This is a genomic window from Enterococcus gilvus ATCC BAA-350 (genome assembly GCF_000407545.1).
GTDB lineage: Bacteria > Bacillota > Bacilli > Lactobacillales > Enterococcaceae > Enterococcus_A > Enterococcus_A gilvus.
In genome coordinates this window covers 519,045-632,476 of the sequence record NZ_ASWH01000001.1, presented here as the reverse complement: position 1 = coordinate 632,476, position 113,432 = coordinate 519,045, and the positions used below count along the sequence as shown (strand labels likewise).

The 113,432-nt window shown below is 42.6% G+C and carries 133 protein-coding genes and 1 other RNA gene (2 of these 134 cut by a window edge); 21 read left to right on the top strand and 113 right to left on the bottom strand.

Translation table 11 applies throughout. From position 1 onward, the window contains the following. From I592_RS03060 to I592_RS02975, 17 genes are all read right to left on the bottom strand, one after another. On the bottom strand, positions 1 to 300 hold the 5' portion of the coding sequence (locus I592_RS03060; RefSeq protein ID WP_071875871.1) for a head-tail adaptor protein. The gene continues 75 nt to the left of window position 1, outside the view; only the first 300 of its 375 coding nucleotides appear in the window; it begins with the start codon at positions 298 to 300; its stop codon lies beyond the left edge, outside the window. Further along, the gene (locus I592_RS03055) at positions 263 to 556 is read right to left on the bottom strand and encodes a phage gp6-like head-tail connector protein (RefSeq protein WP_010781684.1); all 294 of its coding nucleotides are present in this window, start codon (positions 554 to 556) and stop codon (positions 263 to 265) included. The genes I592_RS03060 and I592_RS03055 overlap by 38 nt, the downstream gene beginning before the upstream one ends. 77 nt (positions 557 to 633) lie before the next feature. After that, positions 634 to 1,749: a phage major capsid protein gene (locus I592_RS03050; RefSeq protein ID WP_010781685.1), complete on the bottom strand. Its 1,116-nt coding sequence runs from the start codon at positions 1,747 to 1,749 to the stop codon at positions 634 to 636. A gap of 26 nt (positions 1,750 to 1,775) precedes the next feature. Continuing rightward, a complete protein-coding gene (locus I592_RS03045) occupies positions 1,776 to 2,477 on the bottom strand; it encodes a head maturation protease, ClpP-related (protein ID WP_010781686.1) in 702 nt (233 codons plus the stop codon). Beyond that, positions 2,461 to 3,612, bottom strand: a complete 1,152-nt coding sequence (locus I592_RS03040) for a phage portal protein (protein WP_010781687.1) — start codon at positions 3,610 to 3,612, stop codon at positions 2,461 to 2,463. The genes I592_RS03045 and I592_RS03040 overlap by 17 nt, the downstream gene beginning before the upstream one ends. A gap of 21 nt (positions 3,613 to 3,633) precedes the next feature. Beyond that, positions 3,634 to 5,280 carry a terminase TerL endonuclease subunit gene (locus tag I592_RS03035; RefSeq protein WP_010781688.1) on the bottom strand — a complete coding sequence of 549 codons (1,647 nt, stop codon included), beginning with the start codon at positions 5,278 to 5,280 and terminating at the stop codon, positions 3,634 to 3,636. Continuing rightward, positions 5,277 to 5,579, bottom strand: a complete 303-nt coding sequence (locus I592_RS03030) for a P27 family phage terminase small subunit (protein WP_010781689.1) — start codon at positions 5,577 to 5,579, stop codon at positions 5,277 to 5,279. Before I592_RS03030 ends, I592_RS03035 begins: the two co-directional genes overlap by 4 nt. 104 nt (positions 5,580 to 5,683) lie before the next feature. Continuing rightward, entirely contained in the window at positions 5,684 to 5,881 is a 198-nt protein-coding gene (locus I592_RS21565) for a hypothetical protein (protein ID WP_044926029.1), read from the bottom strand. Next, the gene (locus I592_RS03020) at positions 5,865 to 6,176 is read right to left on the bottom strand and encodes an HNH endonuclease (protein ID WP_010781691.1); all 312 of its coding nucleotides are present in this window, start codon (positions 6,174 to 6,176) and stop codon (positions 5,865 to 5,867) included. Before I592_RS03020 ends, I592_RS21565 begins: the two co-directional genes overlap by 17 nt. Then, on the bottom strand, positions 6,177 to 6,713 hold the full coding sequence (locus tag I592_RS03015) for a hypothetical protein (protein ID WP_010781692.1): 537 nt from the start codon (positions 6,711 to 6,713) through the stop codon (positions 6,177 to 6,179). Beyond that, positions 6,710 to 6,913: a hypothetical protein gene (locus I592_RS22265; RefSeq protein WP_010781693.1), complete on the bottom strand. Its 204-nt coding sequence runs from the start codon at positions 6,911 to 6,913 to the stop codon at positions 6,710 to 6,712. The genes I592_RS03015 and I592_RS22265 overlap by 4 nt, the downstream gene beginning before the upstream one ends. A 1,122-nt stretch (positions 6,914 to 8,035) precedes the next feature. Beyond that, complete coding sequence (locus I592_RS03005) at positions 8,036 to 8,548, bottom strand: hypothetical protein (protein ID WP_010781695.1); 513 nt, start codon at positions 8,546 to 8,548, stop codon at positions 8,036 to 8,038. 342 nt (positions 8,549 to 8,890) lie between these two features. After that, positions 8,891 to 9,298, bottom strand: coding sequence for a YopX family protein (locus I592_RS02995; RefSeq protein ID WP_010781697.1), 408 nt, complete (start codon positions 9,296 to 9,298; stop codon positions 8,891 to 8,893). Continuing rightward, on the bottom strand, positions 9,282 to 9,581 hold the full coding sequence (locus tag I592_RS02990; RefSeq protein WP_010781698.1) for a hypothetical protein: 300 nt from the start codon (positions 9,579 to 9,581) through the stop codon (positions 9,282 to 9,284). The genes I592_RS02995 and I592_RS02990 overlap by 17 nt, the downstream gene beginning before the upstream one ends. A 219-nt stretch (positions 9,582 to 9,800) precedes the next feature. After that, positions 9,801 to 10,130: a hypothetical protein gene (locus I592_RS02985; RefSeq protein WP_010781699.1), complete on the bottom strand. Its 330-nt coding sequence runs from the start codon at positions 10,128 to 10,130 to the stop codon at positions 9,801 to 9,803. Continuing rightward, on the bottom strand, positions 10,127 to 10,354 hold the full coding sequence (locus I592_RS02980) for a hypothetical protein (protein WP_010781700.1): 228 nt from the start codon (positions 10,352 to 10,354) through the stop codon (positions 10,127 to 10,129). The genes I592_RS02985 and I592_RS02980 overlap by 4 nt, the downstream gene beginning before the upstream one ends. 9 nt (positions 10,355 to 10,363) lie before the next feature. After that, entirely contained in the window at positions 10,364 to 10,849 is a 486-nt protein-coding gene (locus tag I592_RS02975; RefSeq protein ID WP_010781701.1) for a DUF1642 domain-containing protein, read from the bottom strand. 132 nt (positions 10,850 to 10,981) lie between these two features. Between I592_RS02975 and I592_RS02970 the strand changes: the two genes are divergently transcribed. After that, complete coding sequence (locus tag I592_RS02970; RefSeq protein WP_010779941.1) at positions 10,982 to 11,467, top strand: DUF2321 domain-containing protein; 486 nt, start codon at positions 10,982 to 10,984, stop codon at positions 11,465 to 11,467. 195 nt (positions 11,468 to 11,662) lie between these two features. Here I592_RS02970 and I592_RS02965 read toward each other — a convergent pair whose 3' ends face one another. From I592_RS02965 to I592_RS02885, 19 genes are all read right to left on the bottom strand, one after another. Further along, complete coding sequence (locus I592_RS02965; RefSeq protein ID WP_010781702.1) at positions 11,663 to 12,001, bottom strand: hypothetical protein; 339 nt, start codon at positions 11,999 to 12,001, stop codon at positions 11,663 to 11,665. Further along, positions 11,998 to 12,174 carry a hypothetical protein gene (locus I592_RS21560; protein ID WP_010781703.1) on the bottom strand — a complete coding sequence of 59 codons (177 nt, stop codon included), beginning with the start codon at positions 12,172 to 12,174 and terminating at the stop codon, positions 11,998 to 12,000. Before I592_RS21560 ends, I592_RS02965 begins: the two co-directional genes overlap by 4 nt. A 32-nt stretch (positions 12,175 to 12,206) precedes the next feature. Further along, positions 12,207 to 12,413, bottom strand: a complete 207-nt coding sequence (locus I592_RS02960; protein ID WP_010781704.1) for a hypothetical protein — start codon at positions 12,411 to 12,413, stop codon at positions 12,207 to 12,209. A 23-nt stretch (positions 12,414 to 12,436) separates the two neighbouring features. Further along, positions 12,437 to 12,589, bottom strand: coding sequence for a hypothetical protein (locus I592_RS21360; RefSeq protein WP_010781705.1), 153 nt, complete (start codon positions 12,587 to 12,589; stop codon positions 12,437 to 12,439). A 29-nt stretch (positions 12,590 to 12,618) separates the two neighbouring features. Further along, positions 12,619 to 12,816, bottom strand: a complete 198-nt coding sequence (locus tag I592_RS02955) for a hypothetical protein (protein ID WP_010781706.1) — start codon at positions 12,814 to 12,816, stop codon at positions 12,619 to 12,621. A 318-nt stretch (positions 12,817 to 13,134) separates the two neighbouring features. Next, complete coding sequence (locus I592_RS02950; RefSeq protein WP_010781708.1) at positions 13,135 to 13,431, bottom strand: hypothetical protein; 297 nt, start codon at positions 13,429 to 13,431, stop codon at positions 13,135 to 13,137. Between the two features lie 41 nt (positions 13,432 to 13,472). Next, the gene (locus I592_RS02945) at positions 13,473 to 13,739 is read right to left on the bottom strand and encodes a hypothetical protein (RefSeq protein ID WP_010781709.1); all 267 of its coding nucleotides are present in this window, start codon (positions 13,737 to 13,739) and stop codon (positions 13,473 to 13,475) included. Positions 13,740 to 13,798: 59 nt separating this feature from the next. Further along, entirely contained in the window at positions 13,799 to 14,974 is a 1,176-nt protein-coding gene (locus tag I592_RS02940) for a helicase-related protein (protein WP_044926024.1), read from the bottom strand. Next, complete coding sequence (locus tag I592_RS02935; RefSeq protein WP_010781711.1) at positions 14,964 to 15,251, bottom strand: VRR-NUC domain-containing protein; 288 nt, start codon at positions 15,249 to 15,251, stop codon at positions 14,964 to 14,966. The genes I592_RS02940 and I592_RS02935 overlap by 11 nt, the downstream gene beginning before the upstream one ends. A 332-nt stretch (positions 15,252 to 15,583) precedes the next feature. After that, positions 15,584 to 16,798 (bottom strand): VapE domain-containing protein, encoded by a 1,215-nt coding sequence (locus I592_RS02930; RefSeq protein ID WP_010781712.1) that lies wholly within the window; start codon positions 16,796 to 16,798, stop codon positions 15,584 to 15,586. Between the two features lie 163 nt (positions 16,799 to 16,961). After that, entirely contained in the window at positions 16,962 to 17,774 is an 813-nt protein-coding gene (locus tag I592_RS02925; RefSeq protein ID WP_244265150.1) for a bifunctional DNA primase/polymerase, read from the bottom strand. A 19-nt stretch (positions 17,775 to 17,793) separates the two neighbouring features. Beyond that, positions 17,794 to 18,327, bottom strand: a complete 534-nt coding sequence (locus tag I592_RS02920; protein ID WP_010781714.1) for a hypothetical protein — start codon at positions 18,325 to 18,327, stop codon at positions 17,794 to 17,796. Between the two features lie 21 nt (positions 18,328 to 18,348). After that, positions 18,349 to 19,131 (bottom strand): AAA family ATPase, encoded by a 783-nt coding sequence (locus tag I592_RS02915; protein ID WP_010781715.1) that lies wholly within the window; start codon positions 19,129 to 19,131, stop codon positions 18,349 to 18,351. A 12-nt stretch (positions 19,132 to 19,143) separates the two neighbouring features. Continuing rightward, positions 19,144 to 19,485, bottom strand: a complete 342-nt coding sequence (locus tag I592_RS02910) for a hypothetical protein (protein ID WP_044926017.1) — start codon at positions 19,483 to 19,485, stop codon at positions 19,144 to 19,146. After that, a complete protein-coding gene (locus I592_RS02905; protein ID WP_010781717.1) occupies positions 19,486 to 19,983 on the bottom strand; it encodes a hypothetical protein in 498 nt (165 codons plus the stop codon). Further along, complete coding sequence (locus I592_RS02900) at positions 19,961 to 20,305, bottom strand: hypothetical protein (protein ID WP_010781718.1); 345 nt, start codon at positions 20,303 to 20,305, stop codon at positions 19,961 to 19,963. Before I592_RS02900 ends, I592_RS02905 begins: the two co-directional genes overlap by 23 nt. Positions 20,306 to 20,396: 91 nt before the next feature. Then, complete coding sequence (locus tag I592_RS02895; RefSeq protein WP_010781719.1) at positions 20,397 to 20,666, bottom strand: hypothetical protein; 270 nt, start codon at positions 20,664 to 20,666, stop codon at positions 20,397 to 20,399. A gap of 118 nt (positions 20,667 to 20,784) precedes the next feature. Beyond that, positions 20,785 to 20,967, bottom strand: coding sequence for a hypothetical protein (locus tag I592_RS02890; RefSeq protein ID WP_049944388.1), 183 nt, complete (start codon positions 20,965 to 20,967; stop codon positions 20,785 to 20,787). A gap of 11 nt (positions 20,968 to 20,978) precedes the next feature. Then, complete coding sequence (locus I592_RS02885) at positions 20,979 to 21,440, bottom strand: hypothetical protein (protein WP_010781722.1); 462 nt, start codon at positions 21,438 to 21,440, stop codon at positions 20,979 to 20,981. A 52-nt stretch (positions 21,441 to 21,492) separates the two neighbouring features. On the opposite strand from I592_RS02885, the gene I592_RS02880 reads away from it, so the two are divergent. Beyond that, the gene (locus I592_RS02880) at positions 21,493 to 21,837 is read left to right on the top strand and encodes a hypothetical protein (RefSeq protein ID WP_010781723.1); all 345 of its coding nucleotides are present in this window, start codon (positions 21,493 to 21,495) and stop codon (positions 21,835 to 21,837) included. Here the strand turns inward: I592_RS02880 and I592_RS02875 are convergent. The 4 genes from I592_RS02875 to I592_RS02865 form a co-directional block, all read right to left on the bottom strand. Then, positions 21,820 to 22,017 carry a hypothetical protein gene (locus I592_RS02875; RefSeq protein ID WP_010781724.1) on the bottom strand — a complete coding sequence of 66 codons (198 nt, stop codon included), beginning with the start codon at positions 22,015 to 22,017 and terminating at the stop codon, positions 21,820 to 21,822. The genes I592_RS02880 and I592_RS02875 overlap by 18 nt on opposite strands. A 13-nt stretch (positions 22,018 to 22,030) precedes the next feature. Next, complete coding sequence (locus tag I592_RS21555) at positions 22,031 to 22,177, bottom strand: hypothetical protein (RefSeq protein WP_010781725.1); 147 nt, start codon at positions 22,175 to 22,177, stop codon at positions 22,031 to 22,033. Between the two features lie 13 nt (positions 22,178 to 22,190). Next, positions 22,191 to 22,436: a hypothetical protein gene (locus I592_RS02870; protein WP_010781726.1), complete on the bottom strand. Its 246-nt coding sequence runs from the start codon at positions 22,434 to 22,436 to the stop codon at positions 22,191 to 22,193. 197 nt (positions 22,437 to 22,633) lie between these two features. Further along, on the bottom strand, positions 22,634 to 22,840 hold the full coding sequence (locus I592_RS02865; protein WP_010781727.1) for a helix-turn-helix domain-containing protein: 207 nt from the start codon (positions 22,838 to 22,840) through the stop codon (positions 22,634 to 22,636). Positions 22,841 to 22,995: 155 nt separating this feature from the next. Between I592_RS02865 and I592_RS02860 the strand changes: the two genes are divergently transcribed. The 3 genes from I592_RS02860 to I592_RS02850 all read left to right on the top strand — a co-directional run bounded on the left by I592_RS02860 (position 22,996) and on the right by I592_RS02850 (position 25,474). Further along, positions 22,996 to 23,634 (top strand): LexA family protein, encoded by a 639-nt coding sequence (locus tag I592_RS02860; protein ID WP_010781728.1) that lies wholly within the window; start codon positions 22,996 to 22,998, stop codon positions 23,632 to 23,634. Positions 23,635 to 23,648: 14 nt separating this feature from the next. Further along, positions 23,649 to 24,263, top strand: a complete 615-nt coding sequence (locus I592_RS20675) for a DUF4352 domain-containing protein (RefSeq protein WP_010781729.1) — start codon at positions 23,649 to 23,651, stop codon at positions 24,261 to 24,263. 74 nt (positions 24,264 to 24,337) lie between these two features. Further along, positions 24,338 to 25,474, top strand: a complete 1,137-nt coding sequence (locus I592_RS02850; protein ID WP_010781730.1) for a tyrosine-type recombinase/integrase — start codon at positions 24,338 to 24,340, stop codon at positions 25,472 to 25,474. Between the two features lie 74 nt (positions 25,475 to 25,548). Here the strand turns inward: I592_RS02850 and ffs are convergent. The 14 genes from ffs to I592_RS02785 form a co-directional block, all read right to left on the bottom strand. Beyond that, an RNA gene (gene ffs / locus I592_RS20900) (signal recognition particle sRNA small type) lies at positions 25,549 to 25,632 on the bottom strand. A 26-nt stretch (positions 25,633 to 25,658) separates the two neighbouring features. Further along, positions 25,659 to 26,162: a tRNA adenosine(34) deaminase TadA gene (gene tadA / locus I592_RS02845; RefSeq protein ID WP_010781731.1), complete on the bottom strand. Its 504-nt coding sequence runs from the start codon at positions 26,160 to 26,162 to the stop codon at positions 25,659 to 25,661. Positions 26,163 to 26,249: 87 nt separating this feature from the next. Then, positions 26,250 to 26,585 carry a hypothetical protein gene (locus I592_RS02840; protein ID WP_010781732.1) on the bottom strand — a complete coding sequence of 112 codons (336 nt, stop codon included), beginning with the start codon at positions 26,583 to 26,585 and terminating at the stop codon, positions 26,250 to 26,252. A 231-nt stretch (positions 26,586 to 26,816) separates the two neighbouring features. Further along, entirely contained in the window at positions 26,817 to 27,530 is a 714-nt protein-coding gene (locus I592_RS02835; RefSeq protein WP_010781733.1) for a zinc metallopeptidase, read from the bottom strand. A gap of 118 nt (positions 27,531 to 27,648) precedes the next feature. Next, a complete protein-coding gene (locus I592_RS02830; protein ID WP_010781734.1) occupies positions 27,649 to 27,972 on the bottom strand; it encodes a zinc ribbon domain-containing protein YjdM in 324 nt (107 codons plus the stop codon). Positions 27,973 to 28,134: 162 nt separating this feature from the next. Then, positions 28,135 to 29,124, bottom strand: a complete 990-nt coding sequence (locus tag I592_RS02825) for a hypothetical protein (protein ID WP_010781735.1) — start codon at positions 29,122 to 29,124, stop codon at positions 28,135 to 28,137. A gap of 218 nt (positions 29,125 to 29,342) precedes the next feature. Beyond that, positions 29,343 to 31,304 carry an N-acetylglucosamine-specific PTS transporter subunit IIBC gene (gene nagE, locus I592_RS02820; RefSeq protein WP_010781736.1) on the bottom strand — a complete coding sequence of 654 codons (1,962 nt, stop codon included), beginning with the start codon at positions 31,302 to 31,304 and terminating at the stop codon, positions 29,343 to 29,345. A 1-nt stretch (position 31,305) separates the two neighbouring features. Further along, positions 31,306 to 32,157 (bottom strand): PRD domain-containing protein, encoded by an 852-nt coding sequence (locus I592_RS02815; protein ID WP_010781737.1) that lies wholly within the window; start codon positions 32,155 to 32,157, stop codon positions 31,306 to 31,308. Positions 32,158 to 32,365: 208 nt separating this feature from the next. Then, positions 32,366 to 33,319: a DHH family phosphoesterase gene (locus I592_RS02810; RefSeq protein ID WP_010781738.1), complete on the bottom strand. Its 954-nt coding sequence runs from the start codon at positions 33,317 to 33,319 to the stop codon at positions 32,366 to 32,368. Positions 33,320 to 33,333: 14 nt separating this feature from the next. Further along, positions 33,334 to 34,665 (bottom strand): DRTGG domain-containing protein, encoded by a 1,332-nt coding sequence (locus I592_RS02805; protein WP_010781739.1) that lies wholly within the window; start codon positions 34,663 to 34,665, stop codon positions 33,334 to 33,336. A 124-nt stretch (positions 34,666 to 34,789) separates the two neighbouring features. Continuing rightward, positions 34,790 to 36,229: an MFS transporter gene (locus I592_RS02800; protein WP_010781740.1), complete on the bottom strand. Its 1,440-nt coding sequence runs from the start codon at positions 36,227 to 36,229 to the stop codon at positions 34,790 to 34,792. Positions 36,230 to 36,402: 173 nt separating this feature from the next. Next, a complete protein-coding gene (locus I592_RS02795; RefSeq protein WP_244265149.1) occupies positions 36,403 to 36,648 on the bottom strand; it encodes an MJ0042-type zinc finger domain-containing protein in 246 nt (81 codons plus the stop codon). 84 nt (positions 36,649 to 36,732) lie between these two features. Further along, the gene (locus I592_RS02790) at positions 36,733 to 38,412 is read right to left on the bottom strand and encodes a ribonuclease J (protein WP_010781742.1); all 1,680 of its coding nucleotides are present in this window, start codon (positions 38,410 to 38,412) and stop codon (positions 36,733 to 36,735) included. 197 nt (positions 38,413 to 38,609) lie between these two features. Next, positions 38,610 to 39,659: an aspartate-semialdehyde dehydrogenase gene (locus I592_RS02785; RefSeq protein WP_010781743.1), complete on the bottom strand. Its 1,050-nt coding sequence runs from the start codon at positions 39,657 to 39,659 to the stop codon at positions 38,610 to 38,612. Between the two features lie 293 nt (positions 39,660 to 39,952). Here I592_RS02785 and I592_RS02780 point away from each other — a divergent pair, with 293 nt between their 5' ends. After that, on the top strand, positions 39,953 to 40,771 hold the full coding sequence (locus I592_RS02780; RefSeq protein WP_010781744.1) for a hypothetical protein: 819 nt from the start codon (positions 39,953 to 39,955) through the stop codon (positions 40,769 to 40,771). A 103-nt stretch (positions 40,772 to 40,874) separates the two neighbouring features. On the opposite strand, the gene I592_RS02775 is transcribed toward I592_RS02780, so the two are convergent. The 6 genes from I592_RS02775 to I592_RS02750 form a co-directional block, all read right to left on the bottom strand. After that, on the bottom strand, positions 40,875 to 42,263 hold the full coding sequence (locus tag I592_RS02775) for a L,D-transpeptidase family protein (protein WP_010781745.1): 1,389 nt from the start codon (positions 42,261 to 42,263) through the stop codon (positions 40,875 to 40,877). 201 nt (positions 42,264 to 42,464) lie between these two features. Continuing rightward, positions 42,465 to 44,762, bottom strand: coding sequence for a formate C-acetyltransferase (pflB, locus tag I592_RS02770; protein WP_010781746.1), 2,298 nt, complete (start codon positions 44,760 to 44,762; stop codon positions 42,465 to 42,467). A 432-nt stretch (positions 44,763 to 45,194) separates the two neighbouring features. Then, positions 45,195 to 45,893 (bottom strand): helix-turn-helix domain-containing protein, encoded by a 699-nt coding sequence (locus I592_RS02765; protein WP_010781747.1) that lies wholly within the window; start codon positions 45,891 to 45,893, stop codon positions 45,195 to 45,197. A gap of 161 nt (positions 45,894 to 46,054) precedes the next feature. Continuing rightward, on the bottom strand, positions 46,055 to 46,570 hold the full coding sequence (locus tag I592_RS02760) for a hypothetical protein (RefSeq protein WP_044926381.1): 516 nt from the start codon (positions 46,568 to 46,570) through the stop codon (positions 46,055 to 46,057). Positions 46,571 to 47,925: 1,355 nt separating this feature from the next. Then, a complete protein-coding gene (locus tag I592_RS02755) occupies positions 47,926 to 48,630 on the bottom strand; it encodes a helix-turn-helix domain-containing protein (RefSeq protein WP_010781749.1) in 705 nt (234 codons plus the stop codon). A gap of 432 nt (positions 48,631 to 49,062) precedes the next feature. Beyond that, the gene (locus tag I592_RS02750) at positions 49,063 to 50,376 is read right to left on the bottom strand and encodes an NCS2 family permease (RefSeq protein WP_010781750.1); all 1,314 of its coding nucleotides are present in this window, start codon (positions 50,374 to 50,376) and stop codon (positions 49,063 to 49,065) included. A 306-nt stretch (positions 50,377 to 50,682) separates the two neighbouring features. Here I592_RS02750 and I592_RS02745 point away from each other — a divergent pair, with 306 nt between their 5' ends. Next, positions 50,683 to 51,594: a UbiA family prenyltransferase gene (locus I592_RS02745; protein ID WP_010781751.1), complete on the top strand. Its 912-nt coding sequence runs from the start codon at positions 50,683 to 50,685 to the stop codon at positions 51,592 to 51,594. 47 nt (positions 51,595 to 51,641) lie between these two features. Here the strand turns inward: I592_RS02745 and I592_RS02740 are convergent, their stop codons facing one another. The 9 genes from I592_RS02740 to I592_RS02700 all read right to left on the bottom strand — a co-directional run bounded on the left by I592_RS02740 (position 51,642) and on the right by I592_RS02700 (position 59,508). After that, positions 51,642 to 52,418: a DeoR/GlpR family DNA-binding transcription regulator gene (locus tag I592_RS02740; RefSeq protein WP_010781752.1), complete on the bottom strand. Its 777-nt coding sequence runs from the start codon at positions 52,416 to 52,418 to the stop codon at positions 51,642 to 51,644. 68 nt (positions 52,419 to 52,486) lie between these two features. Beyond that, positions 52,487 to 53,533 carry an alcohol dehydrogenase catalytic domain-containing protein gene (locus I592_RS02735; protein ID WP_010781753.1) on the bottom strand — a complete coding sequence of 349 codons (1,047 nt, stop codon included), beginning with the start codon at positions 53,531 to 53,533 and terminating at the stop codon, positions 52,487 to 52,489. Then, positions 53,530 to 54,555, bottom strand: a complete 1,026-nt coding sequence (locus I592_RS02730; protein ID WP_010781754.1) for a Gfo/Idh/MocA family oxidoreductase — start codon at positions 54,553 to 54,555, stop codon at positions 53,530 to 53,532. Before I592_RS02730 ends, I592_RS02735 begins: the two co-directional genes overlap by 4 nt. 8 nt (positions 54,556 to 54,563) lie before the next feature. After that, on the bottom strand, positions 54,564 to 55,940 hold the full coding sequence (locus I592_RS02725; RefSeq protein ID WP_010781755.1) for a PTS fructose transporter subunit IIC: 1,377 nt from the start codon (positions 55,938 to 55,940) through the stop codon (positions 54,564 to 54,566). Positions 55,941 to 55,955: 15 nt separating this feature from the next. Beyond that, positions 55,956 to 56,402 (bottom strand): PTS sugar transporter subunit IIA, encoded by a 447-nt coding sequence (locus I592_RS02720; protein ID WP_010781756.1) that lies wholly within the window; start codon positions 56,400 to 56,402, stop codon positions 55,956 to 55,958. A 4-nt stretch (positions 56,403 to 56,406) separates the two neighbouring features. Next, positions 56,407 to 57,087, bottom strand: a complete 681-nt coding sequence (deoC, locus tag I592_RS02715; RefSeq protein ID WP_010781757.1) for a deoxyribose-phosphate aldolase — start codon at positions 57,085 to 57,087, stop codon at positions 56,407 to 56,409. 166 nt (positions 57,088 to 57,253) lie between these two features. Beyond that, positions 57,254 to 57,553 (bottom strand): rhodanese-like domain-containing protein, encoded by a 300-nt coding sequence (locus tag I592_RS02710; protein ID WP_010781758.1) that lies wholly within the window; start codon positions 57,551 to 57,553, stop codon positions 57,254 to 57,256. After that, positions 57,546 to 59,195: an FAD-dependent oxidoreductase gene (locus tag I592_RS02705; protein WP_010781759.1), complete on the bottom strand. Its 1,650-nt coding sequence runs from the start codon at positions 59,193 to 59,195 to the stop codon at positions 57,546 to 57,548. Before I592_RS02705 ends, I592_RS02710 begins: the two co-directional genes overlap by 8 nt. Position 59,196: 1 nt before the next feature. Further along, entirely contained in the window at positions 59,197 to 59,508 is a 312-nt protein-coding gene (locus I592_RS02700; protein ID WP_010781760.1) for a rhodanese-like domain-containing protein, read from the bottom strand. A 178-nt stretch (positions 59,509 to 59,686) separates the two neighbouring features. On the opposite strand from I592_RS02700, the gene I592_RS02695 reads away from it, so the two are divergent. The 3 genes from I592_RS02695 to I592_RS02685 all read left to right on the top strand — a co-directional run bounded on the left by I592_RS02695 (position 59,687) and on the right by I592_RS02685 (position 60,540). After that, the gene (locus tag I592_RS02695; RefSeq protein ID WP_010781761.1) at positions 59,687 to 59,947 is read left to right on the top strand and encodes a metal-sensitive transcriptional regulator; all 261 of its coding nucleotides are present in this window, start codon (positions 59,687 to 59,689) and stop codon (positions 59,945 to 59,947) included. A 9-nt stretch (positions 59,948 to 59,956) separates the two neighbouring features. After that, positions 59,957 to 60,271 (top strand): DsrE family protein, encoded by a 315-nt coding sequence (locus tag I592_RS02690; RefSeq protein WP_010781762.1) that lies wholly within the window; start codon positions 59,957 to 59,959, stop codon positions 60,269 to 60,271. Between the two features lie 62 nt (positions 60,272 to 60,333). Then, on the top strand, positions 60,334 to 60,540 hold the full coding sequence (locus tag I592_RS02685) for a restriction endonuclease subunit S domain-containing protein (protein ID WP_010781763.1): 207 nt from the start codon (positions 60,334 to 60,336) through the stop codon (positions 60,538 to 60,540). A 419-nt stretch (positions 60,541 to 60,959) separates the two neighbouring features. Here the strand turns inward: I592_RS02685 and I592_RS02680 are convergent, their stop codons facing one another. The 5 genes from I592_RS02680 to I592_RS02660 all read right to left on the bottom strand — a co-directional run bounded on the left by I592_RS02680 (position 60,960) and on the right by I592_RS02660 (position 65,401). Further along, positions 60,960 to 61,274, bottom strand: coding sequence for a PTS lactose/cellobiose transporter subunit IIA (locus I592_RS02680; RefSeq protein WP_010781764.1), 315 nt, complete (start codon positions 61,272 to 61,274; stop codon positions 60,960 to 60,962). A 31-nt stretch (positions 61,275 to 61,305) separates the two neighbouring features. Beyond that, positions 61,306 to 61,626, bottom strand: a complete 321-nt coding sequence (locus tag I592_RS02675) for a PTS sugar transporter subunit IIB (protein ID WP_010781765.1) — start codon at positions 61,624 to 61,626, stop codon at positions 61,306 to 61,308. A gap of 11 nt (positions 61,627 to 61,637) precedes the next feature. Beyond that, positions 61,638 to 63,068: a 6-phospho-beta-glucosidase gene (locus I592_RS02670; RefSeq protein WP_010781766.1), complete on the bottom strand. Its 1,431-nt coding sequence runs from the start codon at positions 63,066 to 63,068 to the stop codon at positions 61,638 to 61,640. 27 nt (positions 63,069 to 63,095) lie between these two features. After that, on the bottom strand, positions 63,096 to 64,451 hold the full coding sequence (locus tag I592_RS02665) for a PTS sugar transporter subunit IIC (RefSeq protein ID WP_010781767.1): 1,356 nt from the start codon (positions 64,449 to 64,451) through the stop codon (positions 63,096 to 63,098). Between the two features lie 200 nt (positions 64,452 to 64,651). Further along, positions 64,652 to 65,401, bottom strand: coding sequence for a MurR/RpiR family transcriptional regulator (locus I592_RS02660; RefSeq protein ID WP_010781768.1), 750 nt, complete (start codon positions 65,399 to 65,401; stop codon positions 64,652 to 64,654). Positions 65,402 to 65,549: 148 nt separating this feature from the next. On the opposite strand from I592_RS02660, the gene I592_RS02655 reads away from it, so the two are divergent. Together I592_RS02655 and I592_RS02650 are read left to right on the top strand one after the other, a co-directional pair. Continuing rightward, positions 65,550 to 66,368 (top strand): Cof-type HAD-IIB family hydrolase, encoded by an 819-nt coding sequence (locus I592_RS02655; RefSeq protein WP_010781769.1) that lies wholly within the window; start codon positions 65,550 to 65,552, stop codon positions 66,366 to 66,368. Beyond that, entirely contained in the window at positions 66,358 to 66,978 is a 621-nt protein-coding gene (locus I592_RS02650) for a GyrI-like domain-containing protein (RefSeq protein WP_010781770.1), read from the top strand. Before I592_RS02655 ends, I592_RS02650 begins: the two co-directional genes overlap by 11 nt. Before the next feature lie 39 nt (positions 66,979 to 67,017). Here I592_RS02650 and I592_RS02645 read toward each other — a convergent pair whose 3' ends face one another. The 9 genes from I592_RS02645 to I592_RS02605 all read right to left on the bottom strand — a co-directional run bounded on the left by I592_RS02645 (position 67,018) and on the right by I592_RS02605 (position 78,420). Further along, positions 67,018 to 68,094: a hypothetical protein gene (locus I592_RS02645; protein ID WP_010781771.1), complete on the bottom strand. Its 1,077-nt coding sequence runs from the start codon at positions 68,092 to 68,094 to the stop codon at positions 67,018 to 67,020. Between the two features lie 14 nt (positions 68,095 to 68,108). Continuing rightward, on the bottom strand, positions 68,109 to 68,375 hold the full coding sequence (locus tag I592_RS02640) for a hypothetical protein (protein ID WP_010781772.1): 267 nt from the start codon (positions 68,373 to 68,375) through the stop codon (positions 68,109 to 68,111). Further along, the gene (locus tag I592_RS02635) at positions 68,359 to 70,086 is read right to left on the bottom strand and encodes a hypothetical protein (protein ID WP_010781773.1); all 1,728 of its coding nucleotides are present in this window, start codon (positions 70,084 to 70,086) and stop codon (positions 68,359 to 68,361) included. The genes I592_RS02640 and I592_RS02635 overlap by 17 nt, the downstream gene beginning before the upstream one ends. A 179-nt stretch (positions 70,087 to 70,265) precedes the next feature. Continuing rightward, on the bottom strand, positions 70,266 to 71,462 hold the full coding sequence (locus I592_RS02630) for an MFS transporter (RefSeq protein WP_010781774.1): 1,197 nt from the start codon (positions 71,460 to 71,462) through the stop codon (positions 70,266 to 70,268). A gap of 117 nt (positions 71,463 to 71,579) precedes the next feature. Continuing rightward, complete coding sequence (locus tag I592_RS02625; RefSeq protein WP_010781775.1) at positions 71,580 to 72,236, bottom strand: methionine ABC transporter permease; 657 nt, start codon at positions 72,234 to 72,236, stop codon at positions 71,580 to 71,582. Next, positions 72,229 to 73,203, bottom strand: a complete 975-nt coding sequence (locus I592_RS02620; RefSeq protein ID WP_010781776.1) for a methionine ABC transporter ATP-binding protein — start codon at positions 73,201 to 73,203, stop codon at positions 72,229 to 72,231. Before I592_RS02620 ends, I592_RS02625 begins: the two co-directional genes overlap by 8 nt. Before the next feature lie 11 nt (positions 73,204 to 73,214). Continuing rightward, positions 73,215 to 74,015 carry a DUF169 domain-containing protein gene (locus I592_RS02615; protein WP_010781777.1) on the bottom strand — a complete coding sequence of 267 codons (801 nt, stop codon included), beginning with the start codon at positions 74,013 to 74,015 and terminating at the stop codon, positions 73,215 to 73,217. Further along, the gene (locus I592_RS02610) at positions 74,008 to 74,820 is read right to left on the bottom strand and encodes a MetQ/NlpA family ABC transporter substrate-binding protein (protein WP_010781778.1); all 813 of its coding nucleotides are present in this window, start codon (positions 74,818 to 74,820) and stop codon (positions 74,008 to 74,010) included. The genes I592_RS02615 and I592_RS02610 overlap by 8 nt, the downstream gene beginning before the upstream one ends. A 342-nt stretch (positions 74,821 to 75,162) precedes the next feature. Next, complete coding sequence (locus I592_RS02605; protein WP_010781779.1) at positions 75,163 to 78,420, bottom strand: bifunctional metallophosphatase/5'-nucleotidase; 3,258 nt, start codon at positions 78,418 to 78,420, stop codon at positions 75,163 to 75,165. 111 nt (positions 78,421 to 78,531) lie between these two features. On the opposite strand from I592_RS02605, the gene I592_RS21550 reads away from it, so the two are divergent. After that, positions 78,532 to 78,690: a hypothetical protein gene (locus I592_RS21550; protein ID WP_155857551.1), complete on the top strand. Its 159-nt coding sequence runs from the start codon at positions 78,532 to 78,534 to the stop codon at positions 78,688 to 78,690. 353 nt (positions 78,691 to 79,043) lie between these two features. Here I592_RS21550 and I592_RS02600 read toward each other — a convergent pair whose 3' ends face one another. Continuing rightward, positions 79,044 to 79,679 carry a DJ-1/PfpI family protein gene (locus I592_RS02600; protein WP_010781780.1) on the bottom strand — a complete coding sequence of 212 codons (636 nt, stop codon included), beginning with the start codon at positions 79,677 to 79,679 and terminating at the stop codon, positions 79,044 to 79,046. A gap of 113 nt (positions 79,680 to 79,792) precedes the next feature. Between I592_RS02600 and I592_RS02595 the strand changes: the two genes are divergently transcribed. Next, complete coding sequence (locus I592_RS02595; RefSeq protein ID WP_010781781.1) at positions 79,793 to 80,725, top strand: helix-turn-helix transcriptional regulator; 933 nt, start codon at positions 79,793 to 79,795, stop codon at positions 80,723 to 80,725. A 325-nt stretch (positions 80,726 to 81,050) separates the two neighbouring features. On the opposite strand, the gene I592_RS02590 is transcribed toward I592_RS02595, so the two are convergent. Then, positions 81,051 to 83,483, bottom strand: coding sequence for a flavocytochrome c (locus tag I592_RS02590; RefSeq protein ID WP_010781782.1), 2,433 nt, complete (start codon positions 83,481 to 83,483; stop codon positions 81,051 to 81,053). Next, a complete protein-coding gene (locus tag I592_RS02585; RefSeq protein WP_010781783.1) occupies positions 83,480 to 84,106 on the bottom strand; it encodes an NADPH-dependent FMN reductase in 627 nt (208 codons plus the stop codon). Before I592_RS02585 ends, I592_RS02590 begins: the two co-directional genes overlap by 4 nt. Before the next feature lie 241 nt (positions 84,107 to 84,347). Between I592_RS02585 and I592_RS02580 the strand changes: the two genes are divergently transcribed. Beyond that, positions 84,348 to 85,286, top strand: coding sequence for a LysR family transcriptional regulator (locus I592_RS02580; RefSeq protein WP_010781784.1), 939 nt, complete (start codon positions 84,348 to 84,350; stop codon positions 85,284 to 85,286). Positions 85,287 to 85,660: 374 nt separating this feature from the next. On the opposite strand, the gene I592_RS02575 is transcribed toward I592_RS02580, so the two are convergent. The 7 genes from I592_RS02575 to I592_RS02545 form a co-directional block, all read right to left on the bottom strand. Continuing rightward, entirely contained in the window at positions 85,661 to 85,915 is a 255-nt protein-coding gene (locus I592_RS02575) for a hypothetical protein (RefSeq protein WP_244265148.1), read from the bottom strand. A gap of 49 nt (positions 85,916 to 85,964) precedes the next feature. Next, positions 85,965 to 86,231, bottom strand: a complete 267-nt coding sequence (locus I592_RS21920) for a hypothetical protein (protein WP_010781786.1) — start codon at positions 86,229 to 86,231, stop codon at positions 85,965 to 85,967. Positions 86,232 to 86,252: 21 nt separating this feature from the next. Then, positions 86,253 to 86,903, bottom strand: a complete 651-nt coding sequence (locus I592_RS20670) for an Rpn family recombination-promoting nuclease/putative transposase (RefSeq protein WP_010781787.1) — start codon at positions 86,901 to 86,903, stop codon at positions 86,253 to 86,255. A 322-nt stretch (positions 86,904 to 87,225) separates the two neighbouring features. After that, positions 87,226 to 87,816 (bottom strand): DUF3885 domain-containing protein, encoded by a 591-nt coding sequence (locus I592_RS02560; RefSeq protein ID WP_010781788.1) that lies wholly within the window; start codon positions 87,814 to 87,816, stop codon positions 87,226 to 87,228. 200 nt (positions 87,817 to 88,016) lie between these two features. Further along, positions 88,017 to 88,505 carry a hypothetical protein gene (locus tag I592_RS02555; protein ID WP_010781789.1) on the bottom strand — a complete coding sequence of 163 codons (489 nt, stop codon included), beginning with the start codon at positions 88,503 to 88,505 and terminating at the stop codon, positions 88,017 to 88,019. A gap of 136 nt (positions 88,506 to 88,641) precedes the next feature. Beyond that, complete coding sequence (locus tag I592_RS02550; RefSeq protein WP_010781790.1) at positions 88,642 to 89,130, bottom strand: rhodanese-like domain-containing protein; 489 nt, start codon at positions 89,128 to 89,130, stop codon at positions 88,642 to 88,644. Between the two features lie 382 nt (positions 89,131 to 89,512). After that, positions 89,513 to 90,439 (bottom strand): FAD:protein FMN transferase, encoded by a 927-nt coding sequence (locus I592_RS02545; RefSeq protein ID WP_010781791.1) that lies wholly within the window; start codon positions 90,437 to 90,439, stop codon positions 89,513 to 89,515. A gap of 269 nt (positions 90,440 to 90,708) precedes the next feature. Between I592_RS02545 and I592_RS02540 the strand changes: the two genes are divergently transcribed. The 3 genes from I592_RS02540 to I592_RS02530 are packed head-to-tail and all read left to right on the top strand — an operon-like array spanning position 90,709 to position 93,537. Continuing rightward, positions 90,709 to 91,695, top strand: a complete 987-nt coding sequence (locus I592_RS02540; protein WP_010781792.1) for a hypothetical protein — start codon at positions 90,709 to 90,711, stop codon at positions 91,693 to 91,695. 48 nt (positions 91,696 to 91,743) lie between these two features. Next, positions 91,744 to 91,956, top strand: a complete 213-nt coding sequence (locus tag I592_RS02535; RefSeq protein ID WP_010781793.1) for a tautomerase family protein — start codon at positions 91,744 to 91,746, stop codon at positions 91,954 to 91,956. A 12-nt stretch (positions 91,957 to 91,968) separates the two neighbouring features. Beyond that, entirely contained in the window at positions 91,969 to 93,537 is a 1,569-nt protein-coding gene (locus I592_RS02530; protein ID WP_010781794.1) for an L-serine ammonia-lyase, iron-sulfur-dependent, subunit alpha, read from the top strand. Between the two features lie 65 nt (positions 93,538 to 93,602). Here the strand turns inward: I592_RS02530 and I592_RS02525 are convergent, their stop codons facing one another. Continuing rightward, on the bottom strand, positions 93,603 to 94,970 hold the full coding sequence (locus tag I592_RS02525) for a DUF1958 domain-containing protein (RefSeq protein ID WP_010781795.1): 1,368 nt from the start codon (positions 94,968 to 94,970) through the stop codon (positions 93,603 to 93,605). A 450-nt stretch (positions 94,971 to 95,420) separates the two neighbouring features. On the opposite strand from I592_RS02525, the gene I592_RS02520 reads away from it, so the two are divergent. Beyond that, positions 95,421 to 96,296 (top strand): sulfite exporter TauE/SafE family protein, encoded by an 876-nt coding sequence (locus tag I592_RS02520; protein ID WP_010781796.1) that lies wholly within the window; start codon positions 95,421 to 95,423, stop codon positions 96,294 to 96,296. A gap of 41 nt (positions 96,297 to 96,337) precedes the next feature. On the opposite strand, the gene I592_RS02515 is transcribed toward I592_RS02520, so the two are convergent. From I592_RS02515 to I592_RS02490, 6 genes are all read right to left on the bottom strand, one after another. Continuing rightward, positions 96,338 to 96,763 (bottom strand): phosphate-starvation-inducible PsiE family protein, encoded by a 426-nt coding sequence (locus I592_RS02515; RefSeq protein WP_010781797.1) that lies wholly within the window; start codon positions 96,761 to 96,763, stop codon positions 96,338 to 96,340. 106 nt (positions 96,764 to 96,869) lie between these two features. Next, positions 96,870 to 97,748 carry a fructokinase ScrK gene (gene scrK / locus I592_RS02510; protein WP_010781798.1) on the bottom strand — a complete coding sequence of 293 codons (879 nt, stop codon included), beginning with the start codon at positions 97,746 to 97,748 and terminating at the stop codon, positions 96,870 to 96,872. Positions 97,749 to 97,774: 26 nt separating this feature from the next. Next, positions 97,775 to 100,450 (bottom strand): mannosylglycerate hydrolase, encoded by a 2,676-nt coding sequence (gene mngB / locus I592_RS02505; RefSeq protein ID WP_010781799.1) that lies wholly within the window; start codon positions 100,448 to 100,450, stop codon positions 97,775 to 97,777. Positions 100,451 to 100,535: 85 nt separating this feature from the next. Beyond that, positions 100,536 to 101,636 carry a PTS fructose transporter subunit IIC gene (locus I592_RS02500; protein WP_010781800.1) on the bottom strand — a complete coding sequence of 367 codons (1,101 nt, stop codon included), beginning with the start codon at positions 101,634 to 101,636 and terminating at the stop codon, positions 100,536 to 100,538. An 18-nt stretch (positions 101,637 to 101,654) separates the two neighbouring features. Further along, positions 101,655 to 101,978 (bottom strand): PTS fructose transporter subunit IIB, encoded by a 324-nt coding sequence (locus I592_RS02495; protein ID WP_010781801.1) that lies wholly within the window; start codon positions 101,976 to 101,978, stop codon positions 101,655 to 101,657. Beyond that, positions 101,975 to 102,436 (bottom strand): PTS sugar transporter subunit IIA, encoded by a 462-nt coding sequence (locus I592_RS02490; RefSeq protein WP_010781802.1) that lies wholly within the window; start codon positions 102,434 to 102,436, stop codon positions 101,975 to 101,977. The genes I592_RS02495 and I592_RS02490 overlap by 4 nt, the downstream gene beginning before the upstream one ends. Before the next feature lie 256 nt (positions 102,437 to 102,692). On the opposite strand from I592_RS02490, the gene I592_RS02485 reads away from it, so the two are divergent. Further along, positions 102,693 to 104,627 (top strand): BglG family transcription antiterminator, encoded by a 1,935-nt coding sequence (locus tag I592_RS02485; RefSeq protein ID WP_010781803.1) that lies wholly within the window; start codon positions 102,693 to 102,695, stop codon positions 104,625 to 104,627. A gap of 33 nt (positions 104,628 to 104,660) precedes the next feature. Here the strand turns inward: I592_RS02485 and hxlA are convergent, their stop codons facing one another. The 4 genes from hxlA to I592_RS21910 form a co-directional block, all read right to left on the bottom strand. Next, positions 104,661 to 105,287 carry a 3-hexulose-6-phosphate synthase gene (hxlA, locus tag I592_RS02480; protein WP_010781804.1) on the bottom strand — a complete coding sequence of 209 codons (627 nt, stop codon included), beginning with the start codon at positions 105,285 to 105,287 and terminating at the stop codon, positions 104,661 to 104,663. Between the two features lie 67 nt (positions 105,288 to 105,354). Further along, complete coding sequence (hxlB, locus tag I592_RS02475; protein WP_010781805.1) at positions 105,355 to 105,918, bottom strand: 6-phospho-3-hexuloisomerase; 564 nt, start codon at positions 105,916 to 105,918, stop codon at positions 105,355 to 105,357. Between the two features lies 1 nt (position 105,919). Further along, complete coding sequence (locus tag I592_RS21915) at positions 105,920 to 106,225, bottom strand: hypothetical protein (protein ID WP_010781806.1); 306 nt, start codon at positions 106,223 to 106,225, stop codon at positions 105,920 to 105,922. Positions 106,226 to 106,282: 57 nt separating this feature from the next. Next, positions 106,283 to 106,870, bottom strand: coding sequence for a class I mannose-6-phosphate isomerase (locus I592_RS21910; RefSeq protein ID WP_010781807.1), 588 nt, complete (start codon positions 106,868 to 106,870; stop codon positions 106,283 to 106,285). A gap of 142 nt (positions 106,871 to 107,012) precedes the next feature. On the opposite strand from I592_RS21910, the gene I592_RS02465 reads away from it, so the two are divergent. Then, positions 107,013 to 107,771 (top strand): DeoR/GlpR family DNA-binding transcription regulator, encoded by a 759-nt coding sequence (locus I592_RS02465; RefSeq protein ID WP_010781808.1) that lies wholly within the window; start codon positions 107,013 to 107,015, stop codon positions 107,769 to 107,771. A gap of 34 nt (positions 107,772 to 107,805) precedes the next feature. Here I592_RS02465 and I592_RS02460 read toward each other — a convergent pair whose 3' ends face one another. The 9 genes from I592_RS02460 to I592_RS02420 form a co-directional block, all read right to left on the bottom strand. Beyond that, the gene (locus tag I592_RS02460; RefSeq protein WP_010781809.1) at positions 107,806 to 108,378 is read right to left on the bottom strand and encodes an isochorismatase family protein; all 573 of its coding nucleotides are present in this window, start codon (positions 108,376 to 108,378) and stop codon (positions 107,806 to 107,808) included. 140 nt (positions 108,379 to 108,518) lie between these two features. After that, positions 108,519 to 108,857, bottom strand: coding sequence for a type II toxin-antitoxin system PemK/MazF family toxin (locus I592_RS02455; protein ID WP_139243540.1), 339 nt, complete (start codon positions 108,855 to 108,857; stop codon positions 108,519 to 108,521). Beyond that, positions 108,847 to 109,134, bottom strand: a complete 288-nt coding sequence (locus tag I592_RS02450; protein ID WP_010781811.1) for a type II toxin-antitoxin system RelB/DinJ family antitoxin — start codon at positions 109,132 to 109,134, stop codon at positions 108,847 to 108,849. Before I592_RS02450 ends, I592_RS02455 begins: the two co-directional genes overlap by 11 nt. A 74-nt stretch (positions 109,135 to 109,208) precedes the next feature. After that, positions 109,209 to 110,084, bottom strand: a complete 876-nt coding sequence (locus tag I592_RS02445; protein WP_010781812.1) for an ROK family protein — start codon at positions 110,082 to 110,084, stop codon at positions 109,209 to 109,211. A 468-nt stretch (positions 110,085 to 110,552) separates the two neighbouring features. Next, entirely contained in the window at positions 110,553 to 111,161 is a 609-nt protein-coding gene (locus tag I592_RS02440) for a P-loop nucleotide/nucleoside kinase family protein (RefSeq protein ID WP_010781813.1), read from the bottom strand. Between the two features lie 11 nt (positions 111,162 to 111,172). Continuing rightward, the gene (locus tag I592_RS02435) at positions 111,173 to 111,904 is read right to left on the bottom strand and encodes a GntR family transcriptional regulator (protein ID WP_010781814.1); all 732 of its coding nucleotides are present in this window, start codon (positions 111,902 to 111,904) and stop codon (positions 111,173 to 111,175) included. Between the two features lie 26 nt (positions 111,905 to 111,930). Beyond that, positions 111,931 to 112,707 carry an SDR family NAD(P)-dependent oxidoreductase gene (locus I592_RS02430; RefSeq protein ID WP_244265147.1) on the bottom strand — a complete coding sequence of 259 codons (777 nt, stop codon included), beginning with the start codon at positions 112,705 to 112,707 and terminating at the stop codon, positions 111,931 to 111,933. A gap of 5 nt (positions 112,708 to 112,712) precedes the next feature. Next, on the bottom strand, positions 112,713 to 113,186 hold the full coding sequence (locus I592_RS02425) for a PTS sugar transporter subunit IIB (protein ID WP_010781816.1): 474 nt from the start codon (positions 113,184 to 113,186) through the stop codon (positions 112,713 to 112,715). Then, positions 113,158 to 113,432, bottom strand: partial view of a PTS sugar transporter subunit IIA gene (locus I592_RS02420; protein ID WP_010781817.1) — the 3' portion only. It continues 169 nt past the right edge of the window; 275 of the gene's 444 nt are visible here — the last part of the coding sequence; its start codon lies off the right edge, out of view; its stop codon occupies positions 113,158 to 113,160. The genes I592_RS02425 and I592_RS02420 overlap by 29 nt, the downstream gene beginning before the upstream one ends.

Sequence of the window (113,432 nt, the reverse complement as noted above, 5' to 3'; positions counted from 1 at the left end):
CCATCGTATTAATTGGTACCGACGGTCTAAAACTTCAACGAAATGTTTGTTAATTGGTAGATAATCTTCATGAGGATCACGGATTTTAATTGTTACCGCTTGTTTTGTTTCGATGGAGTTCAATATCTCTAAATCTTTCATTGACGGATTATAGATTTCCGCGAAACAGGTATACAGAACTTTTTTCTCTTCTTCACCAGGATCTGGGCCTTTATGTGGCTGATATTCATAAAATTCAATTGGCGTTCGTAGATTGCCGGAACTAGTTTTTGGTGGTAGATACTTCTGTCTCACTAGCATCATCCCCCTTATACTTTTCAAAAGACAAACCTAATATTTCGCTCAGGAAATTATCTTCAAAAAATTCTAGAGAATCGTTATACACATAACGGGCTCGTGAAAAGATAAGTGTTTTAGCACGCTTATCATTTTCATCGAGACCCGTTTTACTGATGATATAGAGTTTCGATTCCTCTAGTATTTCTTCTAAACTATTGTCTTCTGATGAATGACTGATATGCATTCGTTTTTTAAACTCTTCTAATAGTTTTTCCAATAGAAACTCCCCTTTCTATTGCAGTGTGATTGTTGCTCCGTCCGGTGTCGGTACAACAGTTTTCACTACTGGGGTCGTTACTCCCCCTCGGGGATTTCCAATGTCCACAATGCTGCTGCTTTATCGTCTTTAGCTTTTCCGTATGCAAATTGCTTAGCAGTGTATAGATCTAAATCTTCGATTGCCAATGTTTGGTCAAATTTTTGAATTTTAATACCGCCACCTAAAAAGCCATCGTAACGACCTTTGACAAATGTAAGAACCTCACCAGCTTTTTGAGCTACAGATTCGACAATGTCTAAGTTGTAAGGTAATGCAGTTACATACACTCCATTCGCATTCAAATGTGTATATTGCGTTTTAACATCCCAAGCATCACTAGGATTCACAACCATCGTAACTAGTCCTTCGACGGCCAATGATTTACCGTTTTCTTTGACGCTGTGGTATTTAAATACTTTTGTCAATTCCTTCACAGTTGCTTTCGAATCTGCAAATGTCAATTTTCCAGATGCTGTTTTAACTGGATACTCGCCATCAGTTACAGATGTACCTTTTGCGACTTTACGATTTAAACCAATCGGTTGTTCTTTACCCGAACCCGCTAAAAATGCTAATTCCAAAGCAACAGAAAAAGCTTCGTTGATTTGTGCCATTACAAATGATTGAATCCATGCAGGTCCAAAGTCTTGTAAATCTTTTGGCACTACAACAAATGCAGTTAGTTTGTTTGAAATAGATTCTTCTTCGCTGAATGCTGCATCTAACTGACCTTTGATCTCGCCGAAGATTTTACCCCATACAGCAACACCCTGTGTTTCAGATTTCAAGAATTTCAAACGTAGCCCAGCATTTTTCAGGCCAATTTTCGCTAATAATGGATGTTCAGTCACTAAGTCTTCAAAAATACGGTCAATTGTTTCCTGAGGGATTAGTTTTTCTTCCTTGTAACCAACTTCTGTATTGATCTCATTGAAGAATTTGCGTTCGTTCGCAGTTAATTTAGCATCTGCCGGTGTTCCTGCTGCATATTTCTCTGCTTCCTCGCGAGCTTGACGTTTTGCTTCGTTTAGCAACTCATCGATCATTTGCCCGTACAGTTCATTTTGTTTGTCTTTCGGCTCATCATTCTGCACTGAATTAATGAACGTTTCGCGAATCGATTTAAATTCGTTTGATAATTTTAATGTCATTTATCATTTCCTCCTATTTTTGGGTATTAAAAAAAGAACCTTGCAAACCCCTTGTTTTCAGGTTGCGGTTCTTGTTTTTCTGTTTCAGTATTTAGTTTTTCAATCACTTTATTTGCGATCTCATCTAAATCAGGGTTTAACTTCTCTGCAAATTTCTCCATCACGTTTTTAGGGATGACTGGGGTTAGACTTGCAACCAATTTTGGTGCATCTGTATTTTGGAACATCACTTCATCAGCAAAGCCAGCCTCTACAGCTTGTTGAGCATTAAACCATGTTTCAGATTCCATCAATTGCAACAATTCATCTTTCGTTTTGCCAGTCTTTAGTTGGTATGCGTTGCTTAATGATACCGCCCAGTTTTCAAGATATTCAGCGGTAAACCTCATATCATTATGATCACCGGCTGTTGAAATCCATGGATTATGAATCATGATCTGTGCAGTTGGGCTGATTTCAACCTTGTTTCCTGCCATCGCAATAACTGAAGCAGCAGAAGCCGCAATGCCTACGACTTTGACGTTTACATCGCCAGAATAGTCTTTTAGCATCGTGTAAATTTCACTTCCTGCAAAGACATCACCACCACCAGAGTTAATCACGACTTCTAATGGTTCGTTTGATTCCGGTAAGATAATGTCACGTGGGGCTGTGCTATCCATTTCGAACCAGTCATACATCCACTTTTCATCATTCGAGATAATCGTTCCCTTAATTTCCATCTTCATCTACGTTCTCACCTCCTTCCAATTCTGTTGAATAGTTCTTAGTCATCACGTACACATCACCACCCTCACGAGGTTCTAATCCGTATTCTTTGCGTACGCCATTGATGTTCATAAATCCACTAGAAATAAGCTTGTCGATTTTCTCAGCATCTTTAACTGGATCAGGTTTATCGATTCCTGAAATATCAACATGCTTTCCTGCACGAAATTCTTGGATCTCAAACAACTTAGCATTCAATTCATCTTCTATTTTCTTCTGGAGTGGTTTCACACAGAAATCGATGTAAGAAGTCATGTTCTGTTCTAAATCAGCCATTTCGCCGTGTACCAACGCAGGCGGGATGCCGATGAGTTTCGCAACTTCTGAAATCATGGCTGATTTTAATTTTCCTAACTCCTCAAATGATTGGTTTGTTTCTCCTGACTTACTAGACAGCTCCGAATAATCGAACCCCTTTGTAATCGGCACCAAAGCAATTGGCTTCTTGAACGCCTGAAACATCTTGTCGATGAACCCTTGAAGTTTTTTCTGCTTTTCATCATCCGAACCTTGTAATTGTCCAACTCCCACAGTCCCTCGAATTTGATAGTTTCGCAGTGATACTTCTAACATTCGGCCAAACAACTCTCCGTAATCACCAAATAGCCCTGAAATATAATTCTCCAGCGCTTCATTATTGTATTTGAGATAAATTACTTCATCCATTGAAAATTTTCGCTTGAATGTATAGTTTTTTACTGTCACTGATTCAAATGTATCATCGTATAATGCATATTCATTACGCACCCACGAGTCCGCAATCAGTAAATCATCTGTATCTGTTAGAATCACTAAAACTTCATTGTCAAATAGTAGTTTATAAACAAAATACTGCCAGAAATCTGTGGATGATTGATCAGTGTTAGGTCGAATATTCAATTTGTAGTACCAGTCGCCTTTATCTAGGTTATCTCCATCCATAATTCGAAACTCCGCCTGACTGATTGTCCGTGCTAAAAAGTTTATACATGTATCAATAGATAGTTTTTTAAGATAAGCTCGTTCAGAATCATCTTGAAAGAATTCTAGTCCCATCAACGTTTCTAACTCAGAATTTTTCTTGTAAATCGATAGCCAGTTTTGAAACTTACTCAATAAATCTCACCTCCTCTCCTGCTAGAAATTGATTCCGTCCATGAGATCTAAGAAGCCGGAAATATCGGTTTCTTCGATCTCGTCTGATTTGTAAAGAGCCATCAAAAACGCCTGAAAACCATCCGTTTTACGTGTCTTTTCTTCTTTTTTAAGATAGGTCTTGTTACCCAGAGCATCTGTTTTAACCAATGTATTCTGTACGTACCAGCGCATGAGAGGGTTATCCTCAAAGATTATCTTTTTATTAGCAAAACTGTCCTCTACAATTGGTGCCACTTTTGAATGTACTCCACGAGGATTTCGAATGAATTCATATTCAAAACCGTACTCTTCTAATAATGGTTTTAAGAGGTCCATACGAAAATTGTCGGCAACGACTTTTTGAATACCATAGTAGTCACGTTGATTATCTAACCAACGAACGATATGCATTGGATCGATAGAAGGTTCATCAACAATTGTCAACAACCCTCTTTGTTCCCATTCTTCAATCGGGGCTTTCAACTTAACCATTTGTAAGAAGCCTTTCCTCACAAATGAATGAGTTTTCCAAACATATCGACCTTCTATTTTGAACAACAACCCTACACTTGCAAAATCTCGAATACTTGCGTAGTCGAACCCAGCTATCGCCGTTCTGTGCAGCAATTCTGGGTAAGGTCTATTTGTCGCCAGAATGTTTTCCCATGAAGTAACGTCTTTTTCAACATCTTCTTCAGGCAAATTCATACGCTTTGTCATAAAGGCTAAACGGCCACCAGGGTTCGTGTTCAGTGCCAAGTATTGTTTTTTCACTTTATTAAATAGACGTTTAGAACGACCTATAATAGGTTTTTCAAAAGCCGGATTTGCCTTCTCCCACATGTCATATTCGTCGACTTCTGCTTTATCATCTAGTTTGCAGATAAAAGGAAAAATTCGATCATCATCAGGGTTATCTCCATTCATGACATCCCTGCAACGCTCAACCAATTGATCATAAAATCCTTCACGTACAAAGCCATCTGTTCCAATGAAAAACTCACGAGGATTAGCTACTTTACCGAGCCCACCACTAAAAACGTCTACAGTCGCTCGATTTTCCATCTCATGTATTTCATCATAGATTACGCATCCCTCACGACCGCCATCTTTAGTTGAGGCGTTAGAAGTTTGAAACGTAAACACGCTTTTAGTAGCTACCCCTGTAATCTGTGCTTTTTTGTGATCAAAAGATTTTTGCAAACCTTTTTCAGCTTCTATCTTATTGAATGATTCATCAAAAGATACTTTCGCTTGTTTTTCCGAGTTGGCTACTACGGAAACATTGTAATTACGAATCCCATGTAATGGACTAATAAAGTAAGTCGCTAATGTGGTGATAAAACCATTCTTACCGCCACCACGACCCATGGAAATAAAAAATTCTTCAAAAAATAGTTCATCATCTTCTTTGAAGTACAAAAAAATGAACGGAGCTATAAATTTCTCCCATGGATCTAAAGAGAAAAACCACCGTTCACTAAAACTTATGTAATTGTCTATTTGTTGATCATCAAAATATAGGTCATTCCGGCTAAGCACCTCTCTTTTGAGGTACTTAATTAAATCTACTCGATCTTTATTAAGCTTTATTTCCCCACTCTCATATCGATTAAAATAGTCTTCAATGTATTTATGGCTGATCATACCAAATCACTTCCGTCGTCCGGACGGTCATTATCATCAATAAAAATAAAGGACCGTTCAATAGCAAGAAGCTGAGTATTGATTTTTGTTTTCTCGACAATGGCAGGGTTAGGTTTCAAGAATCGTTGTGAGCCGTTTTCTGTGATCACCATTGAGCCATCTTCTTTGATACTCTCGTCAAGTTCATAGAAGATTTCTAGAAGATTAATATATCTATTAATTTTTTCAATTTCTTTTTGAGATTCTGTATCAACTTTTGTAGTCAACTCTTTTTCTAATTTCTTGATATTGTATTTCATACCTACCCCCCCTTCACGAGAATTTTCGATATTTCTGCGGAGTCGAGCCCATCCACCGGTTTCCAAAATCTCATTTAACATTGAAATATTTTAGACCGGGGGGCTTACAACTCTTGCAACAATTTGATTAACGATTCTTTCTTACATTTAATTTGTTCCTTTTCCGACATTAAGTTAAACATCGAAATAAATACTTGCTCGATTTTTTCACCTTGTTCTTCGTCCTCTTGTTTAATTAATTCCAAGTAAACATTAAACATCCCGTTAACTAATTCTTCCAAATCGTCACCACCATTCATCATCAAATTTTTTCTTACGTTCTGCGCCGCGATAATTCATACGACTATGCCGTTTATTGTGGCATTCTTTGCACAATGTTCTTAGATTATCTATATCAGTAGCAAATTCTGGATGATATTCAAGCTCTTTAATGTGATCCACTTCCAAGATAGAATCGTTAACAGTTGTAACCTTGCCTTCTTCTTTACACCACAGACATTCGTAGTGATCACGTTCCAGCACTTCTTTCCTTAGCTGCTTCCACTCGCTTGATGAATAGAACTTAGCTCTGTCTGCTTTAGTTGTTACTTCAATCATCTACATGTCCCGCTTGTGTCCAATGATCTTCTTATCGAGGTACTTATCATTCGATGTTGAGTAGTATTCTATGTTGATGTCATTGGCTGAATCATCAGGCCACTCTCCGGTCGTCCTGTAATGATACGAGATATCCACCAAAGCTTTAGGCATCTCGTCCACCCGCTCGCCTCGATACCAGACTTCAGGGACCGAATCAGTATCCTTCAGTTTGATTTCTAGTAGGTTAGGTTCTTGTTTGTTATTCAGATACTTTAGGCTTTGTTCAAGCGAGTTCATTGATTTAACTCTTGCTTCTGCCCCAACAAAATCATTAGTAAATCGTTCCACTGCATAAGCATTCTGAAGTTCCATAGCGTCCCTTATTCCAGGAAGATAGCTATAGAAACTATCAACCAGTAATTTCCCACGTGGTATACTTTCAAAGTCTCCACCTGTAAACACAAACGTAGCCGGATGTGATTGTCTAATTGCTCTTCCTATGCATTCCGATGTTACTATGTTGTATCCTTCATGTATATAATCTATTAGTTTCATTTCAACCACCTCTTTATGTTTGCCTGTATATGTTCATCCTTAAACCAACCAATACCAATGAGAACCAACTTGCACTGATCAATCTCATTCGGTGTCGCTTCATCCGTCAGCTCAACAATGGTATAACGCTTTGCTATCTGCGCAGACATTGCGCGCTGCGGATAGTTACCTGCCAATGAAATGTACCAGTGGTTTCTCATTTGGATCAGCCCTTTCTTCGATGTATCTTTCTTCCGTATCGCCTAATGACTTCATTGTTTTCTTTACGTTCATATGTATTGCTTTTAATTGGTGTTCGAATAGTAAAATATGGAACAGTATTAGACCAAGCATATATGTTAGTCACCTCATACCTTTGTTCTAAATATTGCGGTCGATACATTCAAATCACTCCTTGTACAAAATAAAAAGACCGCCTAAGCGATCTTGATTATGTATCATTTTAAAAACTCAAAACTCAACAGATTCAGGCTTTTCTTCCTGCTTTAATTATTTTCAAGGTTATTGGGTAACACGCCCAAGAAGGCTGAACACTACCGAGCTACAGTAATGCTTCTTCTTGCTTTTCGTGCGTGGTCTGGCATAACAGCCAACAACTTTCACTTGAACATTCAGCATATTATTGTTAAACATTATTAGCCATTTTTTGGCTTAGCATCTGTTTACTCCAAAGAGCTGATAAGTTAAGCTACTCGTGCCAATTTCTTTCGTCATACACCTATTTCTAGGTTTCTCATCAGTAGCGATTGTTTTGAGTTTTCTTAGGTTTGCTTAGTTTCTCACGCTAACCCTAACTAAGATTATTCTCCACTGGAGCGTCTATTGTCTCGCCCGAAAGTCTTGCACCTTACCTCTGCATAATTTCCACACAACGCTTTGCGTATAATGGCTTTTACCACTAGTTCCGATCATATTACCGGACGCATCCTTCTGTGATCCATACCCAAATCAGAACACAGTATCCCGCATTCTCACTTGTTACGACTTATCCCACATTGTCCTAGCTCGTTGTTCAAACGATCTTCACTAGGTTCGAATCTATTGAGTTTTCAATTTTCAAAAAAATAGAACGGCATGCTCAATGTAGAAATCATTATTTCATGCCGCCAATTGTTTGCCTACTCTGTTTCCGCAAAGTGGCAGTGTAGTCAAAAAGAGAATAACCCACCAAGCTAGACGAATGTTTATTAAAAGGTATAAGGAGAAACTTCATGCCAATAAAGTTAGTTTGAGTCGTCTGCTTGATGGATTAATCATACTTATTTCACGTTATCATGTTAATACATTAATAGTCGCATTGTGGTGCATAAAATGTGCATTTACTATAGTTCGTTAAAAATATCTATACCAAAAAGATAAATTGATAGATCATCTATAGCATCATCTTTATTTCTAAGGATAGTTGTTCTATCGACATCATATTTATCTGCTATTCGATCAATTGATAACCCATCAATATAAAAGTCTTTTAGGATGTTATACCTTCTTGATTTCGATTTTTTAGTCTCTCCTTTGCATACGCGCTTGTATTTCTCAAGACTGTCATCAACATGCCACATCATTTTGACAGTTTTCACTTGATTCTCCATCAACGCATCAATTGTCATTCGCCCTTTGTACCAAAGGGAAGTTTCGTTAGTTTCATTTATTCTGGTGTGCATGCTATCGCAATGAGCTTTTAATTTATAATAATTTTCTAGCAATAGTTTCGTATTATGAAGTGATCTACTTTTGAATTCTTTTCTAGCTTTCTCTTTATCCTTCTGATCCAGCTTATGGACTTCTAAAGCAATTCTCTTTATTGATTTATCCCCTAGTTCAATGATTTGCTTCAAAACATTTCCTCCCAATAATTTTGTTATGCACATATTAACAGCTTTATCCACAATATATTGTGTTTCTGCGAATTAACGAAACCATATATTGTATTTCATTGCTTAATTGGCGACGTTACTAGATCTACTCGATGCCGTCTTTTTTATTTCTTAAGTAGATTCGACACCATAAAATGCTAATACTTTTATAAATATCCCGTAAGCGATCACCAATTAAACAAACCGCGTAGAGTAATATGAACAAAAGTGATCTATTCCCGTCTTCTACGAACACATATATAGTGGCCATCACCAACAAAAATATTGGATACGCTGCAGCTAAAAATTCTTGAATTTTCTTTATCATCCTTCCACCTCCAACAACTCTGGGTTTTCGTAGATGTTGCCGATAACTTCTATAAAAGGTTTAAGCTCAGCTAATATTAAATTCCCAGCTAACCAAGATAGCGAATATTCTGACCAACCAATTACATAATTTCCATTTATTTCAATACCGATTCCATTGTCATTTTTTTGAAAAGGATGATTAGATACTTTAACAATATCCCCTTCAAATATCTCCACGCCGTTCTTGTCTTTCAGTCCTGTTGATTGCATGAGGTTTACTTGTGTTAAACTCCTGTTAACCACATATCCGTTAGGTAGATGAACGGAAACAGCTTCTAACTCGTAGTCTCTACTAAAATATAGTGCACCAACATTACACATTTCGGCTGTTTCCTTATCCCACGCTCTAAACTTCGGTATCATTGTTGTCCTCCGATCGATATTTTCTAACTTTATCTTCATAAATGGCAATTTCTTCCGCAGTTGCCGGAACCAGCCTATACGTGTCGAATCCAGCTCCAAAATGGCAGTAGATATTTTTATTGGCCCATTGATACCAATCTCCCCATGCAAGTTGCGTTAATTCGTCATCTTCTAAAATATCGTTCCAAACATCATGATTAGAAATTTTTGTGATTTTGGCAAAAGCTGGCGGCTTAGCATCAGATAATTTATAAATTTTCCCGATTTCGATATCCAGTATCATATGTTTCACTTCCACTTCTTATTTGATGTACAATACATACGAGCTGGTACTCCTTTTTTATTGATCCTTTCAATGTCCAGCTCACTGACCACTGACTTATCCCGGTGGTCTTTTTGTGGTAAAATTATTTTGTCTAGCGGAAACTAGACGAAAGTTTCTTTTTCTCAGACAGCCAGTGGTCGGCTGTCTTTTTTTATGCAGTTGGGTCGGTTAGCGGAACTAAAAATTATCCCAACGATCATCTAACCGTCGCCGCATTTCTTCCATCTCTTCTTTCAGTCGTTTCATTTCTTTATCATGGATTGCTCGTTTATTGATATTCTTTTCTTGAAGCTTTTTCCACTCATCATAACTATCTTCAAAAATGAACACCCACAAAAACGCTAGCAATAGAATGAATAGTGTTCCGACCATATAGACAAGAATCACTATGCCTGCAACCTTATCATTGTCCCAGTCCGTAAAAATACAACCAAACACTCCAATTAGTGTTGGTGACAGAACCAGCAAAACCAATAGCGCAAATTTGAAAATGGGATTTACTTTCATTCCGCCACCTCTTTCAAGTCCTTTTGATGAATTATCTCCATGTAGCTGATCATTTCTTCCAGATAATTCTCGTTCAACTTCGTTTCTTTATATTGCGGTTCTGGCAACTTGTTTTCTCTGAGAACATTTCGAAAAGCGACTCCTATATTTCTTGTCGCATAATCAAACGTTTGCCGATATTTTTCTTGAGCCATTCCTTCAGCTCGTTCAAAAAGTGATTCCATCGATCCCACCTACACTTTCTCGACTGTGCCGCCAGTAATATATGCGGTATACAATGCCGTTTCCTCGTTATCAAAGAGGATCGGCTTTTTCTTCGTGCTGTCGAAAGCCCAATGTAACGAGTTGCCATATCCTGCTTCTATTGATGTCAGACAGTATTTTTGATCATTAATTATTTTCCATTTCGGCTCTTCCTCGACCTCGTAGCCTTTTTCTAACGCTCTAAACAAGGTCAAGACGTTTTCGTTAAACCAAAGCCAAATTACTAATTCTTCGTCTTCTTCATTGTTATATGCTTTTTCTAATTCAACACCATATCTACGGTTCGTGATTTTTAGTTTTTCGATAAATGGTGCTACAAACGCCGGCACTTTGACTTTCTGCGGTTCGTCTAGTTGGCTAATGAGCTCAACAGCCTTGGTGATTTTCACATACCTATTTGTTTCAAACCATTCGCCATTCGCTTTTATCTTTTCAATCAATTCTTGTTTATTCATTTCATACCTCTTTTCTTACTTGATAGGCTGAGTTAGCCTTCTTTTTAATTACAATCGTTTTGTAAATGCTTTATTTGATATAATCTCCTTATCAGTGAGTGGTCCACTGAAATATTGATAAGGAGGTTAACAATGGGAAAACAATACTATCAAAAAATATGTTTAAACGGTCACCAAGTAACTGATCACTACAGTTCATCTAACAATCCAAATCCACCTGAATTTTGCGAATTATGTGGTGAAAAGGTTATTGTCACCTGCCCTAACTGTGAACAAGCAATTTTAGGTGATAGAGACATTGATGGAGTGATTACAGTTGGATTCACTAAATCAGTTCCAAATTACTGTAAGTCTTGTGGAACACCATTCCCATGGACTCAAAAGATTTTAGAAGGTGCAGCTGAATTAGTCGCGTTAGATGATGGTCTGAGTGATCAAGATAAACAACTTATTGAATCAGCGATTCCCGATTTATTAGTTGATACACCTAAAACTAAAGTTGCTGAAGCAAAATTTTCCAAAGGCTATTCTAAAGCTTCTAAATTAGTTAAAGATTCACTTTATAATTTATTAGTCGATGTTCTGTCGGAAACTGTTAAAAAGACCATCTTTAATTAATTGACTTGCCACACCAACAGCAAAAATTAGAATTTTTCTTGATAACACGATTGCACCAACTACAGTTGGTATAGTCGTGTTTTCTTTTCAAATATTTTATATAGCTGTTCTTCTTAATTTGTCCTTTTGCTCTAATTCTCCTAAATCTAATCGTCATTATTAATCATCCCTCCTTAATTGGCGTGGTTAGCGGAACTAAATTTTAGTCCACTCTAACACCACGTCACCTTCTCTTTCTGTAGTATCCCGCCAAACATGATCGACAGTACCATTGTCTAAATCAATCATAACTAGCCGTAGAGGATAGCCCATTTCGTCAAATTGTATGACATTAGATATTTCTTTCACTTTGAACTTTCCGTTAGTTGATTTGTATGCTTTCTTACTGTTCCTCAGCAAGCCTTCTAGTTCTATATTCATAAAGTTTCCAACTTGCCAAATCCCACCGTAAAAAATGAAATACGCCCAATAAATTAATAGCGCAATGTTTAATGCATAACCGATTACTTCAAAAATTATTTTGATAATATTCATTCGCCGTCCTCCAAATGCCAATTATCGGCGACTAATACTTTCGCTTTATTAGGGTGCGTTCCGTTGTATCTGTCACAAGCTTTTTGAGCTGCAGATTTCATTTTAAAAAGTTTCCCATCACAAACCGGAAACATATATGTTGAATCTGTTATTGCTACGATATAAACCTTCATACTGACCATTCCTTCCTACGTGATTTCCGTCATTAATTGACTTTCAACTTATCTGCAAATGTTTGAATTTCACTGTCTACAATCGCTTTTGCTTCTTTGAATGTCAGACCGTTACTAAATTCGTACCTGCCGTTATCATCTACAATTTCCACGCTATACAGAAACTTACTATTTTTCATCATCGTGATTGAAGTATTATCAAAATGATAAAATTCCATTTTAAAAACTGTTAAACCCATTTTTATTTCCTCCAACTCCTCCACTAACGTATAGATTGGACACGTCTATTCTTTTTCCGACAAAGCTGTTTGCGATTCGAACGTTCAATGAATCGTCTATGATCAACCTTAGATTGCTTGATCTCTATAGCTTTTTTATGCTCTCTAAAAACTTTTTGATCGAAATACAAGTTCATAAATTATCCTCCTGACACGATCTTCTTCATTACTGTACGTTTTCTTCTTTCGCTCGTTTTTGTGCGTAGGGAAGAAATTCATCTATCGTTGTTCCTTCTTCCTTGCAAATCTTTGCAAGCTTCTTAGGATTAATGCCTTGCTCACGCTTAAAATCTTTCTCTACATTTGTGTACCAAGCTAAAGCTTCGTCTCTTCGATTCCAAACATTCTCAAAAATTTTATCCATTTACTTTTCCTCCTTGATAGCCCCAAATTAAATACTTTTAGAAGAATAGACTAAAAACAAACTACTGTAATCTTTCGCCCCATAGAAATTTGCATTTGAATACCAATCCACAATTCTAAAACCTTGCTTTAGATTGATTAACTATTTCATCTGTAGCGGATGAATAGTTTTCAAACACTAAGTGAGGGTATGGATTAAAACTACGATCCTTAATAAAAGTACTCATTATGTGCTCCTTTTAATTTATTTTCCTATGCATACATTCTTCTCTGATTGACCACTTTGCAAAGCTTTTAATATTCAAGTTGATTAACTTAGTTAACATTCATTTTCCCACTCATCGAAAATTGTTTGAATGTACCCTACTAAAATACAGCGATTGACTTTTGCGCTGATATACGGATCAATTAACGCTAAATCTGAATATAGCTTGTAATATTCGATATGATTTTCATGTTTTAAATTAAGCCTTTCCAAAGCATCCTGCGCCATTGAGTTTGCTATCATTTTCGCCGTGTTTTTACCGTTTGCGTATTCCGGCAAAATCTTTTCGTCAATATATTCGCCTACTTCGGGCGGACACATTTCTGCTAAAGCATCCTGTGAAATATTCATTTCAACACCTCCTCTATGGCATCAAACTGAGTAACTTTAAGCTACTCAATCTCAACGGCTTCTTGTTTTCTAACGATTACCCGGTGGCCCAAGTTTCTCAATATAGCACCGTCAGCTTGATGCCAATTCACAATTTCAAAACACGCCGTATGTTTATACTCGTTAATCAATTTCCCAACGATCGAATAGATGCATTTTTCATAATCCAACTTGTAATATTTGTCTGGATTTAATTGTGGTCTCTTTGGCGATAACGTGTTGTTCGTCGCGAGAAACTTACCAAATTTTCTATTATTGGTTGTATTCATTATACCCTCCTATTTCAATTGAAATATTTTTATTTCTTATTAACAATCCGCAAAGCGTCCTATAACTTCGTATCGAGGTATCGCTTTTCGCTAAAATCTTTCTTATTGCTTAAAGCATCCCAAACGTCTTCTTCTATCGTCTTTTCAGTATTAAATTGATAAACAGTAACCTTTTTAGTTTGACCATTCCGATAGGCTCGTCCTAAAGATTGACTGTAATCTTGATAGCTGTAGGTCGGTGTATAAAAGACAACAATGTTTGCATATTGCAATTCAATTCCTGCTGATCCCGCTTGATATTGGACTAGTGTCACACTGTTTTCTGGGCGATCTTTTGGCAATTCAAACCGATGGCCGTTTACTTCATAAATCTTTTTGTCTTTTAGAATTTTCTTGATATCTTCAAGCTCCTGTTTAAATTGATAAAAGACAACGATGTTCTCACTTGTTCCTTCACAGATCATCGATAGATAATCTAGCTTATCTTGTTGGTTTGCATAAAACCGTAAGCCCGCTGCTAACTTAGGGTGTGTGTCATATGCTACATCATCAAGTACACGATCCTTTTTTAGCTTCTTGTATAATGGAGATGGTTTGAAAAAGACTTTCCGATAAACTAAATCCGGCAAATCTAACGCTTCATCTTTACTGATTGAAACAGCAAATTGTTTGTACATGCGCTCTAGTTCGTCTTCACGTCTCCAGCCGACGATTTGTGGAATCTGACGCATACCGAAAAACTTCGTTTCATAAATCGCATGACGTTTATTCATAGCGGTTTTATTTTTAAAGCAACCGAACATTATGAAATAGTTGTAACTATCTTGCCAGCCGTTGCTCATTGGCGTTGCCGTCAATAAACAAAAACCTTCAGATTGCCTTGTTAGGTGTAACGCCGCTTTACCCCTTTGACTGGTTGGATTTTTGATATAGTGCGCCTCATCAAAAATGACATAGTAATCTTTATAATTATGCCAAGATTTTGATAACTTCCCATACGATAATATTTCGTATTCAATGTTTATGTTGTACGATTTTCGAACAAATAAAATGTCTTTGTCCCATCCGCCTTCCTTTATTTTCGCAGGAGGCGCGATAATCAATAACTTTTTATTCGGTGCATGTTTTAAGTAATGATGAATTGAAGTAATTGTTTTACCTGTACCGGTATCTAAGGCGTATAGATAATTTTTCTCAGCATTATTTAAAGCTTCTTTTTGGAACTCATATAATATGGTGTCTTGATAAATTGTGGATCACCTCTTCTTTGCTGGAAGCCACAAATGCTAAGCCGCCAGCTTGGTTGATTCTTTTAATATGATTCTTTTGCAATTCACTCACTCTTCCGCCAGTCGGGCGTTTCACTTCTATTCCAATAAATCTGCCATTCACACAAGCGATAATATCTGGCGTCCCTGCTGCTACACTTCCGCCGATTGTTTTAATAAAATAGGCGTTGAGTGAGAGTAAATAATTTTTGATCTGTGTTTCAACTTTTTTCTCTGGTAACATATATCCTCCACTGTGTCGTCTAAATGTGTCGTCAATATTTTTTTAGAATGTTAATATACCAACGTTTATTTAAGGTGTGTCGTCAGTAAGAATTATTGACTACACGGCATGAGCTTTACTGCCCCAAGAGGTTGAGCCATAGTGTGTCGTCAATAATTCAATATCCGCTGAACTTTCCCTCGCGTGCGCAGATTTTTCAATATATAAATAATATAAACTTATTAAAATATAGAGATATTGACGACACGATAGGCTGTATCCCTTGTGCCCCTTGGCGTTAAGTGTGTCGTCAAAAATATTTTTTGTCTACACGCTGACGACACGTTTAGGTATTAATTACTTTTTCCGTACCCATCTTTTGAAATTTTGTTCACTCTAAATCTTGTTTTCTTCCATCCTTTTTTATTATCAAAAATATATTTAATCTTATTGGCCAATTTTCGATCTGAAGTTATTTCCTTTCTAAAACACTCCCACGCGATATCCGTACTAGTGACTCGCTCGCGTTTTTCATCTTGATTTCCTTTTGAGGAATATCCTTTTTGCATCATGTCTTGAATGTAGTCTTGTCGATCATAGCGATCCCAAGATTCAAAGCCTCGTGGAATATCAATATCAAGGTAAGTGTTAATAGCTTGTTCTACATCATCTTGATATTGGAAATTCTTTCTATGGTCTTCTAATTCTTCTGCTTCTTCTGCTGATAAAGTGAAGGTGAAACCATTTTTATATAAATTGACTGTTTCACCCCATAATTGATCCACGTATTCTTGAGTTAAATCTGTCACTGGATGATAGATTTGGTTCTCTGGGTTAGTAAGCAGTGGGAGAAAGCGTCGTTCACCCGTCTTGTCTTTTAAATATTCAATATGGTTTGTGGTACGAGCGATAACGAAATTTTTGGGATATCGTTCCGCCCGCCGGTCAAACGGCTTACGAAATTCAAGATATTGAGCAGTGACAAACTTTTTTATTTCTTCGAACTTACTGTTTTCTGTTGCAACCATTTCGTCATCGTTCACAATTAAAGCTCGCAGCATGTTGGCAAAATTGTCCTTATCCTTAAAGTCAGTTATTTGATCGGTATACCATTGCCCGCCTAATTTTTGAAGAACCGTCGTCTTCCCTGATCCTTGACCACCAACGAGATCAAGAACAAAATCGAATTTTGCTAATGGCTCATATACTTTCGTGACTGCTCCTACTAACCAAAGTTTTGTAATTAAAGTAGTTAAACTACTGTATTCAACACCTAGATAGGCAGGAAAAAATTCTGCAATTCTGGACTCTTCGTCCCAATCTTTATAACAATGTTCAAAATAGTCTTTAACGGGATTGTATTTCTGTCGGTTGGCTATGTTAACGATGGCATCATTGACGTTCCCTTTCGGGAATAATACTTGGTAATATTTTTCAAAATAACTCAGTAAAGCGGGTTCTAAATCATTCTTGGCGATCCCTTTCTCAATACTGAAATACTCTAATGGTATTAGCTCGGTAATTTCGACATCATAGGTAAACTGGTTATAGGCGATTTTTCCAATCAAATTAGGATCGTTGGCTAAAATAGCTTCAACATTGACTATTGAGTTCTTCTTTAACTGCCCATCCTTATTGAAAATAAATCCCCAATTTTGATACGCATCGTCTCGCTTTTGTTCGATTTCCTTTTGTTTTTGGTAGGGTGTTAAATCAATGACTGGTTTTTCTCTACTGATTTACAACAACCCCTTTCTCGCGGTGATGTTTCTTGATGATACTCTCTACTGTTGCTACTACTTCTTTGTTTGGAAGCGGGTTGATGCTATTTCGATTCGTTTGATTCGCCAATGCTCTGATACGATCTTCTTCTACACCTCGTAAAAGTAATCCTCCTACAAACTTCGCTAACTTGTCGTTACGTCCACTATTAGATGATCCAAAGCCTTCCGCGACCGTCTCAAGTATTTCAGTAGTCTTGTTTTTCGTACCTGTCTTAGCTCTAAAGTCAGGGCGTTTAAAATTGGTATCTTCTCTTGCCAGTTTGATAACTGCTTGAATCAGTTCTTTTGAGGCAGTCACGATTTTATCTGGAGCAATATTAAACTCTGATACTGCCCATTCATACGTGCCTTTTTTCGTTGTTGACGGTGGGACCATCACATAATTATTCGGATGAGCTTTCACATCAACACCCGCCAACCAACCGATATTTTGGTTAGCTGGCAGACTGTCTTTCTTGAAATAGAAAAGTTGTTCTCCACCGTTTGGTGTCATCTGATACATCGTGTCTCTGAAATGTTCGGGATAATCATATAAAGCAATCGACTTAAAACCGTCATCCCCGCCCTCGTGGCGATCAATATCGATCACAAAAAACTTATCTGTTTTGACTGCAATATTTGCATCCGGATACTTCGTCCAAAGGTCTTGTATTTCTTTTTCTGTTAATGGTGGGCAATCAGCAAATTTAATGAGAGGAGTCTTTTCTTTCATTGGTATCACTGAAAAGCCCAACCTGCTATATTTAAGTGCCCAATCCATCATTGTCATAGTTCAAGCCTTACAATGCAGGTGCATCGTCATCCGACGGAAAACCGCGATCAGTTTCAGGAGCAAAATCCGTTTCATTTGGATAACCGTCCACTTCATACTCGCGGAACGGATTTTCTTTATCTTTTTTGTTTTCACGCTCTTTGATTGTTAGAACCATTTGAGTTCCAATAATATTTTTTAGAGCCAGTGCAACTGAATAAGTATCTTGGAAATCAGTCTCTTTGAAGGCATAATCCCCGATGAAGGCCAATTTTTGGGCAAGTTTCATATTGCGTTGTAATACGTATTCATGAATTGCTTTTCCATTCCAGTCTTCAATAAACGAAAAACTTACTAATTCTTTACGTCCAGATAATTCACCAGTTGTAATCTCCGCAGTAACAACGATGTTCTCCCAGCCGCTATCATAGTTTGCGAACTCTACATTCGCAATAACAGTGTCGTATGTCCCTGCCGGAATACGATTCCCTCCGCTGTTTACCTTATCTGTTTCGGGGTTAAAATTATCTTTAATTTCCTTCGCTAAATCTAGTAATGACATTGTTCATTCTCCTCTTCTTCTTTATAATGGTTTGCTTTCTTGTGGTTCAAATCGTGTTTCTTGTTGTTTGGTGATATCGTTAGCGATTTTGTCTTGATCTTGCCGACTTGTTCGCTGCGTTCTATCAAATACACCAGTGATGGTGTCTAAAATAGCTAAGATTTTTTGATCATCCACATGATCTCTTGTGTAAGATTTGCGACGAGCTTCAACCCGTCGAATGTATTTGTTGCCGAGTTTTTTGGTTTGGATATTTAAATCACTATTTCCGTTGATCAAGTTTACGTATTTATCTTTTAGTGAAGGGATATCAATGTAGACATTGTTTTCCATCTTTTGAATTTGCCTACTGATATAGACGACATTCATAGGTAAAGTTTTAAGATCAATAACTAGTTCAGTGAGTAAACCATTAAAAGCGTCGTAGCCTTTTCCATAAGGAATATCACCTAATGACTTCACACCATTTTCAACTTGAACATATTGTTTGATCATCTCGATAATGTCATCGATTACATCTAAAACAACTGTTTCATAAGAATGTGTCTGTGTTTGTAAAGCAAGGATTACTTCCCCAATTTGTTCTGGAGCGCCTTTGACGATCTTCCCAGATTTATCTTTCACATTCCGAATTTGAATCGATGGAACGCTATTTGCCTCAGCATTTCCATCAGTATTCAAAACGATGGGGTTTGGAAACTCGCTTGCAAGATAAGACTTGCCACTCATCGTTTCTCCCCAAATAAAGTAATTTCGTGGCGTATCTTTCGGGACCTGCGGTTTGTTTTCCGGTAACTGGAACATTATTCGTCCTCCTTATAAATTATCTAGAATTTTAAATATCGTTTTGGCAGCCAACACTTGATCTTGAATATTCGTCGTTTGTTCGAAAGAATGGAGCAACGTTGGTAGCATTTGAGTATAAATTCCTTTTTTATACTCTTGCATGTTGGCCGGATCTTCATACGTTACTTCGATGGTACGATTAGCTCCTTGGCCTGTTACTTTAATCCATTTACGAGTTTTCATAATAGAAATATTTCCTTTAACAAACTCCCGATCATAGCCTTCACCCAGCCCATCGGCGATTTCTTGGTTTGTACCTGTTGGGTGCGTTCGTAAATAATCTAGTAAGACTTGCATTTTTGTTTTTTCCATCTACTCTTTCACCTTCACTTTCACTTCGATTCCCTTAACATCAACGGTTGTGTTTGGAATAGCCATTCCGTTATCATCAATCAACAATCCTTCATCAGTCATATGGAAAATTCCATCGACTAGAAGTTGCTTAATATCATTTTGTATAGGTTTGACCACTAATTCTTCCTTTATTAAACCTGGATGTTCTTCCTTCATGTATCGATCAAATCGGACTTTTTCCTCTTTTGATTTTGGAAGATTCAATTTGTAAGTTGTCTTACTTTTCATATTTGGGTGTTTTTTACTGATTAAGAAACTCTCAGTTTCTACCGACTCCACGTCACCTAAGAGCTGCCTTTGAATCTCTATCGCAGCATCTAACTCCTGCTTTGATTTATTTAAAAATGCTACTTTTGCGTCTGTAATTTCAGCTATCTGACGATCGTACAGATCTAGTTTTGATTTTTGTACTTGTCTCATCAATTCGATTTCTCTAGTGATATCTTCTAGATTCAAAAACGTCCTCTCCTCTCTTAGGATGTAAGTCGAAAAACTTCGCATAGCCGTTATTTACGATCCAAGTGAGTAAAGCTTCTTTGACTACCTCTGAATACTCACTTGGCAGCATAGCTTCTCTAAGTTCTTCGTTCGCTTCGCCTGCGGTTAACTCCTCCACATACTCATTTGTATAGCGTTCTAAGTTTTCTTCAAGCAGCAGACCATCTTTATTGATGTAAATGGTACTGTTCAAATAAATTGGATCTCCGTAGATATCTTTCAATATTTCTTTTTCTTCCGGCGGTTCCATAGGAACGCCTAGACTATCGCGTGATGTCATGATAAACTCTCCTTATATAGATGTATTTTGACTAGCTTAGTTTGGTAGACGGGGCTAGTCTTTTTTTGTGACTAAAGAGGTACGGAGCAATTTAAATTACCTCCCTTGAAGAACGTAGCTTCATTACCGGGCTCAACTGACATTCAGCAATGATTGTAATTGATTCAGGTGAAATGTTTTCCGTGTTTACAACGTTGTCATTAGAAAGACTATAGGTTACGTCTTCTATACTTTTTGCAACTTTCAAAGCCCTATTTGGATTGATATTGTTTATTGTTAAATCAACTGGTTCTTTACTTTTACCAATACGACGAAACATTTCTTCAACTTCATTTGGTGTTCCAGTTATTTGAATCTCCATTTTTGTACCCCCGACATTTAAAAAAATATATCTCTTACAATCAAATACACATTGATGATTATTGAAGCTAATCCAAAAACAATTGTTGAAAGAGTAATGATGTCACTGCTACTCATTGTCAGCCCCCTCGGTTGGCTTTTTTTACTTCGTATTCAGTTACGTCATAGATAAGTACCAATCCGAACACTGCAGTTACATAAACTGCCTTTAACCATTCTGGAATACTTCCTGTTAGTGCTGCACCTATCCCGAACGCCAATAGCATTGCTCCAGTTCTGCGAAGCCAATAGAGTTTTTTCATCATTAAACCCCCTACTGGCCCAACTCGTTTACTTTTTGTTGGCTCAAATTTGCTAACTCAGACATGCGTGCGTCTTTTTGCGTTGAATCATTTTGAGCATTAGATAGTTCATTACGCAGCTTATCCGCCTCTTGCTGTTTTTGCGTGACTTCTTGTTGCTTAGATTCGACTTCACGTTGTTTGGCTTCGATTTCAGACTGCTTCGCATTGACCTCGTTTTGTTTGTTTGACAATTGCTGTTTCAAACTGTCTAGCTGATCTTGCAGGTTCTTTTGTTGCCCAGTCGTTTGATCAAGTTTGCTTTGAACGTCTGCTGCCTTCTGTTTGTTCTGCGTAGCAATGTTAGCCAGTTTGTAGATGTTCTGTTCAACAGTTGTTGCGTTATCGAAGAAACCAGCGCCTGCGGCGAATCCTACAGTTGATCCTAGAAACAATGCAGCGGTAACTCCTAGTGCAATTTTTTTATTTTTCATCGTTTATCTCCTATCGTTTGATATACTCACTGTAGAAAGTGAGGTGAAAATTATGGATAATTTAACCAATGATGCTAAATTTTTACTATCGTCCATGTACAAGACCTATATAGATCGTAGGAAAAGCAAAATTTCAAAAGAAAAAGCTGTTTTATTTGGTGATGTTAATTCAATTCATGAAAACATAATGCCTGAGTGGGAAATTTCAGACGTCAATTTCACATGTTTTGAACTCCGTAGAAAAGGCCTGATATCTGGATTGTTAGCAGGAAATACTATTTTTTATGTGAGCTTAACAACCGATGCCATAGCAATTATGGAATCGAAATTTGAAGACGACATCAATAAGGTTCTTGATTTTGCCGTTAAAGTTAAATCATTAATCCCCTTCATTTAATCCAAAAGGATCACTTTTTAGTCTTTCGATTGCATTTTGCATGTTGTCAACATTTGTAATAAGAGTTTCTTTTAACTCTTTGCTTGCCTTAGTATCTTCTGCCAAAGTGCTGAGGCTATTTGCTATGCTTTCTAGAGCTTCCACCCCTCTAATGACAATATTTACTGGTATATTATTCATGCTGTTGCCTCCTTTACTGCTTAATTCCAATTTCAAACTCCATTGAAGCTAATTCGTCTGCCAACGCTTTGGCTTCTTTTAATAGTTCGACATATCGCTCTGCTTTTTCAGTAGCTTCTTCTACACCGGTTAGCTTTACATTGATTTTTACTTCATTCATGCTATTACCTCCTCTATTTAAATTTATTTTTGTCCTTCCAATCCAAAAATTGATCAAACAGATTGATGTTTATCAGCACAATTTTGTATGTCGGTGCTCGATAACCACTTTTGAAATCAGGATGTACTTTAAATTCTGCTAACAATCTTTGGAATGTAGATTCATGTCCTTCAAATCCGAAATATTTTATCGCTTCATCCTTTGGCATTGATAATTGAGGCAATTTGATGGTTTCTGCTAAGGCGATTTTTTCAGTCATTATTTATCATCCTTTGCGTTATTTAAATTTCGATCATATCTTCAGCTGTAAAAAAGTCTTCCAAGGTGCTAAGTTATCCACAACTTCAATTCGTTATTTTATTTTTTCTCATCAAATTATTATTATAGGTAAATCACCTGTGGATAAGTTTCCTTAACGCACGTTTTTCTTTGCCGTTTGTTTCTTTTATGCACGATTTACTCCAAAAAAAATTCTCCTCTTCTTGATCTCGGGATATTCAAGAACTCCATTACCTTAGCTAATTCTCGTACATCGAAAGTAATTAATCCGTCTTCTTTTCTAGAGTATGAACTTCTATCAATGTTTAAATATGCAGCAACATCAGCTTTTGTTTTACCTTCGTTCTTTCGCGCTTCTTTTAGCAAATTATAGTCAAATAACATTTTTATTCACCTACCTCTCTGTTACATAATGAATCATAACAAGTTCCGTGCGTATACGCAACATAAAATAATAAATAATTTTGCTTGTTGCGTTATACGCACGTTTGTTATACTAATATCGTTGATACGAACATGTTTTCGAGAGGTGAAAAAAATTGAGAAAAAACAGTGAAATAGCAGACTTGATCGAGAAATATAGAAAAATAAGAAAAATATCCCAAGAGGAACTTGGAAAAAAGCTAGGTGTTAATCGCTCTACTATATCAAGATACGCCTCCCATGAGATTCCTTTCCCAGAAAATAAGATTTTAACAGCTGCTAAAGCATTGAATCTTGATTACTCCTTTTTAATTGGAGAAGAACTCATGTCAATGACTGGGAAGACAATGGTTCGCCCTTTAGTCGGAAAGATAGTCGCAGGACGCCCCCTTGAAAGCTATGAGATACCAGAAGATGTAGAAATCCCGATGAATATCGGCTTGAAGCATCCAAATTCAAAGTTATTAGAAATTACAGGTAATTCTATGAACAAACTTTTCCCAGATGGACAATATATTCTCATAGACCCTGATGAACAGATTTGTAATGGTGATGTAGCAGCAGTTAGGCTCAACGGAACAGAATATACTGTTAAAAGATTCTATAGACTTAAGACAGGAGTTGTTTTAGAACCTGATTCATATGATGAAAAAGAGCATTCAATCATGATTACCAATCCTTATGAACTTGAGGAAGTTTATATTGAGGGAAAAGTTGTGTGGGATATGGCTAATCCCAGTAAAAGAAAATATTAATCGGAGGGAACAAAATGAATAAAAGTGAATTTAAAAATCCAATTATTTGGGTAATATTAGGGTTGTTTATTGTTGCTTCAATATTCATTATTAGCGGAATAGTAAATAGCAATTCTAGCGAAACTGAATCTTCAATTTCTGGTACAAGCAGTTACGATTTCGACTCAGAATTTGAGAAGGCAAAGCAACAAGTTTCAGACGAGAATGCTCCTAAGCCAGATTCTGAATACGTAGGTGGTGACAGTTCTAGTCCGAATACCGCCACCTCCGCTTCTATCGGCCAAAGCCAGCCTTTAGAAAGCGAATCCGGAGATATGATGGATGTGAAGATTGATTCGGTAGAAAAAGATATGGGTGACGGGGACTATTATATTCCTCAAAAAGGATACTTCGCTAAAGTTACTTTTACAGTGACGAATTTAGGGGATAAGCCTTTTGAAGTTACGTCGCATCAATTAGATTTCTACGATGGTAACAATATGAAAGCTGAACTAAATTCAAGAGATTTTTATTCTGAAACAATCCAACCAGGAAAATCTGCTACAGGTATCGCTTATTTCGATATAATGAACGATACAACTGATTATGAAGTTTATTTTGCAAATGCTTCATGGGTTGGTTCGTACTAAAGCTGCCCCACTTTAGGGGCTTCTTTAATAACGCCAAAAAAGAACATACGTTCCATTCAAGGAGTTGAATTTACATGTGGATTGAAGAATTACCGAACGGGAAATACAAATATTCTGAACGATACATTGACCCATACACAGAAAAAAGCAGAAAAGTTTCCATCACACTTAACAGCAAATCTAATCAAGCTAAGAAGCAAGCAAACATAGAACTTCAAGAAAAAATTGATAAGAAGATCGAAGAAAAGAATCAAATCAAGATTACACTTGGCGAGCTATTAGATGCGTGGTGGAATCAGCATAAGGTTTCTATTCGCCAATCATCACAAGTTAATTATGAGAAACTTTTGAAATACATACGAAAGAATATTAACACTGCTGCGGTGGTGCGAAACACAGACACAAGATTTTATCAAGATTTCATAAATGAGTTACCTCAATCTTACGAATATAAGAAGAAGTTTCGAAGTGTGCTAAAAATGGCGCTTGATTATGCAGTGGATATGGAAATAATCAAAATTAATCCTATTAACAGGGCGAAAGTTCCAAAACCAGCTTTAACAAAAGAAACTTATGAAAGAGTGGAAGATAAGTATTTAGAAGAAGAAGAAATCAACAAGCTATTGAACGTCTATTACAGCACGTTTCAGAGCGTCCATCACGGAAGGTTAGCTGAGTTCATGTATTTAACTGGACTGCGTGCAGGCGAAGCTATAAGCCTCACAATTGATGATTACGATCCGAATAGCCAAACTATAAAGGTTATTGGTACTTTAGATTATTCGGACGGCTATAAAAATGCAAAAAAAGAGATGCCTAAGACCCTAGCATCATATCGTGAAATTGATCTATCTAATCGAGCGATTGAGATACTCGATGAATTGATTTTAGAAAATAAGTTAAAATTTAAGTGTAAAACTCCTTACCTCTTTGTTGGTAAGACAGGCAAGCCGATTCAAATCAATGCGTTTAATAACTCGCTAAAGACTATGAATGACAAGCTTGGTAAAGATGCTATCAAAAAGAAAATGTCTAGCCATATTTTTAGACACTCTCACATCTCGCTACTTGCTGAATTGAACATACCTGTAAAAGCGATCATGGAACGTGTAGGACACTCCGACATGGAAACAACAATGAAGATATACACCCATGTAACCAAGAAGACAAAGGCTAGTATTGTTGAAAAGCTCAATGCTAAAGGTAAGTAGATCTTGCCCCTTTTCTACCCCTTTTGGTTTTTGACAAATAAAAAAGCAAGCTCTCAGGCTTGCTGTTACGCGGTTCATATCAGACACATGCCGGATCCTACTTAGTGCTGCTTCCTTCCAGACCTGACACAATTCACAGGCCCGGCATTGTCCTGCCTTTCGGCAAAAAATAGTATAACAAACTCTAGTCGTTTTGGCTAGTCTTTTTTTTCCGTGCCCGAATCTCACGGAAAAAATTCGTCAACAACTGTCCGCATTCTTCCTCGAGAATCCCGCCTTCGACATATGCCCGATGATTGAAGCGTTCATCCGTCAAAAGATTCATCAAGGTGCCGGCCGTCCCGCCTTTCGGATCATAGGCCCCAAAATAAACCTCTTCAATTCGGGAAAGAATCATCCCGCCGCTGCACATTGGACAGGGCTCCAGCGTCACAAACAATTGACACTCCTCCAGCCGCCAGCTTTCCAGCTCCTTGCACGCCGCACGAATCGCGAACATTTCCGCATGGCTCGTCGCGTCTTGACTGTGCTCCCGCAAATTGTACCCTCGTCCAATGATCTCTCCACGATAGACCACCACCGCACCGATCGGCACCTCCTCGACTGCCTTCGCCTTATTGGCTTCGCTGATCGCCTCTTGCATAAAAAAAAGTTTTTCTTCTTCCGTTAATTGACTCACGCGTTCCATTCGTATCCTCATTTCGCTCATATTGATGTTCCTTACTTTAGCATAATTATACCCACAAAAAAAGATGCGCCATCGCTGGCACATCTTTTACATCATTTTATCTACAAGGTCCATCAAACGGTCTTTTAAATCTTCGGTCGTATCTTTGATGGACTCACCGTAGACCGATACACGCTTTTTTCCGCTCTTGATTTTGTTCAAAATATTCATGACATTATCCAAATCATCATCTGAAAGTTTATCAACGATTGCTAACAGTGAGTCACTGCCGTCAAATTTGTCATTGACGAAACGTTTCACCTTACAACGATTTGATACGTGGCGCGCTTTTTCGATCAGCTTGCCAGATGCAATTACAGCTGTCGCAGTACTAGCCGCCACAACGACGCCTACTCCGATTTTTACTTTGGTTGATCTTTTCATAGTATCAGCTCCTTAGTGATTTTGATTCGATGAATTCTTCTTACGAAAAACCCGCTGTCCCCTCTGCGCGTCGCCAAAATAAACTCGGCGAAGAAAACAAAAGGGCTTCCTTCATTCCATCATACCACACACTTAAAATTATCAATACTAAGATACTCGTTGAAATGAAAGCGCACTCCAGCGTTGACGGATTTCCCTTCAATAAAAAAAGAACCGACACGTCGTCGATTCTTAATTTCGATTCCGATTTCCGCCAAACAGCAGGACCAACCGCAGCAATTGCAGGAAGGTTGCTAAAGCCGCAGCGACATAAGTCAATGCCGCAGCAAACAATACTTTCCGCGCGCCGGCCAATTCTTCTTCATCCAGCATATTTCCTTCGCGTAAGATGCTCAATGCACGTCTGGAGGCATCGAATTCCACTGGCAAGGTCACCAGTTGGAAAATCAACGCTAACGAAAAGGCTAAGATCCCGATATTGATCAACGTCTGATTCCAGCTCATAAATACACCCAATAGAATCAAGGGGAAGGAAAGCGTTGAACCGATATTGGCAACTGGTACAATGGCTGCCCGCATTCTCAACGGGATGTAATTCTTCGCGTCCTGTACCGCGTGTCCGCACTCGTGGGCCGCTACACCGATCGCAGCGACCGAAGTCGATTGCGCCGTCGCTTCAGACAAACTCAACATCTTATTGCCGCTATTATAATTATCCGTCAGGTCTCCGCTGATCTGCTGGACACCCACGTCATTGATATTTTGACTGCGCAAAATATACTCAGCCGCTTGGGTCCCAGTCACGCCCTTACTGCTTCGGAACTTGTCGTATTTACGGAATGTCGAATTGACATACGCCGAAGCAAAACCAGAAATGACCAGTCCGGCGATCACTAATAGAAACGTGGGATCTAGAAAATTATAGAATGATCCATACCCATACATATACATTCTCCTCTAATAAAAGATAATTTGACTGTCTTAAATAAAACAGTTTTCTAATCTTAGTTTAACATGAAAGGCATGAATTTTTTATGAAAACAACTCTAAGAATCCCTCTAGCTTATAACTTCTTAACAAATTCAGACTTTAGTTTCATTGGTCCAAAGCCGTCTACTTTGCAATCAATGTTGTGATCGCCTTCGACCAAACGAATGTTTTTGACCTTGGTTCCCTGCTTGATGGCACCGGACGCTCCTTTGACTTTAAGGTCCTTGATGACCGTGACGCTATCGCCTTCTTGCAGTTGATTGCCGTTGCTGTCTTTGACGACTAGCCCTTCTTCAGCGGCATCACTTTCTGACCATTCATGACCGCATTCTGGGCAAACAAACAAGCCGCGATCTTCATACGTGTATTCTGATTGACACATTGGACAATTTGGCATACTCTTCCTCCAATAATTTTTTTCTGAATGTTTAGTTTAGCTGAAACGCGCTGTCTTGAAAAGACTTTCCATAAAAAACATTCGTTATCAGAATTTCAGCCGTTGCCCTTGATCGAAAGCAATCCAAAGATGGCTGAACGCCTCGTTGGTCCACGCGATCTGCTATTTTCGTTTCCTATTCCGCTTGGTTCGGCTGTCCTTTTTCTTCCCTTGTTGCTTATCCAGTCTTCGTTTGAGGTTTTTCTTCCGCTGCTCTTCCTCTTCTTGCTCAGGGGTCTTATCGAAACGCACGTGAGATGACTTCGGTTTTGGCGGGAGTTCGACGGTGTTATGGGACGGACTTTCTGTGCTCGAAGCTTCTTCCCCCGGCAGCGGATACTCCGCCTCGACGATCGCCGCGGCTTCTTCGTAAGACAGCTTGTTGGATTTTTTCGGCGATGGAGCTGTGGCGGCAGCGACGACTGGCTGTTTTTCAGTTTTCGTGTTTGTAGGCGCTTCTTCAACAACTGTGTCTTCTTCTGCTTGTTTGGCTTTGCCAACCTTGTAGGAAGTCGTCTCCACATGACCGCCGCCTTTGTAATCAATTAATGCCACGAATTTTCGGACGCCGTCTACCTCAAAGATACTCAACAGCGTCAACACTTCCAGAATTTCCGCCACCAATGTCTCCTCTTTGTTAGGATCAACGTCTCGAATCGTCAACAGATGGCGCTTGCCCGCCGCATCTTCAAAACGGGAACGAATGTCATAAACGAGCCCTTCTCTGTAAGGGTCCAAACTGCCCTGTCTCTCAAAGGCATTCTTGAAGGAACGGATCGATTCTGTCTGGGAAAAATATTCGGAAGGGCTTCCAAAATACTGTTTGATCAAGCCTTCCCATTCTTTTGATTCAAAGTATTCCTTGAAAAAGGGCAAAAAGAGGCGCAGGGTGTCTGTCGGCTCGACTGTTAAAAAGAAGTCTCGAAGCAGGTCTTTGCAGAGAAAAGAAAAGGCTCCCGTCAAATTTAGCGCATTCCGCACCATGACCGCGACCAAATACTCGATCACAGAATCCGCATCCCCGGATTGTTCGTAGTAAGTCTCGATCTTCTTCTCCAAAGACTCTCGTTTCATCAAGAATAACTGCCGTGTACCTAATTTTTTAACATCCATGTTCCCATCCTCCATTTTCAAGAAATCGCTTTCTGTTTTTTATATTTTCAGAATAAGCCTAAAAGTACAGCCTTGTAAATGGTTAGATCAACTATTTTTTTTATTTATTTTCACGAATGTTATTGAATATTTATTTTTTAACTCTGCTATAAACGGTCAACTTCTTTTTAAATAACTAAAAAAAGCCGTGTCTAAGACGACACGACCTTCGTTATGGACTAATTACTTGTTATTTCACCGATTACCTCATTGACAAGAACTTCCTTTGTTTCGATCAAATCGGAGCTTTTTACTTTATCCATATTCGTCAACGCAACAATAATGTCCGTTTTCTTCCCTGCTTTGCGAACAGCCTCTAAGTCTACTTTAGCGATCATCTGACCACGCCCCACTTGTTGTCCGGCTTTGACATAAAGCTCAAAAGGCTCTCCACCTAGATCGACCGTATCTAAGCCCATGTGCAGTAGGACTTCGACGCCTGATGCAGTCGTGATCCCTACTGCGTGCTTCGTTGGAAAGACATTGGAGATCGTCCCTGCAACAGGGGAGAAAATCTCACCCGAAGTAGGCAATACAGCATAGCCGTCACCCATCATTTTTTCTGAGAAAACATCGTCGGACACTTCCGTGATCGGCACTAAACGGCCGTTGGCTACTGCAAACAGCGCCTGTGTTTTCGGAACTTCCTCCTCCACGATCGCCTGCTCCGTAACTGCATGCGTTGCACCGCTGCCATTGTGGAGACGATTCATCTCATCTGCTACAAATTGGACTTCGGTCCCTACGATCACTTGGATATTCGTGTCATCGATCACCTTTAGACCCGGAACACCAGTGGCCTTGATCTGGCTTTGATTGACTTCCCCAGTGTCTTTGAGTTGCAGACGCAGACGGGTCGTACAATTATCGATCGACTGCACATTCGCCGGCCCTCCCAGCGCTTCATAGATCTTCTGTGCCATGACCGCGTGTTTGCTGTCGCCAGTCAGACGAATATCCGGCATTTCTTCTCCGTCATCTTCTTCACGTCCCGGCGTCATCAAATTGAACTTAACGATCACAAAGCGGAACGTCGTGTAATAAACCACGGCCATGACCAAGCCTAAAAGAAGCAGCATATACGGCTGATTCGCTATTGGAACACGCAAACTCAAGAAGAAATCAATAAATCCAGCACTGAAGTTGAACCCTGCGGTCCATCGGAAAGTCGCCGCGATGAACATTGAGATCCCTGTCAAAATAGCATGAACGACATATAACGGCCAAGCAACGAACATGAATGAAAACTCAAGCGGCTCGGTTACACCTGTAAAGAAAGAAGCAAAAGCGGCCGCGACCATCAAGGAAGCCGTGACTTTTTTCTTCTCAGGACGAGCGCATTGATAGATCGCTAACGCGCCTGCGGGTAAACCGAACATCATCACTGGGAAGAAGCCGGCTTGATAACGGCCTGTGATTCCACGAACCCCTTCGCTTGCCCAGAATTTACCAATGTCATCGATTCCCGCCAAGTTGAACCAAAAGACATTGTTCAACGCGTGATGCAAACCAGTCGGGATCAATAACCGATTGAACAGGCCGTACAGCCCTGCCCCTAGTGGTCCCATCCCTGAGATCATCTCACCAAAGCTGACTAAGCCGGTGTAAACAGGTGGCCAAGCGAAAATCAGAATCGCCGACAGCACCGCCATGACGCCTGCTGTAACGATAGGCACCAGCCGCTTTCCACTGAAGAAAGACAGCGCCATTGGCAATTTCACTCCGCTAAAGCGATTGTACATCGCCGCCGCGACTAAACCGGCTAAAATTCCGACAAAGACATTTTTAAAGTTGATGGCACCAAAGGCGATATTCACATCTTCCACCGCGACTTTGGTAAACATGGCTACCGCTTCGCTATTCACTAATGTCATCGGTGTCAAAAAGGCCACCAATCCCGACAAAGCCGCCGCGCCATCCTTGTCTTTCGACATTCCTAAGGCCAATCCTACTGCAAACAAGACACCCAGATTGTCCAAGATCGTTCCGCCTGCCTTGATCAGGAAAGCGGCCAACAAATTGTTCCCGCCCCAGCCGCTGGGATCGATCCAATACCCGATCCCCATAAATAAAGCCGCAACTGGCAAGGTTGCCACAGGTAACATCAACGAACGCCCCATGCGCTGCATATATGCTTTCATACTATTCTTCTCCTTTATGTTCTTTTACTTTTCGCAATCGTTCTACATGAATAGCGACATAGCCCAATTCTTCTGTAGTGATCGCTAACTGATAGGTCTTCATCAAAAAGACACGAATCTTCTTTGCCACTTGATAACTTTCAGGATACTTGTTCCGAACCATCTCAATGATGTCTTGATCTAGGACCGCATAACGCTGGGTCTGATAGCGTTGCAGCAAAAGACGCAGATGATTCGCCAAACGAGAATAATCTAAGGCCATCTCCTGAGAACGGATCGCGATCTCCAATTCTTCTTCAATCAAGTGGATCACGTCAGAAACGATGGTGACTTCTCGAATACTGTCATGGTTATTGCCTCTTCCCGTTCGCGCACTATGGATATGGATCGCGATATAGCCCGCCTCATCGTAGCCATACGGAATCTCCAAGGTTCGATTCAAGTAATCGACCGCCCATTGCGCGATCCCAAACTCTTCGCTGTATAAAATCTCGATCTCGCTAAGTAGTTTGTTCCGAACAACGATCCCATTTGAAATATTTTGCGCAGCAAAAGCGATGTGATCCGTCAACGAAATAAAGATATGTTCATTGAGCTTCTCCATCAGGACCGTCTCCGCATGATCAATAATGGCTTCGGCAGCAAAGAAATAGGTTTCGTTAATTTGATTCAATAAGGTCTGTAGCTTTTGCTGTCCCTCCGGCTCCATCACGAACAAGCGCTCGATCTCTCGGGAATAAAGCAAATCATTTTTCTGTTTGCTAAAACCGATTCCTTTGCCGATGGCGATTTTTTCTTCTCCATGGTCATCAACTAAAACGGCATTTTGATTCAGTATCTTTTTGATTTTCATTGCTCGTCCTCATTCTGCAGAATAGTGGTGCTGTTTCGACTAGTTATTATTTGGCCAAATAAAAAGGCACGGAAAGATGCACAAGGAGCCTTCCTTGCGTGTCTTTCCATGCCTAGTATGATCTAGTCACATGAAACAGTATTGTTAACACTTTGAATTGTATAGACCAATGAGGGGATTGTCAACTTCTTTTTTTGAAGTTTTTTTATCATTCCCCAGTTTTTTGGTAATCTTCGCATAAAGCTTGGATCTTTTGATAAATTTCCTGGCACATCGCTTGGTCTTTCGCATTCGCGCCGCTGGCTAACGGATGGCCGCCGCCATGGTATTGCTTCGCCAATTCATTGATCACGGGGCCTTTCGACCGCAGACGAACACGATAATAGCCTTCTGGCTGCTCGACGAATACTGCCCAAGCAAGTACGACGTCGATCGTTCCCGGCAATGGGACCAATGAGGCTGTATCGGAATCCTTGATGCCGTATTTATTTAAGATTGCCTGATCTAAGAACACATACCCGGCACCGTGTTCATCGATTTGCAGGTTCTGATAAAGATAGCCTGAAAGCTTGGCAACATCCAATGAGATTTGATCGATCTCCCGATTTAGCTTAGTAGCATCGAATCCGTAATCGAGCAAACGCGCCGCAACCTGTAGGGTATGGGAGGTTGTTGCCGGGTATAAAAAGCGCCCCGTGTCCCCCACGATTCCGCCATAGAGCAAGCGTGCCGCATTTTCTGTCACGGTCAAGTCTTCAGCAAAGGCAAAGTCAGCAATGATCTCGCTGCAACTGCTTGCTTTCGTATTGACCCAAAGCAGATCCCCGTATGGATCGTCATTCGGATGGTGATCGATCTTGATCAGTTTTTCTCCCAGCTTGTAGCGGTCGTCACTGATGCGGGGAGCATTCGCAGTATCTGTCACGATCACCAATGCGCCTTCGTACAGATGATCCGCGATCTCGTCCATTTCCGCTAAAAAATCCAAGCCTTCCACGGGGCCTCCGACTTGATAGACCTCTTTTTTAGGAAATGTCGCGCGCAAAATCTCAGCGAGTCCACATTGGGAGCCAAGAGCATCTGGATCAGGACGCATGTGACGATGGACGATGATCCGATCGTAGTCTTTAATCATTTGTAAAATTTCTTCTGTTATTGTCATACCTATTCCTCTTTCTAAGAGCGCTCCATCACTTGGCAAAGCACGATTGCTTTGGCTACAATCACATTATCGATGTAGACTTCCAAATCAACTTTTGCCGAACGCCGTCCTAGTTCTAATGTTTTTGAATGAATCTCGATCTCACTTTCCAACTGGATCAACCGCAAATAATACAGGTTCATCTGTTCGATCAATGTATTGCGTCGTTGATCGATCAAGATACTGCGCTGCGCCACATTGGCGACGATCTCACTCAATACACCAAAGGAGATCGTTCCCACGCTGTTGACCATTTGAGGAGTGACCTCAAATTTGAAGTACGGATTGTCGAGGGGATTGTCGTCACGGTCTGTATCTACCGTTAGGATATCGCCGACGATTTGGTCAGAGATCGTATTCGACATTTGCGGCTGACGCTGAACAAGCTGCATCGCCTTCATGACATCCTGACGACTGACCATGCCCACTAATGAAAGGTCGTCCTTCACTACCGGCATCATTTCCAGTCCATCCCAAATCATCTGATGGCTGACAGACGCGACACTCATACTCTGCTTCACGACATTAGGTTCGCGGGTCATCACACGCTCGATCGCTTGATTTTCCGCTTTTCCAAGAACATCCTTCGCGGTAACGACACCCAAGACCCGCATGCTTTTATTTACAACAGGGAAACGAGAGTGACCCGTTTTTTCCGATAAACGGTGATAATTCGCGATCGTGTCGCCTGCCTGCAGATACACCGTCTTTTCTAACGGCATATAGATATCGCTGACTTGCATGATATCCTTTTTGATCAGTTGATCGCTCAACGCGCGATTGATCATCGTTGCAACAGTAAAGGAGTCGTACGTCGTGCTTAGCACGGGCAACGACAGTTCATCTGCCAATTGCGCAATCTCTGGTGTGGTATCAAAACCACCTGTGATCAGGACTGCGGCCCCATCCTGCAGGGCCAGCTTTTGCGCACCCTCGCGGTTCCCGATGATCAATAACGAGCCGGGGGTGATGTAGCGACGCATCGCTTCTTCCGTCATGGCACCGATGACAAATTTATTTAAGTCTTTGTCTAATCCATTCGAACCGCCCAAAACGTCGCCCTCAATGATGCGGACCACTTCACCAAAGGTCAGGCGCTCAATGTTTTTCTTTAATTTGCGCTCGATTCGGATCGTTCCTACTCGTTGGATCGTGGAGACCAATCCGATATTTTCAGCATCCTTGATCGCACGATAGGCGGTCCCTTCACTGACACGCAAATTTTTTGCGATACTGCGGACGGAGATCCGTTCTCCCACCGGCAAATTTTCAATATGTTCTAAAATCAAATCGTGTTTTGTCGCCATATTTTCCTCCCGCTATAAAGTTTATCTATTATAGTAGTACAGCTTAGCAAAACTAGTATAACAGAGTCCCTAAAAAAAAAGAAGTCAACCGTTACCATTCGGGTAACAATCAACTTCTTTTGTACTAATGGATCGTCTGATCCGTTGTCTTTTTTCGGAATCGAATCAACGAAAGCACCCACGCGATGACGCAGATCGCAAAGGAGGCCATAAAGGTCACCCGCATTCCAAAAATGAAAATGTCTGGCCGTCCTTCAATGTAAGTCGTCACTCTCTGACCGTAAGCGGTACTCATCCCGCTGTATAGGATCGTCGTAGACAGCGCGATACCAACGACCATCCCCAAATTCCGAGCGAAGGAATTCAAGCTGCCGGCTACGCCCAGGTTTTCCTTCTCCACACTGCTCATGACGATCGTGTTGTTCGGCGATTGGAACAGGGCATTCCCCATCCCCATGATCGCTGTAGCCAAAATGTAGTACCAGATCGGACTTGTTTGATTCATAAAGACATACATCAGTTGTGTAACAGACAGCAAGGCCAGTCCCATCAACACCAGCTTCTGAGGGCCGATCTGATCCGTCAAATACCCGCTGAGGGGTGAGCCGATGACCATCAAGAAAGGAAAGACCATCATTAACAGCCCCGCATAGCTAGCAGTCAGTCCCCGCGCATTTTGCAGGTAAAAAGGCATGACCACGTTCACGAAGAAATTGGCTGAGAAAATCAGCAACGCCGTGACCAAGCTCATCGTAAACAACTTGTTTCTCAAAATATGAAAAACGAGCAACGGATTTTCCTTTTGCTTCTCCACGCGAATAAAAATCACGAAAAAGACGATGGCTGCGACGAATAAAAGCAGCGGCACTGTATGGATATAGCCGACTTCTTGTCCAATAAAGACTGCCCCGAAGAAGCTCATGATGGTGATCGCGAACGTCACGAAACCGAGCCAATCGATTTTCTTTTTGGACATCGTGATATCCTTTGGCAAATATTTTTCACCGATCAAGATCGTCAATAGCCCTACAGGCACATTGATCCAGAAAATATAGGACCAAGAAAAATGAGCCAATATCAACCCGCCGATACCCGGACCTGCGATTGATCCTAAGGAGACAAAGGCGCCGATCGCCCCTAAGGCTCGTCCCCGTTCCCTCATAGGAAAGACCTCTGTCGTGATCCCTGTGTTCGTCGCCATCGTCATGCTGGCACCGATTCCTTGGATCACCCGACCAAATAAAAGCATGGTCAAGGAATGATTGAAGCCGCACAGCAGCGACCCTAAGGTAAATACGACCGTTCCGATCCGATAGACCTTGATCTTGCCGAAGCTGTCTCCGACTTTCCCAAAAAGCAGCAGGCACGCACAGACCACCATCAAATAAATCGAGACGACCCATTCCGCCTTATTCATTGGAACAGATAAGTCTCGCGAGATCGTCGGCAGCGCGATATTCACGATACTAGAATCCAATGTCGACATGAACGTGAACATCGCCACGGAAACTAAGATCCACCAGCGATTCTTTTGGACGACCGCATCCTCTTGATACGTATGCATCAAAAAAAACTTCCTTTCATTACAGCCTGCGAGTCAGTCAAAAAAACGCTGAACGCTCTGGCAAAATTAACTTTGGCTCTCACAGGAGCCGCTAGACAAAACCCTTCAAATAGGCCATAGCTATTTTAATAGATAAACAGCTCAAAAATCAAATCAAAAAAAAAAACGAAAGATCACTCTTCCGTCTTTGTCTCATATTTGCCCTCTTCACGATCCTCAAAGGTCATAAAATAGCCATTCGTAATTCTTTTTTCGTACACATGATGGCAATTAGGACACTCCACCGGCATCGCTTCCTTCGGGTGATCCTGAACGTTCAATACTTCGTCAACAAAGAAATGTGTGCCGCAATTTGGACACTTTAATGGTTTTTCCAACATATAACCAGCCCTCTCTACATTTACTACTCCTTTAATCATACTCCTTTTTTACAAAAAATAAGAGTAGGAAGTATCAAAAAAACTTCGCCAATCAGAATCGATTGGCGAAGCATCTCATTTTTTTTATTTGCGACGTCCGCGACGTTGGTTCGCTTCCATGATCACAGGTAAGATCACAGGACGACGTTTTGTTTGTTCAAACAGGTGACGGCTTAAATGATCTCGAATGTCTTGCTTCAGCTTGCTCCATTCAAAATCGTCCGAGTGGAGATGTTTTTCAACGATCTCACTGGTAATGTCGGCACTTTCCTTGATCAAATCGCGGCTGGCTTTGATGTACACAAATCCTCTTGAAGTGATTTGCGGGGCAGAAACGATTTTTTTCAATTTACGATCAATGGTCACAACGACGACAAAGATGCCATCGTCAGACAAGACTTTTCGGTCACGTAAAACGATATTTCCAATATCCCCCACACCGATCCCATCGATCATAATGTTATCAGCAGGGACGCTGCCGGCAGCACTCATGTGTTTATTTTTATATTCCAACACATCTCCGCGGCCAGTGATGAAGATATTCTTGAAAGGCATACCCAGTTCATTCGCCAAACGTGCATGAGCAGACAACTGGCGATATTCACCTTGGACTGGAATGAAGTATTGCGGCGACATAATGTCCATCATCAATTGCAGATCACGTGGATTCGCATGCCCTGATACGCGTAAGTTTTCAGAGATACTCTTCACGATCCCGCCAGCGCGATAGATCATGTCTTCTGTTTTCGCGACTGTCGTTTCCATCGCGATCGTTGGCGTCGTAGTGATATACACGAGGTCGCCATCTTCGATCTTCAAGTTGCGGTGCGAGCGGTTCGCCATTTTTTGCAAGGATTTGATAGGCTCACCCATCCGGCCTGTTTCTAAAATGATCAGCTCTTCCGGTGAGTAGTTTTTCATTTCTTTGATCGTGATCAAACTATCTTCCGGTACTTCAAGTTTTTTCAGACGCATCCCTGTTTTGATGATACGGTCTAAGTCTTGACCTGTAAGCACGACTTTACGCCCTGCTTTTTTAGCGGCATTCAAGATTTGTTGAACCCGTTGCAGGTTGCTGGCGACACAGGCGACAATGATCCGGCCGTCCCATTCATTGATGGTATCGTAGACTTCACTGGCGATTTCTCGTTCAGAAGCCACCTGGATCGGATTCTCCGCATTTGACGACGAGCTCAATAATGCCAAGACGCCTTCTCCGCCGATCTCTGCTAAACGACGATAGTTCGTCGCATACATCGGGATCGCCGTCGGGTCGAATTTGAAATCTCCTGTATACACGACACTGCCTTCGCTGGTCTTCAAACTGATCCCAACAGAATCAGGGATCGTATGCGTGGTCCGGAAGAAGCTGATGACTGCTGTCCCAAAATCGATCTCCGTGTGCTCATCGATCACGTGGAAATCCTTGAAGTTTTTGCTTTCTTCATTTTGGCTGACAGTCAATTTCGCTAATTCGACCGTCAACTCTGTTCCGAAGACAGGTACGGCGACCTCAGATACCAAATAAGGCAAAGCCCCGATCGCATCTGCGTGCCCATGTGTCAGGAAAACCCCCGCTACACGATCCGCATTTTCTATTAAATAGGTAAAATCAGGAATCACAACATCGATCCCCAACAATTCATTTTCTGGATATTTTAGTCCGCAATCGAGGACAAAAATATCGTTGTCCACTTCAACTGCATACATGTTTTTACCGTTCTCACGCACGCCGCTGAAGGGAATTATTTTGACTGTACTCAAAAAATCCACCTCTCCAAATTTTTATAATAAATTTATTTATCGTTTCAGCTTCCTCAGACCCCGTAATCAGTTCGGTCTGTGCCTATACTCATTAGCTATTATACATGATTTTTTCTGAAAAACCATCGATTGAAAATGAGCTTAAGAAAAAGGCTTGAGACGCAGCACGTCACAAGCCCTCTTTCGTTGATCCTTCGTTAGTTTAATAAGTCCATCTCGTACATCGTCTCAGCGATCTGCAAGGAATTCCAGGCTGCGCCCTTCAATAGATTGTCCGAAACGACCCACATATGAACGCCCTTCTCTTCATCAGGGTCCTTACGGATACGCCCGACAAACGTCTCATTCTTGCCAACACTGTTCAATGCCTGGGGATAGATTTGCTGGCTTGGATCATCCTCCAAGACCACTCCGGCTGCCTTTTCCATCAGTGCTTGGATCTCGGCAACAGTTGCTGCTCGTTCCGTCTCGATATAGACAGATTCAGAATGCCCGCTCATGACCGGAATACGCACACACGTCGCGGAAACTTTGATGGTGTCGTCTTCCATGATCTTTTTCGTTTCATTGATCATTTTCCACTCTTCATAGGTATACCCGCCATCTGCGAATACATCGATCTGCGGCAAGGCATTGAAGGCCAGCGGATAATGCTTTTTATCGCCTCCGCAGGGCAAAATATCTGCCTGCCATTCAGCGACCGGCTTTTCATCCAAATAGTCCCGCGTCTGCTGCTTCAACTCTTCCATCGCTTGGTTTCCCGCGCCAGACACCGCTTGGTAGGTCGACACAAGGACACGATTCAGTCCAAAGGCTTGACGGATCGGCTCTAACGCCACCATCATCTGGATCGTGGAACAGTTCGGATTCGCGATGATCCCCTTATGTTCACGCAATGCTTCAGGATTTACCTCAGGAACCACTAACGGTACTTCTGGGTCCATCCGAAAATGACTGGTATTGTCCACGACGATCGCTCCGCGTTTCACCGCTTCAGGCGCAAAGGTCGCAGAGATGCCCCCACCCGCTGAGAATAAGGCCAGATCGATCCCTTCGAATGAATCAGGAACCAATTCTTCAATGGTTTGAGTGTCGCCCTTAAATGAAAGTTGCTTTCCAGCAGAACGCTTAGAAGCCAAAAATTTTACCGTACCCAGCGGCAACGAACTATTTTCTAATAGTTTGATCATTTGTGTTCCTACAGCGCCAGTAGCGCCGACGATTGCAACATTCACTTTTCTCATCATAATCACTCTTTCATTTCATAGTATTTTAACAGTTTATCACATCTGTTTTGAAACGCAAGCGCTCTTTCTATTATTCGAATCGATCGAATGATTGAGACAATAGTCCCTCTAATCCGACAAATTATCGGTCTCTCGTCTTTTCAATTAACTGTTATAACAAGGATAAAATAAACTTTATCATCAATATGTTGTAAAATAAATTAAAAAAACAAAGATTTTTGAATAATTTTATTGTGATTTTCTAATAAAAACTTTAGAATTAATGTGTAAGCGTTATTCGTAGGGGGTCAATCATGGAAGTTAACGGGTATATCATTGAGCAATCGCGCAAAAGCGCGGGCATACCACGTGAAGCCTTAGGGGCCATTTGCGCACCGGCTGACTTAGAATGGATTGAAATGAAGAACGAAGGCATTCTGGAAGTGGTTTTAGATCTTTGTAGAACATTGGAAATTCCGTACCATCATGTTTTTCCTGACACGATTCTTTGCACAGAATTCTCTTTATTGAACATTGTACGTTGCCTGCATTTGCGTCAAGAGTTCTCGACCGTCTTGTATTTGTTAGACCATTATGGAAAAAAGATTTCTTATAACAACGCACGAATCGTCGGCCATTTACTGTATTTTCGCGCCTATGCCACGCTGTTCGGCGAACAAGACACACGAAGCGCCGTACACTATTTTCAACGAGCCCATACCTTTTTACACGATGAAAGACGTTATGAACTGCTGGTACTAAAAGGACTAGCTACTTGTTATCAAGCAAACGAAGAAAAAAAGCGCGCACGCATTTTTTTTGAACGCGCGGAACAATTGGAGGAAAAAATGAATACTCAATTAGAACTAGGGCCATCTTATTATCAAGCCGCTTGCTTTTACGCGGATCGAGGAAACCAAGCAAAGGCCAATGCCCTTTGCGATGAAGGCATCCAAACATTAATAGAAGTGAATGTGACCGAGGGATTAGAAGAGTTGTTTTTTGAAAAAGCGGTTATTCAAGAAAATCCTAAAGACAAAGTGGAATGCTTAAAACAGGCAGACTATTACGCCAAACTGAATGAAAACCTCAATCTAAAAGAAATGATCCAAGAAAAATTAACCCACATCTAAAACACCCCTTCGGAAACAGCACATCGTCTCTGCTTCCGAAGGGGCGTTTCTTTTTTATCAATGAGTCAGGCGTCCGAAAAAGAATAGATGCCCATTTGCTGGCTTAGCCAACAGCAGTGCCATATTCTACTGGCTTGTCCCATTCTCCCGGAGCCTCATCATAGATATGCCCATAAATGAAGACGGGCATCCCTATAAAACTGTAGTCGTAGATTTGAGCAACATTTGCTTTGGGCGTATTCACACAGCCATAGCTTCCAAGATCCGTCATAAAGGCGCCCGGCTGACCAAAGTATTGCAGCTTATGATCCGTATCGTGAAGTCCGATCTCAGTGATCGTCTGCCCGTAGCTCAATAACGGCAGCCAATAATCGACTGGAACATTGTACGTTCCGTCTCCTGTCGTCAGCACACCGCTCAAGTCGACATTTCGCCGCTTGTCCATGATCGTATGGAACCCGGGAACCGTCGCTGTTCCCTTGTCGTATCGGCCAGTGATCACATCCGTCTCAACGACTAACTTGCCTTTGTCAAAGCAGTACATCTTTTGATTATCGAGGTCCACCTCAACGTAGTTTTTCGTGACCCGCAGCGGCTGTGTCTTCGTGTTTCCCCGCAGCACCAATGCGATCGTTTGCGCTTCTGGGTCCTTCAATTCATGGACGATTTTTTTTGCAGATTGTTTGATGTCGATGAACCAGCCATAGTTGCCCACATTTTTATAGCGCAGACGCTGCCCGTGGACATTGGTGAATTCTACGGGTTTATAAATGGTTGAATACTTCCGTTCCAATTCTGCCACCCACTCCGTGACGGCGCCCAGATCAATCGCCCCCTGTTCATCTACAGAGGCTGAGAGCATTTCCTCTGTCAGCGGAATCGTCTGTTTGTTCAGCTTTAGCTTGATCCCGCGTTTTCTGATCCCTTCCAAACGCTGCGTTACCTTCTGCTTCTCCAAATCCCCTTTCGTGATAGCCGGTTGCTTATAAAAATCCGTCAGATCATAGGACGTCTGCAATTCTCCTTTGTCAAAAGAAGCACACAATTCCTTTATAAGGCGCGGCGAGTCAACAGCTGTCCCGACTTTTTCCGGTTGGATCTTAAATTGTTTATTTGTATAGATGACTGTCGCATCTTTCGCCTCTTTTCCGCCAAGAAACGACGCGCTATTCAGAGCCATGACTAAATTTTTCCTTGCCCCTTTTTTAAAGGGCAAACGAACGTCCCCTCGGCGCACATTTTTCTTCAAGTAGTCTTTTTGAATGTCGTAGGGTGCCTCTAGCTGCAATTGAACCGTTTGATGATCCCCCTTCAGCTTGATTTCCACAACTTCCGTTTCTTTGCGAATTTTTTCTGCTGCTGCTGGAATGGAAAGTCCCCCGACTTCTACATTCGCAACCTTCGACCCGAAATAGAAATGTGAGCCAAAATACAGATAGATCATTATAAAAAAAGCCATCGCCCCCGCAACGACACCAACAATACGTACCACCCACTGGTCCTCATACTCCTTCAAACCCTATCACCAACCTGCTTTATCATTCCCTTCATTATAAATTACAACCGTCATTTTTAGTCAAAAATCATAATTATTAATATTTTTTAACATTTTTGGTAAAAAAAGACCCTGAAGCTCAGAATCGAGCGACAGAATCTTTCATCAACTTCTATTTTGTTAAAAATAAAATTATTTTTACATTTTTGTATGGTCTGTACGTGAGATCACGTCTCGACGTTGTTCTGGCGTTAAGTCGCGGAATTTCACTGCGTAGCCAGATACACGAATCGTAAAGTTCGCATATTTTGGATTGTCGATATCTTTGTCCATTTCTTCAAGCAGCTCACGACCAAAGACATTGACGTTCAAGTGGTAGCCGCCTCTATCGAAGTAGCCGTCTAATACTTGACGCAGATTGTCCACTTGCATGTTTTCGTCGTCTGTACGACCTAATGCGCCTGGATTGATCGTTTGCGTATCTGAAATACCATCTTGCGCGCAAGAGTAGTTTAATTTCGCTGTTGAGTTCAATGAAGCCAACAAGCCATTTTTCTCACCTAAGAATTTTCCATCTTGATAGCTTGGGTTCGCACCTGGTGCCAATGGTTTCCCAGCACGACGGCCATCTGGTGTATTCCCAGTATTTTTTCCGTAAACCACGTTTGATGTGATCGTCAACAAGGACAAGGTCGGTGTTGATTCACGGTAGGTATGCTGACGTTTGATTTGTGTCATGAAGTATTCAAGAATCCAGTTTGCCATTTCATCCGCTTCATCGTTGTCATTTCCGTAAGTTGGGAATTCGTTTTGCGGAATATAGTCGATTGCTAGGCCGTCTTCATCACGAACGACTTTCACGTTTCCGTGTTTGATCGCCATTAATGAATCTGCCGCATGCGAGATCCCCGCGATCCCCGTCGCAAATGTGCGTTTCAAGTCTGTATCCATCAATGCCAATTGTGGTGCTTCATAGGCATATTTATCATGCATGTAATGAATCACATTCAACGTATTGACATACAATTCAGCTAACCAGTCTAAGACATCTTTGTAGCTGTCCATGAATTGATCAAAATCAATGCTGTCGCCTTCCAACGGACGGAAGCGCGGCCCAACTTGCATCTTCGTCATTTCATCGACCCCACCATTGATCGCGTAAAGTACCGCTTTCGCTAAGTTGGCACGAGCGCCGAAGAATTGCATGTCTTTACCGATCACCGTTGCAGACACACAGCAAGCGATCGCTGCATCGTCTGAGCCCCAGTATTGACGCAATAGATCGTCATTTTCCAATTGGATCGACGAGCTTTGTTTCGCTACTTTTGCTGCATACGTACGGAAGCCTTCTGGTAAATGAGACGAATACAAGACCGTCAAGTTTGGCTCTGGTGAAGGACCCATGTTTGTCAATGTGTGCAGAATACGGAAGTCATTCTTCGTTACTAATGACGAACCATCCATGTTCATCCCAGCTAATGACAGCGTCGCCCAAATTGGGTAACCTGAGAACAATTGGTTGTATTCCGGTGTACGAGCGAATTTCACCATACGTAGTTTCATGATCAAGTGGTCGATCATTTCTTGTGCTTCAAACTCAGTGATCACACCGCGGTCTAAATCACGTTGGATATAAATATCTAAGAATGCAGAGATACGTCCGATCGACATCGCTGCCCCATTTTGAGATTTGATAGCCGCAAGGTAACCAAAGTATAACCATTGGATCGCTTCTTGTGCATTGCTTGCTGGTTTTGAGATGTCATAGCCATAGCTTGCAGCCATTTCTTTCATATCTGCCAACGCACGGAATTGTTCAGAAACTTCTTCACGCAATTGGATCACGTCATTCGTCATGACTTTGCTGCCGACATTTTTCCAATCTTTTTTCTTTTCTTTCATCAAGTAGTCAATACCATACAATGCTACACGACGGTAATCGCCGATGATTCGTCCGCGTCCGTAAGCATCTGGAAGACCTGTGATGATCTTGTTTTTACGTGCTAAACGCATTTCGTCTGTATAAGCATCGAAGACCCCTTGGTTGTGGGTTTTGCGCCATTTGTTGAAGATGAATGACATTTCGTCGTCTACTTCATAGCCATTTGATTCCAATGCTTTGTTGGCCATGTTGATCCCGCCGAAAGGCATGAATGCTTGCTTCAATGGAACATCCGTTTGCAAACCAACGATTTTTTCTTCGTCTTTGATCAAATATCCTGGTTCATGAGAAGTGATCGTCGCAGGAACATCTGTATCCATGTCGTAAACACCATTTTTTTGGTGTTGTACTTCGAATAGTTCTTGTAATTTATCCCAAAGTTTGTCTGTACTTGGCGCTGCGCCTTCTAAAAAGCTGTCGTCACCTTTATATTCTGTGTAGTTGCGTTTGATGAAGTCCAACGTGTTGACCTCATGCTGCCACCGACCTTCGTTAAAACCTTCCCAAGGACTCGTTGTTTGTTTAACAGTTTTTTTGATTGTAGTAGTTTCCATATCCGCACTCCTTTGTTCATTAGTTTCAATTTAATTTAAAATGATTATAACAAAGGAATCTGTTTTAAGAAAGGGCTTTTTTTACTCCTTATCGATGCAAATCCTTTTAAAATAATGATAATTATTTTATGATCGACCAATTCCTGTAACAGTTTTCACTATAACAGATCATGTAATTGATAATGACAGATACTTATTGAAAGTCCGAAACACTATTCATTTGAAGCTTTAACCGAAGGATTGCAATTGAAAAACAGACGACTGATACAGAAGTGCTTGTGAATCTTTTTTCCCTTCATTTTCTCATAATCGGTAAAAAAATCTTAAAAAACTTTTTTTATAAAGAAAAAAAATCAGGAATTTCTCTCGCTTTCGAGACACTATTCCTGACTTTTTTCTAATTTAACTGTGTTTTTTTATATGTGATTCCACTTACATGCTGTATTCTTTGATGTGCTCACTCATCAATCCGTTGGGGACATCATGAAGACGGTAGCCATTCCCCCAGTACGTAATGATCCGCACATTTTCGATGTGGGCATGGGCGATCTTCTTACGGATATTCCCTACAGCCGTAGACATTTGCACTAAGCGTGATTTGCTGACTTCATTGTTCCATACTTTGTTGCACAGCTCATCTCTGGAGATGATCTTCCCGCTGCCCTCGGCTAAAGCGCAGATGATCTTCTTCTCAATGTTGTTGAGGGAGCTGTAGAATAGAACCAGGTCTTGCTTTTTCATTTCAGATTGTCTGACCAAGCCTTTTGAGATCGACTCCTTGTGTCCTTCGCGGGTATCGCTTAGCAGCAAGAACTCTCTCAATTCGGTCATCGTACAATCAATCGACAGGCAATGATTCTCATCGATATTCGGCACCGGCTCGTCCGTTCTTCGCAGATAATGAAGATCCTTTTCTAAGATAATAGGTAAAATCTCATTAAATTCTTGGTTCGTCAATGTTTCACTAAAGATGACGATATCAAAAAGAGAGAGAATCTCTTCAAAATAATTCGGTTTGTTCACATCGAAGAATTCTTTTAAAACAAATACCTCGTAATCCAATCGCTGCAATTCGTTTTGAAAGTCCTGTTCGATAATAATGTTTCTCGTCAAAATGATCACTTTTTTCATGTTGCTTCACTCCCGTCTTTACTCGATTCCATTTTTTACACCCTTTAACTCCGTTTACTTATCTCCTGATCATCCCTTACAGCAGAATCTCTGCGTAGTAACGCCTGGATGATCTCTTATGGCAGGTTTCTTGTGCACTCCGGCTCCCCAGCCAAAGATTTCTACACATTCGATTCAATCTGCCTTGCGTGCTCTTCTGCTCTTTGAATCATCTTACGACTGACCGTGGCAGCCTTCAGTAAGGTGTCTGCCGCCTCCGCCTTTGTAAAAAGTTCAAGAACAGTGCTTTCATTATTTTTTGAAACTCCTTTGGTTAACCGTTCATTTTTCTCACGTTCATACATATAGTGTTCTAACAGACGCGCATATTTTTCTTCCAGATAATCGATCGCCGCCTGCTCCTCAGAAGCAAGACATTCGGTCGAAGGCCTTCGTTGAAGGACGAAGCGGCGCCTCTCTAAATTATCCTTATTGTAATAAACAACTTCCTTCTCCGTTGAAGATACGTGGAATTCTTCCAATCGCACCGTTAATTCCTTCAAACGATCGCGGTAGGCCGAAACCTTTTCCTCTAACGCGCCGCGAATCCCTTCCAATCTCTCCACCTGATCTAAGAGCTGCTCGTTCTGATTTTCTAAAAATTCAACCGTCTCGACTAATTGGCTTTTCGTCGCCATCCTTGAATTAGAACTATAAAAATTTCTCAAAATTGTCTCATCCTTTTTCGTTGTGATTAAGATCAAATGATTTTTCATTTCTATATGTATGAATTTCGACTTATTATGTATAACTTTTTTCGATTTCCAACCAACTACTCACGGGTATACGTTGTGACAGAAGCTTATCTTCTATTTACTATGCATTGATTTTCGTGCTATTTTACTGTTCCTCTCTCTTATATAGTGAAAAAATTTAGCTGTTGAAAAAATAGACGCCCTCCCTCTCAAACACGCTGTATCTGCAAATAGAGAATTATTTATTCACGATTTGAATTTGGAATTACCTGAGAATATCTGATCTGCTAGAAAAAGCCCGATCCAATAACCTTAGTTATATAACTCGCGTAATCAAGAGGACACATTCTAATTCAAAAAGAATAAAAATTATTTTTATTTCAAATAAATAATTTTTATGTTTTATTATGCATCTATTTTTAAAAAATTATAAAATATTTTTTATAATAAATCAACAGTATATTAACTTTCAATCAAACCTTTTTTTTAAAATGATTTTTGCTCATCGAAATTTTTAATCAAATGCCCATTTATTACAAAAAGATTTTGATTGTTTCTAAAAAATCTATCAAGAATCCAATAGGAATAGCTACATGAGAAACATTCTCTTAAAACAATCACGACTCTTTCTCTATTGGTGATCATTCATTTTATGCCCACTTGCCATCTCAAATAAACGTCTTACTCCCTTTGATTCTAAAACCCCCGCCTCAAAATTTAATATATTTATTCAGGAAAAATAATAGGTATTGAAATACATAAATATAATATAAACGAATTTTTATTCATACTGGATGGATTTTTATGATTGCTCTTTTTCAGATTGACAGGCTTCTCCTCAGTTATTTTTCATTCATTGGGCCTTTTGAAGCTTTTTAAACTAATTCTAATCTGGAAAATGCATTCTAATATAATAAATGTATGATTGCTCTTTTTAAAAGCAAAAAGAGCTATTTCACAGCCTTTATCAACTATACCTTTCCAACGTTCCTTTATGATAATCATTCTTTTATTATTATTTACACCCCTTTTCGTTTCCCATACCTTTGATTTATTCTCTTTGAAAAAGGCTTTTGCTTTCCCCTCACTAAATGTTTTTATGTATTTTTACGTTTTCAGATGGATTAATATGAGATTTTGATTCAAAGCTTGGTTTGGAGCTATTCTCGACAAATCACAACAAAAAAAGCGTTCCTGCTTCATGATCTGAAGACAAGAACGCTTTTTAAATGACTACAGGATACCTGCTTTTATTATTAACCTACAGACTCTTCCTCTAGCCCAACCGTATCGATCCGTTAACGAATGAGCACTTGATTTTCTTCCACCACGTCATTTTCTAAGTAGTCAAAGAATTTTTTATTCAAACGATAGCCATGTCCCCATACCGTTTGGATCGCTTCATCCCCAAATTCGTTCGCTAATTTTTCATTTACTTTTGAGACGACCTTCGAAAGACTGGCTAGAACAGATTTCGTTGGGTCCTTCTCCCAGATCTCTCGACTGATCTCTTCACGAGGAACCGTTCGTTCTCCCGCTTGGATCAAATAGTAGACAATTTCCTTTTGCTTTAATTTCAGGCTTAACTCAGAAAGCTTCTGCTTCACTGTGACCTGCTGCGCGTGGACAGACTTTTTATTCGTCAAACGAGAGATTTCCGCGATCAATAAAATTTCCCGAAGCTGTTCAATATCTGCATCAAGCGGAATCCACGCGTGAAAAGGATTTGAACCCACTTCCTCTGATTTGTTCTCTTTGGCTCTGCGAAACAGCTTCAAATTTCCTTGTGGCAAGTGTTTGATTATTTCATAGGTTTCGATGTCATACAATGTTTCGCTGAAAATAATGCCTTCAAACGGTTCCAGAAAACTTTTATCAAACGATTTTTCCTTCAATAAGCTCACCATATTTTCAGAGCAATAAACCTCGTTTCCTAATTGCTTCAAGTGGCGTTCAAAATTTTCCTCGTAAAGTGGGACTTTCGTCAAAAGTAATAACTGCATAATGTGCTTCCTCCTTAAAAACTACCTTTACCTATCAAAATGTCTTTTCGATTTGTAAGGTGTCTTTGCGCTCAAATTAAATATCTTATTAATAAATCCCGGAAAATTAATTCTAAATATCATCCGAAGTCTTAATATAGAAAAATAATTATACAAATTGTATTATATTATACTGTTAATTTCAGGTCAATTTCAAATTTGAAAATAAATAATTATGTTGGCGTTTACCATGAAAGGGCAGTTAATTTGAAATGCGATTATCTTACGAGTAAATAACTTCATTTATTTAATCATTTTATGAGCAAAAAGCCTCCCCTCAACGGTTTTCATCCTTGGCAAACACCTATCTGACTAGCGGGGCGCTGTGTTTTCAAACAAAAAAACTGTTTGCCTTCTGCATTACAGAAAACAAACAGTTTTGTGATGACTCTTTTATTTTACATTCAAGATCCACATAAAACCGATAAAGACGAAAAACAAGACATACATGATCGGTGAGACTTCTTTGCCTCGTTTAGCAGCGATCATCGTGATTGGGTAGAAAATGAATCCTAAGGCGATCCCATCAGAAATGCTGTAAGTCAATGGCATACCGATCAGAATCAAGAAAGAAGGAATCGCAATTTCTAACTGGTCCCATTTGATTTCACGTAAGGACTGTGCCATCAATACACCGACGACGATCAGCGCAGGTGCTGTCACTTGTGACGTCACGACAGATAATAATGGGGAGAAAAACAAGCCAAAGATAAAGAATACCCCCGTCGTGATAGCAGTCAGACCAGAGCGGCCGCCAACTGCGATCCCTGCGGAAGATTCCACATAGGCACCCACTGGAGACGTTCCTAGTAGAGAGCCCGCCAACATCGCGGTCGAATCAGAAGCCAATGCTTTTCCGACACGGGGCATTTTATTGTCCTTCATGAAGCCTGCTTGATTGGCTAAACCTACCAATGTTCCAGCAGTATCAAAAAAAGTCACCAGCAGGAAGGTCAAGACAACGACCCAAAGCTGCAGCGTATTGATATCCTTCACGTGATTCAAAGCGACTAAGAAGGTCGGCTTCAAACTTGGCGCCGCCGAAACAATGTGCGTCGGTGCTTGGATCAGACCGGTTACTAACCCTAGCAATGTCGTCGCGACCATCCCGATAAAAATCCCACCAGGAACTCGTCGTACCATTAAGATCGACGTAACGATCAAACCGAACACCGTCAACCATGTCGTTCCTACACTCATTGAGCCCAGACCAACCAACGTCGATTTATTCGCGACGATGATGCCGCCCTCGCTTAATCCCAAGAAGGCGATAAAGAGGCCGATCCCGCCAGAGATCGCATATTTCAAATCAGAAGGGATCGCGTCAATGATCATTTCCCGTAATTTGAAAATCGTGATCAAAATAAAAATCAGCGATGCCACAAAAACCCCTGCTAAAGCGGTCTCCCAGCGAATCCCCATACCGATACAGACAGAATAGGCAAAGAAAGCATTGATCCCTAGTGCAGGTGCCGTCGCTATCGGATACCGTGCAAGAACCCCCATCAAGATACAGCCCAATGCACTAGCTAGTGCTGTCGCAGTGAAGACAGCCCCCTCGTCCATACCGGAGGCGCCTAGTACACTAGGATTGACAAAAAGAATATACGCCATCGAAATAAAGGTAGTAAAGCCTGCCAATATCTCTCTTTTTACAGTTGTATTTAGTTTTTCAAGTTCAAAATAGGAATTTATTTTCCCTTTCATGATACTCCCCCTACATTCTAAAAAAATGTTCGTAAAATAATAGCATGTTTTTTCAAACAACGTGGATAATCATATAATAAACACGATAATAAGTAAACAATAATCTGTGAAAAGAGTAAAACACGAACATTAACGCAATATAATACCCTTATAATTGAAACCCTTTCCCTGCTCTTAAACAAACTATTGGACAAATGATTCAAACCTCGCTATTTTTGAAAAGGACTTCCTATTCTGCTTATCTTCTATTCAACATTTCAACAAGTTGTACGTTAAAATAAGCGCAAAAAAAGAAGGAGGATGACTTTGAAGCATCTTACGTTTAAACAATTTTGGGAATTGACGGAAATCTATACGGCACCGCTGAATCTTTTTATTATTTTATTAGGGTATGCCATCGCAAACTTTCAATTAAATAGTGTACCCAGTCCTGAATTCTTTCTATTTGTCTTGATCATCGTGATGTTCCATATCACAGTGAACGTTTTTAACCATTATATGGACTATCGCAATGCTTCTGACGAGAAGTACAAGCAACAGACCAACATTATCGGCCGAGATCACTTAGACCTGCGCTTCGTGCGGAATTTTTATTTGGGGAATTTGTTGATTTCTTTCCTATTAGGATTGGTCTTGGTGTGGCGGACGAATTGGGTGATCGGTGTGTTGGGGATCATCGGCTTTTATATTGGACTCTTCTATTCCTATGGCCGGCGTCCTTTGAATAGTCTGCCCATCGCGGAGGCGTTGACAGGAACTGCCAGCGGTTTTTTCATTACTGTAGTCAGCTATTATCTAACCGTTTATCAGACGCATGCGATCACACCTGCCATGATCGGCAACGTATTTTTGATCAGCTTACCCCTCGTCTTGATGATGTTCAATAATTTACTGGCAAATAATACCTGTGACCTGGAAGAGGACATCGAAAACCACCGCAAAACATTGGTGTATTACTTAGGAAAACCAGCTGCGGTAAAAGTCCTCTTAAGTGTCTATGTCTTCAGCTTCTTATGGTTGATCGTTCTGGTCGTTGCGGATCTGGCTCCTTGGACGGTTTTGTTTTTAGTCTTCCTGTTTCCTAAAAACTGGCAGAACCTGAAACGGTATCGTGCCTTGCAGGACAAACGGACGACCTTCCCGATCGTTTTAAAGGCCATGTCTGCACTCATGGTCCTTTACCCGGTCCTTTATTTCATCGGCTCACTTTTCGCCTAAAAAAAGCCTGTTTACTTTCCTGGATTGGGAAGTAAACAGGCTTTCTTTTATACGATCAGTAAGTTGATCTTCAACTCATCAATGTCCTGCTGCTGTTCTCTTGTCATGTGCTTGTCCGTAATCAAGTAATCACATTCGTCTGGCGTAGCAAATTGTTTGAAGCTCCGCTGATTAATTTTACTAGACTCACAAAGGACGATTTTTATTCGCCCGATATTGATTAGACTCTTTTTCATTTCCGCTGTCTCATAGTTAGGTGTTGAATGACCGTACTTTTTATCAAAAGAAGTCGTCCCTAAAATGACTTTATCGACAGAGAAACCTGCCAACCCAAGTGCTACAGAGCTTCCAGAAACATAGGGATAGCCATTGCGAATCGCACCGCCGATGACTTGCACCTGATAATTGGTTTTTTCACTCAATAATAAGGCGATCTCTAGATCATACGTCAAAATGGTCAAACGCTTTAAAGGACTGTTGATCAATTTTTCAGCAAAGGCGCGGCAAGAAGTTCCTGTATCAATCGCCAAAATGTCATTTTCCTCGATCAATCGAACGGCTCGCTCGGCGATTTGGTATTTTTCGTTCGTAAATTCGCGGCTTTTTGGAATGATCTCGACGCTGCGTTGAAAGTCTCGCTTGATTACCCCGCCATGTGTACGCGTCACTAGCCCTTCGTTTTCGAGTTCACGCAGATCATTGCGAATCGTTGAACCTGTCACATTAAAAATTTCTGCCAACTCGGCCACTTGCATTCGATTTTTCTCATTGACTAAATTAACGATAGACTGCTTTCTTTCTTCTGCATACAATTGATCATCCATATTTTCTCACCTTTTTGTGTTTTGTTTCATTATAAAAGAAACTGAAAATGGAAGCAATCAAACTAAAATTAATCTTTGAAAACAATCACATTCTTTAACCCAATGGCATTCTTGGCATTCTCTAAAGCCTCATCGAATTGATCGATTGCGTAGCGTTTAGTAATTAAGTCCTTTAATGGAATCCTTCCGCTAGCAACTAGCTGCGCCGACGTTCGATACCCCATCAAACTTGCCCGTGTACAGCCGAAAACGCCTAATTGTTTGTAGTGGAGAATATTGGTGTTTAACCGAACCTCTTCTTTTTCTTTTGGCAAACCGCCAAAGAAGAGACAACGACCATTCATTGCCATATACTGAAAACTTGCTTCTTGCGCCTGTGCAGCGGGGGCCGCGATGATACACAGATCCACCCCATGGTTATTCGTTTCTGCTACTATTTTTTCCTTCAAGTTGTCCGAGGTCAACGGAACCAGATCGGGGATCATTTTTTTAGCATCCGCTAAACGCGCTTCCGATAAATCATTCATCATCACTTTCCCCGCGCCTCTTGCTCGTGCCAGCATCGCATGCATGATACCGATCGGGCCAGATCCAATGATCAACACCGTATCTCCCGGCTTATTTCCAGCAATTTCCTGCCCATTGAACACACAGCTAAAGGGCTCGATCAACGCCGCCTCTTCATAAGACAATTGATCCGGTATCAATGAGATATTTCCTTGACGTACAGCTTTTTCCGGTATCACCAAATATTCAGCGAACCCACCAGGTAAGTTGATACCAAAAGCTTCATAGGTTTCACATAAATGTGTATTCCCTTGAACACACTGATCACAGATCCCGCAGCCCATGTTTGGTGCGATCGCCACCCGCATACCTGCTTCGTAAAAATTCACCGCAGCGCCAACTTCGACGATATCCCCTGAGATCTCGTGTCCCAAAGTCAAAGGAGTCTCTTCGCTTGCCGTAGGATACCCGTTTTTGTACATTCGTACATCGGTCCCGCAAATCGACGCTGCTTTGACCTTTATCAAAACTTCTTTTTCGGTTATCGTTGGTTTTTCTACTTCATTTAATCGAATGTTTTCTTTGCCTAATAATTGGATTGCTTTCATTCCTTCTCCACCTCGACAATTCTATTTTCCAACAAAGAGGTCAATCCTGCATTGACTAACCGAACCGCCATCAATCCGTCTCTTCCCGTACACTGCGGCTCCGTGTCAGTTAGAATACAATCAATGAAGGCCTGATCCTCCGCCATGTATGCATCCCTGAATAAATACATCCAGCTATGCATCGTTGGTTGGGTCAACTGCTGGTCGCTAGTTGCTACGACGATATTGTGTTTTCCCTGATCACCAACTAAGATACTTCCCTTTGTTCCAAGAATCTCTGTCCGTGCGTCATAGCCATATTGAACATATTGCGCGCCGTCGATCAACCCTAATTTTCCGTCCGTAAAGCGTAGATTCATCGCTACTGTATCATAATAGTCTGGGTACTCGTCTTTCACTTCCGGCGAACGGTAATTGCCGCCATTGGCGTAAATACTTTCCACTTCACTGCCCGTTAACCAGCGTAAGGTATCCAGGTCGTGGCTGTTTACTTCCCCGATTGGCCCATTACTCTGGCGGATATCAAACATCCATGGTTTTGGTTTACTCGGACCATGGGTCAATGATTTCACTAAAACGACCTCCCCGATCGCCCCAGAATCCACGACTTTTTTTGCTTCCTGAAAACTGGCATCGAAGCGACGCATAAACCCGACCTGCAGCTTCACTTGATTGTCCTCTGCCGCTTGAATCATTTCCAAACATTCTGTTTCATCCATCGCCAATGGCTTCTCACAGAGAATATGTTTTTTTGCTGCCGCTGCTGCCAGTGCGATCTCCTTATGATAACTTGTCGGAGTCACGATCACGACAGCGTGTATCTCAGGATTTTTCATAACCTCTCGGTAATCTTCATAAACGTATTGGCAGTTCAATTCCTGTTGAGCACCGTTTAAACTTTCTTTTGATGGATCACATAAAGCAATCAATTTAGCATTCTCAATTCGCCGAGCGAAGTTTTTTCCGTGTATCATGCCTGCTCGTCCAGTACCTATCAAACAAATATTTATCCATTCTGTCATGCCGATCATTACTCCTTAGCCGCTTGTTTCTTCTGCGAAAATACTTTTACTGTTGTCACCAAAAAACCGCTGATTGCTGTTCCGATTGCTAACGCCACGATATAAAGCAAGACATTTTCCACTGCTCCTGGGATCAAGAAAACGAAAAATCCGCCATGAGGAACCGCGATCCCGCACTTAAAGATCATTGACAGAGCACCGGTAATTGCTGAACCGACTGTCACAGAAGCCAATACACGGATCGGATCTGCCGCTGCAAAAGGAATCGCGCCTTCAGAAATAAATGACAATCCCAAGACCCAAGCAGATTTTCCTGCTTCACGTTCTTCTTTGCTATATAAATTTTTACCTAAAACGGTTGAAGATAACGCCATTGCTAACGGTGGAACCATTCCAGAGACCATCACTGCTGCCATCACCATACTCGTTTCTCCCACGCCTAAATTCGTCAGCGAGGCGACACCGAAAAAGTATGCGGCTTTCCCAATCGGTCCCGCTAGATCGATGGCCATCATCCCACCTAAAAGAAGTCCTAATAAGACAGAATTCATTCCTGATAAACTGTTCAACCAATTCGTGATTCCTTCATTTAAAGCCGTGATCGGAATACCTACAATAAATTTCATTACCAGACCAACAACTAATACCGATACGACTGGAAGGATCAATACAGGCAATAATCCTGAAAAAGCAGGTGGTAATTTTAAAACTTTCTTCAATCCAAATACGGTATAACCTGCTAGGAACCCGCCTAATAATGCGCCTAAAAAACCCGCATTCATGGAAGAGGCGATCATCCCAGCGACCATCCCTGGTACAAGTCCTGGTCGATCCGCGATCGAAAAAGCAACGTATCCGCCCAAGATGGGCCACATCAATCCCATAGCGATACCGCCAAGCTCATTGATCGCTGCAGCCAGATCTCCTTCAGCATTGATCCCACCGAAGGCAAAAGCTAATGCGATACAGATCCCCCCTGCGACAACAAAAGGAATCATATAGGAAACGCCTGTCATCAGGTGACTATAAATCCCGCTTTTTTCTGATTTTGCTTCTGACTTCACTTCGGCTGAGGTCGAATAAATCGCCGCATTAGGCGCACGATCGAAAAGATCATCTGGATGATCAATGGCTTCTGTCACGTCGACTTCCAACAAACGCTTCCCATTGAAGCGATCCTTGTTAACTGATGTACTGGCCGCAATGATCACAGCATCTGCCTCTGCAATTTCTTGTGCGGTCAAAACATTTTCTGCTCCGATCGATCCCTGCGTCTCCACCTTAATCTCAATAGCTCTTTTCTTAGCCGCGATCTCTAAATTTTCTGCTGCCATATAGGTGTGCGCGATCCCGGTCGAGCACGATGTTATCCCAACAATTTTCATTTTTTCCACCCTTTCCTATTCAAAAATCTGATAGATTTCTTCTACATTTGTGGCAGTCATCAGCTTTTGACGGACATCCTCATGCATTAGTTTACGGGAGAGTTTGCTTAAAATTCTCAGGTGATCGTCATTTGACGTTTCAGGTACGGCGATCAAGAACATCAGATGGACTGGCTTGCCATCCATCGAATCGTACTGAATCCCTTCATGACTCCGTCCAAATGCCAGCGCTGGAACGGTTACAGCAGCACTCTTTCCGTGAGGGATCGCCACCCCAAAGCCGATCCCGGTGGTACTTTCTTCTTCTCTCTTCATTACAGCATCCAAGTAAACGTTCTCATTTTCAACAACACCTTCTGAAACGAACGCGCTCGCAAGTTCAATGATCGCTGCCTGTTTTTCAATCGCTTTTAAATCAAAATTTATGAATGCTGCTTTCAATACATCGCGAATTTCTGTCATTTATTTACTCCTTTATCGATTGTTTATACTCTTCCACAATTTTGATACCCGAACTTGTTCCTAATCGTTCTGCCCCAGCTTCTACCATTTTTAGCGCGGTGTCTAAATCACGAATCCCTCCAGCAGCCTTTACCTTTACCTCATCTCCAACAACCTTTTTCATGAGTGCGACATCTTCCACTGTAGCGCCGTTTGTACCGAATCCTGTGGATGTTTTTACAAAATCAGGTTTGATTTCCTTAGCGATTTCACAAACAGTGATTTTTTCTTCATTTGTTAAATAGCATGTTTCTAGAATGACTTTGCTAAGGATCTTGCCTTCACGGGAAGCATTTACGATTGCTTTCATTTCTTCACGAATATACGCATTATCACCTTCCTTTAATTTGCCGATATTGATCACGTAATCAATTTCGTCTGCCCCATTTTTAATGGCATCCTGCACCTCAAATACTTTCGTTTCAATCGTCGTTTGCCCTAATGGAAATCCGATCGCCGCCCCTACATGAACGTCACTATCCTTCAAAAAATCCCGACACATCGCAACTGGATAAGAGTTGATCGCTACCATTTTGAACCCATATTCATCCGCTTCTCTACACAATCTCTCAAACCCTTCTTTAGTTGCATCCGCTTTTAATAATGTGTGATCCACCATATTTGCTAATTTCTTTAATCCAATCATTTGTTTACTCCTTTTTGTTTTTATTTACACTCTTATATTATCATTTACTTTCATTTTGTCAATCTGTAGAACTAATTTTTTTAAATAAAAGCAAACGAATCAAAATAAAAACACCAGTTACTCGAAGTAACTGGTGTCCTCTAGTGCTAAATTTTAAAAACTGAACTCATCGTGTCAATTCATCTGGCCAGGCTGAAGTGCCGCCTAAAACATTTGTCACGTTGTAGCCCTGATTGCTTAACAGGCCGCACGCGTTTTCTGAGCGCGCTCCTGATTGGCAAATGAGGTAATACTTTTTTTCTGGATCAAGTGTTTTCATTGCATTCGCTAGCTGACTTAATGGAACGTTTTTTGCTTTGGGGACGTGCCCCATTTCATATTCATACGACTCACGAACATCAAGGATCGCGATTTCTTCTTGTTGTGCGAGTGGGTAAAAATCCTTCATTGCGATTGAACTAGTCATAAAGTAATTCCTCCGGTCTTACCGTTTTATACAGCGCAAACGCGCCATCCAAATTTTTTACTTTGAATCCTTTTTGCTTGAGCAAGCGTTCAGCCACATAGCTTCGCAGCCCGCTGTGGCAGCTGACGATGTACGCCTTGGTTGGATCTAATTCAGAAACTCTGTCTCTTAATTGATTCAAAGGAATCGAAAGCGCATCGGGAAAGCGGCCATTGGCTAATTCTTCAGGATTTCGAACATCTAATAGCTGATAGCCCTTTTCCTGCGCTTCCTTCAATTGAGACCATTGGATCGAATCACTGATGCCTTCAGACAGGTTGATTGCCGCGTACCCTAACATGTTTACAGGATCTTTCGCAGAACCAAACGGCGGGGCATAGGTGAATTCTAATTCCGGCAAATCGAAAATCGTCAATCCACCTTTAATAGCTGTAGCTAAAATGTCGATACGCTTGTCGATGCCTTTCCCGCCGACTCCTTGTGCGCCATATAGTTTCCCCGTTTTTGGTTCAAACACCAGTTTTAAGGTTAACTCGCTGGCACCTGGGTAATAACTCGCATGATCCTTTCCAGAAACATGGACCACTTGATAGTCTAATCCCGACTGTTTAACGGTTCGTTCACTCAGACCGGTTGAGGCTGCCGCAAGGTCAAACACACGCACGATTGCTGTACCGATACTCCCGCGGTTGCTTCGCTTCAAGCAGGCAATAACATCCGCCACTTGCCGGCCTTGACGATTTGCTGGAGAAGCTAGCGCGATCAGTGCATCCTCTTCGCTGATCTGCTGCTTCACTACGATGGCGTCACCGACTGCGTAAATATCCGATACACTGGTTTGATAGGTTTCATCTACCATGATGCCGCCACCTAAACCGATTTTTATGCCCGCGTCTTTGGCTAGACTGCTTTCAGGGCGTACACCTACTGAAAGAATCGTCATATCTGACTGTAACACTTCTCCGTTTGTTAAAACTATTTTTTGTCCCTGTTCAGTGAAAGATTGCGCCGATTCTCCAGTGATGAAGCGAACGTCGTTACGAATCAGTTCGTTCTGGACAAAGGCGGCCATTTCTTCGTCTAATGGTGGTAAAACATGGGGGGCTTTTTCAACCACCGTCACCTTTATACCCCGTGAACTCAAATTTTCTGCCATTTCCAGCCCAATAAATCCAGCTCCGATCACTGTAGCTGTCGCCGGCTTCTTCGCTAAAGCGGCCATGATTTGGTCTAAGTCAGGCACATTGCGCAAACTATACACATTGGTTGCTTCCGCTACTCCTGCCATTTCTGGGATCAACGGTTTTGCTCCTGGGGATAGGATCAGCTTGTCATAGGTCTCTTCAAAAGTACCTTGCTCATTTTTGATCGTTACGGTCTTCTTTTCGGGAGAAATAGCTGTGACTTCATGAAACGGACGAACATCTAGGTTGAAGCGGGCACTTAAGGATTCCGGTGTCTGGACCAATAACGCTTCTCGATCAGCGATTTCACCAGAAACATAATAAGGCAATCCACAATTGGCAAACGAGACAAACGGCCCCTTTTCCAGAACGAGGATCTCCGCATCCTCCATTAAGCGACGCAGACGCGTTGCCGCGGACATACCGCCTGCCACGCCACCTACAATGATAATTTTCATTCTATTTTCCTCCTCTAGTGGCACCTTGCCAACGATTCATTCCGCCTTGAACATTCGTTACGTTATACCCTTTTTTCAGTAACACCTTGGCTGCTTGCTTGCTGCGCATGCCAGATTGGCAAATGACATACACTTCCTTTTCTTTCCCCTGGTAACGATCGATCTTATTCAATGGATAATTTTTCGCCTTTGCAATATGCCCTCTACGGTATTCCTCTGCTGTACGAACATCAAGCAAAGAGAGGGATTGATCCATTCTTTCAGCCAGCTCCTGCGTTGAAATGGTCGGGATTCGTTTAAATAGCTGAAACATTTTACAGCCTCCTTTCTCTTTATCAAAAATACCTAGCAGGGTATTTTTACCACAAAGAAAGCTTTCCTGTCAACTACTCTGTTTCCATACAAGTGGGTTAAAAAACAATCTACTTGACGAAATATACCCTGAGTAGGTATATTCTTCTTAACTAGAGAAATAAGGGAAGTGAACGTGCGTGGAGATTGAAGACAAAAAGATTCTCAACCGTTTAAAACGAACGGAAGGGCAGATTCGCGGAGTGCAGAAAATGATCGATGATGAGAAGGAATGTATGGATATCATCACTCAATTGAGCGCGGTACGCTCAAGCATTGATCGCGTGATGGGGATGATCGTAGCCGAAAATCTAAAGAACTGTTTTGAAAATCCTGACAATAACCCTGAAGAACAGGCACAAAAATTAGAGCAAGCAATCAACATGATTATTAAGAAATAAGGTGTAAAAATGAACGTCGTATTCCATATTGATGACTTAGAAAAATGGGCTGAAACAGCCAGCAATGTTAAAAACTTATTGAAAGAACCCTATAAAATCGCTATCATTGTTTTAGTAAATGGAAAAGCAATCAACGGGTATCTCTCACCGGAAAATCAAGCATTTATCGCCACGGAAGGCGTGACCTTCCATGCCTGCAACAACGCAATGCGTGCCAATAAGATCACGAAGGAACAGCTACCAGACAATGTCGTCGTCGTTCCTGCAGGTGTATTGGATTTGATCGAACTGCAAGCAAAGGGCTATGCCTATATCAAACCGTAAAAGCATCTAGTCGGGGGACTGAAGATGAGAAAGTGAGACCGCTCGGGGAAGGAAGTTGGGTTTTGGACACAATTGAAAATATCAATAAGAAGATGCATGTGACGGGAAGTTTGATCAATTTAAAAACGATCCAAGAAAACTTTGAAAAGATCAATGTCAAAAACATCCACTCAAAAGAAGAAAAGCAAGAGATCATGGATTTTCTGACTGCTATCGACACTGAGATAGCATCTATCCAAGAGAAAATTGCCTTTATTCGTCAAATGTAAACCACGAATGTCTGCTTGTTTTCCTGCGCATACGTTTTTACTAATCGCGTAAAACGGCGAAGGAGAACTCGTAGCTAACTCTTTGTAATGTATTCATTTTCTTGCGCATACGATTCCACTAATCACGTAAAACGCGAAGGAGAACTCGCAGCTAACTCTTTGTAATGTATTCATTTTCCTAAAGATCGGAAAATGAGAGTTATTTTCCTGCGCATACGATTCCACTAATCGCGCAAAACGCGAAGTGGAACTCGCAGCTAACTCTTTGTAATGTATTCATTTTCCTAAAGATCGGAAAATGAGAGTTATTTTCTTGCGCATACGATTCCACTAATCGCGTAAAACGCGAAGTGGAACTCGCAAAGTGGAACTCGCAAAAATCCCACACCTTGATTTAGGGAATCAGGGTGTGGGATTTTTTATGCACTTATTTTTCTGTAGACATCGATGATTTCTTTTGCCAGGTCGGTAAAGGCAATGGAGGTCATCAGATGGTCTTGACTGTGGACAGTCAGGAGGTTCAGGTCGAGGTGTTCGCCTTGCGCTTCTTTTGTTAACAATCCTGTTTGTGAGTGATGCGCTTCGACAAGTGATTCCTCTGCTTGTTTGATTTTTTCATCGGCTAATTGGAAATCCCCATCCTTTGCTTCTTGGATGGCTTCCATCGCATTGCTTTTGGCATTGCCGCCATGAATGATCAATCCCATGACTGCTTCTAAATTTTCTTGTTCCATAGGGTACCCCCTTCATTTTTTATTGCAGGATCTAGCTGTTGATCATACTGACCGCTTGATTCAGTACCTTTTCACCATTCATCATTCCATAATCAGTCATATTGATGACCTCTACCGGAATCCCCAGAGGTGTCAGCTTTTCTTCAAATTGCTTTTGCATGAAGCGGACTTGCGGCCCCAATAAGACGGTGTCGATTTTTCTTTGTTCCAGCTTATTTGTCGCCTCTGCGGCAGCGATCGCAAAAATATCTACGTCCAGTCCTTGCGTTTCTGCGGCTTTTTGCATCTTCGTCACTAACATGCTGGTACTCATTCCAGCGTTGCAGATCAACATAATCGTTTTTTCACTCATCCTTATTCCTCCTAAAGCTTTTCGCCATTGCTGGCGATCACGTTTTGGAACCAATAAAACGAATCCTTTTTACTACGTTCCAATGTCCCTTGACCCTCATTGTTTTTATCGACATAAATGAAGCCGTACCGTTTTTTCATTTCACCCGTCCCGGCAGATACCAAATCAATAAAGCCCCACGGTGTATACCCCATCAAATCGATGCCGTCATAGATGACTGCTTCTTGCATGGCTTCAATGTGCTCCCGTAAATAATCGATTCGATACTCGTCGTGGATCTCACCGTCGTCACCGATCTCATCTACTGCCCCGAAGCCGTTCTCAACGATGAATAGCGGCAGCTCGTACCGATCATTGAACCAATTCATGGCATATCGCAGCCCTGTAGGATCGATTTGCCAGCCCCATTCTGATGCTTTGACGTAAGGATTTTCTACTAAATCATGCGCTTCGTCATAATCGTACGCAGGTCCTTTGTCATGATCCTTCACAGCAAAAGACATATAGTAGCTGAACCCGATGTAATCAACAGTCCCTTTCGTCAATTGCACTTCATCTTCTGTCGTAATATCTAAGTCGAATTGTTTTCGATCAAAGTACGCCTTCATATAACTCGGATAGCGCCCTTTGCAATGAACATCTGTGAACCAGTACCGACGCTGCATCGCCACTGTCGCCGCCATCATATCTGATGGACTGCACGAATAGGGATAGATCGGTACCATGGCGATCATACAGCCGATCTCAAAGTTTGGATTGATCTGGTGTCCGATCTCGATCGCTTTGGCACTTGCCACCAGCTCATAATGTGCCGCTTGGTACATGATTTTTTCCCGATCATCTTCCGCGTCAAATTTTAGACCGGAATTCGTGAATGGGGCAAAATCTTCGTAGTAGTTCGTTTGGTTATTGATCTCATTGAAGGTCATCCAGTACGTCACTTTGTCTTTATAGCGAGTGAAGCAGACTTCTGAAAAACGGGCGAAGAAGTCGATCATTTTCCGATTTTTCCAACCGCCATATTCGGTCACTAAATGATAAGGCATCTCAAAATGCGACAAGGTGATCACGGGTTCGATCCCATATTTTAGACATTCATCGAAGAGGTCATCGTAAAACTGCAGCCCTGCTTCGTTCGGCTCTGCTTCGTCACCCTTGGGGAAGATACGCGTCCAAGCGATGGATGTACGAAAACATTTCAAGCCCAGCTCAGCAAATAATTTTACGTCTTCTTTATAACGGCCGTAAAAATCAATGGCCTCATGATTGGGGTAATTTTCTCCTTCTAGCACTCCGTTTGTAATGCGGCGCGGAACGCCATGGGCACCGACGGTCATCACATCAGCTACACTGACGCCCTTTCCGCCATCTTGCCATCCGCCTTCTAATTGATGGGCGGCAACTGCGCCGCCCCATAAAAAGTTCTCTTTAAAAATACTCATAAGCCTACCTCTTCAATCCTCTTTTGTTTAAACCGTTGCTTGTCCGTCTGCGGTTTTTTCTCCGTTTTCCAATTCCTTCTCGATTTGTTCCATGCTTTCACCTTTTTCTTGCAGGTAGTTCAATGAATCCACTTTACGAACAAATGGCAGGTAGATAAAGAAGCCTAACACTAATACGACTGCCTGCAACAATGCGGTTCTCCATCCACCAACTAAGAAACCAGAAATGATCGGCGGTGTTGTCCATGGTACTTGTACCGCTGTAAATAATGGCACGAGACCTGAATACAAGGAGAAGTATGTGATGACTCCTGAAATCATCGGTGTCAAAATAAATGGCAAAGCCATGATTGGATTCATTACGATCGGTGTCGCAAATAAAATCGGTTCGTTGATATTAAAGAATGCGGGCAGCAAGGCCAAACGCCCTAATTGTTTAAACTGCGCGGAGCGAGCGAACATGACCATGAACATCACGATCCCGATCGTCATCCCTGCACCAGTAACAGTCATGAATTGGTCCAAAAATTGTTGTGTCACGATGTGTCCGCCATTGGCAACGGTCAATTCTTTTCCTGAATTTAAAATCGCTGTGTTTTCTAATGAGTTCGCTTGTAAGATCGGACCCATGATCCCGCCGACCAAGGTTGATCCGTGAACGCCGAAGAACCACAAGAATGGTACTAAGAAACCGAGCATCATCGCACCGCCAAAGGTATCGGTCACCCCTTGCATCGGTGTTTGGATCACTTTATAAATAGCTTCTACAACTGTTGTATTGAAGACTTTGTCAAAAATCACATAGACGATCAATGAGAAGGTGGTGATCACCGCTGCTGGAATCAATGCGGTAAATGAGTTGGCCACGTTTGCAGGTACTTGTTCTGGTAATTTGATCCGAATGTCGCGTTTCAAGAACCAAGAATACGCCCAACCGACGAATAGACCAACAAGGATCGCACTGATCATTCCTTGACCGCCTGTCCATGTCTTGTCGATGACGTTCGATACGACTGCGTTTGTTTCTGCATTTGTTGCAGTTGAATGCTGTGTCAACAAGAAGACCACTAGCGCGATCATCCCAGCGGGCAAGCCTTCAAAGCCTTCTTCTTTTACATAAGAGTTCGCGATACCCATGACAGCAAAAATCGACATAATTGCAAAGGATGCTCCGAATGCTTCGTTAAAATAAACATCTAAACCGCTGCTGGCTACCCACTCTGAAACTGCGGGAATCGGGAAATTCGCTAAAAGTAAGAAGACGGAACCGACGATCGTAAAGGGCATCGTGTACAGCATCCCGTTACGCAACGCCGTGATTGCTTTTGTATTTACAAATTTTAGAATCGGGGGTAATAATTTCTCGTTGATAAAGTTATTCATAAATAATTCTCCTTAAATAAAATAATTTTTTTGCAGCGATGGCCATTCGCATTTTTTGTATCCGTTTACAGTATTATCATAAGCGATGCTTTCTGCGATTGGAATACTTCTGGAATCGTCAGAAACATGTTCCAATAAAAAAAACAGCCCGACTGTTTTGGACAGCCCGGCTGCTACTTTTAAAAAAATCGGTTGGCTTTTTAGTGATTGTCTCGTTGATACGATTGATGGGCCAATATCTCCAGCAAAGCGATGACGGGGACCTGTGTGGTCAAATTGATGGCCTCATCGTTCGGATCAGGACCCGAAACCTCCGGCATATAATAAGAAATATTAAAATCGGCCATCTGAGCAATAATGGAATGCTGATCGTTGGTGATGCTCAAAATTTTGGCACCATACCGTCTGAAATCCTCGATCTGCTTGATGATCTCCGTCGTTTTTCCAGAAACAGAAAGCACCACGACAAGCGTCGTATCCAAGCCACGTGTCGGCACAGGGATAAAGGGATCGGTAATGGCATAAGCATTGAATTGCAGGTTTGAAAAATAGCGTGCGCCGTAGGTTCCCAGCGTCCCGCTTGTCCCAATTCCTGTAAAAACAAGATGTTTACTGCCGACGATCAAGTCGATCGCAGAATCGATCACCGTGTGATACCCTTCATTGTTGACTTTTTTTAGAAACGCGTCGACATGGACCGTCGCATCGTAAAAGGCTTCAAAAGATTGGCCCTTTCGTGAAAGATTTTCCTTTAGTGCATACTTGAACTCTGTATAGCCCGAATATCCGAGCTTATTTAGACATCGTAAAATTGTTGACGTAGAGACATGGCAGCTGTCAGAAAGGTCACGGATCGTCAGACGCCCTATGCGTTCCATATTTTCCACGATAAAGGTATAAACGATCAACTCCAATTCATTTAGATCTTTCACTTTTTGCGAATCAAACATCCCATCTCAACTCCTACTAATGTGGTACGTGCACCCTATATTATCCCATAAAATCCAAAGATTACACAGTCTATTGATTGTTTTTTGCGTTATTTATTCAAATCACGTACACTGGTTTTATCAGCAACTACGAATAAGGAGGAATACAATGATCCAAGCAATTGCCGTTGATATGGACGGAACTTTTTTAAGGTCAGATAATACCTATGATAACGAACGCTTCGCCAACTTATTTAAGCGGTTCCAAGAGCACCAGATTCATTTCATCGTCGCTAGCGGGAATCAATATTATCAACTGAAGTCCTTCTTCCCAGAACATGAAGACCAGCTCACGTTCGTGTCGGAAAATGGGGCGTTGATTTTTGAGCAGGGACGCTTGCTTCGCAGCAAAAGCTTTTCACCCGAACGAGTCGAACGAATACTGGCCTTTATAGCTGCTCATGAGCTGGACCTTGACGTGATCGTCTGCGGGATTGATTCGGCGTATATTTTGAAAGAGACCCCGCAAGCGATTCGCGACTTTTCTCGCGTCTATTATCACCGTCTAAAGGAACTGAATTCCTTTGATGAGCTGCCTTCTGAGGACCGTTTTGTAAAATTCGCTTTAGACCTGCCTATAGACAGAGTCGCCGCCTTCGTCACTGAGATGAATGACGTCTTTAAGGACGAGATCAAAGCCGTCGCCAGCGGTCACGGCAGTGTGGATATCATTATCCCAGGAATGAACAAAGGCGCCGCGATCCAATGGCTTTTGGACCGTTGGCATGTCTCTCCGGAGCATCTGGCTGCTTTTGGTGATGCGAACAACGATCTGGAAATGCTCGGGTTAACACCCAACAGCTATGCGATGGCAGCGAGCAGCCCCACAGTGATCGAGACTGCTAAGCACCGCGCACCGTCAAATAACGATTCTGGCGTGATGGTTGTTTTAGAACAGTTACTGGAGGAGCAAAACAATGAAGCATGAATGGCGAAAAGCTGAAAAGCAAATGTATCTACCGAAAAAAATCGAGGTCCAGACGATCCCAGCGTATAACTTTATCTGCTTATCCGGTCATGGCGACCCCAACAGCGCGTTATTTGCAGAACAAATCGGCGCGCTCTATGCCCTCTCTTACGCCTTGCGGATGAAAGTAAAAAAAGGCGAGATCGGTGAACCTTTTGAATACACCGTTTATCCGCTAGAGGGAGTCTGGACTTCTGAAACAGCCCCTGGCGACGGACCGATCATTAAAGATGAATTGATCTACCAGATCATGATCCGCCAACCTGATCGCATCTCCAAGGAAGATTTTCTGGCGATCGTTGAACCAACCTTCAAAAAGAAACAAAATCCTTTTATCAAAGAAGCCGCCTTCATCGGATACGAAGAAGGACGTGTGGTACAGACGATCCACCTCGGTTCCTACGATGACGAGCCAGCGACCTTTGCCAAAATGCACGCCTTCATGGAGGAAAACGAGCTGCAAAAAACCTGCACGATGGGAAACTACATCCATCGGGAAATCTACCTTTCCGATCCGCGAAAAGTCGCGCCTGAAAAACAAAAAACAGTGCTGCGCTATAAGCTCAACTAAAAAGAAGTTCCAAGCTCAAATTTGGCTTGGAACTTCTTTTTAATTCTTTTGCTTTCGTTGGATCGCCTTGCGAATTCCGGCACGATAAACCTTCGGGATCGCTAAGAAGAAATTTTGGGAAAAGTGATACTGCTGATACTTTTCAATCAGAAAAGCTGTCAGCTCAGCATTGCCATATTTTTTCTCATGGAAAAGCACAAAACTGCGAATGCTCCGTTCCGCTTTTTTAGGGTCCTTCAGCACAAGTAAGAAAGAAAGCAGATCATCGAAATACCGCTCCTTCGCTTCTGGATAGGTTTCCGTCCCATAACGTTCCAGACGAATGAAGTCCATCAGCTTCCGTCCCCAAAATTTCCGTTCCAGATAGACAGGGGCTTGGATGTCTTGCTGAAAATCCTCTAAATACGATTCAAACACTGTTTTATCTGCTAAGAAATTCTTCTCCTGCCGATCAAAGGCTTCGCGATCCACTTGGTTGATCTCCGTCACGACACTGAGGTAATCCCCGATAAACAACGGCATCTTTGCATCACGGAAACGAACGACCCGAGCCGCCAGCTTTTGATTCAGAGAAAGGGGCCGTCGTAAGGTATTGTTCCGGTAATAGGCAAACACATAGCGTTGCCAGAGGTCCTCGGGAAAAAGGATGCCCTTCTCCGTCAGCCACAGCAATTCATCCAATGCCAAATCTACATGAGCCACGCCCTTTTTGATTTCCTCCGCGACCTGCTGGGAGATGCCCAGATGATCCTTGAAATGTTGAATCCCTAAGCGAATCTCCTGCTGCTTGATCTTCGATTCGATCACGAATTGGTATTTCAACGGACGTCCGCAGGCGCACGTCAATTGACTATGAACACCGCGCTCGTATTCGTCATCAATATTCAGTGCGACAAATTCCCAGTCGGAGGTCTGCAAATAATGCTTTTGCAAAAACAGCGAACGTACTTCATATTTTCTTTGTTGATGGATGAACGCTTGCTGAGCTTCTGTCAGCTTTTCAAATCGTTCCTTCCGTTCCGCGCCAGAATAGGTTACGTGACATTCTGTCGGGTAGTCCTTCAAGCCGTAGCTTCGCGGATACCAGTGCGCATAAATCTCTAAATAGTTATCCATGGATCGTTCTTTCTCTATTTCTTGGGATCGATTTTTTCTTCGATCTCTTTCAGGATCTTTTTCGCCTCGTCTTTGAAAGACTCGTGGGGCTCTTCTTCTTCCACCGCGTTTGAACCAGAGCGGGCAATTTCCTTCGGTTCGCCCGAATTACTGCCGGCCAACGCTTCTGGCTTGTCTTGTGTTTCACTGGAATTTGTTCCTGCTAAGGCAACATCTTCCTCCGTTTTTGGTGCCATTGAACCGCGTAAACGACGGTCTTTTTCGTTATTGTAATTTGTCATGGTGATCCGCTCCTCTTGTTTCGTATGTGTATTTTACCTGATTGTCCTTCAGATTGCCAAAGTTAACCTGTCTAGTAAAAAAACGATACCCGCACCATACAATAGTAGCCAACCAGCTCAATGCGCAGAGTGCAAAAACGATCGCTACGTATTTTGGCGGTTCGTAACCCAGGCGAACGGTATTTTCCCCTGCTTGCTGTTCGATCGTCGGCACCCCGATATTCGATAGCTCGGTCGGTGTGATTTCTCGATCATCTGCGAAGATTTTCGTGTTTCGGTAGATGGTCACCGGTAATTGGACGGTCCCGGAAGACGCCGCTTGCCACGAGAGCACCAACTGATTATTGTCGACCGTTTTCGTGAAGGTTTTTGGCTGACCGAGAAGTTGTTTTTCATAGCTGACATACTTATTCTTCTTGTCATTGTGATAAATCGGCAAATAATCAGGACTGGATTTTTCAACCGCTCGCAGCGCTTTTCCCATATCCTCGTCATAAAAGCTCTCTCTTGCTTCCTTTTCCGAAACACGGACGAAGGTATGCTTACTGGAAAATGTCTGCTGATCCCATTTGTCCAACTCCTGAGTCACGGTCTGCAAATTCTGACCGATGCTGATCACACTGAATAGGAGCATCAGACCCCAAAGCCATTTTTTCCCTGTCAGATCATTGATCATAGCCGCAAAGAAGAACAGGAACAACACCGTGAACGGTGCAAAAAAGCGGAAAGGAAATTGGATCAAGGTCACGAAAGGTACATGATGGGAAACTAGCCAATTCCACGGAAGAATACTTGTCGAAAGCAAGAAAAAGATCCCGCTGTATATCAGCAACTGCTTCGTAAACCGTTGAACATCATGCCAATAAACCAAGCAGCAAAGAAAACCGACGATCAATATCAACCGTAGGATTCTCGGGTATTGCAGCCAATAGGCGCCGCCTAGATCAATGGCCTTTTGGCTCATTTGCGCATTCACAAAAGGCATCTTCAACTGATCCCCCGTGTTAATCAGGAACAAGCTGATCCAAACATTGATGGAGAGACATCCGTATAAAAGAATCGATTTTACGAGTTCGACCAGTGCGGTCCCCCAGCGATCGCGCGCATAGGCAATAAAAAAGGGCGCGTAGATCAAGCCCAGCATCACTGCTGTCAGCATATGGATCTGCGTCATCAACGCCATGCTCAATGCAACCTTTACAATCGGAAAATGCCGATTCTTCAGATCCACCAGCGGAATCAGACACAAGGGAAGTAAGCACGTCCCCCAACTAGTAAATCCTTGATTCAGTATCCAGTAATTCATACTGTAGGTGGTCATAAAAATAACTGCCGTAAACAATGCTGTGCTTTCCTTGATTTTGTCATAGGTCAACAATTTGAACAGCGAACACCCGGCCAATGCATACACCAAAAAATTCGACAGCACTTGGTAACGAAACCAGCTTCCAGCCAGCCAAACCAGCAAGCCTTGTAAATAAGAAAATAATGGCCCATACACGGCATTCACGATCCGACCAGATTGTTGAAAGCCAAAGATCGAGATAAAATAGCTGAAGTTTCCTGTCCTGAGCTGCTCTGCCGTTTCATAAAAACGGTTGTAGTGAAAAATGGCATCTGCACCCAGAATCATTTTTTGCGTCCATAATTGCGGAACAATAAAGAGTCCAGCAATCAGAAGAATGATCAGATAATAGCGATAACGTTTCATAAACGACCTCCTTGTTCGTGCAAGCAACTGCACACTACCTGTTTTTTTCTGCTCTTGATTGAAGCAGAAGCGGTATCCTAATCGATCATTACAAACTTCACTCTATCCTATTTAAAAAAATAAACGAAACAAAACGCCTATTCCTCTAATAGAAATAGACGTTTCTTTTAATGTTTGTGTTATTTTTCCACCGAGACCCAAACGATCAACGTACCAGCGATCGAGATCATCGTACCTATCAGAAGCATCGCGGACACAGAGAGAACGCTCAGCATCTGACCGCCGACAAAGGCGCCAATGATCCCGCCGTTCGTATTGGCGGTCGCCATCAAGGTTTGCCCTTTGATTAGATCCTTCTGCGGAATGATTTGATTCGTATAATAGACAGACGCCATCGTGTGCATCGCAAAACCGACCATTTGCAAACTTTGGGCGACATTGATCAAAAAAATCGTGCCGGCAAAGAGGATCAGCAGTGCTTTAATGGAGAAAAAGAACGCCGCGATCCGCATCAGTGAACGGATTTTAAAGCGTCGCAAAAACCATGAGAAGAAGAACATCGTCGGCAATTCACTCAAGGCAGCCACGTATAAGGACGTTCCTGCGTTTGCAGCGGTCCCGCCTAAGGGCTGCATGATCTGGAACATGTAGCTGTTGATGATCGTATGGAACACAAACAGCAGCGAGACCCCCACCAGCAAGAACATAAAGCGCTTATATTCTTGCGCAAAGGCAAGCAGTCCGATCGGTTCTGTCGTCTGTCCCTCATGATGCGTCTCCTGTAAAAGTGACGGGGAATACTGGCCGCCATGCTTTCGCGTATCGATGGACAGCGCCATCAAAGCGAAGACGAGAAAAATGCCAATCAATAAATACAGAATGATCGTCGGAGAAAATCGTTCGATCAGCACGCCCGTTACCGCAGCGGCTCCTGCAAAAGCCAAGGAACCCAGAACACGTGCGATCCCAAAATTTAAGCTGTAGCCGCGGCTGATAAAGAACGTCCCGATCGCGATCGTCATGGGCTGCAGCAAGACCAGGCACGCGTACATCAAGACATAGATGAAGGCGACGACCAAAAAGACCTTCGGCAGAACAAGTAAGATCCCCGAAAAAAGCACCAGCAAAACAGCCATTCCCGCTGCGAGCTGCGACAACCGGACCCGTGTCATCCGATCCGCAAAAGATGCTAAAAATGGTTGAACCAGTGCCGCCAGTAAATTTGCCAAGGACAAGACCATCCCGATCTCCCCGTTAGTAAAATCACGAGACAGCAAAAAGACGGACGTAAATGTCCCCAACACCGAAAAACCCATCCAATAAGGAATCTGCATACTGATATATTGCAAATTCAGCTTCATATGTTTTGTCCCCATAGCGCCTCCTAAAAAACATCGTTCTTTCATTATACCTGATTGCGGTAGGGAAAACAGACGATTTTTGAAAACACAAAAAGCAGAGCCCCTGTTCCCACAAAGATGCTCTGCTTTGATTTAATTTTTCGCTTTTTTGTAACAAAGATTGCCGATCCATTGAACGAGCTGGACGAAGACGATCAACAGAACCACCGTACTGTACATGATCGTATTGTCGAAATTCTGATACCCGTAAGTGATCGCCACTGCGCCTAATCCACCAGCACCAACAGTTCCCGCCATCGCTGTGTAGCCCAATACCGAAATGATCGCCAAGGTCAGACTGGAGATCATACTAGGAAAAGCCTCCACCAGCATGACCTTGAAAATGATCTGCATGTGGGTCGCGCCGATGGACTTCGCTGCGTCCAAGGTATAAGGATTGATCTCCAGCAGATTGTTCTCGAAGAGTCGTGCCACATAAGGCGTCATAGCAAAAGTCAGCGGCACGATCGCCGCGGAGGTGCCGATCGTCGTCCCTACGATGGAACGCGTCATGGGCATCAGTGCCACCATCAAGATAATGAATGGAAAAGACCGAATGATATTGACGACAAAATCCAACAACCGATAGATCGTCCCATTGGGAGACAAGCCCTTTTTATTCGTGATGACCAGGACGACTGCCAAAGCGAAGCCGATGATCGTCGCGATCAAGGAAGAGACCAGCACCATGATCAGCGTGCTGATCAAGTTCGGTACCAGCACTTGGGTGAACAACACCGAATTACTCATGAGCCGCCACCTCCTGACAACTAAAATGCCCCTTTTCCGCAAGCTGCCAGACCACTTCTGCATCTTCTTCAGAGATCGAAAGCACTAACGTCGTCAGGCTGTCTGTCTTAAAATGCTCCGTCGTTGCCTGCAATAAGTGCGGTGTCTTGATCCCGGCATCAAGCAGCAGAGCCAAGAGATCTTCTTCTAGATGTGTCACGATCTTTACCAATAGATGCCCCGCTTTGAGTGTCCCAAAGTTGGATTGTTCCTCTCCCGTGATCGTCTGCAAAACCGCGGAATGATTGAGAAAGACCTGTTGGACAGTGTCCTCCTCTACGATCTTGCCCTGTTGCAAAATCGCGACTCGATCACAGATTTTTTTCACGACCTCCATTTGATGGGTCACTACGACGATCGTCAGCCCCATCTTCTGGTTCAAGCGCAGCAGTAAGTCCAAGATCCCATTCGTGATATTCGGGTCAAGCGCAGAGGTGGCCTCATCGCACAATAAAATTTCCGGGTTCATGGTCAGCGCGCGAGCGATCGCCGCACGCTGCTTTTGTCCGCCAGATAGCTGCCGCGGCTTCATCTGTGCCTTGTCCGCGATCCCCACCTCTGCCAGTAATTCTTCTACCCGTTCGTTGATGGCTTCCTTGGCATACCCGCTGCACTCCAATGGCAAGGCGACATTTTTAAAAATCGTTTTTTGTTCAATCAAAGAATTGCCTTGGAAGATCATCCCGATTTTTTTCTTCGTGTCCCGCAATTCCTTTTCAGACAGCTTCTCCAGCTGCTGCGTCCCGATTCGGATGCTGCCGGACTGACTCTGCTCCAGTCCATTGATACAGCGCAGCAGGGTGGACTTCCCTGCGCCGCTGATCCCTAAGATCCCCATAATGGAGCCAGAGGGGATCGTTAGAGAAATATTTTCCAAAATCATTTGTTCACCGTAGCTTTTATTGACTTGATCGATGACTATCTCCATTTCCTTCACACCTACCGTTTGACGCCTTGATACGCGCCTCTAAAATAATTATCCCGTTTGCGAACCTCATAAAAATCAGGCGCACCGTCTTCTGCGGTCTTCTTGATGATCTTGCGTTTCTTTTCCAGTAATTCCATTGGATTCAAGGTTTCTTCCAATCCCTCGATGATCGACTCGAAAAGCGCATAAGGAATCCCGACACAAAGCTCCTCGTCTTTCCAGCGAGCGACATATCGTGTCCCCGAGCACATCATAGACACATTGATCAGCCCTGTTTCATAGGGATACGATGTTCCTTCTTGGCAGATCGCTTGCATCCCGGTCATTTTCATCTGCTTCGCCTGCCCATTGAAATACGCATTCCCCTGCAAAAGACGCATCGCATTAAAGGGCGTCGTGATCACCAGAAGAACATCCGGTGCCTGCGTCCATGCTTGGATAGGCTCGACTGCGATCCCGTAAGACGGCTCGCGGCAATAGACCATGTCGTCTGCGATGGCTTTACTCACTTCTATATCCTTGTAGACACCCATGTTGGCATGCTTTTGTCCGCTGGCGCTGTATTCGTCATTTTCGATCAAGCCCAAAGCCACTGCCGATGCCGGACAGCCAAAATTATCGATCGTCAGCTTGACGCTGACACCTTCTGTGGCCTGCTGGACAGAACGGCAATAAGGCACCAATTTGTCCGTCGCTGGTGCTGCGTGGGCATCAAAGTCCTCTTTGGTGCGTAAAAAGCTGATCCCTACCACTTGGCGTTTCAACTCCAACAAATAATTCAAGCGTCGGTCCAGCTCTTGAAAATTAGTCATAGAACGTGAACACTCCCTTGAAGTGGTCGTTGATGCCTTTTTTGCTTTCCTTCGTCAGGAAGGCGTTGTTGATGTCTTTCGCCCACGCCTTGTCCTTGTTCTCGTCTTTCACGATCAAGCTGATCGGAAAATCTGTCGCGTGCTGATCGCGAATCAAATAATCCTTGTAGTTCTCCCCTGAATTAAACATGAAGGTAAAGAAACAAGTCGCCGCATCTAGATCCTCCAAGCTGCGTACCGTTTGTGCCTGCTCGATCTCGACAAAGTTGAAGTTCTTCGGATTTTCTACGATATCTAACGCGGTAAAGCCTGATTTCTTCTCATCTGTCAATTTGATCAAGCCCGCATCCTGCATCATCAGTAACGAATTGTCCCGATTCATCGCATCGTTCATGATCGCGATCTGAGCGCCATCCGGCAGCTGGTCGATCTTGTCATGCTTCGTCGAATACAGACCGATCCCCGTGTAATACACGTGGGGCGTCATCATTGCCAGCTCGCCGCCTTTTTGCTTATTGAAGGATTTAACAAAAGGTTCGTGCTGAGCAAAGGACGCATCAACATTCCCATCCTGCACCGCTTGCAGGGCTTCGATGTTATTAGAAAAAACCACGAATTCCGGCTTGTAGCCTTCTGCCTCCATGGATTTCTTCGCGGCCTTCAACGAATTTTCCGAGACCTGATTGCAGGCGATCTTGATCTCCTTCTTCTCTTCTTTTTCTGTCGCCGCCTCTTTCTTCGTGCCGCAAGCACCTAATACGAATACTGCCGCCAACATCGCGACGATCACTGTTACTTTTTTCATGGTCATTCCCCTTTTCTTTTTTATTGAAGCTGTTCTATGTGTTTGAACGCACAAAAAAGAACCCTGCGACTCTGCAGGTTCCTCCACTCCATATAAAAGAAACGTGACACTTAGGTTTCACGGAAAGGGAGGGATTTTTGCTTGTTCATTGATTCAGAGACTCTGAATCCACGGGTAACTCAAACTCAGCGCTGGTTAACAAACAACATTTCCACCTCCCTAGAATTTTAAAACGCTATCATTTAGAGTATAGCGAAAAGAGAAACACTTCACAATAACTCTTCCAAAAAAAGTAGAAAGCATAAAAAAACCGAATTCATCGCTGAATTCGGTTTTTGTTGTTTATTTTCGTTTAAAGTAGATCAGCCCGGTCGCGCCGACTACCAGCATCCCTATCAACGCTACGATCGGCTGCTTCTCCTCGTTGGTGCGAGGATAGACTTTTCCGACTGTATTGTCGATCCAGCTCGTGCCACTAGGCGTCGTACCGCCGTTTCCATTGCCCGGTACAGGTCTTGCCAGTACGGTTTTTTCTACGACATACTTCCCGCCATTCGGTCCAGTGATCGTGATCGTCACCTTCTGACCTAACGTCAATTCCAGTGCCTTGATGTCTAAAATAATTGTGCCCTTCGCATCTGATTTGCCCAGTGCAAAGGCGTCGCTTTTCTCAAGGGAAACATCGATCGTCGCCTCAGGGATCGTCTTCCCAGTCAGCTGCGTATCGCCTTCATACAAATTGGCGATTTTGGTTTCCTTTTTGAGACGTTCCGTTTCTTTCGCGGCCTGATCGCCTAACACTTCTACAGTAAAATCACCTCGGCCGCCAGCTTCTCCAGTCACAATAAGATGAACTGTATCGCCTTCTTTTAAATTCAAGCCCTGTACATCCAGCTTAAATCCGCCATTGGCATCTGCTTTTTGAGGAACTTCTGCCGCCTGCACTGCCACAGGGAGAAGTGCAGACGCTGTAGCTGCGTCTTCTCTTACCGCTGCTTCAACAGTCGCATTCGGGACCGTTCTCCCGGTCAGGTATTGTTCGCCTTCATAAAAAGGATCCACTTCTGTTTCATTATTGATTCGCTTAGTTTCTTCTTTTTGCGGATTCGTTGCCTTCGGAAGGACCTTGACCTTGAAGCTGGCTTCTCCGCCTTGTTCGCCAGCGATCGTCACCGTTACTTCTTGTCCTTCTTTTAAGCCTAGTTGATCGACAGCGAGCGTGAAGTTTCCTTCATTGTCTGCCTTGCCTTGCGCCAATGCACGCGCGGTTGTTGGAGCGACCGTTACTTTCCCATTCGGGATCGTTTTCCCGGTTAGAGCTTTGTCGCCTTCATAAAAAGGATTCACTTTTGTTTCATTTTTAATTCGCTTGGTTTCTTCTTGCGGATTCGTTGCCTTCGGAAGAACCTTGACCTTGAAGCTGGCTTCTCCGCCCTGTTCGCCAGCAATCGTCACCGTTACCTCTTGTCCTTCTTTTAAGCCTAGCTGATCGACAGCGAGCGTGAAGTTTCCTTCATTGTCCGCCGTACCCTGCGCCAATGCACGCGCGGTTGTTGGAGCGACTGTTACTTTCCCATTCGGGATCGTCTTTCCGGTTAGGGCTTTGTCGCCTTCACGGTACGCGTTGATCGTCGTTTCAGCGTTGATCTTCTCTGTTTCCTCCTTGGCGGGGTCAGTTGTCGCGAGACTCTTTCGCCCTTCGACGCTTGCCGAAACTTTCTTCCCGTTGGCCTCTAGATCCTGTATATAGCCAATGAAGGTTTCTGTGTCAGGATCAAGTGCTCCGACAAGGTTGGCTTTCGTGAATTCAGAGAAGCCATCGCCGCCGCCATATAAGAAATCATTGATGATCAATTTGTAGGTGCCATTCGGATCGATCGCTGTGCCATCTGCTTTCTTCATTTCCTTTACGACGTATGGATTCGCCGCTGCGGAATCTGGATTTTTCTCTACGGTGTATTTTAGTCCAGATAACTGAAGGTAATAGCCGCTTGCCTGTCCTTTTTCTTCATCATAATTGAAAGTCTGCTGATTCAATACATTTTTGAGCTGCTGACCAGTCATCTCGACGATCTGCATGATGTTCCCAAAAGGCTGGACCGCTTGTGCCGCGCCCCAAGTAATGGCCGCATCTGATTTCACCTTCAAATCATCGCGAATCCCGCCGTTATTGGTGATCGCAAAGTCGACCTTTTCGCCCTTCTTATTTGCCATGTAGACCTGCGCGTCAGTCACGAGATTTCCTACAGGCGACTCGCCCAATTCGTTGACTGTCCGCGTGATGTCTTCTGCCTTATCCGCCGTACCGATCTTTTCTTCCGTTACTGCTTTGACCCGATTGTCCGCATCCGCGACGATTCCCTGAACGTCCGTATCTGGTGACACCCCGTTATTCGGAATGACTGGACTGACAGTTGCCGTCGGTGTCGTCACGAAATCCTTCGTCGTTTTATCGATTTCCCCTTGCAGGTCGATATAGCCTTTCCCTTGAGACGTGGACTGAACGATTCGCGTATCGCCTACGACGCCATTCGTATAGACATGGTTGTGTCCCGCAAAAAATGCGTCCACGCTATTGTCCGGATCGACTTGATTGACCTTGTTCATGATGTCCGCCGTCTCACCGCTGACGCTTTCCCCCGCTCCTTGAACAGAAGGGGTATGGCCTAAGACAACGATGGCTTTGACACCTTTTCCTACAAGCTCTTTAGAATACTTAGCGATTTCCTCTGCGGGATCACTAAACGTGTAATCCTTGTGGTATTGCGCCAATACAAGGTTCGGGATTTCTGTGGTAACGACACCTATGAAGCCAATATTGATCGGCTCAGCCTCTGTCCCCACATTTTTCACCGTATAAGGAGTCCAGCCAAAAGGAATCTTTCCCGAATCCTTCTCTTTGACGTTCGCGATAACGAGGTCAAAGCCGCCCTTCAATTGGTCCTGACTGTAGTCATTGTTGTACTGTGTGACGATGTCATAAAAACCAGAGGCCGGATCAGGCTTCGTCCCGGTCAGGATACGATTGAACTCTCCTAAGCCTTCGTCAAACTCATGGTTCCCCAACGTTCCTACGGAGAAATTCATCTGGTTCAAAATCCGCATCGTCGGCTGATCCTGCAGCAAGCCAGAGTTCGCCGGACTGGCGCCGACCATATCCCCTGCTTGGACGCGCAGACTTTTTCCTTCATTGTTATGCGCCGTTTGGAAATTGTTCTCTGCTTGACTGAAATACCCTGCTAATAACGCCGCGGTTCCTGCGCCAGAGATCTTCGACCCGTCAGCCCCATAGTAGCTGCCCGTCGTGCTCAGTGCGCCATGAAAATCATTGATCCCTAAAAGCTGGACTGGGACCGTATCAGCAGCCTTTGCCGCCTTGGCAGTCACTGGTGCGCTGCTCGTTGTCGTTGCCTCAGCAGAAGAAGAGGTTGTCGCAGATGTCTCCTCACTGCTCTTTTCCTCAGAAGAACTGCTGACCGCACTCTGACTCGTCGCAGTCTCACTGGTGAGCGTCTCAGCCACCACCGCCCCGGAAGGCAGAGTCACCCCTAATATAGTAAACAAAGTAATGGCACTTCTAAAAATTTTCGATTTTTTCAACCCATCATCTCCTTAATTTAAAGCGTTTACAAGAAAAATAGTAACAGTCCTTCACGGAAAATTCAAACTTTATCCCATTTTTCTTTTAATTTCTTCTTAATTAAGGCAAAAATGCAAAAAAATAAGCCTAAGGGATGTGTGGTTTCCCTTAGAGTGAAAGTTACTGTTGCCGGTCGCTGCCTAAAAAGTATTTCTAAAAAACTTTCTATCTACTTCTTAGCATTTTTCTTCCCGAAAAAAGTTTCCCCTTCTTCAAATAATGTTATTTGAACTACTACATAATTCGCGTAAGATTTTTTCAATACTTTTTTTGTGGATACTTTATCTTTAATATTTTGACCCAAAAAATATGTGATACTTACATCTCCATTTTGTATGTGCTAAACTTTCAGTATCCTTTTTCATAAAGGGTCCTCCTAAATTTGATTGTGATGCGGTCGGGAAACCAACATCAGTTTATCAATTTTGGGAGGTCTTTTTAATACCACGCTGGAAGCTCTCCGGAACCACTCGCAGAGCAAGTGGTTTTCAAAACATACAAACAAAACACCCAACAAAGAATTGTTGGGTGTGGCGCTTTATTCTAGTATTCGGGAGTAGTTCTCGCGGAGTGAATGTTAGGACTAATTCATCGCTGCTGGTAAAGTATTCATCAGCTCATAGAAATGGTTCGCATCTCCTGTATCAAAATACTTATACCAGGCTTCTAATGTATCTGGCTGGAAGACGTCCAGACTTTCGATAATATCCTTTGTCCAGGACAGGCTATTCGTTGATCCTGCGGTAATCAGATTGTTGGCTGAAACGGAGGATCGATCTACATAGAACTCTTGACCTTTATATTCTGAACTGACCATTTCAAGAAAGCCCGGGCCATTGCTTGTATGAGGAGTTGAATCCAGCATGCCTTTGTTCGCAAGTGCTGCTGTCGCTCCGCAAATCGCGCCTACGGTTCCGCCTAGTGAAAGAAATTCTTTTGCTTTGTCGAGAATGCCGTCGTGGCGAGGATCATTCCATGTATCTGCCCCGGACAGGAGCAGCAGGTTCTCTTTTGCGGCAACGATGTCACTGACGATCGCATCGGGAACGATCGTGATTCCTCCCATTGTGTGAATGGGTGCTTTAGAGTGACTGACTGTTTTTATCGCTACTTTTTCTGCGTCTTTTTTGAAAAAGCGTTTGGATTGTACTTCCGAAGTGAGGTGCCCGATCTCCCAGTCTGCTAACGTATCGAGTACATAAAGATAAATTGTCTTCATTGTTTTTCCTCCATTTGATTGTCATAAGTTGCTTGTTCTATTAGTATTATACGTACCTATTGTTGACACCTATGCGTCAACAATCAAAAAAGAAATTCAGCGGAGGGATCGAAATGAAAATCAGCAGATTAGTCAGTATCATCATGATTCTTCTCGAGAAGGAACGCGTGAGTGCACAAGAGCTCGCGTCGATGTTCGAGGTGTCGAAGCGGACGATTTATCGTGATATAGACGTGATCAATCTGGCTGGGATTCCCGTTGTTTCAACACCCGGCGTAAATGGCGGGATCGAGATCATGAAAAACTACAAACTGGATAAACATGTCTTTTCATCCAACGAGATCACGACCATTCTTACCGGACTCTCCAGCTTAACGACGCTTGTCGAAAATGAGGAATTAGTAAATGCCGTCATAAAAATGAGAAGTCTGATCCCAAACGATAAAGTGCAGGAGATAGACTTTAAAGCAGATCAAATACGGATCGATTTGAGTCAATGGATCGGCTATAGGAACTTGCAACCCTACCTGGAATCTCTGAAATTGGCTATACTAGAAAGAAAACAGCTTTCGTTTGACTATACAAACCGCAACGGAACAGTCACCGAACGCCACGTCGAACCCTATCAAATCCTCTTAAAAGGAACCCACTGGTATCTTCACGGGTATTGCTGCGTCCGCGAAGATTCTCGGCTGTTCAAATTATCTAGGATGTCCAATTTAAAGCTGAAAGAATCTACGTTTCAACCACGGGAACATCAACCAGCAATGTTGGACTTTTCGGATCATTTGAAAGAAATACAAACGACGATCACCTTGCGCGTCCATCAATCACTGATGGAACGAATCCTTGATTTTTGCGAATATGACGACTGCTCATCCGATGGAGAAGAGCATTTCATCGTCCAGTTTCCCTTTATCGAAAACGATTATTACTACACGATGCTTTTAGGCTTCGGGGAAACGTGTGAATGCCTCGATCCTCCCCATGTTCGGCAGGAATTAAAACAAAAAATAGCGCGCGTTTCGAAGTTGTATGAGGGGTGAAAAGAAAACGGGATTTTTGAGAAAGAAAGAAAAGAAGCTGAAAGAAACATTTATAAAAAGATGCCCTCATACTGCATATGCTGAACTGTTTGAAAAATAAAGGGCAATGCTTGGCTTCATTGATTTCATATCATGACTCAACAATGAACAAAGAGAATCGACACCATAATCGCATTTGATCCCATCTGAGACTGAAAACACGTGTATAAGAAGGAAATGATGGTCGATAAGTTCCCATCCGCTTTACAAATTTATAGGATAGAACTAAAAAAGTCAGCTACTTACGCGAACGCTAGCGGCTGGCTTTTTACTTTTATTTCACTTATCATTCATTTACTAGAGTATCTTGTAAAGCTGTTTTCCCTGCAATTCTTCCAAATGTAAAAATGTCTGTCAAAGAGTTCCCACCGAGACGATTTCCTGCATGAATCCCTCCTGCGACTTCACCTGCTGCGTATAATCCAGGGATGATTTGTCCTTGTCCATTTAATACATGTGTGCCCGTATCGATTTTCAGACCTCCCATGGTGTGATGCACAGCTGGTTTTCTCGGTGTAGCATAGAATGGCGCTACTTCAACTTTGGAATCGAACACGTCTTTTCCAAATTCGGGATCGTGGCCAACCTCTACATAGTGATTGTATTTTTCGATCGTTTCTCTAAAAGCGACTGCATCTATCCCTAGCTGTTCTGCTAAACCTTCAAGCGTATCTGCCTTAAATAATGTTCCTTCAGCGACTTGCTTGTCAATTTTTTCTTGCGTTGTATTGTAGGCTGTTCCTTTGATCACTTCATCTGCGATCAAGTAGAACAGACCTCCGTTGTCGATCGCTGCCTGTGTCAAAGCATCTCTGCTCCCGTATTCATTAACGAAGCGTTTTCCTTCTTGATTCACCATGATAAAGTTTTGTGGCGGTACTTGCAGGCCACTGAATAATGCGCCGGTCTCAGGATCGGAGACTGGCATCATTTGAGAGAAGCCCATTCCAACGAGTTCTGCTCCAGCACTTTGTCCTAATAGAATGCCGTCGCCGGTGATCGCTGGTGAGTTCGATGTCTTAATGTCATCGTCGATTTGTGTCCAATAGGTATTATACTTCTTGAGCATTTTTGTATTTGCACCAAAACCTCCTGAAGCAAGGATGACGGCCTTGGCATGAATAGTCGTCTGTTGCCCGTTCAGTCCAGTTCCAATAATGCCTGTCACATGACCCTTTTCAATAATAAGCTCTTTTACTGCCGTGTCAGTAAGGATCGTTCCTTGATTGGATTCAACGAACTTTTGCAATGCGGAAACGAATGCAAACCCTTCGCTTTTTAGTGGTTTATGTCCTCTTCGCCACAAGGCGCCAACAGGCATGGTCACCTCTTCTTTATCAAACTCAACACCAATGTCTTCTAGCCATTCTACGGATTCTAAGGCTTTATCTGTCAATATTTTTAACAAATCATATTGCCCATAAATACCGTTTCCAAGTTTATCTGTTCGTTTCCCACCTAAATAGGTTTGCATCCGATGAAGAAGTGTCGAGTCAAAGAGATAGCCCGTCTTCTTCGTCGTTTCTTCTAAATAGAGCGTAATTTGATGCTTCAATGCACGGAAATCCTCCAGATATTCAGGATCGATCGTTTCTTCCTTGATCGCTACGATTTCCTTTAACGTGTGACTTTCGCCAGAAATAGCTTCAAAGGTACTTTGCCATTCAGGATCGGCCGCGTTCATTGGTCCGCCTGTCCGTACCGTATTTCCTCCCACAGATGGAAATTTCTCCACCACGATAACTTTTTTTCCTTCTTGCAAAATACTTGCTGCCGCGGCTAGCCCCGCACCCCCTGCGCCAACAACGACAACATCCGTTTCATAGTCCCTGTCTTTTGTATCTGTCGCACTTGGTGCTTTTGCTCTTTTTCTCAAAATATCTGGATTGGCACCCGCTGCCTTCACTGCTTTGGCAACACCATTAATGACCCCGTTACTTGTTACAGACGCCCCTGAAAGAACATCTACATTCAACGTCTGACCTTCAATGATCTGTGAAGGAATCCTTGTAAATACGACATCCGCAATCCCTTCAGACTCACCTGAAGTATCGATATCAATCGCTTCAATTCGGTTATTCGATAGTGAAACTACCATCGGAAGATCCCCATTATGACCTACGGCAGCGACTGTATATGCCCCCGGTTCGAAGACAACTTCTTCGGGAACATTCAGTAGATTGGCGACTTCTGTAAATCTCATAAACCGTAAAAAACAGCTTTCTAAGAAATCAATGGTTCGCTCTTGTTTGAGGTTTCCTTCTTTATCAAACGCTTGATGAGCACATCCCAATAAGAATTCGTACCCAGGCATCACTGATGCATTCACCCCAGGCGCATCTAAGATCTGACGTAAATGCAATTGAGCTCTTGATGACCCTTGCACATCATAAGAGGCACCGACGATCATCACTGGTTTTCCATCAAATGGATGCAGGTTGAACGATAACCACTCCAGAATGCTTTTTAACGAAGACGGAATCGAGTGATTGTGTTCAGGTGTGGCAATGATTACGCCATCCGCCTCTAAAATTTTTGTATTAAACAACTGGATAATTGGGCTTTCTGATTGATCCTTCGACTCATTAAACAGCGGAACCTTATCTAGTTCTAGAATGTCAATTTCAGCCTTGTCACTAAAATGTTTTTTCATAAATTTTAATAGTTTACGGTTGTATGATTCTTTTGCATTTGTCCCTACGATTCCCACGAATTTCATTTTTTATCCACCCCTTCCACTGCTTGTTCCCAAATGACTTTTTGGTCTTTCTTCGTTTTATACGGATTTGACGCCATTAACTGATTGGTAATATCTACGAATAACAAAAAATCATCCATTGACTCTTCCAGCTCCTTCACTTTTTCTGGATAGATGAGCTGACCATCTTCATCGAAGGCTTGCAAAGATTGACCTAATAAAAATTCTGTTCCAGACATCACCCGTGCTTTTAGTTCAGGAGCATTCAGAATTTGTCTCAAATGTGCTTGCGCTCTCGAGGAACCTAATGATCCATGAGATGCACCCACAATCATCACAGGTTTGTCCATCAGCGGACGTGTGGTATAGGACAACCATTCGAGCATACTTTTAAGCGCTGCTGGAATCGAATGATCGTATTCAGGCGTACTGATAATTACCCCATCTGCTTGGTCGATTTTCTCTGAAAGAAGATTGATGATTGAAGGGGATGTTTTGTCCTCCGGCTCATCAAATGCTGGAAAATCTTTAATCTCGCAAACCTCGATCTCTACTTGGTCCGAAAAATGTTCTTTCATATATTGTATTAGCTTCCGATTCGTTGATCGGTCTGAGTTTGTCCCGACAATACCAATTAGTTTCATAAAAAAAGCTCCCTTATTGTGAAATTACGAACATTTATTTATAAAAAAATAGATCCAGCCGTCATAATCCATTTAAAAAAGTAAAAAATAAACAAATTAACTTTAACAAACGAGAAAATTATGGCTTTATTACTACATAGCTTAGTGTAAATCAGAAAATAGTAATTGTGAAATATATATTTTATTATCAGGTTATAAGTAATTTGTTATACTGAGGAAAAGAATTTTGGGAGGACGTAGGATGGTTCAGATAGATTCCCTAAACATGCTGCAATACATCGACATGTTATTGAAGCATGGAAATTATACGAAAGCCGCAAAAGATTTGTATATCTCTCAGCCCTATCTCACTCAGACAATCAAAAAGGTCGAACAAGAGCTTGAAATTGAAATCATCAATAGACACATTACGCCTCTACAGCTAACCGAGGCTGGAAAAGTGTATTATCAATACTTAAATTCTTTAGAAACTGAGCAGGATCTTTTTCGGAAAAAAATCGCGAAGTATTCCTCACCAGATTCTTCGATACTTCGAGTAGGCATTCTATCCAGTCTAGGTACCTATGTATTGCCGTTATTTCTGTCAAACTACATGGAAAAGCATCCCGAAGTAAAAATAGAATTGCATGAAGCAATACCCGAAGAAAATGAAGAAAAATTATTGAAGGAAGAGCTCGATGTATTGATTGGGCAAAATCCTGAAACGATCTCTCCAAATTTAACCGTTCATGTCAGCGGTAAACATGGGTACTATGCTATCATTCCTGAATCATCTGACCTTTTTCAAAAAGGCCGATTGTTTGTCTCCCCAGAGACCATTCCCATTAAAGCGCTGCTGAAAGAAACACTGGTTTTGACTTCCCGAGGGTCGGCCATACGAAGACAAATCGATTACCTGATACAAAAACACGCAATTCATTCAAAAATAGCATTGGAAAGCAACAACATCTTTACTGTTGTAGAATTAGCAAAACAGAATATGGGTGTCACTTTTGCTCCCGAAAGTGTGACTGTTCCTTCTACAAACCAATCCGCGTTCAATATTTATCCTCTTTCTTTAGACATCTTGTCCTTGGACTACTTTATTGCACATCCAGCCAATAAAACGTTGATACCAGCGGAGAACGACTTCATTGAGGCTTTTCTTAAAGAAATGGAGCGTCATGTTCACAAAACTTAACCACTCAAACCGCTCTTTTTGGAACGTATGAACGGTCTTCGAAGTGACAAAAAAGAAACCGATCCTACTAAGGTCGGTTTCTTTCTTTTCCTCTTGTCACAGTGCTAAACGTCCTGCCATCCCTTAGACCTAGAGAGTAGCTCGTCTATGATAGTTGGGTAGGGGAGTTTTTTATTCTCTATTGCAATCGAAGAAGAATAAAACTTTTTAGGTACTGAAATCTGTATTCTTATAGTACATAAAACTCACGGAAAAATACTGGATAGATATAAGCGATTTTTACGCTAAAAGACAACAGAAATAACCCATCCCGTAATCCGCATACTGCTGGCGAATTGTTGGATGGATTTGCGTTTTTTATGCTTGGACAGTTCTTAGCATTGATCCATATGTGTGTCCTTTAGTTTTTTTATAGCTTCTAAATCCAAAAGGCTGTATTCCACTATTTTTTCGACTGGTATCTGGTCTTTCAACATTTTCAACGTATTCTCCCGAGCTACTCGCTCCCATTTCAAGCGCGCTTTTTTCTGACCTTCTCTGTAACCTTTCCAAAAACCTCTTTCTTCTGCCTCTATCAGCCTCGTTGATAGTTTGGCTTTGAAGCTTTCCTCTGCTTTATTAATTTCCATGATCATCGCCTTTTCTTCCTCATCGAAGATGCTCGAACAGTTCTTACCATTAATCCATATGTGTCTCCTTTATTTTTTTAATAGCTTCCAAACTTAAGGAACTGTACTCGGATATTTTTTCGACCGACATCTGGTCTTTCAACATTCTCACTACGTTCTCACGAGCCTCTTGTTCCCATTTCAAGCGCTCTTTTTTCTGACCTTTTTTCTCGCCCTTTTTTTCGCCCTTTTTCTCGCCCTTTTCTTCTGCTTCGATCAGCCTCGTTGACAGCTTGGCGTTGAAGCTTTCTTCTGCTTTATTGATTCTCATGATCATCGCTTTTTCCTCCTCATCGAGTTAGTAATAATCAATTTTTTCTTTTGCTTCTTTGATATAACTGGGGGCTTCTTGTCGGACCTCTCCTGTTTTTAAGAAATATTGCCAATGGTATGCTGGGTGATTTTTCTCAAGATGTTTATTTTTTAAACTTAGAAAGCTTAGGATCAAGGGTTTTTTACCCTTGAATCCGAAAAACGGCTGATACGTTTTTTCGTTTAGCAATCGAAAAATTTGCAACGCCTCTTGTTCTTTATCAAATACGTGAAAGTCCACAATATTGATGCCGTATGCTGGTCGCAGGGCGGAAAAATTATTGTCTTTAATAAACGCCTCGATTTCCTGATTGCCAAAGGAGGAGCGATACGCTTCTGTCAGATAAAAAATGGCGCGTTCCTGAAAGTAATGGTGCGGTTGTATTTGGCATTCGATCGTATAGTGACTGCCATCTTCGTCAACGGCTAGGATGTCTACTTCGGTCAATTTGATAGTCATTTTTTCAAAGGATTCTTTGTAGCTGTCGATGCGGTACGTTTTTTTTGGAGTCAGGGTCTTGAATTCTATCCCAAGCAAATCTTTGACAAAGTTTCTTAGGATGGAGGTGGAGTCTTCGGATGTCAGTAGCTTCTTAAACAACAGATCGTGGGTAGGTCTTAGTGGGAATGGCAACATAACTTTCACAGCCTTTCAAATTGTGTAGTGTCTATAATGAAAGGCTTTTATCATCTTCATTATAGCATGGAGGAACGAATGTCATCTATCTTAAAATACGCAGAAGATTTCATTTTTTACTTTTATAAGTCGACCTGCCCACGTCCTCTTTTGCTATTTTTTTGATAGAAAAAAACAGCAAGTCCGTATCGACTTGCTGCCTTCTTTATTTCCGTATTATTTTCTCCGTCCTTTAGCTCATTCATTGATCCACTTATTTATACAGGGAATTTTTCTACGCATTAACCGCAGATCAATCCTTTAATCAAGAGTGTATTTTCGTTTAAAGGATTGAATCATAATAACTAGAAATCTTTTTTCGATCATATTCTAGTATCCAAGAATTATATTTTTGATAGATTTCTTTTTGCCTAACGAGATTATCTGACCATATATCACAGCCTCTATCATCATAGATATTAAGAAGTAAATTATCTTGAAAATTATAGAGAACTAAAGGGATTTTTATTCTGAGTTTTCCATGATCATAAAAATCTTGATAACAAAGACCATCAATTAATTTGGCTGTTCTTAAATTCTCTTTTTTTGTTTCGATAACTAATACAGTTGTAGTATCAATACAATAATCTTTCCAAGAGTCAGTCGTAAAGCTATCAATTACTCTGAATTTATTTTTTTGTAAAAAACTGGTAATTCTAGTTTTTTTAGAATATTGGGAAACAAATAAAATAATTTGAACCGTTTCAGAGTCCTTAAAAACATCATTAAATAATGTCATTGCACGATGTTTTGCATTTTCGATATTCTCAAACTGAGTTGAATGCGTACCATGAGCTAATTCTAAGCGGATGTTTTCTTTTAACGGATACGTATGGTGATAGTTTAAATAAATATTTCTTATCTTTTTATTCAAGAAGGTACTCCTTTGGTCATTTTAAATAATTGTATGATAGAAAACAAAAAAATTAAAAAAAAGTAGCTGCCCCACTCCCTTCACTCGCTTTAAGCGCTTGATTCCTGCCCTCACTAGCAATCGGCCGTTTCTTATACATCGAAAAATACGCCCACCTTCTGACAAATCAGAGGTGGGCGTATTTTACTAAAGACACGTTGTTAGAAACATCCAACGATCGGATTCAAATACTCATTAGCGCCGATCACTTTTTTTACTGTTTGTTTATTTACTTTCTTCACTGTTATTCGTTCTAGATCACCTAGCTCTGCTTTTCCTTCCCATATTCTCCATAATTCAAAAGGGACATCCAGTGTTTGCAAGTACTCGGTCAAGGGCGTATACACGCGATCCCAGTCGTAGATAGTAATATAATAGATAAACGGCTTGTCGGTATACCTATCGATCGTGCCTTTTTCTCTATCCCTTTGGATAGAGAACGTCTCTTCATCATCTTGCAGAAGCATAAACATCTTTTCGTTGGGATCTATCTCGTTTACTTTAATACCTAGATTGGTTTCCATGTCCTGTAGGATCGCTGCGTCGTCCTGTAATCTGCAAAGCTCATTAAAAGAGAGCGATGCGGAGGCATTCGTTTTCGGTGTGATCGCCAGCTTGTGGTAACTAGCCAAATATATTCCTACTGTCATAGCTTTCCTTCTTTCTTTTTCATTCATGTTCTCGTTTCGTAATTCTTTCATCATACTATTGAAAGACCTTCCGAACAACCACCTCTCACACAAAAAAGAACCCTCTTCACCGAGAGGGTTCTCTGATTTCTAATGGTTACTCTGTTACCCATAGTTTGCTGTCGTCTTTATAGGGCCATTTTTTGGCTCCGTTTTCTACGATATATAAGCGGGACTCGTCGATTCCTTCATCGATCAAGAGTGAGATCGTGCGTTTGGCACCCCCGCCGCCGCCAGGGCATACGACATAGATTGGGGCGTCCCCATCTTTGAACTCGTCGGCACTATCCACGACTAATTTCTCCAGGTCTTCCGTGTCCACTGGGTAGGCTGGGACGCTGATAGAATTTGGCAAATGTCCCTTCTCATAATCTGCTTCTGGTTGGATATCGATAATTTGATAATCCGTCGCGTCATCCGTCTCAAGAACTCCCTTCATCTTTTCCGGCTTGATCATTTGCCACTCGATATCTGCTTCTGCTCGATCGGCTTTCTTTTCTTTTCCTTCATTGGTTGAACACCCTGTCAATACCATCGCAAACACCGCTAAAGCAATCACTACGAACCCACTTACTCGCTTTTTCATTTCTTAGATCCTTCTTTCATTTTCATTTTTTTGTTTGGTGCATTCTTGCTTCTTTCCATCAAAAAGTGAACCGTACAAAAGAACCTGTTCTACGGATCATTAGAGAATATCTGGTTGAGGGAAAGAATGCTTGGGAAACGCGCTTAGACACTCTAAGTAAAGCAGCGCCTCATAGTCATGATCGTTTTGGCATTTTTCCACCTCCCGCGCCACTTTGTAAGGGCTATCTTCAAACAAATTATATAGAAAGAGAATGTGCTTTTCAATAACAGATCAATAAATAGTTTCCCGATTCAAAAACTTTAATAACAACTAATGTTTTTGAATAAAATTACATTAATTATAAAAAAAGACATCTGGATTTCTCCAAATGTCTGTCTCTTTAATAGGAAATGCGCGGCTTCAATCCCTCGCTGAAGGCCATCTCCTTATTTTTCGTAATGACGATGCCTTCGATCCCTGCTGTTCGGTTTATTTCCTTCAGTGCTTCCTCTGCTGTTTTTCCAAAGAGACGCGTCGTCCAGATTTCACCATCCACGGATTTCTTAGATACGATCGTCAGGCTGGCTAGGTCTGTCTGGATGGGATAGCCGGTTTGCCAGTCAAAAATATGATGATACGTTTGTCCTTCCCATTCAAAGGTTCGTTCATAAATTCCTGAAGTCACAATGGATTCGTCTCGAGACTTCACTACCATGGCATAATTTCCTCGCTTCAGAAAAGGGTTTTGGATGCCCACATGCCAGGCGCCTTCTGCTCGCTGAGGGGCGGGGCCAAAGGTCAAAACGTTTCCGCCGAGGTCGATAAATGCGGATTCGGCACCCGCTTCTTTAAAATCGGCAATGATCTTATCGGCAAAATAGCCTTTCGCCAACGCGCCAAGGTCCAGTGCCATTCCTGGATGTGCCAAGTATACCGTGTGATCCGCAGCATTCAATTCGATCGCTGCTGGATCGACTAAAGGAAGTACCTCTTGGATCGTTTGAGGAGAGGGGTATCTTGCATCAGAAAAGCCAACGCGCCACGCTTGGATCAGAGGGCCGATGGCGATATTCAATGCGCTGCCGGGGATCAAGCTTTGTTCCTTTCCTATCGCGATCAACTCGAACAGGTCCTCATCCACCTTGACCGGTGCGATGCCTGCTTGCCGGCTGATGCGTGCCAGATCTGAATCCTTTGAATTCGCGCTGAAGCGGTGTTCAAAATCACGCAAGCGCCCTTGCGCAACGTTCAACAGCTCATCGGCGTTCGGATGCTGGATGGAGAGAATGATCACGGTCCCCATCAAGTGTAAAACTTTCTCCTTCATCGTTGTGTTCCTTTCTATAATTACCTTTGAAGACGTAGGAAGCTTTTTCAAGTGTTGATAAAAAATTCTACCACATTCTGATTGTTCTTTACATAGATTCTTTCGCAAAATCGTGGATGACGCGACCCGTTTTTCAAAACAAGTATAAGAATAAAGGGTATCCTTCTTTTTTTCTTCCATAGAACGCTAAGGAAGTCTGATTCTCCCAGTGACACCGCCAATGGAATCGCTTATACTTTTACTTGTAAGTAAAGTGAAGGAGGTTTTTTATGTTACTTTTATCGCGTGAAAATATCAAACAAGTATTTACCATGGCGGAGGCCATCGAAGCGGACAAAACGGCCTTTCGATTATTCAGTGAAGGCAAAACGGATGTGCCGTTGCGGACCCAGATCGTTTCGGAAAAGCAAAATGGGACCTTTCTGTTTATGCCTTCTTACGCGCCGGATCTAGATGCGGCGGCGGTCAAGATCATCAACATCTTCCCTGACAATATTGAAAAAGGGCTCTCCTCTGCGCCTGCCCAAGTATTGTTAGTCGATGGAAAAACAGGCTATATCAATGCCCTGCTGGATGGGGTGACGGTCACACAGTTCCGTACAGGAGCAGCGTCTGGTGTTGCCTTTGATGTCTTAGGCAGAAAAGACGCCAAAAAAGGTGCACTGATCGGTACTGGCGGACAGGCTGAAACGCAGCTGGAGGCGATGGTTTGCGCGCGGGACTTGGACACGGTCGCTGTATTCGATCAAAATCCTGAGCGGACAAAAGCCTTCGCTGAAAAAATGAATGCCGCACTAAAACAGTATGGAGCCGAGATCCACCCGGCAGCGTCTTCGGATGACGCGATCCATGATGCGGATTTGATCATCACGGTCACACCTGCTGCCTCTCCTGTTTTCGACGGCAGCAAAGTCAAGGCTGGAGCGACGGTCAGTTGTGTTGGTTCTTATCAGCCCCATATGCAGGAAATGGACCCGGTGATTTTGACACGGGCCAGCAAGCTTTATTTTGATTCTGAGGAAGCCGTTCTTTCTGAGGCTGGGGACATTTTGATCCCGTTGGAGGATGGGACGATCACTAAAGAGGATTTCACAGGAGACATTGGCGACGTCTTGCTTGGGAACCTCGTCGGTCGTGAAAATGACGAAGAGATCATTGTCTTCAAAACGGTCGGCATTGGGGCACAGGATCTCGTTACCGCACAAAAAATTTATGAGAAAGCGCGTGAAGCAGCTGTTGGCACCGAATGGGACTAGTTTTTTCATCTGCTTCTCGTAATAAATAGAAAATAGGAGGACTTACTTATGCCACACGTATCAGTCAAATTGTATCCAGGTCGTTCAAAAGAAGTAAAACAGGCATTCGCTGAAAAATTGCAGGACTTTGTCGTTCAAGAACTGGGCTGTGAACCCAATGTCGTCTCCGTTTCATTTAAAGAGATCGACGCTGAAAAGTGGAAAGACGTGATCGTTGACGAGATCGCTGGTGAAGAGACTTATATCGACGCAGATTTCTAAGGAGGGGCGCAGATGAAAGAACATGCAAGTATCTTTAATGATGTTTTGGGGCCTGTCATGATCGGTCCTTCCAGCTCCCACACGGCAGCTTCTGTCCGAATCGGTCGTGCGCTGCGTCAGATGGTCGCAGGAAAGATTACTTTTTTTCAAGCGGATTTTGATCCAGAAGGCTCTTTGGCAGCAAGCTACATCACGCAATGTTCTGATATTGGACTCGTCGGCGGCTTATTGGGGATGTACCCCACAGACAGCCGCTTGACGAAGGCACTTGAGATTGCCGAGGACGAAGGCATGAAAGTTCTTTTCCGGGTCATTCCCTTTGAGAACACCCACCCCAACACGTATAAAATGACGATCAAAACAGACCTCGGCGAAGAACTCGATGTCGTCGCGCTTTCCGTCGGCGACGGCATGATCGAGATCACAGAGATCAATCATTTCAACGTGGCGATCACTGGCGGTTTTTATGAGACCCTGCTTTTCGGAAAGGATCTCGCTTTACTTGAAGCCGAGCTCCCAGAAAAAATCAGTAAATTTTGCTTTGCGACGGTCTCCGAAAACGAGGGAGAAATCCTTTTGCACCTTAAAACCCAGCAGGCACTTTCTGAAAATGAAAAGGCTTGGCTGAAGGAACGCATGACCGTCGAGCGCATGATTGCCTTCGATCCTGTGTTACCGGTTCTTTCGCAAAAGGAACCAGAGATGCTTTTTTCTACAGTCGAAGAAATGGTTGCCTTGGCAAACAAGGAGCAGTTAGATTTAGCGGATATGGCGTTGCGCTACGAGAGCCATCGCGGCAGTATCTCCGAATCCGAAGTCTATCAAAAAGCCGAAGATATCCTCGCCATCATGACCAACGGCATCCAGGTAGGATTGGCGGGTACGTCCTATGACGATCGGATGTTGGGGGCGCAGTCACCGAAGATTCGCGCCAATCGCGCCAAGCTGATCGGGGACGACCTTCCGGCAAAAATCCTCGAAAACATCTCTGCCCTGATGGAGGTCAAAAGCTCCATGAATGTGTTCGTGGCGGCGCCAACAGCAGGTTCCTGCGGTGCACTGCCGGGGACATTGATCGCGGTCAGCGACTACCAGAAGAAATCAAAAGATGACTTGGTTCGCGGGCTATTAGCGGCTGGGATGATCGGGATCTTCATCGCTGAATACGCCACATTTGCGGCGGAAGTTGCCGGATGTCAGGCGGAATGCGGTTCCGGCTCTGGGATGACCGCAGGCGCTCTGGTCCAGTTAATGGGGGGAACGATCGAGGAAGCAGTGGATGCGGCGGCGATGGCCCTCCAAAATGTCTTTGGAATGACCTGCGACCCCATTGGTGTTCGAGTAGAAGTGCCTTGTCTTGGAAAAAATATGATGTGCGGAATGAACGCGCTGGGTGCGGCGAACATGGCCTTGGCAGGGTACGATGTCGTTGTTCCACTAGACGAAACGATCGAAAGCTTTAATAAAGTCGGACGTATGATCCCGCCCTCTTTACGCTGCACCGGACATGCCGGATTGGCGCAAACAAAAACGGGCCTTGAGATCGCTGAAAAACTAGGCTGTCCGCTGGATTGCTGTTAAAATCAATGAGAAAAGGGAGCGAGACGCATAAGCGTCCCACTCCCTTTATTTTTTATATCGATCACTTATAAGAATAGCCAAACCAAAAGAACCAGTGCGCCAAGAATACATACAGCACCCGCAGCTTTGACCATTGTCCGGCCTCGTTTGCGTGTGCTTCTTCTCGTTTTTCCAGTTACGTTTCGTTTCGTCGGGAAAACGAGCAGCAGCAGTCCAAGAAGGAACAACACCACTGGAGGCAGCACCTTCATCATTTTAGATAAAAGAGAAGCCGATTGCTTCGTATCAGGCAGTGATTCACTTTCCTTCTTGGGCTCTTTGTAGCTTTGAGCCAGTTTAGGCATCGTTTCCGCAGCTTGCTCTTTTTGATTCGAGACGACCACTTGCTTGTCTTGGACCGTCAATTCGGGTTTTGCGTCCTTTTTCATCACCCCATAAAAGTCTTGGTCCAATTCGATCGTTTTCCCGCCGATCTCATGACTTCCCTTCGACAGCAGCAGGCGGCGCTCATACTCATCAAAGGTCTTCTTCAACAGTGCATTGCCAAAGGGATGACGGTAATATTCTCCGTCTTGGTCTGACCAGTCACCGACGCCTAAAATCACCTCGATCACTCGTATCTCTCCGCGCTTTGCTGTCGCGATGTAATTAAAGGCACTGCTTGGCCCCGAACCTGTCTTCAACCCGTCTACCCCGTCAAAGCCGTATTTTGCCCCCGGCAAGGAATAATTGTAGGTCTCGAAGGTTTCTTCGTACGGGGTGCCCGCCATAGCCGTGACCTTCGCTTGATTTGTAAATGTCAGCACGTCAGGATGGTCATTGATCAAATGAAAGACCATCGTCGCCAAGTCACGCGCCGTTGAGGTGTTGCTCCCATTTGGGTCATACCCCTTTGGTTCGTAAAGTCCTTCAAAGCTCACGGCAGAAGCGCCGCTGCAATTGTAAAAGGCGGTATTCTTCATCCCGATTTTTTGCGCCTTGTCATTCATGCGTTTGATGAATCCGCCCGCGTCATTCGCCGACACGGTATTCGCCAGCATGACCGTCGCCACATTCGATGACGGGACGATCACCATTTTCAGCAGCTCTCTCACCGGATACTCGACCCCTGCTTCGATATCATTGTTACTGATCGCATACAATTGACTGATCGCTTGATCCTTTTCCGTTGCTTTGATCGGTGTGTCTAACGTCAATTTTCCTTCTTTGATCGCGTCAAAGACTAAAAAGACCGTCATCATTTTAGAGATACTCGCCGGCTCCCTCACGACCTCCGCATTTTCTTCCCATAATATTTGACCGTTCACTCCGTCAATAACGATCGAAGCTTTTGGTTTGTTCACTTCTAACACATCGGTATAGCCCGCATCTCTGGTAATTTCCATGATGTCCGCTGCTGCAAAAACCGATGTCTCAAAAGAAATCATCGCCATTATAAATAATAGAACCACAACTTTTTTGATTACAACTCCCCCTCATTTCATGCATCGTACTTAAAATTTTAGCATAAATAAGAAGAATATTTTAGAACTTTTTTCACATTAGTCCATTATTCTGAAAGAAAAGAGTGCGTCAGGGATTTCTTTCTTCCATCCTTTCATGATCACCATAGGGACAAGCCTTTTTTCTTGTGTTGAAGCCTTCTTCGCTGTACCTTATCAGAGGATCGATTGCAGGCATCTCTGCGTTTTCCGGTTTGGCCTTGGTTGTTAGGCTGACAGAAGTGGTTTCACTCGCGAATGTATCTGCTCCTTTTGACAGCCAACTATAAAGAACTTACTTTTCCAGGCAATCGTTCAACGAATCACAAAAAAATCAAAAAATTTCGTTTTTCTATTTCGTTTATTGTTATAATTATAAGAAAACGACCCACGGGAGGACTTATGGCACAGATTATTTTTTATATTTTAATTGGTCTGATGATCTTTCAAGCAATCATGCTCATTCACGATATCATCACCCATCGCGACGATCTAGGACCAGGCAATTGGCTGATTAGCGGAATTATCGGATTCATCACAGACTTTGCGGACACGATCGGGATCGGAAGCTTCGCCATCACGACGATGCTGCTGAACGCGACCAAACAAATCGACGACGACCGCAAATTACCAGGGATCTTGAATGTTGGACACGCGATCCCCGTACTGACAGAAGCCATTATTTTTGTAACAGTGATCAAAGTCGACGCGTTGACGCTTGTATCTCTGATCGTAGCGGCGATGGTCGGCTCATGGTTTGGTTCGAAATACGTGACCAAGCTCTCTGAAAAAGCGGTCCAAAAATGGATCGGCTGGGCCTTGTTGATCACAGCGATCCTGATGCTGCTGCGTCAAACCGAAGTCATCGCCTTATTAGGAAAAGGCAATACCGCGACGGCGTTGACTGGGGTAAAATTGCTGGCTGGAATCTTTGGAAACTTCTTATTCGGTGCGTTGATGACTGTCGGAGTCGGCTTGTTTGCACCTTGTATGGCGATGGTTTATATGTTGGGAATGACGCCACTGGCGGCTTTTCCGATCATGATGTGCTCTTGTGCCGGTCTACAGCCTGTTGCGAACATCAACTTCATTCGTGAGAAAGCCTACTCTAGAAAAATTGCCTTAGCCATTACGATCGGCGGGGTTCCCGGTGTTATTATCGCTTCACAATTTTTATTAGGTTTAGATATTACGATGGTCACTTATCTAGTTATTGTCATTATTTTTTATACAGGAATTCAATACATTCTAAAATCCCGCAAAACAGCGGCAGCCTAATAAAGAAGGCACTGTACCAGAACATTGGTACAGTGCCTTCTTTATTTTTCGAGCTTGCTTTCTCCTTTGTGGAAGGCTTTGACCTTCTCCAGTAAAAAGAGAACCAGGACTAGAACTAAAATCGAGATCGAGAGAAGCAATGAATTTTCTCCATTGCCGTGCGCGAGCAGCAGCTCTCTCAAGATCGCCGTGATACTGATCAGGATCAAATAGCGCACAGGAATGTGATGCCCTTCTTTGATGTAGCGCAGCAGCATCAAGATCACCTCTAATAGAATAAAGAGTGTCGCGATCTCCTCGATCAAAAGCGTCATCTCAGAAACGTTGTTCAAGGGAATCACATGAAGAATGATATTGAAGATGCCTTCCCCCATCACGATCACTATGACAATGATCAACACTGCTAATAGAAAATCAACGATCGTACTGATCGCTTTTTCAAATTTCAGAAAGTGATTGTCTTTCATTTTTGCATTCCCCCTGCTTTGTTCTTCTAAATTATAGCAAGAGTTTTCCTAAATCAGAAAGGAAAAGTTTGAAAAAAAGCCGCCAAAATGATCGGCGGCTTTCTTTCTATGAATGCAATTTTGCTTCTCGTGCTAACGCAAGACAGCCGATCGTCCCAGCATTGTTGCCAAGCTTCGGTGTCACGATGTAGTCTTCTAAGGCTGGTGTCTTCACGTACTCGTTCACTAATTCTTTGAAACGGGCACGAACCTTTTTGACTAAGTGGTCTTGCTGCATCACGCCGCCGCCGAAGATGATGACATCTGGAGAGAACATCAACGTCGTGTTGTAGGCGCATTGTGCGATGTAGTCTGCTTCGATCTCCCAATACGGATCGTCTTCCGCCAAGTCTTGCCCTTTGCGGCCCAAGCGTTTTTCGATCGCGGGACCTGCTGCCATCCCTTCTAAGCAATGTCCGTGGAAAGGACAAACGCCTTCAAAATCATCTTTTGGATTGCGGCTGACTAACACATGCCCCATTTCTGGATGGCTGAAGCCTTCGACAAATGTCCCTTTTTGCAACGCACCGCCGCCGATCCCTGTACCGATCGTATAGTAAACGACACTGTTGACCCCATCGCCGCGTCCTTTTACATATTCGCCATAACACGCGGCGTTCACGTCCGTTGTCCAAGCGATCGGCACATCAAATTCCTTTTTCATCGTGCCGACAAAATCAAAGTTCTGCCAAGCTAATTTTGGTGTTGACGTGATATAGCCATACGTCTTCGAATCACGGTGAATGTCGATCGGACCAAAGGAACCGACTCCGATACTGACTAATTGCTCTGTATAGTTTTTGAAGAAGCCGATCACTAACGCCATCGTTTCTTCAGGAGTCGTTGTCGGATAGCTGACCCGCTCAATGATCTCCAACTCTTGATTCCCAACGGCACAGACAAACTTTGTTCCGCCCGCTTCGATTCCGCCAAACAATTTTTCCACTACGCTTCACTCACAATCTGTTAGATTTATTCCACATATAAGGTCACGAATTTTGCGTGCCCAATGTTTTCAAGCTCTATTGTATCATGATTTATTGATAGCGGTTCCTTTGTTTTTTCTTTCAGATCAACTTTTTCTGCTGTCTGGATGTGGTGGTTGAAGGTGATGGTCGCATAGCCCTCGGTTTCCAATGCGCCATTATACAATCGTAGAATATAGCCTGGACGATCTTCCGCCTTTTTCAAAACACTCAGCGTCAGATTGCCTTCAATGTTCAACAGACTGAAGGTTGCCGGCAAGTGTTTTTCAACCTCTCCTAGTGTAAAGATCAGCCGTGAATTTAAAAATTCTGCGTATTGATAGACTTCAATCGGTGTTACGGCTTGTTTCGCTACTTGCGGCACATCGGCTTCATCAAAACGTTGCGCAAAGTAAGCGACTGAGAAATCAAAGCGCATCGTTTTATGGCATTGGGCATCTGGCGTGGCGATGACGGATTCGCCGGAAGCACGGCCCGGACGATACATCAGATTTTCTTTCCCCATAAAGCCATAGGTACGGAAGATGGTCAAACGGATCGTGTCAAATTCTTCACCAATGATCTCGTATTCCCGTACTCCTTTTGGCATTACGGCAACACCATGCGTGTCATCAAAGAGGCCGGCGAAAGACTGGCAGGTCTCAATGGCGATCGGTTGTTCGTTCCATTGTTCCTTATTCGCTTCCCAAAGCGCCATTTCTTTTTCAAAGACAACTGGACGCTGCAACGTTCCAAATTGCTGATCGGCAATCGAGAATTTCGAGGCGATGCCTGTATCGAACAAGACACAGACGCGATGACTGTCGACCTGTTGATTGTCCACGGTCAATTGGAAGTCAATGAGCGGCGATCCCTTCTTCAAGCCAACCTCCAGTGTGATCGGCAGTTGCGCAGAGACTTTTTTCTCTTCCCGCTCAGTTAAATCCTTTGGTACAGTGAATAAAAAGTCCAATTGGATCGTTTGGTAAATGGCGGATTGCTTGATCGTGATCGTTGGTTCATAGGTTTGTGAGGAGATCACTAAATCCTTCGTCGGCGGCGAATAATTGAAGGAATCGCCATCGTCCCCATTTTCTTCAATGATTCCTTGATTTTTATAGAGCAGCCCATTTGCCTTATCTAAAATATCTAGGGAACCGTTTGGATTGACTGTTATCTGGTAACCGTCATTCTCGATCGTCCGATCCGTTGCCGGCTGCATTGGGGTACCGCTATTGCCTGTAAGATCGATCATCAATTGCGTGTAGCCCATGCTTGGCACTTCCGTTGTCTCGATCATGATTTTCGCTTTGTAGACTGTTTCCGGTAGATACATTTCTTTGACAGAATTCAATACATTCCCTTGATTCAAGACATATTCCGTTTGATCAATCAGCTCTAAAATCGTGTAAGGCAATGTATTTCCTGCCTGATCCAGAATCGCAAAGTCTTTCTGAGGCAAATACACTTCTGCTTCCACCACACCCTCACGTGGTGTGTCGTAGGTATTGAACAAGGTAAACGTGATTTCTTGTGCCTGAGGATTATGGATCGCTGTAGCGAGTTGGCGCAAGGTCAGCTCAACGAGATTCATCGAAATATCCCGGGCTTGTTTGTAACGCATATAGACATCTTCGTTGGTCGTATCAGAGACACATGAACCGATCGAGTCATGGGCCGCATTCTCAAACATCAGCTTCCAGATTTCTTTGACTGTCTCCACTGGGTAGTCAAAGCCCAGCTGCATCGCCATCGTCAATACAGGCTCCATCACATTGACTAAATAATGCTGGATCTTCGTGTTCATTGCTTTGAGATCCGGGCGTGAAGAAAAGATCGTCTTGTGGATACGCATCAGTTTTCCGTTGATCAACTCTCCCGCAATTTCTTCTAATTCTGGCTGACGCTCTTTGACTGCGGCAATGTATTTTTCGATCGTCGAGAATTGCAGCTCGTACTCTTCTTGATAAAGAGCGTTCATTTGGTCCACCAGCTCAGGTAAATTCTCTCTCACTGGTGCTTGATCAAACCCATTCGGGAAATAGACTTGATCGGTGGCGCTGCGGCCCCAAGTCGTTTTAAACGGTTCTTCATGCAGGAATTTCGCCAGGTCTGCTTCTCGTTCAGGGATCGCACCGCCAATGTAATAGCCACTAGGGATTTGATACACATTGACGACTGACCCATCTTCTCCGCGCCACGTATATTCTGTGTGCGCGACATCGTCATCACTCACGCCGCGCCAAAACATCGTATCGCTGATGCCAAACTCGCGATAAATCTGCGGCATGCTGGCTGCTTGCCCGAAGGAATCCGGTACATAGCCGACATTCATGTAATCGCCAAAGGCTTCACAGATCTTCATACCGTACAGCATGTTGCGGACGATACTTTCTCCAGAAATGACTAATTGATCTGTTTGTGTGTACCAAGGCCCGATGATCAGCTTGCCTTGCTTCACTAAGGTTTCGATTCTGCCTTTGTCTTGCGGACGCCATTTTAAGTAGTCGTCCAACAATGACGCTTGCCCGTCTAAAATGAAACTGTTGTAGGGCGTGTCTTTTTCTAATTGCTCCAACACTTTTTTCAGATCGTGCATCAAATAAATTTTTGAGCGACTGGTGGTAAAATACCATTCGCGATCCCAATGACTGTGTGGTACGACGTGTACTGTTTTTTTCATGCAAAAATTCCTCTCGTTTGATTAAAATAGGCACTCAACGATTTTCACCGCCAGCGCCTATTAATTTTTTTATTTCTTGTTTCGATTAGTTTTCGAAGCTGACATCGATATCGTCTAATTCAATCTCTTCTGTATCCGTTTCTTGTTTGTTGAAGTTAACGAATAGCGGTGCGACAAAACCGATAAATGCTGCCCCGATGAATAGGCCTAATAAATATGCCCAGCCGTTGCCGACTGTAAAGAAGCCGTAGATTCCTCCTACTGGCGGCATTTTTGCGTACATGCCGAAAGTAATCCCTAAGCCAGAAGCGATCGCCCCTCCGATCATGTTGATAGGAACGAGCTTCAACGGGTTCACGAGTGTGAAAGGAATGGCCCCTTCAGTAATTCCGATGAATCCCATGATAAAGTTGTTCCGACCTGCATCCAATAATTCTTGGTTGAACCGTTTTTTATGGAACAATGTCGCCAACGCGTAACCGAAAGGCACTGCACAGATAGCGACGTTTACAATGATCGCTGGCAAATACACACCTTCAGCCAATAAGACATTTCCAGCCATCCAAGCGGCTTTGTTCACTGGTCCGCCTAAGTCGGAACCAATCATCGCCCCCATGATCATCGCCAACAAGATCTTGTTGACATCATTTTCAATCATGGTACGAATCCAGTCGACTAGGCTCGTGTTGATCCATGCCAGCGGCTCAGACAGGAGTGCCCCCATCACGATCGCGACAGACAAGGTGGCGATCAACGGTAAAATCACTAATGGCATCACGCCAGAGAAAGATTCCGGCAAGTTGATTTTTTCTTTTGACCATTTCACTAAATATCCGGCTAAGAAACCGGCGATCACAGCACCCAAGAAGCCGGCGTTCGTACTGGTAGCCACTGCTCCGCCAATAAATCCGGCACCTAATGCTGCTTTGTCTCCAATCGAATATGCAATAAATCCTGCTAATACTGTGTTGATCAACCCAATACCGGTCCAACCAACCTGTTCAATCATATAAAGTGCGTGTTTCAATCCTTCTGTTTTTGCATATGGGTCTAAACTTGTGATCCCCATCCCCAGCGCGATCATTTTTGGAATCGCGACAACTAGGGAGGCACCAATAATCAACGGCAGTACAAAACTGATCCCACTCATCAAGTGGCCCTTTACCTCTGCTAAAACTTTCTTCATCATGCTTGCCCCTTTTCTTTAATTTGCCTGTCTTTGCTCAACAGCAGCGATACATTTTTTCAACACAGCTTCTGGCGCTTTGATACAGGTATTGATATTTACCCGAAGCTGAGGTTTTCCTTCAAACCGTTCCAGCCCAACGACTTTTTGATCCGTCGCCAGCAATAAAAAATCGGCCTCTTGTGCTTCGGCTGCGGTGATTTTGTTGACCTGCCCTAATGACCCTTGCTGCTCGATCTTCACGTCATAGCCCAATTTTGCTCCGGCCTTCTCTAACGCTTTAGCGGCCATAGGTGTGTGTGCCAATCCTGCTGGACAGGCGGAAATTCCTACGATTTTCATATGATCCTCTCTCCAATCATTTCTTTTTTGATCGTTTCTACTAATTTTGTTTTATCCTCTGATTGCTGAACCTGCTGAATGAAGTCTTCCTCCAATAAAGCCGTCGCCAATCGACTCAGCATTTCCAAATGGACAGTTCCTTCGTCTTTTTTAGGGACCATCAAGGCAAACACATTTTTCACTGCGGAATCATCGAAGGTCTCCCATTCGATTGCCTTCGTTAAACGAATGAACAAAACCGTCGGCGCTAAAACCGTCTCTGCTTTTGCATGGGGGATAGCAAACCCTTCCTGCAATCCCGTCGAATATTCTGCCTCTCGTTCATTAAAGGCAGCGCTCGTATCCGCCGCATTCGCGACATACCCTGAGTCATACGCGTAATTTGCGATGACATCAAAGAGTTCTTCTTTTGAAGCGACCGCCACATCTAATAGAATATTTTCTTCTTTAAAATCCATATAGGAAGCCCCTTTCTCGTCGTTTGGGAAATTATTTTTCAAGATCACGAATGGTGGTTCGTTTTTCTTTACACGTTTAATTTACGAGTTTTGCGTACCAATGTAAACACTTCCATTTTCCAACTCATTTGGCAATCACTAGTAAAGCGTTTTCCTAATGAACTGCCAAATTATTTGGAAAACGGTTGGACGGCAGAACGATTTCAATCTTTTCTTCTATATTGTATGATTGGGTTAAGTACCGGAGGTGAACCAAGTGTCAAAGCTTGCTTATCAACGATTAGATGACCTATTAGAATTATTAGCCAAACAAACAACCCCGCTGCCGATGAAAGAGTTAGCCAAAAGCTTCTCTATCTCTGAGCGAACGGTGCGAACAGATATTGCCAATCTGAACGATCTCTTGCGCAATGTCGGTGCTGCCGTGACATTGGTTCGGGGACAAGGGTATTTGCTGACCGTTCTTTCCAAAGAACAGTTCACTGCGTGGTGGCAGGAAAGCATGACCTCCGCCGATTCGTTCCTCACGACTAGCGAAGAGCGGCAGGCGTATTTACTTTTCCTTCTATTTAAGAATGAAAACCCTTTATCATTGGATGACTTTCTAGATCAGCTATTTATTAGTAAAAATACATTTTATTCCTATTTGAAAACTGCACGAGACAATTTGATGACGTATCAGCTAAAAGTCATCAATCGCCCAAATATCGGATTTGAAGTGTTAGGAAACGAATTCGCGAAGCGGCAAGCCATCAGTGACCTGTTGATCGAAAAGGACCTGCAGGAATATTTAATTGGCTTCACGGAGATGGAATTGGCATTATTTGACACGATTGATCTCGATTTGTTGCAGACGCTAGAGCTCAACGATCTCGCACCGTTAGAGCTGTTGGATTCAGATTATTACCATAAAAATATTCTTTCTCACTTTGCCTTAGCACTCAGCCGCCTTTTATCTGGGCATCCCATCACGGAGTTTCCTTTACGTGTGCCGACCCTTAAACGACATGCCAAAGAGGCGCTTTGTCATTTCTTGAATGAGATCGATCGCGCCTACGATGTCCAGCTGACGGAAGGAGAAAAAGATTACTTCACCTATTATTTAGCATTGAATGCGCCTCGTCTGGTCGAAACAGAATCCACCAGCAAGTCTTCCACTGAAACGGCCCAGGCCATCGTAAGTGAACTGCTTCATGCCATCAAACGAACCTCTAATTTTGATTGGCTCGAAGACAAAATGCTGGTGGAAGATCTGACTTCCCACATTGAAGGCTTTATCAATATGAACCTGATGGAGGCGCGACGCAGCAATCCGTTGCTGGAAACGATCAAAAAATCGTTCCCGCAAGCGTACGATCTTTGTTTGACACATCTAGAAACCCTTGGCAAAAAACATGGGCTGTATTTTTCTCAAGATGAGGTCGGCTATATCGCCCTCCACATTGCCGGCGCAATGGAGAGAAATTCCATTAGTCATCATCGAAAATACCGTGTGATCCTCGTCTGCGGAACAGGCCGTGCGATGAGTCGAATCATCGAAGCAAAGATCAAGAAGCACTATCAGGAGACTATCGAGGTCGTGGATCGCGTCTCCTATGTCGAGCTTCAACAATGCGACCTGACAACGGTGGACTTTGTCATTACGACAGTGCCGTTGGAGCAGTTGAGTGTCCCCCACATCTACATCAATATGGCGACCTTAGATAAGGAGATCGGCAAGATCGAACCCTTCATCCAACGCTTTGATGAAGCAAACGGCGAGATTTTTTCCTTGTTTCAAGAGGCCTTCTACTTCCACGGAGATGTCGAAAACAAAGAACGATTGCTGAAAAAAATGACCCAGCAGCTCGTGGATAAAGGCTACGTTCCCGCATCCTTTCACGACAGCATCATGAAGCGTGAGGCAATCAACCAAACCAATATCAACGAATGGCTGGCGATCCCTCACCCGATGTCGCTCCTGGCCAAACAATCCGCCGTTGCCGTCGCAGTCATTCCAAACGGGGTTGATTGGGGAAACGGAGATCTGGTAAAATTCGTCTTCCTTTTTGCCATAAGCAAAGAAGATTACGAAGATACCGAAGAAATCTATAGCCTGATCCTAGAGTTTATGGAACGAGAAGAGATCCAGCAAGCCCTCTTGCAGCAAAGCGATTATCCCCATTTTTTAACACAAATCAAGACATTATAAAAGGAGCGGGGAAAATTCCCAGCTCCTTTCTTTTTAGCTCAATGCTTTTTTGATGACCCGCGCAGCTTCTACTGGATCTTCTGCGTTCAAGATCCCGCTGCCGACGATCACGATATCCGGTTTCAGCGCAACATATGCGTCAATGGTCTCACTGTTGATGCCTCCCGCTACAGCTACCTGTGCTTTTTTCGCATAGTGTGTCAATTCTTTTAAGTCTTCCAAAGGGGTTCGTCCCGCGTGCTGCTGGTCTGCTCCCGTATGGACCGCGAGAACATCTACTCCAAGTTCTTCAAGCATCGGCACACGCTCGGCAACATTCTGGACACAAATCAGATCCACCATCACCTGCCGCTCTTGTTTTTGCGCCTGTTCCACGCAGCCGTTGACCGTCAGCATATCCGTGATTCCTAAAACCGTCACATAATCTGCTCCGGCATCATAGGCCAACTGCGCTTCATAGGCACCTGCATCCATGATTTTCGCATCACATAAGACCTCCAATTCTGGATAACTTTCTTTGATCTGGCGAACCGCCTCACGCCCCGCATCGATCAAAAAGGGGGTTCCAACTTCTACGATATCGACATAAGGATGAAGCTCCTTCAATGCTTCTAAGGCTTCGGACAAACCTAATTCATCCATTGCTAGTTGCAATTTCATTTTCTTTTCCTCCTGTTTCGTTTGAACCACGACCGGTTTCTTATTTTCATATCACCAACGAGACTGCCTACTCTAGATTCGCGTGCTTTTCAAACGCCCGATCCGTTGGTATTTTTTGTTCTAACGCTAATTCAACGATCAAAGAATCGGCCAATAATAAGACCGCTTCTTCAAACATACTGCCTCCTGGGAGAATGCCTTTTTGATTTGTTTCGCTCTCTGGGCGCTTATCAGTATATGCGGAGATCTTGACCACACCCGTAGATAACCGTGCCAGCGTTGACTCTGGAAAAATCGTGAAGCTGATGATATCTCCGCCGATTTCGCGCGCTTTCTTCGCTGTTTGGACCAACGAAGACGTCTCCCCCGAAGCACTGGCAAGAATCAAAAGATCCTCAGGCAAGAAAGCCGGCGTCGTCACTTCTCCCACGACATAGACTTCATAGCCCAAGTGCATCAATCGCATCGCGAATCCCTTTAGCATCAATAACGAGCGGCCCGCGCCTGAGACAAAAATCCGCTTCGCCTGACTGATGGCCTCAACCAATCGATCCATCTGACGTTGATCGACTTTTTTCAACGTGCCCGCCAGCTCCATTGCCGCGGTATACGCGACCTCTTTGGTTTCCATGTTATTCGCCTCCATTTCTATAGCTCGCCGCAAACAAATCCAGTGTTCCAGCAATGTTCAATTGATCGATCCCTGCAGGCACTAAGATCGTTTCCCCTTTTGAGACTGCTACGTCGTTCACCGTGCCCACACCATCCACTACAGTAATGAAGGCGAAACGATCCAGACCGTAGTTTCCTTGATCCTTTGTTTTGATTCGACTCAAACTGTAGAGTCCTGCCTCGTCCCAATAATCAGTGATCTCACAGCCCATTTTTTCATAAGGCGCTACCCAGACAAAGCCTTCTGACGTATCAGGAACCAGCACATTGTCTAGTACCTTCTCGATGTGCAGCTCCCTTTTTGCCCCTGTATTCGGGTCTACTCAGTCATAATCGAACAATCGATAGGTCAAATCGGCATTGCGGGAAATATTGTACGTCAGCACATCGCGATTGATCGCATGGAGTGTACCTGCAGGGATGTCGATAAAATGATCCTTCTTGGCCGGCAGGTATTTCAACAGCTTTCCCCAGTCGCCTTCTTGTGCCCACTGCGCAAATTCTTCTTTGATTTTCGCGTGGTGTCCAAACTCGATCTTGCCATCTGCCGGCGTATCTAGGATTACCCATGCCTCCGGTTTTCCACGCGAATGATCATGTGCCCATGCATACGCATCATCTGGATGAAGCTGAATCGACAAATCTGCCAGAGGGTCTAGCAAATTGACGCGAATCGGCAGCTCTTCCGTCTCACAATCAAACCAATCTGGACATTGTTTGTATAGCTGAGACAATGTCAGATCCGTCCCCGCTACAGAACAGTCCGCTCCTCCAGGCAATGCAACCACATTGTATACTTCGCCGATTGGGAAAATATCCGTTTGATAATGAAACGTCTTCACCATTCGTTCGCCGCCCCACATTCGTGCTTCAAAGAAGGGTAAAATTTTTACTATTTGTTTTTCTATCAAAAACCAACCTTTCGATTTTGTTTTCTCTCACAAATCAAATTATACATACATTTTTTGTTTTATCAATAGAAACCAAAAAAAATAATTGGTTTTGACGGAAATTCAAAGATTTATATGCTATACTTTTTCCAGGAGGGATCATATGCGCGTAACCAGTGAAGAACGGAGAAACAAAATTCTCCACGAAGTCATGAATAAAAAAGAGGTCTCTATCAATGAGCTGGCCGAAACCTTTCACGTCACAACAGAAACGATTCGAAAAGACGTCAGCTTTCTCCAAGAAAAAAATCTACTAGCCAAAAAACACGGATCGGTCACGCTGACGAAGCCATTTTTAGAAAGTGAATTTTCCGTCAAAGAAAAACGACAATTAAACGAAAAAAACGCGATCGCAGAAAAAGCCTTAGACTTTATTCCGCAAAACGCGTCGCTCTATTTAGATACAAGCACCACTGTTTTACAATTGGCAAAATTATTAGTGATGCGGGATGATTTGACGATCGTCACGAACTCCCTGCAGATCAGCCAAATATTGGCAACTTCTGATAATCAGGTTCTGTTGACAGGTGGGCAGTTCCGAAAAAAGAGCAACTCTTACGTGGGTGCTTGGACATTACACGCGTTGCAAACAGTGAATCTGGACCTCGCTTTTCTGGGCTGTGACGGGTTCTCGAAAACCGGTCCCACCATTCGCTCTTACCAAGAGTTGGAGATCAAAAGCAGTGTGATCACCCATAGCAAGAAGAGTCTGATCCTCTGCGACAGTTCAAAACTTGGGAATCAAGGGCTGTATACCTTCTCGGAATTCCAAACGATCGATATGGTACTGATGGAACGGCCGTTGACTGACGAAGAGCGTAGCGCTTTTCCAGAAGAGGTTTTATTTTATTCGCAAAATTAAAAAAACGTGGGCGATTATCGCTCACGTTTTTGCTTTACTTCATCGCCTTCAGCACATCTGCTGTCGAAGCGACTTGTCCTAGCTTCACAAATAATTTATCAAAAAAGATGCGATGCAGCTCCGCGTCGCGATCGGCGCAGGCATCTTCTACGATGATGACGTTGTAACCGTGTTGGTAGGCATCCAAAGCTGTCGCATACACGCCATTCGTCGTGGCTACGCCAGTCAGCAGGATCGTATCCACCTTTCGCCGCCGCAGTTGCACATCCAAATCGGTCCCAAAGAAGGCGCCTGGATTATGCTTCATGATCTTAAGAACATTTTTCGCATCCGCATCCTGCGCGATCGGCATTACAGACTCTGTAAATACAGACGGAATATCCGCGTAGGTCTTCCCGCTGCCTTCAGGGTTCAATAGCTGCATCGTGGTGGGATCGACAGTCACGAGGGTCACCCAGCCGGCCGTATTTTTCAACGCTGCGGCTAATTGATTGTTTTTTTCTACTACCTCTGACGCAGAGTACGGCTGCAGCTCGCCAGTCCCCATAATGCCTTTTTGCAGATCGATCACAACTAACGCCGTTTTTGCTAACTCTAATTCCTTCATCAAACAAACACTCGCTTTCTAAAGCTGACATACTTTTGCCATTATCTCTTTTTCTGCCAAATTTTTCAAAACATAAACAAAAAAGGAGTCGCACAAAACAATAAACAAGCGCCCAGAAAAAATTTTCCGCGCACTTGTTTTCAACCAGTATACTTTTCGATGAATTCTGCCAACGAGTTTATATCATTTGTGGATAATGTCCCGATTTTCTTTGGGCTAAAATTTTCCAGATCAAAACTTGCTGACTCGCCAATATCTATCCACGACGGCTTGTTTAGCCCCGCTTCTTTCCAGTCTTTGATCTTGTAATATCGTTTCTGAATTTTAGCTGATTTCGTCGCGTATTTCGAAGTGATCCGAAATACTTTCACTCCTGAGTGCGTCCGTTGCACAAAGAGTGCGGGACGCATCTTCCCTCTTCCAGCAGCATCGTTAAAGGGTATGTATAGGATGAGTACATCATTTTGTCTAATCATCATCGTCCAACCAATTGGCTATTTCGCCCATACTACGTAACTGTTTTGTCGGCACTTTGTCTACAGCCTTGGCTAGTCGGTTTTTGGCTTTTTCCCGTTCAGTCAATGCAAGTGAAAAGGGCACTTCGCCTTGTGCAGCGACTCTTTTGTATAATGCTGTGATCAGTACTGTTGGATTCATTCCTAAATCCTCTAAAACAATTTCTACTTCTTGTGCTAGTTCTTTATCAATATTGACCTGCACTTTCTTCTTTTCATTATGTTTATTTTTCACTTCCATTATGAATCACCTCACACTCCTATTATACTACCGTAAGTATAATTTTTGAATGCTTTCAGGAGAAATAATCGACCTCACGCTTGCTCAGTCAAGAACTGATAGATCGCCCCAATCAAATTGGCTTGATCCAAAAACTTACAGGGCATAATGTCGGCTGATAATTCCTTCGCGCCATTTTTTGTCAATAAGTGCTGTACGCGTTCTTCGAGGTTCGGCAATAAATCGTCCCGTGTTGAAATGCCGCCGCCGACCAGCACACGGTCAGGGTCTAACGAAATCAACACGTTATAGATGCCCATGCTTATCGCTTGATAAAAGCGCTCGATTTGTTCTTGTGCCAACGCTTCTCCCGCTGCTGCGAACTCAAAAACATCTTTGCTGGTATACTTTTTGCCGTCTGCTTTGATTTTCGAGTAACGTTTCGCCATCATCACAGGGCTCCCTAACTCGCTCAAGGTCTCCAACGTATCGTAGTTCAGTATCTGATAGCCAAATTCGCCGCCAAACAAATGTGCGCCTGTTCGCAGCTTTCCATTCAATGCGATACCGCCGCCGATCCCCGTGCCGATGATCATCAATGCGACCGATTCCAGCCCTTTCCCATTGCCTTGCCAGATTTCAGCTAATGCGGCACAATTGGCATCGTTTTGAAAGGAGACAGGCATTCCTAAAAAGGCTGCCAATTCTTTTTTTATCGGAAAGCGATGGAGATACGCCACCGCACTCACTCCATAGATGACACCCTCGTCTGCATCCACTGCTCCCGGAGCACTGATCGCGACGCCCTCGCTGATCTCATAGTCTTCCACCAACGATTTTAAATACGCTTTCATTTCTTCCCATGTTTTCGGGGTAGCAAAGCTGGGCAGCTCCGTCAATTGTTCCTGTTCCCATATTCCAGCTTTCACGGACGAGCCGCCGATATCGATGGCTAATAGTTTTTGGGTCATTGGTTTTCCTCCTGTATCTTTCTAGCTCAAATTTTATCGGAGTCTTACCCTCAGAGCAATCTTTTCCATCTGCGAAAAAACAAATTCCAACAAAAAATACACTTCTCAGAAACCCTTGCCAATAAGCAGTTTAAATGTATCTTCACTGAATTTTAATTAGAAAGTATCCCCTAATTTTAACTCAGTACAATTTAAGTAGATAAAATAAGTTTTGTAATCTTCTAGTGTTTACAAAATGATTGATTGAAGGACTCCCGAAAAGGAATATGCTCGTCAAAAACAGCGTTATTGATGATGCCGTATTTAATTCATTATCCCTTAATTACAAATTTAATTAAAAACCCTATAAAATAGAAAGAGCAATCTACTTTATAGGGTTTTCTTTTCATATTAAGTTGACGTCTTAACAAACTAGCTTAAATTATTGAAACATGAAAAACATAGTTACTCTTGAGAAAAAAATCTTTTTCAATCTTTTATTTTCTCAGAAATAAACGTCAGGATTTCCTCGTAATCAATTTTGGAAAAATCCGAAACATCTATCTCATACAAATAGCCCATAGAAAATTTCCCGTATCCTCGACCTAAACAACGATTCTCAAATTCTTTAAAATCCAATAAGCTGTCGGCATCCTCTCTTTTTGTCATCTGTTGAGGATAATGATAAGAAGATAAAATATGCCCAAGATGTCTACTTTTGTCTAAATCTCGAGTTTTTTGCCGTTCAAACAATACTGGAATGTCTCCAACCAATCGCAACGTGATAACCTGATAACCATAGTCTTTACAAATTGATTTAATCGTCTCTTTTTGCTTATCACTAAAAGGATAATCACTCATAACTTGTTTTCCTTTTGAAAAAAGAAGTTTCATCGAGTCATAATATTGTGCCCAGCTCTTTTGAATAAGAAATTCTTTCTCATGTTCGTTATCAAACCCATATTGATCCCAATTTTTTTCTTTTATTTCATCAGGTGATAAAAGTTGGAATGTTGGAAATCGGGAAATAATTATGTTTCCTAAATATGTTTTTCCAGTACCGGGATAACCTGCTAGTAAAATTAGTGTACGTTTCATCCTTTCACCCTTTATATGGCTAATTTGATCTCGATATGATATTTATCACTTCGATAAGAGGTCTCTACATATTCTCTTGGCATGTCTTGTGTATCATATGAAATTCGTTTTACATGGAGTAACGGAGCACCTGATTTAATATTCAATAATTTTGCACTTTCAGGATCTGCAATAATTGAAAATACCTGTTGTTTCGCATGAGCCCAATTAACATAGCAAGAATTTGTCAAATACGCTCTTAATGATTCCTTAGAAAAATCATGGTTAGCGAGATCAGGAAAAGCTGCTTGTTCAAAATAGTGCGTCTCTAAAAACAATGGTGTTTCGTCTGTCATACAGACACGACGTAGTCTAATGACCGTTGCAGCTTTTTCTATTTGCAAAGAAACTGCAACCTCTTTGGACGCCGCAACTGTTTCAAGAGAAGTCACCTCTTTGTAAGTAGATAATTTGTCTTCCGTCGTTTTTTTGGAATAACTTACTAGTTTTTGTGGTGAACTGTTTGGATGACTTGAAACAACAACTGTACCTATCCCTCTTTTTTTCACTACCATGCCTTGACTAACAAGCATTTCCATTGATTTTCTAGCAGTCATTCGACTCACATGGTACCTATTCACTAGCTCATTTTCTGAAGGGATACACTCACCTTCTCTATATACGCCGTCAGTTATGCTTTTAAAAAGTATATTATACAATTGATAGTACAGTTGTTCTCTACCGCTGAAATCAAGCGATTCCATTTTTCCATCCTCCTAAGACATTCGTCTTAATCCATCCACTCTCCACCAACTAAATTGATTGACTGCCCAGTTAAATAACTTGAGTTATCCGTTAATAAAAACTCCGCTGCATTAACAACATCTTTTATCTCCACTAATCGATGCATAGGAATATTCCTTTTGAAATAGTCCATAACATCGTCCGGATTCATATTTCGTTTTAGTGCATATTCATATTTCAACTTATCCCACATTTCTGTTTCAACAATCCCTGGACAAATCGTATTGACTCTTATATTTTGATCAGCGAATTCTTTTGCGATTGCTTGAGACAAGCCTTGAACACCAAATTTGCTAGCACAATAAATTGTTTGCCATGAGCTCGCTTTTTTTCCAGATAGGGAGGACATATTGATGATCTCTCCACCGCCGTTTTTTAACATTCTCTCTATAGCCACTTGACTGCACAGATAGACTGCTTTTAGATTGACATTCATTGTCGCATCCCACATTTTTTCATCACTTTCCAAAAAAGGAGACATTTTGGAGAATCCAGCAGAATTAACCCAGGATGTTATTGGACCAAAAGTTTTCTCTACACTTTCAGAGGCCGTTTGAATCTGTTGTTTATCGGTGACATCTACTTTGCAAAATATCAGGTTGGCTTTCTCAGAAACACTGTTCAAGACGTCTTCAGCTTTGACATTATCCAAATCAAAGAGCGCGACTTTGGCTCCTTTTTCCACAAATGCTTTCGCCATCGCTGCACCCATGCCGCTACTTCCGCCAGTAATGACGACTACTTTATTTTCCAACTTTTTCACCCCAATTAATTCAGATACTTTGCCACACTCACCGGTTTGTCTTGCGGCATTACTTGAATAAATACGTTTACATTTTTGCTTAACAACGCTCTAAATTGCTCATTTTCTTCTTCACTAGAAGAAATATTTTTGTATAAAACACTACGTTCCGGTCTAGTTCCCATTCCGCCAACATCAATTTCATCAATTTCAATGCCATGATCCACTAAATAATTCAATGCCTGCGGTCCTTTGACTAATAAAATTGTTGGTTCATCTAATCCTTGTGAAAAGAATCGAACCCCGTCTTCTTTCGTGAAAACACCAATTGCGATCTCTTCTGGAATGGCCATTTCTAAAACTTCAATCATGTATTCATCATTTGCTGTACCATCATCCACAATTACGACCTGAGTCGCTTTTTTATTTTTTATCCAAGCAGTCATTACCTGTCCATGGATCAATCTGTCATCAATTCTTGTTAAGACTAAGTTTTGCACGTTTTCTTCTCTCCCCTTCTTTAAAAAGTTGTACTTTTACCCCCAGTGAATCTTCTGTTATTGCATTATTCACTAGTTCTTCCATCGATTTTTCACTATTTTTATCTAACGCGAGTGTCAGCAGCATAGGCATATTCATACCTGAAATTACGCTAATTTTAAACTCTTTTGCCAAATAGAGCGCACTCTGATAGGGTGTTCCTCCTGCTAAATCAGCTAAAACTATCGTCTCACTTTCCCCAGCTT

Bases quoted from the DNA above. Each gene is read 5' to 3' on its own strand.
- I592_RS02795 (WP_244265149.1), bottom strand. From the start codon at position 36,648: ATGATTAAAGGAGTAGTAAATGTAGAGAGGGCTGGTTATATGTTGGAA.
- I592_RS03035 (WP_010781688.1), bottom strand. From the start codon at position 5,280: ATGATCAGCCATAAATACATTGAAGACTATTTTAATCGATATGAGAGT.
- I592_RS02785 (WP_010781743.1), bottom strand. From the start codon at position 39,659: ATGATGAGAAAAGTGAATGTTGCAATCGTCGGCGCTACTGGCGCTGTA.
- I592_RS02805 (WP_010781739.1), bottom strand. From the start codon at position 34,665: ATGGCGACAAAACACGATTTGATTTTAGAACATATTGAAAATTTGCCG.
- I592_RS02445 (WP_010781812.1), bottom strand. From the start codon at position 110,084: ATGACCCAAAAACTATTAGCCATCGATATCGGCGGCTCGTCCGTGAAA.
- I592_RS02910 (WP_044926017.1), bottom strand. From the start codon at position 19,485: ATGGAAAAAACAAAAATGCAAGTCTTACTAGATTATTTACGAACGCAC.
- I592_RS02620 (WP_010781776.1), bottom strand. From the start codon at position 73,203: ATGGAGATAGTCATCGATCAAGTCAATAAAAGCTACGGTGAACAAATG.
- I592_RS02610 (WP_010781778.1), bottom strand. From the start codon at position 74,820: ATGAAAAAAGTAACAGTGATCGTCGCGATGTTGGCGGCAGTATTCGTA.
- I592_RS02500 (WP_010781800.1), bottom strand. From the start codon at position 101,636: ATGAAGAAAGTTTTAGCAGAGGTAAAGGGCCACTTGATGAGTGGGATC.
- I592_RS02700 (WP_010781760.1), bottom strand. From the start codon at position 59,508: ATGTTTCAGCTATTTAAACGAATCCCGACCATTTCAACGCAGGAGCTG.
- I592_RS02980 (WP_010781700.1), bottom strand. From the start codon at position 10,354: ATGGAATCACTTTTTGAACGAGCTGAAGGAATGGCTCAAGAAAAATAT.
- I592_RS02530 (WP_010781794.1), top strand. From the start codon at position 91,969: ATGAAAGAACATGCAAGTATCTTTAATGATGTTTTGGGGCCTGTCATG.
- I592_RS02760 (WP_044926381.1), bottom strand. From the start codon at position 46,570: ATGGCGACGAAAAGCCAATTAGTCGAGACGGTTGAATTTTTAGAAAAT.
- I592_RS02600 (WP_010781780.1), bottom strand. From the start codon at position 79,679: ATGAAGACAATTTATCTTTATGTACTCGATACGTTAGCAGACTGGGAG.
- I592_RS02730 (WP_010781754.1), bottom strand. From the start codon at position 54,555: ATGACAGAATGGATAAATATTTGTTTGATAGGTACTGGACGAGCAGGC.
- I592_RS21920 (WP_010781786.1), bottom strand. From the start codon at position 86,231: ATGATCATGAGAATCAATAAAGCAGAAGAAAGCTTCAACGCCAAGCTG.
- hxlA (WP_010781804.1), bottom strand. From the start codon at position 105,287: ATGAAATTGCAACTAGCAATGGATGAATTAGGTTTGTCCGAAGCCTTA.
- I592_RS02450 (WP_010781811.1), bottom strand. From the start codon at position 109,134: ATGGAAGTGAAAAATAAACATAATGAAAAGAAGAAAGTGCAGGTCAAT.
- I592_RS02675 (WP_010781765.1), bottom strand. From the start codon at position 61,626: ATGAGTGAAAAAACGATTATGTTGATCTGCAACGCTGGAATGAGTACC.
- I592_RS02955 (WP_010781706.1), bottom strand. From the start codon at position 12,816: ATGGATAAAATTTTTGAGAATGTTTGGAATCGAAGAGACGAAGCTTTA.
- I592_RS02465 (WP_010781808.1), top strand. From the start codon at position 107,013: ATGCGCGTAACCAGTGAAGAACGGAGAAACAAAATTCTCCACGAAGTC.
- I592_RS21560 (WP_010781703.1), bottom strand. From the start codon at position 12,174: ATGAAGGTTTATATCGTAGCAATAACAGATTCAACATATATGTTTCCG.
- I592_RS02435 (WP_010781814.1), bottom strand. From the start codon at position 111,904: ATGGAATCGCTTGATTTCAGCGGTAGAGAACAACTGTACTATCAATTG.
- I592_RS02580 (WP_010781784.1), top strand. From the start codon at position 84,348: ATGGTTCAGATAGATTCCCTAAACATGCTGCAATACATCGACATGTTA.
- I592_RS02720 (WP_010781756.1), bottom strand. From the start codon at position 56,402: ATGACAGAAATTCGCGATGTATTGAAAGCAGCATTCATAAATTTTGAT.
- I592_RS02815 (WP_010781737.1), bottom strand. From the start codon at position 32,157: ATGAAAATCAAAAAGATACTGAATCAAAATGCCGTTTTAGTTGATGAC.
- I592_RS02840 (WP_010781732.1), bottom strand. From the start codon at position 26,585: ATGAAAAGATCAACCAAAGTAAAAATCGGAGTAGGCGTCGTTGTGGCG.
- I592_RS02515 (WP_010781797.1), bottom strand. From the start codon at position 96,763: ATGAAAGACAATCACTTTCTGAAATTTGAAAAAGCGATCAGTACGATC.
- I592_RS02975 (WP_010781701.1), bottom strand. From the start codon at position 10,849: ATGAATAAACAAGAATTGATTGAAAAGATAAAAGCGAATGGCGAATGG.
- I592_RS02690 (WP_010781762.1), top strand. From the start codon at position 59,957: ATGAACGTCGTATTCCATATTGATGACTTAGAAAAATGGGCTGAAACA.
- I592_RS03045 (WP_010781686.1), bottom strand. From the start codon at position 2,477: ATGAAGATGGAAATTAAGGGAACGATTATCTCGAATGATGAAAAGTGG.
- pflB (WP_010781746.1), bottom strand. From the start codon at position 44,762: ATGGAAACTACTACAATCAAAAAAACTGTTAAACAAACAACGAGTCCT.
- I592_RS02895 (WP_010781719.1), bottom strand. From the start codon at position 20,666: ATGGAGATTCAAATAACTGGAACACCAAATGAAGTTGAAGAAATGTTT.
- I592_RS02545 (WP_010781791.1), bottom strand. From the start codon at position 90,439: ATGAAGGAGAAAGTTTTACACTTGATGGGGACCGTGATCATTCTCTCC.
- I592_RS02945 (WP_010781709.1), bottom strand. From the start codon at position 13,739: ATGAATACAACCAATAATAGAAAATTTGGTAAGTTTCTCGCGACGAAC.
- I592_RS02890 (WP_049944388.1), bottom strand. From the start codon at position 20,967: ATGAAAAAACTCTATTGGCTTCGCAGAACTGGAGCAATGCTATTGGCG.
- I592_RS02850 (WP_010781730.1), top strand. From the start codon at position 24,338: ATGTGGATTGAAGAATTACCGAACGGGAAATACAAATATTCTGAACGA.
- I592_RS02635 (WP_010781773.1), bottom strand. From the start codon at position 70,086: ATGAAACGTTATCGCTATTATCTGATCATTCTTCTGATTGCTGGACTC.
- I592_RS21555 (WP_010781725.1), bottom strand. From the start codon at position 22,177: ATGAATGAAGTAAAAATCAATGTAAAGCTAACCGGTGTAGAAGAAGCT.
- I592_RS03050 (WP_010781685.1), bottom strand. From the start codon at position 1,749: ATGACATTAAAATTATCAAACGAATTTAAATCGATTCGCGAAACGTTC.
- I592_RS02915 (WP_010781715.1), bottom strand. From the start codon at position 19,131: ATGTTCCAGTTACCGGAAAACAAACCGCAGGTCCCGAAAGATACGCCA.
- I592_RS02710 (WP_010781758.1), bottom strand. From the start codon at position 57,553: ATGACTAGTTCAATCGCAATGAAGGATTTTTACCCACTCGCACAACAA.
- I592_RS02865 (WP_010781727.1), bottom strand. From the start codon at position 22,840: ATGTTATTTGACTATAATTTGCTAAAAGAAGCGCGAAAGAACGAAGGT.
- I592_RS02455 (WP_139243540.1), bottom strand. From the start codon at position 108,857: ATGATGATTAGACAAAATGATGTACTCATCCTATACATACCCTTTAAC.
- I592_RS21550 (WP_155857551.1), top strand. From the start codon at position 78,532: ATGCAAAAAAATAAGCCTAAGGGATGTGTGGTTTCCCTTAGAGTGAAA.
- I592_RS20675 (WP_010781729.1), top strand. From the start codon at position 23,649: ATGAATAAAAGTGAATTTAAAAATCCAATTATTTGGGTAATATTAGGG.
- I592_RS02615 (WP_010781777.1), bottom strand. From the start codon at position 74,015: ATGACTAATTTTCAAGAGCTGGACCGACGCTTGAATTATTTGTTGGAG.
- I592_RS02525 (WP_010781795.1), bottom strand. From the start codon at position 94,970: ATGGCGATGATTTCTTTTGAGACATCGGTTTTTGCAGCAGCGGACATC.
- I592_RS02495 (WP_010781801.1), bottom strand. From the start codon at position 101,978: ATGAAAATCGTAGGAATTTCCGCCTGTCCAGCAGGATTGGCACACACA.
- I592_RS02995 (WP_010781697.1), bottom strand. From the start codon at position 9,298: ATGATACCGAAGTTTAGAGCGTGGGATAAGGAAACAGCCGAAATGTGT.
- I592_RS02970 (WP_010779941.1), top strand. From the start codon at position 10,982: ATGGGAAAACAATACTATCAAAAAATATGTTTAAACGGTCACCAAGTA.
- I592_RS02800 (WP_010781740.1), bottom strand. From the start codon at position 36,229: ATGCATACGTATCAAGAGGATGCGGTCGTCCAAAAGAATCGCTGGTGG.
- I592_RS20670 (WP_010781787.1), bottom strand. From the start codon at position 86,903: ATGTTGCCATTCCCACTAAGACCTACCCACGATCTGTTGTTTAAGAAG.
- I592_RS02835 (WP_010781733.1), bottom strand. From the start codon at position 27,530: ATGTATGGGTATGGATCATTCTATAATTTTCTAGATCCCACGTTTCTA.
- I592_RS02885 (WP_010781722.1), bottom strand. From the start codon at position 21,440: ATGAAAAATAAAAAAATTGCACTAGGAGTTACCGCTGCATTGTTTCTA.
- I592_RS02555 (WP_010781789.1), bottom strand. From the start codon at position 88,505: ATGACAGTAGGAATATATTTGGCTAGTTACCACAAGCTGGCGATCACA.
- I592_RS02750 (WP_010781750.1), bottom strand. From the start codon at position 50,376: ATGAAAGGGAAAATAAATTCCTATTTTGAACTTGAAAAACTAAATACA.
- I592_RS02880 (WP_010781723.1), top strand. From the start codon at position 21,493: ATGGATAATTTAACCAATGATGCTAAATTTTTACTATCGTCCATGTAC.
- I592_RS02705 (WP_010781759.1), bottom strand. From the start codon at position 59,195: ATGAAAATTATCATTGTAGGTGGCGTGGCAGGCGGTATGTCCGCGGCA.
- I592_RS02540 (WP_010781792.1), top strand. From the start codon at position 90,709: ATGTTACTTTTATCGCGTGAAAATATCAAACAAGTATTTACCATGGCG.
- I592_RS02640 (WP_010781772.1), bottom strand. From the start codon at position 68,375: ATGACAAATTACAATAACGAAAAAGACCGTCGTTTACGCGGTTCAATG.
- I592_RS02960 (WP_010781704.1), bottom strand. From the start codon at position 12,413: ATGGGTTTAACAGTTTTTAAAATGGAATTTTATCATTTTGATAATACT.
- I592_RS03015 (WP_010781692.1), bottom strand. From the start codon at position 6,713: ATGAAACTAATAGATTATATACATGAAGGATACAACATAGTAACATCG.
- I592_RS02825 (WP_010781735.1), bottom strand. From the start codon at position 29,124: ATGGATGTTAAAAAATTAGGTACACGGCAGTTATTCTTGATGAAACGA.
- I592_RS02990 (WP_010781698.1), bottom strand. From the start codon at position 9,581: ATGATACTGGATATCGAAATCGGGAAAATTTATAAATTATCTGATGCT.
- I592_RS02870 (WP_010781726.1), bottom strand. From the start codon at position 22,436: ATGACTGAAAAAATCGCCTTAGCAGAAACCATCAAATTGCCTCAATTA.
- I592_RS02680 (WP_010781764.1), bottom strand. From the start codon at position 61,274: ATGGAACAAGAAAATTTAGAAGCAGTCATGGGATTGATCATTCATGGC.
- I592_RS02550 (WP_010781790.1), bottom strand. From the start codon at position 89,130: ATGAAAAAGCGAGTAAGTGGGTTCGTAGTGATTGCTTTAGCGGTGTTT.
- I592_RS02660 (WP_010781768.1), bottom strand. From the start codon at position 65,401: ATGTTTGATTCGCAAAAAGTGAAAGATCTAAATGAATTGGAGTTGATC.
- I592_RS02935 (WP_010781711.1), bottom strand. From the start codon at position 15,251: ATGTTACCAGAGAAAAAAGTTGAAACACAGATCAAAAATTATTTACTC.
- I592_RS02535 (WP_010781793.1), top strand. From the start codon at position 91,744: ATGCCACACGTATCAGTCAAATTGTATCCAGGTCGTTCAAAAGAAGTA.
- I592_RS02830 (WP_010781734.1), bottom strand. From the start codon at position 27,972: ATGCCAAATTGTCCAATGTGTCAATCAGAATACACGTATGAAGATCGC.
- I592_RS02965 (WP_010781702.1), bottom strand. From the start codon at position 12,001: ATGAATATTATCAAAATAATTTTTGAAGTAATCGGTTATGCATTAAAC.
- I592_RS02725 (WP_010781755.1), bottom strand. From the start codon at position 55,940: ATGAAAATTGTTGGGATAACATCGTGCTCGACCGGGATCGCGCACACC.
- I592_RS02590 (WP_010781782.1), bottom strand. From the start codon at position 83,483: ATGAAATTCGTGGGAATCGTAGGGACAAATGCAAAAGAATCATACAAC.
- I592_RS02460 (WP_010781809.1), bottom strand. From the start codon at position 108,378: ATGAAGGAATTAGAGTTAGCAAAAACGGCGTTAGTTGTGATCGATCTG.
- I592_RS02810 (WP_010781738.1), bottom strand. From the start codon at position 33,319: ATGACAATAACAGAAGAAATTTTACAAATGATTAAAGACTACGATCGG.
- I592_RS02645 (WP_010781771.1), bottom strand. From the start codon at position 68,094: ATGGATAACTATTTAGAGATTTATGCGCACTGGTATCCGCGAAGCTAC.
- I592_RS02985 (WP_010781699.1), bottom strand. From the start codon at position 10,130: ATGAAAGTAAATCCCATTTTCAAATTTGCGCTATTGGTTTTGCTGGTT.
- mngB (WP_010781799.1), bottom strand. From the start codon at position 100,450: ATGAAAAAAACAGTACACGTCGTACCACACAGTCATTGGGATCGCGAA.
- I592_RS02755 (WP_010781749.1), bottom strand. From the start codon at position 48,630: ATGCAGTTATTACTTTTGACGAAAGTCCCACTTTACGAGGAAAATTTT.
- I592_RS02650 (WP_010781770.1), top strand. From the start codon at position 66,358: ATGAAGCATGAATGGCGAAAAGCTGAAAAGCAAATGTATCTACCGAAA.
- I592_RS02440 (WP_010781813.1), bottom strand. From the start codon at position 111,161: ATGAAACGTACACTAATTTTACTAGCAGGTTATCCCGGTACTGGAAAA.
- I592_RS21565 (WP_044926029.1), bottom strand. From the start codon at position 5,881: ATGATGAATGGTGGTGACGATTTGGAAGAATTAGTTAACGGGATGTTT.
- I592_RS02655 (WP_010781769.1), top strand. From the start codon at position 65,550: ATGATCCAAGCAATTGCCGTTGATATGGACGGAACTTTTTTAAGGTCA.
- I592_RS02900 (WP_010781718.1), bottom strand. From the start codon at position 20,305: ATGACATCACGCGATAGTCTAGGCGTTCCTATGGAACCGCCGGAAGAA.
- hxlB (WP_010781805.1), bottom strand. From the start codon at position 105,918: ATGGAAACCAAAGAGGTCGCGTATACCGCGGCAATGGAGCTGGCGGGC.
- I592_RS03030 (WP_010781689.1), bottom strand. From the start codon at position 5,579: ATGAAATACAATATCAAGAAATTAGAAAAAGAGTTGACTACAAAAGTT.
- I592_RS02765 (WP_010781747.1), bottom strand. From the start codon at position 45,893: ATGAAAAAAGTGATCATTTTGACGAGAAACATTATTATCGAACAGGAC.
- I592_RS02630 (WP_010781774.1), bottom strand. From the start codon at position 71,462: ATGGGGACAAAACATATGAAGCTGAATTTGCAATATATCAGTATGCAG.
- I592_RS02575 (WP_244265148.1), bottom strand. From the start codon at position 85,915: ATGGAAATTAATAAAGCAGAGGAAAGCTTCAAAGCCAAACTATCAACG.
- I592_RS02665 (WP_010781767.1), bottom strand. From the start codon at position 64,451: ATGAATAACTTTATCAACGAGAAATTATTACCCCCGATTCTAAAATTT.
- I592_RS02520 (WP_010781796.1), top strand. From the start codon at position 95,421: ATGGCACAGATTATTTTTTATATTTTAATTGGTCTGATGATCTTTCAA.
- I592_RS02670 (WP_010781766.1), bottom strand. From the start codon at position 63,068: ATGAGTATTTTTAAAGAGAACTTTTTATGGGGCGGCGCAGTTGCCGCC.
- I592_RS02950 (WP_010781708.1), bottom strand. From the start codon at position 13,431: ATGAATATTTCACAGGATGCTTTAGCAGAAATGTGTCCGCCCGAAGTA.
- I592_RS02780 (WP_010781744.1), top strand. From the start codon at position 39,953: ATGGAAGTTAACGGGTATATCATTGAGCAATCGCGCAAAAGCGCGGGC.
- I592_RS02920 (WP_010781714.1), bottom strand. From the start codon at position 18,327: ATGTCATTACTAGATTTAGCGAAGGAAATTAAAGATAATTTTAACCCC.
- I592_RS21360 (WP_010781705.1), bottom strand. From the start codon at position 12,589: ATGAACTTGTATTTCGATCAAAAAGTTTTTAGAGAGCATAAAAAAGCT.
- nagE (WP_010781736.1), bottom strand. From the start codon at position 31,304: ATGAAAGCATATATGCAGCGCATGGGGCGTTCGTTGATGTTACCTGTG.
- I592_RS02735 (WP_010781753.1), bottom strand. From the start codon at position 53,533: ATGAAAGCAATCCAATTATTAGGCAAAGAAAACATTCGATTAAATGAA.
- I592_RS02490 (WP_010781802.1), bottom strand. From the start codon at position 102,436: ATGGATTTTAAAGAAGAAAATATTCTATTAGATGTGGCGGTCGCTTCA.
- tadA (WP_010781731.1), bottom strand. From the start codon at position 26,162: ATGGAACGCGTGAGTCAATTAACGGAAGAAGAAAAACTTTTTTTTATG.
- I592_RS22265 (WP_010781693.1), bottom strand. From the start codon at position 6,913: ATGAGAAACCACTGGTACATTTCATTGGCAGGTAACTATCCGCAGCGC.
- I592_RS02925 (WP_244265150.1), bottom strand. From the start codon at position 17,774: ATGGATTGGGCACTTAAATATAGCAGGTTGGGCTTTTCAGTGATACCA.
- I592_RS02595 (WP_010781781.1), top strand. From the start codon at position 79,793: ATGAAAATCAGCAGATTAGTCAGTATCATCATGATTCTTCTCGAGAAG.
- I592_RS02625 (WP_010781775.1), bottom strand. From the start codon at position 72,236: ATGAGTAATTCGGTGTTGTTCACCCAAGTGCTGGTACCGAACTTGATC.
- I592_RS03020 (WP_010781691.1), bottom strand. From the start codon at position 6,176: ATGATTGAAGTAACAACTAAAGCAGACAGAGCTAAGTTCTATTCATCA.
- I592_RS02875 (WP_010781724.1), bottom strand. From the start codon at position 22,017: ATGAATAATATACCAGTAAATATTGTCATTAGAGGGGTGGAAGCTCTA.
- deoC (WP_010781757.1), bottom strand. From the start codon at position 57,087: ATGATTGGATTAAAGAAATTAGCAAATATGGTGGATCACACATTATTA.
- I592_RS02585 (WP_010781783.1), bottom strand. From the start codon at position 84,106: ATGAAACTAATTGGTATTGTCGGGACAAACTCAGACCGATCAACGAAT.
- I592_RS02740 (WP_010781752.1), bottom strand. From the start codon at position 52,418: ATGGATGATCAATTGTATGCAGAAGAAAGAAAGCAGTCTATCGTTAAT.